Below are 81,611 nucleotides of genomic sequence, written 5' to 3'. Positions count from 1 at the left end.
CCCCCCCCCCCCCCCCCCCCCCCCCCCCCCCCCCCCCCCCCCCCCCCCCCCCCCCCCCCCCCCCCCCCCCCCGCCGCTCGATCCAGCGGTGATCACGCCGCGACCACACCCCTGACGACGCTCACAGGCGCTATACCCCGGCTGCGATGGCCGTTGGCCGGACAGGTGGCAGTCAGCCGCGCTTTTGAACGTCCGGCAACGCCGTTCGGGCCTGGACACCGCGGTGTCGACCTGCCTGCCTCGCCCGGCGAGCAGGTCCGCGCGGCGGCCGACGGCACGGTGAGCTTCGCCGGCCCCATAGCGGGACGAGGTGTCGTGACGATCACACATGGCGACGTCCGTACGACCTACGAGCCGGTGTGGCCCGCTGTGGCGGTGGGCGACGTCCTGCACGCCGGAGATCTACTGGGCGCGCTGGTGGCCGGCCATACCGGCTGCCCTGTCCTGGCCTGCCTGCACTGGGGCCTGCTGCGAGGCAGCGACTACCTCAACCCCCTCGCCACGTTCCGTCGGGTGGCGCCTCGCCTCCTGCCGTTGCGAGGGGGCACGATCCGGTAAGGCCTGTCCGGACTCTCGGTCACGCCCGGGGATGGGCCTGTTCGAAGGCCGCGCGCAGGCGCTCCGGCGTCACATGGGTGTAGATCTGTGTGGTTGCGAGGCTGGCGTGACCGAGAAACTCCTGGACGGAGCGCAGATCGGCGCCACCCTCGATCATGTGCGTCGCGGCCGAGTGACGCAGCCCGTGCGGAGTAAGCCCTGAGGGCAGTGCGGCACCGGCCGTACTACGCGTCAGCACCCGCCGGACGGTCCGCGGATCGAGGCGGCCCCCGCGCTGCCCCAGCAGCAGCGCCGTTGCGTCGCCACCGGCCACCAGCGCCGAGCGTCCGGTCTGTCTCCACGCGCGCAGCGCCGACGCGGCCGGCACGCCGAACGGCACGCTGCGTTCCCGGCCGCCCTTGCCCCGAACCCGCAGCAGTCGACGTTCGTCGTCGACGTCCACCAGATCCAGTCCGCACAATTCGGACACCCGAAGCCCACTGCCGTACAGCAACTCGAGCACCACGGTGTCCCGCAGTGCGACAGCCCGCGCCGTGGCCGCGTCGCGCCTGCGCCGCTCGTCCGCGGACACTGACGCCGCCGTCGGGCCTGGCGAGGCAGGTGCGGCCGGCAGTGCCCCGGCCGGCCCCGACGCGGACGGCACGACGCCGGACGCGTCGCCACCGGTCAGTGCCTTCCCGCCCAGCAGGGCCCGTGCGCCCTCGACGCTCAGTATCTGTGGGACCTGGCGGACCGGGCGGGCGCCGACCAGCCGGGCCGCCACGTCGACGGCGAGATAGCCACGGCGCGCCGCGAAGGCGGAGAACACCCGCGCAAGCGAGGCGCGACGCGCCAGAGTCGCCGCCGCGATGCCGGCCGCTCGCATCCCGGCCAGCCAGCCACGCAGGACATTCAGATCCAGATCGGCAAGATCGGCCGAGCCCACTCGTGCCGCGTACTCCCGCAGCGAGGCGAGGTCGCCCAGGTAGGCCCGCACAGTCTGCGGGGATCGGTCCAGCTCGGCGATCAGGTGCCGCCGAAAGGCGAGGACCGCATCGGCCCAGTCCGGGCTGCCAGGTTGCGCCGTTTGCGGCGGTTGTGCCGGTGGCGTGGCCCGCACCCTTTCATCCGGGAAGAGCCCCGGCGGAGGTCTTTCGTGTCCCCGTGGAACGGGAGCCGGTAGCGCCTTCCCCGTCCCCACGGAGCCAACCCACGACGTCATGGAAGAACGGTGCCGGCCGCCAGTCGCTTTCGTCAAGGGCGCACGATGGTTGGAGAACCGGAGTGCCGAGTGGTCGACTCGGCGGTTCAGGCCGCCGCATCCGCCCCGGACACCGCGCCCGCCTGAGTCGCCGGTACCCGGGCCCCGCGCCATCTCGCCGAACCGAGTTCTCCCTACGCGGCCTGGGCCGTCATACCGGGCCGGTTCGACCGCCCGGCGGTGTGTTCGACGGCGCACGACCAAGCGGCGTAAGCCGATACCCTCCGGGCACCGATTCGACCAGGCCCTCGACCACAAGCGGGCCCAGCATCGCCAGCACATCCTGTGCGCGCAACCCCAGCGCCTTCGCGAGGGTGGATGCCCCGACCGAAGCACGGGCCGGCATCGCGTCCAACAGCTCCCGCACGACGAGCGACAGGCTGTCCCTCGCGCCCGCGGCCACGTCGCGCGGCGCGAAGGAGCCGACCCCGGCGATCTCCTCGCAGATATCATCGGCGCTGGTCACCAGGACGGTCTGTTCCCGGAAGTCCCGCAGCAGCCGGTGGCAGCCGGCACTGGTGGAACTGGTCACCGGCCCCGGTACAGCCATGATCTGGCGGCCGAGCCGCCGCGCGTGCGCAACAGTGTTCAGCGCCCCGCTGCGCAACCCCGCCTCGACGATCACCGTTCCACGGCAAAGGGCGGCGATCAGACGGTTGCGGGTCAGGAATCGCCGCCGGTAGGGCGGTGTGCCCGGGGCGACCTCACTGACGACCGCGCCGGCACTCGCGATCTCGGCGAGCAGCCCGGCGTGGGCGGCGGGATAAGGCACGTCGACGCCGCTGGCGAGGATCGCGACCGTCGACCCCTGGGCGGCCAACGCGCCCCGGTGGGCCGCGGCGTCGATACCGAACGCGGCCCCCGACACCACGGTCCAGCCCCGCTCCGCCAGATCAAAGGAGATCTCCCCGGCCAGGTGGAGCCCGTAGCTCGTCGCCGCCCGGCAGCCCACCACGGCAACCGACAGCGGTGCGAGTGCCCGCAGATCACCTACGCCTCGCACCCACAGGCACAAGGGCGCGCCGCGCGCGGCGGCTGGGTCCTCGCGGAGCAGGTCCAGCGAGTCGAGTTCGATCGGCCACTGCGGATCTCCAGGGCACACCAGGCGCGCGCCCGCCCGGGCACCGGCATCCAGATCACCACGTGGATCAACACCAGGATGCTCCGCGCTGACCCGCTCCCACACCTCGGCGGCGCCGAGCCTGGCCACCTCCGTGGCCATCCGCCGGTTCTCCGGACCGTAGACCCGCGACAGCGCGACTCGGGCGAGTCGATCCGGATCCGATCCGTCGATATCCGTCCGATCCAGGGAATTCGGACTGGCCGCTGGCGCGCCCGGGTCATCGCCGCCATTCCCGCGGGCCGCGCCGAGCGACCGGTCCGGATCGCGGTCGGCACTCACATCGCCCACCCGGGCAGTCGCAGGTCCAAGGCAGCGCCGACCTGATCAGGCCCCGGCTCCTCCCGATCGGCGAGATCCGCGAACGTCCAGGCCAACCGTAGAACGCGGTCGAGGCCGCGCAGGGTCAGCAACCCCTGTTCGAGCGCACGTTCGGCCGGCGCGGCGACCGTACGCGGCAACGGCCAGACCCGGCGCAGTACCGGGCCCGGTACCTGTGCATTGGCCCGCCACGGCGACTGCGCCAGCCGCGCCGCCGCACGCCTGCGCGCCCGCAGCACCCGAGCCGCGACCGACTCGGTGGACTCGCAGCGTCCCGCGTCGGCCCGTAGCTCCGCACGGCTCGGCACGCTCAGGGCGACCTGGATGTCGATCCGGTCCAGCAGGGGCCCGGAGAGCCGGGCGAGGTACCGCCGCCGCACCAGGCTCGGGCACTCGCAGGCCGTGGATCGCGATCCCTGCGACTTCGCGCAGGGACACGGATTGGCGGCGAGAACCAGCTGGAACCGGGCCGGGTAGCGGGCAGTCGCCCGCGCCCGGGCAATCTCGATCGTGCCGCTCTCCAACGGCTGCCGCAGCGCGTCGAGGCTCTGGCGGGCGAACTCCGGAGCCTCGTCCAGAAACAGGATCCCGTGGTGCGCCTGGCTCGCGAGCCCCGGCCGGATCACCGCCGTGCCCGAGCCGATCAACGCGGCAGGCGTGGCGCTGTGGTGCGGGTCGCGATAGGGCGGCCGGGTGATCAGGGGCCGATCGCCCGGCAGCTGGCCGGCCACCGAGTGCACCGCGGTCACCTCGAGTGACGCCTCGCGATCGAGTTCCGGTAGCAGGCCGGGCAGCCGTTCGGCGAGCATGGTCTTGCCGCTGCCTGGCGGCCCCTGCAGGTAGAGGTGATGGCCGCCGGCCGCGGCAACCTCCACGGCCAGGCGCCCCCGGCTCTGCCCGGCCACCTCAGCCAGGTCGCCGGCTGCATATTCCGAAGCGGTGCCCGCCGCCGACGGCCGCGACACCGCTGTGTACTCCGAAGCGGCGCCCGCCGCCGACGGCCGCGACACCGCTGTGTACTCCGAAGCAGTGCCCGCCAGCCCAGGCGGGGCCAGCGCCGTTCCTCTCAGCACGGCCAGGACGCCGGCCAGGTTCTCCGCCGGCTCGACACGGGCGCCGGGCACGAGCGCGGCCTCCGCGGCGTTCGCGACCGGCACGACCACCCGCTCGATGCCCGCTGCCATGGCCCGCAGCACCGCGGGAAGCACCCCCCGCACGGCGCGCACCCGCCCGTCGAGGGCCAGCTCGCCGATAAACACCCTGTCGTACAGGGCGTCCTGGGGAACCATCGAGGCCGCGCCGAGGACCGCGATCGCCATAGCCAGGTCGAACCCACTGCCCGCCTTGGGCAAGGTGGCGGGAAACAGACCGATGGTGATCCGGCGGTCCGGCCAGCGTTCACCGGAGTTCACGACCGCCGCCCGGATCCGGTCGCGCGCCTCGTGCAGAGCCGCGTCAGGCAGGCCCACCAGGGTGAGGCGGGGCAGACCGTTGGCCAGGTCCGCCTCCACCTCGACCAGATGGCCCTCGATCCCAAGCACAGCGACCGCCTGGGTGCGGGCGAGCGCCATCAGAACGCTCCCTGCAGGTGCTCGACGCTGACTGGGCCCCGCAACGGGCGCGAGACGACGACGACGTCGAACCGCACCGCGGATGACGGATGGGGATGTTCGGCGAGCCAGCGCGCGGCCAGCCGCCGGATCCGGGCCGCCTTACGGCCGATGACCGACTCGGCGCCGCTCCCGTATCGGGGGCCTGATCTGGTCTTGACCTCGCAGAACACCAGCACGGAGCCGTCGCGCACGACAATGTCGAGCTCACCGTCACGGCAACGCCAGTTTCGGTCGAGAATCGCGGCCCCACCGGCCGCCAGATGGCGGCAGGCCGCCTCCTCGCCGAACCGACCCAGCTCGTCCTTGGTCAGCGGCCCGCCCTGGGCCCGAGGCCCGTTTGTGGCCTGCGGCTCATCTCTCGCCTGCATCGTCGCGCTCCCGTCCGCCGGGGGACGCATGCCCGCCGGCCGGACCAAAGCGTCCGTGTCCCGGGCGGTTCGGACCAGAGACGATGATCGACATGTGGACAGGCGGATGCCGTCCACAGGCCGGTACGCGAAGACGAACCAGACGAAGGCGATCAAGCGCGAGCCGGAGGGCTCAGAGCTCCGCCTTGGTGAGCTCCTCGACGTTGATGTCCTTGAAGGTCACAACCCGGACATTCTTCACGAACCGCGCCGGACGAAACATGTCCCAGACCCAGGCGTCGCGCAACGTCAGTTCGAAGAAGACCTCACCGTCCGCGCTGTTCCTGATCTCTATCTGGTACTCGTTCGCGAGGTAGAACCGGCGTTCCGTCTCGATGACGTACGAGAACAGCCCCACCACATCGCGGTACTCGCGATAGAGCTGGAGCTCCATCTCGGTCTCGTACTTCTCGAGATCTTCCGCACTCATGCGCACTCCGTGACGCCGTGCAGGCCGGTTGCAAGCACCCTGTCCTCCAGCCGCGAAGATCGGGCATCCCCCGTCGACGCCGCGTGCGCAGCCACGTTCACGTACGACTTCCGATGCTCGTCACACGGCCCGTACCGCGCCAGCGCCGCCGTGTGGGCCGCGGTGACGTATCCCTTGTGTTGCGCGAAATCGTACTCGGCATAGCGCGTGTGCAACGCCCGCATGATCCGGTCCCTCGTTACCTTCGCCACGATCGAGGCAGCCGCGACGCACGCGGCCACCTGATCCCCCTTCACCACAGCCAACGACTCCATGCCGAATCCGGACACCGGAAATCCGTCAGTGAGGACATAGCCAGGTCTGCGGTCCAGACGTGCCACCGCGCGCCGCATGCCGGTGATGTTGGCCTGGTGCACGCCGACCAGGTCGATCTCCGCCGCTGGCGTCACCACCGTCGCCCAGCAGACCGCAGTCGCGACCACCTCGCCGAACATCCGCTCGCGTACCTGCTCTGTCAGCAGCTTCGAGTCCGCCAGCCCACCGAGCCGGCGTACACCGCCCTCGGGTAGCACCACCGCGGCCACGACCAACGGACCCGCGCACGCGCCACGCCCGGCCTCGTCCACCCCGGCGACCGGGCCGAGCCCGCGCCGGGCCAGCGCCCGCTCGTAGCCGAACATGCCCGCATCGCGTCGGACCGCCACACCCCGCGGTGTCATGAACAACCGAACCGCCCACGGCTTCGCGGACCGGTGGCGCCGGTCCGCCGGGCCCGGCCCCGACGTGTTCCCCACGACCGACCCTGACGCCGCCGGGTGCGCCAGGCAGGCGCGACGCCGATGGTCAGCGCCACAAGGGTCGGCCCGTCGGCCGAGGGCGACCCCGCATCAGGCCCTCCCGCTCCCCCATCCGACAGATCCCGCGCGGAAGGCAACGCCGCCGGACTCGACGTCGTCGATCGCGGCGTCGCATGTGCCGGCGACGAGGCATCGCGTATACCGCTGAACGTGCCAGGAACGCTCAGGAAGCCGAACCTGTTCAATGGCCACACTCGCACAAAGGCGCGCCCGACCACCTTGCTCTGCGGGATGGGCCCGTTCTGCCGGGCGTCCGACGAAGCCCCTCGATGGTCACCCATCACCCAGAGGTAGCCGGCGGGAACCTGCAACGGACCGAACCGCTGGTAGTCGTTCTCGTAGACGTAGGGCTCGTCCAGCGGATGGCCGTTGACCGTCACCCGCCCCTCAGCGTCGCAGCAGGCAACCGTGTCCCCGCCAACCCCGATGACGCGTTTGATGAAGTCCGTCTCGCTGGGAGCGCCCAGGCCCAGCAGGCGCTGCGCGTCGCGCACCCCCCGGCTGAAGACATTCGTCGGCTTCGGCACGACCGATTCCGCGTGGTCGAAACCCGTCCCCTTGCCGTTGAAGACGACGACCTCACCGCGATGCACGTCGCGGAAGTGGTAGACGACCTTGTTGACGAGCACGCGGTCGTTGACCAGCAGGGTCCGTTCCATCGACTCGGACGGAATCCAGAAGGCCTGGACGAGCAGCGCCTTGATGAGCAGGGCCAACAGGAAGGCCACGAGGACGAGGACCGGAAGCTCACGGAGGAACGAGCCCCGCCCCCGAGCGCCGGAGCCCGGTCGGCCAGGGCGCCGGGGGGAGTCGTCCGTACCGGCCGGGGGAACTCCCTCCAGCCCGATTCCCGGCGCGCCGGGATCGGTTGCGTCACCCGGGTCGGCACCAGCCGGCCCGCCGCCGCGTGCCGGTCCACCAGCGCGCGCCGCGGCGTCCCATCGGGAGGTGTCCTGCTCCGAACCTGAACCTGAACGCACGGCCGATGCTGCCGGCTGGTCGACGGCTGACGGTTCGCCGTCGTCCCATCGGCCAGCCCTCGCGTCTTCACCGTCAACATCAGAGTGCGGACGGTGACCGTCCGGGCTCGATGCGTTCACTCCGCCACCTCGCTGGTTCGGCCGTCAGGGCTGATCGGACCGGCCGACGTGCCACTAACCGCTCCTCGCGACGCCGTTGCGGACCGCGACACCTATCTTGGTCCAGAAACGTGGTCAACACGCGCACGAAGTGTCGGCAAGTCGCCAACCAGGACCCAGGCGGGACACAAAGGACCAGGGTCCTCAGCGCGCGACCGGCTCCCGCTTCTCCTTGATCTTCGCGGCCTTGCCCCGAAGCTGCCGCAGGTAGTAGAGCTTGGCGCGCCGGACGTCTCCGCGGGTCACAACCTCGATCTTCGAGACGATCGGGCTGTGCACCGGGAAGGTGCGCTCGACCCCGACACCGAAGCTCACCTTGCGGACCGTGAAGGTCTCGCGCACGCCACCGCCCTGCCGTCGAAGCACGGCTCCCTGGAACACCTGGATGCGCTGGCGGTTTCCTTCGACGACCCGCACGTGGACCTTGAGGGTGTCGCCCGGCCAGAACTCGGGCACGTCGGTCCTCAGCGACTCGGCGTCGAGGCTGTCCAGGGTGTGCATGGCAGTCGCTTCCTGATGAGTGTGAGAGTGGATCATCCGAGCCCTCGGCCCCAGGGCCGGCGGCGAACGACCCGATGGCCGAGTCCAGCCCGGACCACAGGCCGGCCTGCCCGCCGCAGACACGTCGCGGAGAACAACCAGACGAAGGTCGCCCGAGCCGGCCACGAACCGGCGGACACTGCATTGTACTGTGCCACACGGCCGAGCGACCTGACCGTGTGGCCTGCCGGCCCCGCCCAGGCGTGGGCCGTGAGCTCAGCCGGCGTCCACCTGCGGCCCGCGCCCGGGCCGGCCATCGTCCACGGCCGTCTGCTCGAGCGCGGCGCGCTCCACGTCGGTCAGCGGGGCCGCCGCCAGGAGATCGGGACGACAGCGGCGGGTACGCGACAGGGACTGTTCCCGGCGCCAGCGGGCCACGGCCGCATGATCACCGGAACGCAGGACGTCGGGCACCTCCCTGCCCCGCCAGACCTGGGGCCGGGTGTACATCGGAGCCTCGAGCAGGCCGTCGGAGAACGAGTCCTGCGCGGCCGACTCTCTGTTGCCGAGGACCCCCGGCAGCAGCCGGGCAACCGCCTCGAGCATCACCAGGGTCGCCACCTCGCCGCCGGCGAGAACATAGTCGCCGATGGAGATCTCGTCGTCGGCCCAGGCATCGACGACCCGGGCGTCGATGCCCTCGTACCGGCCGCAGCAGAAGACGAGCCAGGGCTCTCGAGCCAGCTCCTCCGCCTTGGCCTGCGTGAACGGCTCCCCAGCCGGAGTGGGGACCACGACCCGCGGTCGACGGCCGGGGAGTACGGACGCGATCTCGGTGAGCGCCGCGTCCCATGGCTCGGGCCGCATGACCATCCCCGGGCCGCCGCCGTAGGGCGCGTCGTCCACGGTGCGGTGCAGGTCGCTCGTCCAGGCCCGCAGATCGTGCGCGTGGACCTCGAGAGTGCCCCGTTGCTGGGCTCGGCCGACCAACGAGAGCTGCAGCGGCTCCAGGTAGGCGGGAAAGATGGTGACCACGTCGGCACGCAACGGAGGGCTCCGGTAGGACGGGGGCCGCCCCGGCGGCCGGGAATCAGTCGAGTTCCAGCAGGCCCGGCGGCGGGTCGACGACGATGCGGCCGGCCGCCGCGTCCACCGTCGGGACGATGTCCCGGACAAACGGCACGAGATACTCGCCGCCCTCCGGGCGCCCGATAGCGAGCAGATCGCCCGCCGGGGAGTGGACGACCTCGGCCACCCGGCCGAGCGGAACACCAGCGACCGTCACCGCTTCGAGGCCCACCAGATCGCGATCCCACCACACATCGGCGGGGTCGCCGGGGATGGACCCCTGCGCATCGTCGTCGGCCGGCGAACCGGCATCCGCCGGATCGATGGTCAGCAGGACGTCGCGCAGAGTCTCGGCGGCGCGGCGGTCATCGATGCCCTCAAAGCGCAGCAGGAGACGGCCCGAGTGCCAGTGTGCGTGGACGACGGTGAGGGCAACCCCCCCGCCCTCTCGGCCCAGGACCGCGCCCGAGGCGAACCTGCGCCCGGGCACGTCCGTGCGGACCTCGATCGTGACCTCGCCTCGCACACCGTGCGGACGACCGACCCGCCCGACGACGATCGCGTCGGTAGCGTCCATCACCCGCGGCCGGCAACTGACGACGCAACCGGGCGGGTACGGCGGCTAACGGTCCACATCCACGACGTCGATCCGCAGTCCGCGGCCTCCGACGCCGCCCATCACGGTACGCAGAGCGCGGGCGGTCCGTCCACGCCGGCCGATGACCTTGCCAAGGTCGTCCGGATGGACCCGAACCTCAAGAGTCCGACCACGCCGGCCGTTGTTGAGATCCACCCGGACATCGTTGGGATGATCGACGATGCCGCGCACCAGGTGTTCGAGCGCCGCTTCCAGCACCTACTGCCCCGCGGCCGTCGACGCGTCCGCTGCCGGCGCCTCGTCGCCCTCCGCAGACGCGCCCTTCTTGGCCTTCTTCGGGGTCGTCGCCGGCCGGTCCTCGGCACCGGCGGCGGCCCGGGCGGCGGCCTGGAAGACCTCACGCTTGTCGGGCTTGGGCTCGGCGACCTTCATCGGCGGGGGGGCGGGAAGCCCCTTGAACTTCTGCCAGTCACCGGTGACCTTGAGGATCGCCAGCACCGGCTCGGTGGGCTGGGCACCGACCGACAGCCAGTGCCCCACCCGGTCGGCGTCGACCTTGATGATGCTCGGGTCGTACTTCGGGTGGTACTGCCCGATGGCCTCGATGACTCGACCGTCCCGCTTGGTGCGGGCGTCGGCCACGACGATGCGGTAGTGCGGCTCGCGCATCTTGCCGAGACGCTGCAATTTAATCTTGGTTGCCACGGTGGTCGAACGACTCCAGACGTATCGGTGACCGCCGGGCCCCACGATGGCGCGGAGAAGTCGGCGGTGGGATGCACCAGCGCCGGAACGGCCACCCGGACGACTTCACGCCGCCCCTGTCCATATGAACGGGTCCATATGGACAGGTCCACGTGGAGCATGTCCACGCGGTACGCGAACTCAGGTCATCCCGGGGTAGCCACACCGACGCTGGCAGGCAGGGCCTGCACTAGAGCTTACAGTCTGCCAGATGCCGACCGGGCCGGGTGCTCCCCGCGGGGCCGCACACACCGGACGAACGACGGACACGCCCGGGCGACCTCCGCCTTGGAGCGGCATTGAGACGAGATTCAGGCGGCATCCGGACAAGCGACACCAGACCGGCCACATCCGCCTCAACGACCGCCGCCGCGTGGCCCTCGGGGCGGCGGGCCGCCGAAACCACCCTGCTGGCGCATGAGGGCCGCGAGATCCGGCATGCCGTCGGGCAGGCCGCCGGTGAGATCGGGGCCCTGGCCAAGCCGGTCCTGCGCAATCGACTTCTGGCCCTGCGTCTGGCCCTGCGTCCTGGCCTGAGCGGCGCGGGCCGCCGGGTTGCCCTTGCGGTTCGCGCCCTTGCCCTTCTTGGCCGTCTTGCGGGCGGACGCGGCCTTGCCCCGGCCCATCGCCCCGGGCATGCCCATGCCGCCCGCCATCTGGCGCATCACCTTGCGGGCCTCGGCGAAGCGGTCCAGCAGCTGGTTGACCTCGGTCACGGTGACCCCGGATCCGCGGGCGACCCGGGCCTTGCGCGAGGCCTGCAGGATCCGCGGGTCGTGGCGCTCGGCCGGGGTCATCGAGCGGATGATCGCCACCACCCGGTCGACATCACGGTCGTCGACCTGCGCGAGCTGCTCCTTCACCTGCCCCATGCCGGGGAGCATGCCGAGCAGGTTGCCGATCGGTCCCATCTTGCGGACCGCGAGCATCTGCTCAAGGAAGTCCTCCAGGGTGAACTCGGAGGCGGCCATCTTCGCGGCCATCGCCTCGGCCTGTTCGACCTCGAAGGCCTTCTCGGCCTGCTCGATCAGGGTAAGAACGTCACCCATGCCGAGGATGCGGGACGCCATCCGCTCCGGGTGGAAGACGTCGAAGTCCCCGAGCCCCTCACCGGTCGACGCGAACATGATCGGACGGCCCGTCACCTGGGCGACGGACAACGCCGCACCGCCGCGAGCGTCGCCGTCGAGCTTGGTGAGCACGACACCGGTGAACCCGACCCCGTCGGCGAACGCGTTCGCCGTCGTGACCGCGTCCTGACCGATCATGGCGTCGAGCACGAAGAGGATCTCGTCCGGCGACACCGCGTCGCGGATGTCGGCGGCCTGGCGCATCAGTTCCTCGTCCACGCCGAGGCGGCCGGCGGTGTCGACGACGACCACGTCGAACACCTGCCGGCGAGCGTGCGCGAGCGCATCGCGGGCGACCCGGACCGGATCGCCGACGCCGTTGCCGGGCTCGGGGGCGAAGACCTCGACGCCGGCCCGCCCGCCGACGACCTGGAGCTGGTTGACCGCGTTCGGCCGCTGCAGGTCGGCCGCGACCAGCAGCGGGGTGTGCCCCTGGGTCTTCAGCCAGTGCCCGAGCTTGCCGGCCAACGTCGTCTTACCCGTGCCCTGCAGACCAGCGAGCAGGATGACCGTGGGCGGCGACTTGGCGAACCGGATCGTCGTCGTCCCGCCACCGAGGATCGCGACGAGCTCCTCGTTCACGATCTTGATGACCTGCTGCGCCGGATTCAGCGAGGAGCTGACCTCCGCTCCGCGCGCGCGCTCTTTGACGGCCGCGACGAAACTGCGGACCACGGGCAGCGCGACATCGGCCTCGAGCAAAGCGATCCGGATCTCGCGGGCGGTGGCGTCGACGTCCGCATCGGTCAGGCGACCCCGACCACGCAGCGACGTGAAGACCTTGTCGAGGCGGCTGGAAAGGGTGTCGAACACGCGCACACTCCGAGATCGCAGGCGGACCGCAGGCACCAGCGTACGCACCCGACGACGAGGACAACACACCCGCAGCCGATCATCCACGCAGACGGCGGGCAGCACCCCGGCCGGCCGGCGCCCAGTGTGCGCGACCCGGCGAGGCACACTCGCACGGACACCGACCTGGACCTGCACCGGCCGTGTCCGCCCTCTGCGCTGAGGACGGCGAGTCGCCTCGCCGGACGCTCACCCCCCAGCCCGCACCGCGCCGAGGACGCCTGTCGCGACGTGCCGGAAGAGCCCCGGCTGCGCTCCGCGATGAAGCCTAGATCACATCCGCGTGGACGGGAAGCCCTTGACGCACGACACTTTGTGGTCCCGTCGCATCCGCGGGCGATGGCAGGACATCCACCGCGGGCGGCGGCCGGCGCCTCCCCGCCGAAGGTGCGCCGCGGGGCTCAGGCGGGATCGCCGAGCAGGGCGTCCACGAACGCCTCCGACTCGAAGATCGCCAGGTCGTCCGGCCCCTCCCCCAGGCCGATCAGCTTGACCGGCACCCCAAGTTCCCGCTGCACCGCGATGACGATCCCGCCCTTCGCCGTACCGTCCAGCTTGGTCAGCACCACTCCGGTCAGCTCCACGGCCTCGGTGAAGACCCGGGCCTGGACCACCGCGTTCTGACCGGTCGTGGCATCCAGGACGAGCAGGACCTCGTCGACCGGGCCGTGCTTGCCGACCACCCTCTTGATCTTGGAAAGCTCATCCATCAGGCCCGTCTTGGTATGCAGGCGGCCGGCGGTATCGATCAGAACGGTGTCGACGCCCGCCGTCACGCCCTGCTTGACCGCATCGAAGGCGACAGACGCCGGGTCGCCGCCCTCGATACCGCGCACCGTCTGGGCACCGACCCGTTCCCCCCAGGTCTGCAGCTGGTCGGCCGCCGCGGCCCGAAACGTGTCGGCGGCACCGAGCACCACGGTGCGGCCATCGGCCACCAGCAGCCTGGCGATCTTCCCGCAGGTCGTCGTCTTGCCAGTGCCGTTGACCCCCACCACCAGCACGACGGCAGGCCGGTCGGGGGCAGAGGTCCGCAGAGTCCGGTCCGTGGTCGTACCGACCTGGGCCAGCAGCTCGTCGCGCAGCATCTCCCGCGCCTGCGCCGGCGTGCTGGCCCCCAGCACCTTCGTGCGCTCTCGCAGCGCGTCGACGAGCTCGGTGGTCGCCGCCACCCCGACATCCGCGCCGAGCAGCGTCGCCTCGACGTCCTCCCAGGTCTCCTCGTCCAGGCGGTCGCCGGACAGCAGGGACAACAGACCGCGCCCCAGCGCGTTCTGCGAGCGGGACAGGCGCAGGCGCAGGCGGACGAGACGGCCGGCGGATGGTGCCGGCGTCTCGGTCGGCGGACGCTGGCGCGGGGGCGCGGCCGGTGCCCCCACCTGCGCACCACCGGGCGACACGTCGACCTCAGCGACCGGCACCGTCCCGCCCGGCCCGGCGGTACCGGGCGGGACGGCCTCGGCGCCGCCAGTCTCGGAGCTGGGAGCGGGCGTGCTGTCGGCCTCGAGGGTGCCGACACCGGTATCGATGGTGCCGATCGTCCCCGCCCCGCCCGGCCCGGCCCCGTCCGCGGTGCCGATGCCGGGTCGCGCCGCGAGATCGGGCCGATCAGCCACCTCCGGCCGGCGGCGGGGGCGTCGCCGCACGACGCTGCCCACCGCGAGTCCGGCGGAGGCCACCACGACGACGGCGAGAACGACGATCAGGATAAGGAGCTCCACACCCCGATCCTGACAGATCCACGGGACGCTCCGTCACGCTCACCCGGGGGACACCCACCCGGGGTGGCCTCACGCCGTGGCCCGCTCCCGTAGCCGCTGGCTGATCACCGTGGTCACGCCGTCGCCGCGCATCGCCACGCCATACAGCGCGTCGGCGATCTCCATCGTGCGTTTCTGGTGCGTGATGATGATGAGCTGGGACTTCTCCCGCAGCCCCTCGATCGCCTCGAGCAACCGCCCGAGGTTGCGGTCGTCCAGCGCAGCCTCGACCTCGTCCAGCACATAGAACGGCGACGGGCGGGCCCGGAAGATCGCCAGCAGCAGGGCAAGCGCGGTCAGCGAGCGCTCTCCGCCGGAGAGCAGCGACAGACGCTTGACCTTCTTACCCGGTGGACGCGCCTCGACCTCGATTCCGGTGGTCAGCATGTCCTCCGGCTCGGTCAGCACCAGCCGGCCCTCGCCCCCGGGAAACAAGGTCCCGAAAACCGTCTCGAACTCGCGGGCCGTGTCCGCGAACGCGGCGGCAAAGACCTCCCGCACCCGGAGATCGACCTCCTCCACGACCTGCAGAAGATCCCGCCGGGTCGCTCGGATGTCGTCCAGCTGCGTCGCGAGGAAGGCCGCCCGTTCCTGCAACGCGGCATATTCCTCCAACGCCAGTGGATTCACCCGACCGAGGCGGGTCAGCTGCTTTTCCGCGGTGGCGGCCCGAGCGGCCTGGTCATCGCGGACGAAGGGGACCGTCTCGCCCTCTGGTTCGTCGGGTGGCACCGGCTGCGTCGGCCCGAATTCCGCGACCAGGTCGTCGGCGGTGATGCCGAAATCCTCCATGGCCTTCGCCTCGAGGCTCTCCACCCGCAGCCGCCGCTCCGCCCGGGCGATCTCGTCGCGATGGCCCCTGTCGTGCAGCGTGGCAAGCTCGGCCGCCAGCGTGCGTACGTGCTCCCGGGCGGCCGTCAGGCCCGCCTCAGTGGTACGCCGCAGCGTCTCGGCCTGCTCGCGTTCCGTCGCCGCACGTGCCAGGGAAAGATCAAGCCGGTCCAACGTCCGCCCGGCCGCGTCACCCAGCGCCGCGGCCAGCGCGGCCTGCCGCTCCCGCACCTCCCGGCGCCGGGCGGCCGCGGCGCGTGCGGCCCGTTCACCCGCCGCGGCGCGGATCAGCCCGTCGGCCCGGCCCTGCAGGGAGCGCACCCGCTCCTCGCTGGTCCGCACCGCCAGGCGGGCCTCGACCTCCGCGGCACGCACCGCCGAGGTGGCGCTGACCAGCCGGTCACGCTCGTCGGAGGACCGTTCGTCCGTCTCGGGGAGCTCGGAGGCAGCCGAGAGCGCGGCCTCCAGCTCGGTCAGCGCGCCGTAGGCGCGGTCACGGGCGCTTTCCGCCCGGCTCCGCGCCTGCTCCGCCCTGGCCACCTCGGAGCCGGCGTTGCCCCGGACCCGTTCGAGCTGTGCGATCTGCTCACGAAAGGCGCGGGAACGCGCGTCTGCCCCGTGTAGAGCAGCAGACGCCGCGTCGATCGCCGATCGGGCCCGGGCCACCTCGGCCCGAGCCGGCTCCAGCGCCTCGTGGGCGAGCTCGGCACGATGCGTGGACTCGGTCACCCCGGAGTCGGCCTCGTCCGCCGCCGCCGTCAGTTCGATCGCGCTCGGGGGATGCGCGCTGCCGCCGACCGAGACGGCCGGTCCCACCAGATCACCCTGACGGGTGACCACCCTCAGGTCCGGTCGCAGCTCGCCGACCACTCCCGCGGCGGCCAGATCCTCAACGAGAACCGCGCCGTCGAGCAGGACGTGCACCGCCGGCCGGAACCGCTCGTCGACGAGCTCCACCAGGTCCACGAGCCGAACACAGCCGGGCGGCAGGGCGCCGAGCGAGCCGGGAGGCGACGGATGGCCGCCGCCAGCGCCGTCCGAGTTCGGTGCGGCCGTGACGAGGGTGGCGCGGCCGGCATCGGCCTCGCGCAGCCAGGCGAAGGCGGTACGCACATCCCGCGGCGAGGCGACGAGCAGCGCGTCCGCCGCGGAGCCCAGCGCCGCGGCGACCGCCACCTCGGCACCAGCGCGGACCCGCAGCACCCCGGACAGGCGGCCAATCGGCGTGAAGGCCGCGTCGAGCGGGGGCCACGCGGCGGATGCCGCCGCCGCGCCGGGTTCGGCCGCGGACGACCTGCTCGCCGGCCCGGACCGGTTGGCGCGGTCCTTGCGCCGGCCGTGCCTGCCGGGGTTCCCCTGTCCATCCGGATCGCGGCGGGACGATCCACTGGACGCGGTACCCGGCGCATCGACGCGCTCGGCCTCGTGCGCCCGCTCGGCCGCCTCGAGCAGGGCCGCCGCGCCGTCCGCAGGCACCAGTGACAGACGCAGCGCGTCCCGGCGGGCCGACCAGGAGGCCCGGTCCCGCTCGGCGGAACGCTCCTCGGCGCGCAGGGCCTCAAGCCGCTCGGACGCCGTGCCATGGACCGCCACCGCGGCGCTGTGCGCCTCGGCGAGCTCCGCGCGGGCGCCGTCCATGCGCTCGAGCTCGGTCTCGAGATCCGTGTAGGACGCGGCGGTCTCGGCATCGCGGTCTCGGGCGGAGCGCACCGCCTCGGTCGATCGTGCGATCTCGTTCTCGGCTCCGGTGGCACGGGACCTGGCCGCCTCGACCTGACCGGCCAGTCGGGCGATCTCCTCCCGACGCGAGGAGGCAGCCCGCGCGGCGGCGATCAGCTCCCGTTCCTCCTCGGCCAGAGCCGCCTCCAGCTGCGCGCGGCGGGTGACCACCTCCTCGAGGCGCTCCCGGTCCAGTTCCAGCCGCTCGGCCAGGGCCATCTCCTGCTCCCGGACGGCGGTGGCCTCCTGCTCGAGCTCGTCGGGGTCACGCCGGCCGGCCAACTCCTCGGAGCCCGCCCGCAGCAGCCGGGCCCGTTCGGTCGCCAGCGACCGGGTGCCGAGCAGCCGCTCGCGCAGCGAGGCCATGGCGTACCAGGTCTCCTGAGCCGCCGCGGCACGTGGCACAGCGGCGGCGAGCGCGGTCTGCAGGTGTTCTTCCTGCCCGGATGCCTCACGATGCCGCGTCTGGGTCTCGGCCAGCCGCCGACGCAGCGCGTCCTCGTCCGCGGCGTCGGCGGCAAGGGTGGCTCGCGCGGTGGTCAGGTCATCGGCGAGCAACCGAAGCCGGGCATCGCGCAGGGCGGCCTGGATCACCCCCGCCTTGCGGGCGATCTCCGCCTGGCGGCCGAGTGGACCCAGCTGACGGCGCAGTTCCGCGGACAGGTCGGTGAGCCGGGTGAGGTTGACCGACATGGCCTCGAGCTTGCGCAGCGCCTTTTCCTTGCGCTTGCGGTGTTTCAGGACGCCGGCGGCCTCCTCGATGAAGGCGCGGCGATCCTCCGGCCTCGCGTGCAGGACCGCGTCGAGCTGGCCCTGTCCGACGATCACATGCAGCTCGCGGCCGATGCCGGAGTCGCTCATCAGCTCCTGAATATCGAGCAGCCGGCAGGCCGTGCCATTGATCGTGTACTCGCTCTCGCCGCTGCGAAACAGCAGGCGGCCGACGGTAACCTCGGTGTACTCGATCGGCAGGGCACCGTCGGTATTGTCGATCGTCAACAGAACCTCGGCACGACCCAGGGCCGGGCGGCCGGGCGTACCCGCGAAGATGACGTCCGACATGGCGCCGCCGCGCAGGGCCTTGGCACCCTGTTCCCCGAGCACCCAGGCAATCGCGTCGACCACATTGCTCTTACCGGAGCCGTTCGGCCCGACCACGCAGGTGATCCCCGGCTCCAGGCGCAGCGCCGTGGAGCTGGCGAAGGACTTGAAGCCCCGTAGGGTAAGGCTCTTGAGATGCACCGGTCTCCGGAGCAGGGGTGAGAAGGGCGCGTCGGTCCGACACAGAACGCCCTGACCACAGAACGCGCCGAGCAGCCGAGCAGGACCTGCTCATCCTAACGAGCAGCGGAGTGCGGCCGGAACGCCACACTCCGCCAAGAATCCCCAGGCCGACAAACTCACCCTCATGCACGCAGGAGAGGGGTACCGTCTCGCGCGGCCTGGTCGTACATGGGCGCACGAGCAGCGGCGGGCGAACCCGCCACTCAAGATCATGAATCTCGCCGCGCCTTCAACGCATATCACGCCAAGAATACGGACGGATACACGCGGCAAGAAAAATACGGCAAATCATAAACCGAAAAAGCCGGATACGGCGTTACGCCGAACCCCGGAAGAGGCGTCGGACCCCGTCCGACCAACCCCCGCCGCTCAGCTGTAGGCCGGCTCCGCGTCAAGCGCCCGGACATCCTCCGGTACGTCGACACCACCGACCAGAGCCTCGTTGACGTCGCGTACTCGAGTCAGTTCCGCCTCAAGCTCCGCAACCCGGGCACGAAGTCGCCGCACCTCATAGGTGAGTCGCAGGTCGTTGCCGGATCCGACGTGGCCGAAAAGGGCCTTCGCCATAGTGATGGTCCTCCACGATGAGTGACCTAGTGGGCGTCGGACAACACAAGATCCAAACAGATCACAGTGCGCCCCCAACAATGGTTCTAGAGTCGCACGTCGTCCGGCCGAAAGTCAAGAGCATGCCACACAGTCGCTCAACTGATCCAGTGAACACGCAAATCCCGGCGGTCATCCAGCCGACACGAAGCCGAGCCCAGCGTCCACAACCTGTCACCGACGCCGAAAGTCGACCAGATCACCCTGTGCTCTTCGCCACAGGAGTTCGACCCGATGAGTCCGACCAGGAGTATGACCGGTCAGCAGCAGGCGGGCGAGATCCCGACATGCAGGCTCGGCGCCTTCGATAATCACATCAACCGCACCGTTGGGCATATTCGTTGCGCAGCCGGCCAAACCCAGGCGCCTGGCGCGAGTGCGCACATAGTCGCGAAAGCCGACCCCCTGCACACGGCCAGATACCCGGGCGGTGAAGCGGATCACGGGCGGGCCATCCCCCGTCGCCTTCGGGCGTACCTCAGTCATCAGAGAGGTAGGGTACTGGCCATCGTGGACACCTCATCTTTCCCAGACACGGCAGGTCGGCCGAGTGCGCCGCGGCGACCTGCGGATCGGATGTGCGCGCAGTCACGCGCACATCGCAGGTCCATCACAGCCGCCCTGCTGACACTGGCTGCGGCAGCCGCGCTCACGCTCAGCGGCTGTGGGCAGAACTTCAGCCAGGACGGCGGCGCCATCCCCGCACCTACCCCGAGCGTGAACGGCGACCGTCACGTCACTCCGGCGCCGGCCGATAATCAGGAGAAGGTCATCGGGCCGGGCTATGCCCCGCCGCGAACGGCCGGCCCGACCCAGACCGCAGTGCCCAACCTGCCCGGTGGCAAGGCCTGATCAGCCTCCTTTCGACAACTACGTCCGCGAGCCGATCGCAGGTGTGACCCGGCCCGTCACCCGATCGCCGCACCCGAGATCGGCTCGCTCACCGGCCCGATACCCCGCACCGCCCCCGCTGCCAGACAGCTGGCGAGCCCGCGGCGTACGCAGCCGGGGATAGACCGAGGCGAGATACTGATCCACCCGGCGGCTCCGATCAGCCAGGACGACCGCCACCGAGGGCGCACTTGCCGCAGCCGCGCGATCCGCCTGCCGCCTCGCCTGCGCCCGCTCACGGGCCACCCGTTCCGCCATGGCCAGCCGACGTGCGACCGCCAGTGCGAAACCGGCCATCCACGAACGGCGGAACGCGCGGGGATCCTCCTGCTCCGGCGGGCGCGACGCCGCCAGCCCGTAGGCCTGCTGCACCAGCAGCGACGTGAACAACAACTGCACGCGCTGGATGTCCGCGGCCATCCCGAACAGATGCGCGGAATGCTCGATCCTCGTGGGACGGCGAGCCGTGCGATGCACGAGCCGACAGCCCATCGGCGCCGCGACACTGGCCAACAGCGTGATCTTGTCTCGGGCGAACGGCGGCTCGACGACCACCACCAGATCAGCCGCGCTCGCACGCTGGGGCTCCGCCTCCTCGACAAGTGCCCGATCGATGCCGTACTGGGCGATGAGCTCCGCCGCCTTGACGTTATAGGACTCCCGTGCCACCTCGGGGAGCCCCTCGGCCTCGGCCATCGCCAGCAGCTTGCGCACCCGACCGAGCAGCGCGTCCGGATTCATGGCGTCTCCATCACTCTTGGGCCGGGCCACCGCACCTGCGGCCCGAACCCTGGGCGATGCCTCACTGTGCAGAGGTGGACCCCCGGCACCGTCCCCGGACGAAGGCGAGGATGTACGCCCACGCGCCGAGCGGGCTCTCACCGCTGCCGCGTGGACCACGTCCGAGCGTCCCCGCAGGGCGGCTCTCCCCAGCGAGAGCCTCCCCAGCGAGAGCCTCCCAGCAAGGGATTCGAACGTATGGTCGAACTCTACCACCTGGCCCGGCGGGGCGACGGCTGGCAGGTCGGGCAGGTGAAGCTGGAGCGGTTCATGAAGGCATCCCGCCGGATGATGTCCCCGCAGCGCGAACACGGGCTGCCGGCCCGGCCGTACACCTGCAGTGATCGCTCGAACAGGCCGCTAACGCCCTCGGTCGAGACATACAGCCGGTCGAAGGAGGTGCCGCCCGCGTCCAGAGCGGCCGACATCACCGTTGTGGCGGCCTGCAGCAGGCGGTGGGTCTGCGCCCTGGTCATCGTCTCGGTCGGGCGGGCATAGTGCAGCCGGGCCGCCCACAGCGCCTCGTCTGCGTAGATGTTCCCGATGCCGCTCACCAGCGTCTGGTCCAGCAGAGCCCGCTTCAGGCCGGTGCGTCTGGCACGCAGCCGGCGCACGACCGACTCGGCCTCGAAGCCGGGATCGAGGAGATCAGGGGCGATGTGGGCGATCTGATCCGGCAGCCTCGCCCCACCCGCGGCCACCGCGAGCCCACCAAAGGTCCGTTGGTCGATGAACCGCAGCTCCCGACCGCCGTCGGTGAAGGTGAAGCGAATCCGTAGATGTGCCTGGTCCGGGCTCTCCGACGGGACGACCAGCAACTGGCCACTCATGCCCAGATGCGCGAGCAACGCATCGCCGGCGACCTCACACCCGGCCGTGACATCGGCCAGGTCACCAACGGCACCAACGGCACCAACGGCACCAACGGCACCAACGGCACCAACGGCACCAACAAGGTCACCACTCTGGCCCGTAATCGACGATCTCGGCTCGCGCACCGACCCGGCCGCGGACAGCGTCGGCGCGCCCAACGACAGCCAGAGGAACTTGCCCCGTCGACGGGCGGCAAGGACCTGCCGCCCCACCAGCCTGGCCTGGAAGTCCGCAGCGCCCCCGCTGTGCCGGCGAACCGCCCGGGGGTGGTCCACCCGCACTGTGGAGATGGTCCTGCCGACGACTCCACGTTCCAGTCCGCGCCGGACGACCTCCACCTCGGGCAGCTCAGGCATGTCCACCCCGCGTGGCCAGGCGAGGGCCGCCCTCGCACACCCCATCAGGACGCACCCCGCCGAACCGGGTACCGCGGCGCCCCCGGGCCGGCTCAGCTGCGAGACGGATCACCGGCACCGGAGGCACGGCTGGAATCAGGACCATGATGGCTGGCGGATCCGTCGCCGTTGGTCGCGGCCCTATCCGGACCTGGCCGCGCGCCGAACGCCCCGTTCCGGGCGAGGCCGGGGTCGTCCTGAGCCGCACCGCCCGGTGCCAGCTGATGCCGATCGACCCCGCGCTGGGTGATCCCGACAGCGGCCGCGCCGTCCGGAACGACACCGTCGGCGGACGCAGCGCCCTGGTCCGGCGTCGAAACGTCGCCGGCCGAGGACGCCTGCGCGGTCCTGCTTTCGAGGACGGCAAAGGCAGCCGCCGCAGCCCGTTGCTCCGCTTCCTTCTTGCTGCCGCCCTCGCCCACGCCCAGCGACTCCCCCGCGATCCTGGCATACGCGGTAAACCGCTTCGCATGATCGGGACCGTCCTCCTCGACCGCGTAGTCCGGCGGGCCGAGCGACAGCAGTGCGGTCTGTTCCTGCAGAGAGGTCTTCCAGTCAAGGCCGGCGCCCCTGCCCGCGGCCTCATCCAGCAGCGGATCGAACAGCCGATGGACGAACCGGGAGGCGACGTCCAGCCCCCCGGACAGATAGACAGCCCCGATGATTGCCTCAAGGGTGTCCGCGAGGATGCTCGCCTTGTCCCGACCACCTGTGGTTTCCTCGCCCCGGCCGAGCAGCAGATAGGGCCCGAGCCCGGTAGGACCGAGTGTGCGGGCGACGTCAGCGAGGGCCCGCATGTTCACCACCGAGGCGCGCTGCTTGGCCAGCTGCCCCTCGGGCAGATCAGGATGCCGGATGAACAGGGCGGCGGTGACGACAAGGCCGAGCACCGCGTCGCCCAGGAACTCCAGCCGCTCGTTGGTCGGCAGGCCACCCTTTTCGTAGGCATAGGACCGATGCGTGAGCGCCCGGTCCAGCAGCTCGGGGTCGATCGCCGCGTCCAGCACCTCGATCAGATCCTCGCGAGGCGGCGTGGGCGGCAGATGGCGGGTCATCCGGGCATCCCGGCAAGCGTGCGACGCCGCGAGACCAGTGCTGCCATCGCGGCCCGGCTCCGGTCGACCAGGTCACCGCGCACCGCGAGAGTGGCGGTGCTCACCGCCGTCGTCAGTGCGCTGCCAGCCGCGTCCACGGATCCTCCTCCAGGGCGACCTGCGTGGGCCGCAACCCCGTCGACCCCCAGCACGATCGTCCCTCCCAACACGTCTCGATCCACCAACGATCCCCACTCCGGATCCAGGCCGCCCTCCGACTCGGCGGCCACCGGCCCGCCACCGCCACCAGCGGCCTTCGGGGCGGCCCAGGAACCCTCGGACGCCATTGCCTGGACGGCCGCCAGCAGTACAGCACCGGTGCGGCCCTCGGTGAGGACGACATCCACGCCTTGGTGGCTCTGCCCACCGATCGGTGTGCCCCGCGCCAGGCCCTGTCCGGCCGGATCCGCCGGCGCTCGACCGGTCAGGCCGGCCGCGGCCAGCACTCGGTCCGCCGTCCACGATCCGACGTCGTCCATCCCGATCGCACGCAGGATCTCGCCCACGCCCGCACGGGACGCCTCCACCAGCGCCGGCCCGGCGGACAGCAGCGCCACCCGCGGTCGCCCGGTGACCCCCCGCAGCTCGGCGTAGGCAGCGGCGAGCAGCGCGGCCTGCACCAGCTCGTCAGGTGTCGCCATGACTGCCGCCCCCGCGTCGCAGAGAACGACACCGTTGTTCGGCGCTGGCACGTCGTTCCGCGCTGGCACATCGTTCCGCGCGGACACATTGTTCCGCGCGGACACGGCGTACCGGGGAAACCCCCCGACGCCGAGCCCACCGAGATGCGCCGCCAGTACCGCCCTCGTCGCCCCGGGAAGGGTCCCGTACGTGAACTGGGCCGCGGCCACGACCGCCTCGACCGGGGCGATCGAGACCATGGCGTCGGCAGCGCCATCGCGCACCAACCGGGTCGCGACCCGGACGCCACAGTCCCGCCGCCCGCGCACGACGCGCACGGCCTCGAGTCCTGACGGCACGATCTGGGCAGCGGCGCGCACCTGGACCCGGGCGCCGAGGGCGATCCCAGACCGGGTCAGCTCGTCCCGCACTCCGGCCATGCCGGTGACCAGGATCAGCACCAGGCGGGGATCGGAATCCAGGACGATCGGCAGGGCCTCGAGGAGGTCGGCGACCGACCACCCCTCGCCCGCCAGATCAAGGGCGATGCGGGTCACATCGGTCAGACGTCCAACACCTGACGATCGTTGTACCGACCGCAGGTGGTGCAGACCGTGTGCGGACGGATGACGTGCCCGCGGGAGCACTTCGCCAGCGTCGGCACCTTGGCCTTCCACTGCGAACGACGGGAACGGGTGTTGCTGCGCGACGTGCGCCGCTTCGGGACGGCCACTGTGCCCTCTCCTTCGTACTTCACCAGATATGACGATCTCGCCGGGATGGCGAGCCCGTCAGGGTCAAACGTCGCTGCCGGGGAACTGTCCACGGCCGCGCCCCGCAGGGTCACGACCAGACGGTTCCTCGTCGACCAGCGTGGACAGCGCGGCCCACCGCGGGTCCGCACGCTCGTGCGTGTGGTCCCCCACCTCGTCGAGGCGGGCGCCGCAGTCGACACACAGGCCCGCGCAGTCCGGCCGGCAGAGCGGGGACAGCGGCAGGGTGAGCACGAGTGCGTCGCGCACGACGGGCTCGATGTCCGCATGATCATCGACGAGGACCCGTGCGTCCTCGTCGTCGCCCACGTCGGTAGCTCGATCAGCGTAGTAGAACAACTCGCGGAGCTCGACCGCCGCGGTGTCGGACAGCGGCTCGAGGCAACGCGCGCATTCTCCCTGCAGTGGCGCGTTCACCGTCCCGCTGACCAGCACTCCCTCGATCACCGACTCGAGCCGCAGGTCCAGCTCGGCAGGCGCCCCGGCGGGGATCCACACCATCTCGGTTCCCAGGCCCGCCGGAAGATCCACTCGCGCCCGCAATCGCCGCATGACGCCTGGCCGCCTGCCCAGATCCCGGGTATCGAGAACGAGCGGACCCCGAGGAGTCCGGCGGCGAGGATGGGATCCACTCATGGCGGCAGTCGCGTTCACGTCTAGGTCCGGCTCGGGAGGCCCACCAAAGTGGGTTCGGCGTGGTTAGCAGGGGTTGCTGGGTTGTGAGGTCGCTGGCTTGTGAGGTCGCTGGGTCGCAGCGCGCAGCCCGACGACGACCGTCCTAGCCTATCCGATCGCGCCGGCCGGCAACCGGGGTGGCACGGGCAGGCCCGGGCGGGCGCTCACCTGCCCGCCCGCGCCAACCGCATTCCCAGCTCCCGCCGCGTTCGGCGGGGCGATCTTCTATGCCCGGTCCCGCAGCTGTTTGAGCACGACGTTCGGCACCAGACCCGAGACGTCACCGCCGTAGCGAGCGACCTCCTTCACCAGGCTCGACGACAGAAATGCATATTGCGGATTCGTGCTCATGAAGAGTGTCTCGACCCCGGCAAGGGAGTTGTTCATCTGCGCCATCTGGAGTTCGTAGTCGAAGTCACTGACGGCACGGAGGCCCTTCACAATCGACTGAATGCCCCGGGAACGGCAGAAGTCGACGACAAGTCCCTGCGATGAATCCACGATCACATTGTCCGGCGGCGACGGATGGTCGCGCAGGGCCGCACGAATGAGCTCGATCCGTTCATCCACCGTGAACAATGCAGCCTTGTTCTTGTTGATGTGTACGGCGACGACCACCTCGTCGAAGAGCCGGCTCGCCCGCAGGACGATGTCAAGATGGCCGTTGGTGATCGGATCAAATGAACCGGGACAGACTGCCCTTCTCATGATCGGCTACCGTACCAGAGAACACCCTCTCCGTACCTCCGGTCGCGCAACGCGTTCAGCCCCTCCGGCCAGGCAACCGGAGGCGAGCGGTGCGATCGTTCGACGACGCAGACACCGTCCGCTGCCAGCCAGGCATCGTCCCGTAGCCGGAGCAGCACCTGCTCAAGCTCAGGATCGCCCATCGCATAAGGCGGGTCGAGAAATATCACCTCGTAAGGCTTCCCAGGAGTGTTCTGCACCACACGTGACACCGGGGCTTGACAGATCTGCGCACCGAGCAGTCCCAAAGTCTCGACGTTCCGGCGCAGGGTGCGGACCGCCCCGGCATCCCGATCGACGAGCAACGCATGGGACGCGCCCCGGGACAGTCCCTCGAGACCGACCGCGCCCGAACCCGCATAAAGGTCGGCAACGCGCGCACCAGCCAGATCGATAAACGTGGCGAGCGTGTTGAACAGCCCCTCACGGGCACGATCCGACGTCGGGCGGGTTGATGCGCCCGGGGGCACGAGGAGTGGCCTGCCGCGGGCGATGCCGCCGATGATGCGGGTCATCGGGCCGCCATCATCCTTTCTCCAGGAATGCCGCGCTCTCCTCGTCGAGCACGGCCTCGAGCAGCCGCCGCAGTGCCGGGTGGCGCTCCAGGGCGGGATCCTCGTCGACCAGACTGAATGCCTCGGCCCGGGCTTCCCGGATCAGTTTCTCGTCCCGGAGCAGGGCGAGCAGCCGCAGGGAGCGGCGGCCACCGGACTGCGCGGCGCCCAGCACGTCCCCCTCCCGGCGTTGCGCGAGGTCGAGGCGGGCCAGCTCTGCCCCGTCCGTGGTCGCGGCGACCGCGCTCAACCGCTGCCAGGCCGGGGTGTCCTGCTCGGCCGCCGTGTACAGCAGGCACCAGCCGGTGGCGGTGCCCCGGCCGACGCGCCCGCGCAGCTGGTGCAGCTGGGAGACGCCGAACCGGTCGGCGTCGAGCACCACCATCACGGTCGCGTTCGGGACGTTCACCCCCACCTCGATGACCGTGGTCGCCACCAGGACGTCCACCTCACCCGCGGCGAATCGGTTCATCACCGACTCCCGCTCGGCGGACGCCAGGCGGCCGTGCAGGCATTCCACCCGCAGGCCGGCGAGCTCACCCTCGACGAGCCGCGGGAGCACCTCGGTCACCGTCGCAGTCGGCCGCATCGCCGGGTTCTCGGGCTCGTCGGCCGCGCCGACGTCCGTGCCCGCGGCGGCAGCGTCCTCGGAGCCCGCACCGTCATCGGGCCCGGCGCCGCCGATGCGGGCACACACCACGTAGGCCTGGCGTCCCGCGGCCACCTCGTCCCGGATCCGGCCCCACATCCGGTCGGCCCAGGAACGCACCGCGGCCGGCACCACGAAGGTCGCCACCGGCGACCGGCCGCGGGGCAGCTCGGTGAGCTCGGAGACCTCGAGATCACCGAAGACCGTCATCGCGACCGTCCGCGGGATCGGAGTCGCGGTCATGACAAGCAGATGGGGCGGCCGCCGGCCACGCGCCCGCAGGGCATCGCGCTGTTCGACACCGAAGCGATGCTGCTCGTCCACGATGACGAGACCGAGATCGGCGAACCGCACGTCCTCCTGCAGCAGGGCGTGGGTGCCGACGACCAGGCCGGCCGACCCGTCGGCGATCGCGCCGAGAGCCTCCCGGCGCGCGCGCGCTCCCAGTGAGCCGGTGACCAGAATCACCCGGGTGGCCCGCTCGGGACCGCCGAGCTCGCCGCCGCGGGCCAGATCGCCGAGCATCTCGCGCAGGCTGCGCTCGTGCTGGGCGGCCAGCGTCTCGGTCGGTGCCAGCAGCACCGCCTGACCGCCCGAGTCGACGACCGCCAGCATCGCCCGCAGCGCGACGACCGTCTTGCCCGAGCCGACCTCCCCTTGCAGGAGGCGGTGCATGGGCACCGGGCGGGCCAGGTCCGCGGCGATGGCCGCGCCGACCTCGCTCTGCCCGGCGGTCAGGGCGAAGGGCAGGCCGGCGTCGAAGGCCGCCAGCAGGCCGTCCGGGCAGCCGGTCCGGGCGACCGTCGCCAGCGCCTCGACCTCCCGTCGGCGCCGGGCGAGTGCGACCTGCAGGACCAACGCCTCGTCCCAGCTCAGACGCGTACGACCAGCCGTGACGTCCGCGCGGCTCGCCGGCTGGTGCACGAGCCGGTAGGCGTCGGCCAGCGAGGGAAGCCGGCGGCGTCGCCGAAGATCATCTGGCAGCGGGTCGGCGACAGGCTCGAGCGAGTCCAGCGCGAGGCGGACACATCTGGCCACCGTCCAGCTCGGCACCTTCGCGGCGGCCGGGTAGATCGGAACCAGCGCACTCGCGAAGCCGTCGCTGGCACTGCCGCCGTCGGCGCCCCCGTTGCCGGACTCGCCATCCGCCTCGCCCTCGCCGCCTTCGGCCTCGAGCAGATGCACCTCGGGATTGGTCAGCTGGATCCGGCCGCGGAACTCCTCGACCTTGCCCGCGAACAGCGCCGTCACGCCGGGACGGAGATCACGCTCGCGCCAGGTCTGGTTGAAGAACGTCAGCGCGAGCAGCGCTCGCCCATCGGTCACGGTGACCCGCAGCATCGAACGGCGCCCGGACCGCATCGGCCTGCGCTCGACCTTCTCCACCCGCGCCTGGACCGTGGCCGTCTCGCCCACGACCAGGTCGGCCAGGTCGGTGAGCTCACCGCGCTCGTGGTAGCGGCGCGGGAGATGGTCCAGCAGGCCGCCCACCGACCGCAGCTCCAGGCCGTCCGCGAGCAGGGTGGCGGCACGGGCGCCCAGCAGTGTCCGCAGAGGCGTGTCAAGGTCGACCACGACATCAATACTGCACTGCGGGACCGACAGTCTCGCGAGACCGACAGCTCGGCGCGTGCACGCTCCCGGCCGCGCGCCCGGGAGCACATCGGCTGGGGTAGGCTCAAGGCGGTTTCCGCTGTGCGCGTTCTCCCGATCATGCCGTAAGGCCCGCGGGATGGGTACGATCGCGGTTCCGACCGCCTGATGTCCCGGGGATCGCACCGGGGCTTCGACTGTTTCGACTGCGACTGTTTCGACTGCGACTATTTCAACGGAGTGTTTCTCGTGTCTTCGGTGTGCGACGTCTGCGGCAAGGGACCGGGCTTCGGCATGTCGGTCTCCCATTCCCATCGACGCACTCGTCGGCGCTGGAACCCGAACATCCAGACCGTCCGGGGCATCGTCGGCGGCACCCGTCGGCGCATGAACGTCTGCACCTCCTGCATCAAGGCGGGCAAGGTCACCCGCGGCTGAGCCGCCGCAGCCCGAAAGCCAACGCAGCCGGGTGACCCACGCCGCCGCCGTTCCTTCGCCGCGCCGGGGTCGCCGGGCGCTGCCCTCCGGTCGGAACGCCGCAGCGAGCGCCGGCCGTTTCGCGGGCACTGCCCAGGCAGCGGCATGGATCCGTTAGGGTCCCGGCATGCCAGGAACCCCGGGCCGGATCCGCCTCGCCCTTCTGTTCGGCGGTCGCAGTACCGAGCACGCGATCTCGTGTGTGTCGGCCGGCGGGGTGCTGCGCGCGCTCGACCATGCCGTCTACGACGTGGTGCCGATCGGCATCGACCCGGACGGCCGTTGGATCCTGCTTCCGGCCGACGCCGAGGTCCTCCGTGCCAGCAGCGACCAACTGCCCACCGTCCGTGCGGCCGCCGGCCGGCAGATCGTCTTCGCCGCGGACCCAACCGCTCGCCGGCTCATCCTGCGCGACTCCGCGGACCTCCCGCCGGGTTCACCCGCCGATGCCCCGCCGGCCGCTGCCCCGCCGGCCGACATCGATGTGGTCTTCCCCATCCTGCATGGCCCGTTCGGGGAAGACGGGACCGTCCAGGGCCTGTTCGAGATGGCCGGCGTTCCCTATGTCGGCTCGGGGGTGTTCGCCAGCGCCGCGGCGATGGACAAAGAGCACATGAAGGCGCAGCTTGCCGCCGCTGGCCTGCCGATCGGGCCGTACGCGGTGCTGCGCACCGGCGAGAGTCTGTCCGAGGCTGACCAGCGACGCCTGGGACTGCCTGTGTTCGTCAAGCCGGCCCGGGGTGGCTCGAGCATCGGGATCAGCCGGGTCGACGCGTGGAATGATCTTGAAACCGCCGTCAAGGCGGCCCGCACCCATGATCCCAAGGTGCTCGTCGAGGCGGGCATCGTCGGCCGGGAGATCGAGTGCGGCGTGCTCGGCCGCCTGGACGGACCTGGCGCACAGGCGAGCCTGCCCGCCGAGATCACCGTGGACTCCGCGGCGGGTTTCTACGACTTCGACGCGAAGTACGTGTCCACCCGCACGAGGTTCGACGTTCCCGCCGTGCTCTCGCCGCAGGCCCTCGACCGGATCCGGAGTGTGGCGGTCCGAGCCTTCACCGCGCTCGACTGCGCCGGGCTCGCCCGCGTCGACGTGTTCCTCACCCCCGACGAGCAGGTGGTGGTCAACGAGGTCAACACCATGCCCGGATTCACCCCGACATCGATGTTCCCCCGCATGTGGGCCGCCAGCGGTCTCGATTTCTCGGCGCTGGTCGATCGTCTGATCCGGCTGGCATTGCGTGACGGTGCGGGTCTGCGCTGACCCCTCGGACCCGTCGGGGTCAGACCGAGGCCCGGCGCGAGGCCGGTCCGGACGCAGCCCAGCCGCGGCACCGGCCCGGGCGCAGGCCGCCCAGACCGCCCTCGCTCGGCCGGCCCCGCCCGCAGCCCCGCCCGCCCGCAGCCCCGGTCGTCCGGCCGGTGCGCACAGTCGCTCGTCGGCTCAGGCGGTCGTGGATCTGCTGTGTGCGCGCACGGCGGGGGCGACCGAGACCAGCACATCAAAGGGCTGGGTGTCCGCCACCGTGGCCGCGGGCAGGGTCAGCACCACATGGGGGGACCGGGTCGGGGTGGAGAACCGCAGTCCGGAGCCGATCCGCTCGGCGAACCAGCCGACGTCATCGACCACCGAGAGCGTGGCGTCGGGCCGGTAGCTCGCCGGTAACCCCGACACGCCACAGGTGATCACGACCGGGCCGTGGCCGTAGGCTGCCGCGGTCGGCTGGGCCGGATCGAGCTCCCGACGGCCGAGGTGCTCGCCCAGCGACGTCGGCAACGCCCGCACGAGCGAGGCGCAGGTCGCACGCAGCGCGGGCACCGGCGCCGGCACGTTCGTCAGCCGCACCGGGCCGGGACCACCGCAGGCCGCCACGAGCAGTGCGGCCGCAGCGGCCGCAGCGGTGGCCATGACACCCGCCCGGGGCGCCGCGCCCCCGACCCGCGACCCCGACGGACGGCGCGACGCGGCGGTCAGAAGTGGACAACCGGGCACGTCAGTGTCCGGGTGATCCCGTCGACGGACTGCACCCTGGACATGACCATCTTCCCAAGATCATCCACTGTGGGAGCCTCGGCCCGCACGATGACGTCGTACGGACCGGTCACGTCCTCCGCCTGGGTGACCCCGGGGATCTGCTCGATCTCCTTGGCAACCGACGCGGACTTGCCAACCTCGGTCTGGATAAGGATGTACGCGTGGACCACAGACGCTCCCTCGTCGGACGTCAACAGCCCGCCCTGCAGAACTACGGGCCGACAGAAGGTAACAGGCAAACGGGCCGGATGAGAGGTTCCGCGACCGAGGAATTTCATCGACTCGACCGACGGGCGCGCCTCAACATCCGCGCGACGCTCGTCCGGCTCCCCATCGTGTGGCCCGCCGGCACCTTCCCGTACCCAATTGTGATGGCAACCACCACCACGGACAGTAAAGATCAGAGGGAGACCTGATGATCGCGAGGATGCGGTGAGGCCCTCGGCCGCCGGCAGCGACCGCGCCGCCGCGGCACCACCACCGCGCGTACTGACCATCGCCGGATCGGACTCCGGTGGCGGAGCCGGGATCCAGGCCGACCTGAAGACCATGCTCTCGTTCGGCGTGCACGGCATGAGCGCGATCGTGGCCGTGACCGCCCAGAACTCGCTCGGTGTCCACGGCGTGTGGGACCTGCCGGCCGACGCGGTGCGCGGGCAGATCCGGGCGGTGGTCGACGACATCGGGGTCGACGCGGTCAAGACCGGCATGCTGTCGTCCGCGGCGCTCGTCGCCCTGGTGGCCGACGAACTGGACCGGGTGGACGCCCCCGTGGTCGTCGACCCGGTGGGCGTGTCCAAGCACGGGGATCCGCTGCTGGCCCCGGACGCCCTCGACGTCGTGCGCCACGAGCTACTGCCCAGGGCCACGATCGTCACGCCGAACGTGGACGAGGTGCGGCTGCTCACCGGCGTCACCGTCGCGGACACCACCGATCTGCCGCGCGCCGCGAAGGCCATGCTCGCCCTGGGCCCGCAGTGGGTGCTCGTCAAGGGCGGACATCTGACCGGCGAGGCGGTCGACCTGCTGACCGACGGCACGCAGGAGATCGAGCTACGCGGCCCCCGATATGACCGTCGTCATACCCATGGCACCGGCTGTACCCTCGCCTCGGCCTTGGCGTCGCGCCTCGCGTACGGCGACTCGCCGGTCGAGGCGGCCCGGGCCGCCAAGGACTATGTCAGTGGCGCGCTCGCGGCCGGCTTTCCGCTCGGCGCGGGCATCGGGCCGGTGGATCACGGCTATCGTCACCGCAGGTAGCCGGGTTGATCCGGGGTGCCGGCCGCTCCCGTCCACAGGTACGACGTCTGATTCAATCGCCCCGCCACATGTGACCTGACGCATCCGCACCCTCGCCATGGGAGGTAGCCCGTGGGGGCTTCCAGCACCGCAGCGACCACGCCGGGGAGCAGCACGCCGGGACGCGGCACCCCGGGAAGCACCGACCACCGGTGGTACCGCATCAGCGGCGGCGTGCCGCTGCGCGGCTCGGTGGAGGCGTCCGGCGCCAAGAACTCGGTCACCAAGCTGATGGTCGCCGCCCTGCTCACACCGGAGCCGTGCACCCTGACCCGGGTACCCCGCATCGCCGAGGTCGACGTCGTCCTCGGCATGCTGGCCGAGCTCGGCACCCAGGTCGAATGGCTCGACGAGCACACCGTGCGGCTGACCACCGAGCGGATCGTGGACGCCTCGCTGTCCGAGGCCTACTCCGGGGTGAACCGAATCCCGATCCTGATGATGGGACCGCTGCTGCACCGGGTCGGCGAGGCGACGATCCCGCTGCCCGGCGGGTGCCGGATCGGCAAGCGGCCGGTGGACTTCCATCTTGCCGGCCTACGGGCGATGGGCGCGGAGATCGTCGAGCAGGTCCGCTCGGTCCAGGTCAAGACCCTGGGCCTGCGGGGCACCCATGTCGCGTTGCCCTTCCCGAGCGTCGGCGCCACCGAGAACCTGCTGCTCGCCGCGGTCCGCGCCCAGGGCACCACGGTCATCTCGAACGCGGCGGTGGAGCCGGAGGTCGTGGATCTCATCCTGTTCCTGCAGCAGATGGGCGCGCTGGTCGACGTCGAGGCCGACCGGACGATCGTGGTGCAGGGCGTCGAACACCTGCGGGGCGCCACCCACGCGCCGATCCACGATCGCATCGAGGTCGCCTCGTTCGCCGCCGCCGCCGTCGCCACGGACGGACGGGTCGAGGTGGTCGGCGCCCGGCAGGAACACCTGATGACCTTCCTGAACCACCTGCGCCGGCTTGGCGGCGAGTTCGAGGTCACCGCGCACGGGATGACCTTCTTCCGGTCCCGTCCGCTGTCCACGACCCCGCTGTCCGCCACCCATGTGCAGACCGACGTGCACCCCGGCTTCATGACCGACTGGCAGCAGCCGCTGGTCGTCCTGCTCACCCAGGCCCGCGGCGCCTCGGTCATCCACGAGACGATCTACGAGGACCGGTTCGGGTACACCCGCCAGCTCGCCGAGATGGGCGCGGACATCGCCCTGTCCACCCTGTGCCTGGGCGGCAAGTCCTGCCGGTTCGCCGCCCGCGACTTCGAGCACTCGGCGGTCGTCAGCGGGCCGACCCCGTTGACCGGCATCGACCTGACCATCCCCGACCTGCGCGCCGGCTTCGCCTACGTACTCGCCGCGCTGATCGCGGAGGGGACCAGCGTCATCCGTGGCACGCGATTCCTGGAGCGTGGTTACGAGGACCCGGTCGGCAAGCTGCGCTCGATCGGCGCCCTGGTGGAGATCGAACCGGTGGCGGCGGAGCGCTGAGCCGGAGCGGGCCCTGGCCGCCCGCCGCGCTCAGGTCCGCGCGCGGTACTCGGGGCCCGGTTCGCGGCTCATCAGCTCCTTGACCGCCTCCAGCGGGGGAAGCCCCTCGTAGAGGACTCGTTCCACCTGCCGAGTGATGGGCATGGCGACGCCGAGCCCGCCCGCCAGTGCCAGCAGCGGCCGGCACGAGCGGACTCCTTCGGCCACCTGACGCTGCTCCGCCTCGACCTGGTCGAGGGTCATCCCCCGGCCGAGCTTCTCACCGAAGGTCCGATTGCGGGACAGCGCGGACCCACAGGTCGCCACCAGGTCGCCGAGCCCGGCCAGGCCCGCGAACGTCAACGGCTGCGCGCCGAGCGCGGTGCCGAGCCGCAGGGTCTCCGCCAACCCGCGGGTGATCAGCGATGCCTCGCTGTTCGTCCCGAATCCCATCCCCCCGAGCATGCCGGCCGCCAGCGCGATCACGTTCTTCACCGCGCCGCCCAGCTCACACCCGACCACGTCGCCGCTGGTGTACGGCCGGAAGTAGGGAGTCCAGCAGGCGGCCTGGACCAGCTGGGCGGTCCGTGCGGACACACTGGCCACCACGGTCGCCGCCGGATGCTCGGCGGCGATCTCGTGGGCCAGGTTCGGCCCGCTCACCACGGCGACCCGCTCCGCCGGCACCTGGGCGACCTCTGCGATCACCTGGCTCATCCGCAGCGTGCTCTGCGCCTCGACGCCCTTCATCAGGCTGACGTAGATCGCGTCGGGCGCGGCCAGCGGTGCCCAGCGGGCCAGCGCCGGCCGCAGCGCCTGGGCCGGCACGGCCAGCACCACGAGCCGGGCAGAGGCCAGCGCCGCCGCCGGGTCGGTGCACGCCCGGACCAGATCCGGCAAGGGGACCGCGGGCAGGTAACGCGGGTTCACGTGCTGCTCGTTGATGGTCCGGACGAGCTCGTGGTCACGAGCGACGAGATCCACCCGGGCGCCGGCGTCGGCCAGCACCTTGGCAAAGACGGTCCCCCAGGATCCGGCGGTCAGCACCGCGGCGCGCCTGAGGTGCTCCCCCCCGGTCGTAGCGCGCCCGGTCGTAGCGCGGCGACCGGCACCCTCGGAACTGCCCGCTGCGACGCCGACCGGCCCGGCGGCGTTGATGGGTTCGGCGATGACTGCTCCTCCGACGGAATCTGCGTGGTCGACGGCCAGCGGTGATCATTCGGACCGCCCGGCGCCGCGGGACGGCGAACCACGGCGACGTCCTGGATCGACCGTAGACGCAGCCCCGCCACCATCGTGTGTGCCACCATCGTGCGAGACATCGGCCCGACCGGCCGACCCCGGTCGGACGGCGCCCGACGGACAGCGCTCGACCGGCCCACGACTGCCACGGTCGTGTCCCGCCGGGCGGCGCAGCCGAACGGGGGGTCACGGCCCTGGGTCGTCACGGCCCTGGGTTGTCAAGGCCCTGGGGTCGTCAAGGCCCTGGGGTCGTCAAGGCCCAGGGGTCGCCATGGCCTAGGGTCGCCCTCGTGTCGTTCCCCCGAGGCGAGACGCCCTGGACGGTTCTGGTGCCGTTGAAGAACCTGGCCAGGGCGAAATCCCGCCTGCAGCGACCGGATCGCAGCAGTCTCGCCCTCGCGATGGCCCTCGACACGGTTACGGCTGTGCTTGCCAACACACCCGAACTTGTGGGTGCGGTCGTGGTGGTCTGCAGCGACCGGGCGGTGTCCGAGGCACTCACCCGGTCGCGGGCCGGCCCGGCGGACCCCCGGCTTCTCGTCCTGCCTGACCGTCCCGGCGCGGGTCTCAACCCGGCTCTGCGCCACGGCGAAACGTACGCCCGCCTGCGCTGGCCAGCCCGTCCGCTGGCGGCGATGTCCGCCGATCTGCCCGCGTTGCGGCCCGCCGAACTGCGCCGGGCGCTGGTGGCCGCCGGTCCGCCGGCCCGTGCCGTGCTGGCTGACGCGGCCGGAAGCGGGACGGTTCTGCTCACCACGATGCCGGGTGTTCCCCTGGCGCCGCTGTTCGGAGCACACAGCCACGCGGCGCATCGCCGCTCGGGAGCGGTCGATCTCACCGGTTCCCTGGGCGCCGCGGTACCCGGGCTGCGCCGCGACGTGGACACGACCGCGGACCTTGACCAGGCGCTGCGCCTCGGGGTCGGCGCGCACACCGCCGCCGCGCTGCGACCCACGGGCAAGCCCCGGGCCTGGGCCGCGGGCGGACGCGCCGCGGACCCGTCGGCGGCCGCCGTCCCGACGCCGCCGCCCGGGAGCGGCCGAACCTCGTCGTGACGGCGGGGGACGGTCAGTGTGCCGCGGGCGGAGCGGCCCAGCGCCGCAGCCCCCGACCCTGGGAAAGATCATTGTCGCCGACGTACCGACCGGCACCGCCGGCCCTCTCCCTTGGCGGTTCGCCGCGCGGGAACAGCGCGGGCAGCAGCGGGGCGGGCCGGGCGAACAGGTATCCCTGACCCAGCTCGCAGCCGAGTTCGGTCAGCTCGGCGATCTGCGTCTCGCGCTCGATGCCCTCCGCGACGACGACGGCCCCGAGCGCATGCGCGAGGGCGATCATCGACCGACGCATCGCCGCGACCCGCCCGCCATCCCGAGGCGGTTCCACCAACGTCCGGTCCAGCTTGACGACATCGACCGGCAGCAGGTGCAGAGCCGCCAGAGTGCTGTGGCCGGCGCCCACGTCGTCGAGGGCGACGGCGACGCCCAGCGCACGCACCTCGTCCAGCACCTCGCGCGCGCCGCGCAGATCCGTCAGGCGGCTGGTCTCGGTGATCTCGACGACCAGCCGGCTGGGATCGAACCGACTCGAGGCCAGCGCTCGGGCGACACTGTCCAGCAGCGTCATGTTGGCCACCCGGCTCGCCGACACGTTGACGTGCAGCCGAAGCTCGGAGTCGGGGAACGCCAGAGCGACCTCCGTGCAGGCAAGGCCCATGATCATGTCATCGAGGGTGCCGACGATGCCGCTGTTCTCGGCCGCGGTGACGAAGGTTCCAGGCGGCACCGGCCCCCGACCGGGCGCGGTCCAGCGGGCGAGCGCCTCGAGAGCCACCGGCCGACGGTCACTCAGCCGCACAATCGGCTGGTAGTGGACGGCAAAGCCGGCCGACCAGCCGCCCCGGCACAGGGCCGTTGCCAGGGCGTCGGCGAGGTGGGTGCCCTCGGCGAGCTGCGCCCCCGGCGCCATGCCCAGGCCCGGCCGGTAGACCACCAGGCGGTTCTTGCCGGTCTGTTTCGCCGTGTGCAATGCCGTACCGGCCCGCCGCAGCAGAACCTCGGTCGTCTCCTGGGTCCGTCCGGCGACAACCAGGCCCACACTCGCATGTACCGGCCAGTGGTGGCCACCGACCGCCACCGGTTGGCGCAGGGCGGCGAGGATGCGCTCCGCGACCTGCTCGGGTGTGTCCCGTCCTCCGTCCAGCAGGACGGCGAACTCGTCGGCGCCCAGCCGGGCGACCGTGTCCGCGGTGCGCACGCAGTGCCGCAGCCGCTGGCCGACGGCCCGCAGCAGGTGGTCGCCGGCAGCGTGCCCGAGGCTGTCGTTGATCGTGCGGAAATCATCAAGATCGCAGTAGACGACGGCGACGTCCCGACCATCTCCGCGGCTGGCGGCGAGCGCGGCGGCCAGCCGCCTTCGGAACAGCTCCCGGCCGGCGAGCTCGGTGAGCGGATCGTGGGAGATCCAGTGCCGTACCTCCTTCTCGGCCTCGCCGAGCACCGTCATCAGCTGCTCGTTGGTGCGTGCGGTGAGCATCTGGCGGGCGGCGACCGCGCCGACCAGCACCACCTCGGTGACAAGCTCGACCGGATCGGGCGTCCGGCCGGCCCACACCCGGCTCAGCAGCAGCGCCACGACCACCGCGACGGCCAGGTGGGCCACGGCGAGCGGCACCCAGGTACCGGGATCGCAACGGGCTCGACGTGCGCCCACGCGTCCGCGGGGTCGTTCGGCCCGGGTGGTCGGCGCGGCGGCGCGGGTTGCCTCCGCACGCCGCGGCAGCGCCCGGCGCCCGCCCGTGCGTCGCGCCGGCACCGTGGCCAACGCGGCCAGCGCCAGCACCGGCATCGCGAGATGACCCGCATCGGCGAGGTAGCCGACCTGCACGATCGGCTGCCGGCTGGCCGGCGCCTGACCCCACCGGCACGCCAGCCACGCCGCCTGGCCAAGCATCCAGCACGACAGGGCGAGCGAGAGCCACAGCAACCAGCGCCCCTGTGGCCGGCCGCGCCGGTAGCCGGCCCAGCCACAGCAGAGCGTCGCGCCCAGTCCGGCCGCGACGGTGATGGCGTCGACGAGCATCACCCGCCCGCCCTTCTCCCCCATGCGTCGGCCGCCGTGGACAGAAGGATCCGCGGGCATGCGCGAATCGGCCGATCAGATCGCGAAATGGTGTCACGGAGTTGGAGCGCCCCGTGACAACCTAGCCCGTGATCGCTCTATCACAAAGAGTGGCCGAATGCTTCGCGTGCCGCGCGGTCTACCCGGGCGCTCAGGCTCGGCCCGGACGCACGGACTACCCGGACGTTTGGATCATCCGAGTGTCCGGATCCGGTTGGCGCCGCGCGGGCAGCCCGACGTCGATCACCCTGACCTGTTGGCTGGTGCGCAACGACCCCTGCCCCGGGCCCGTGTAGCACCCGGAGGTCGGTGCGACGTCGGCGTAGTCCCGCCCGACGGCGACGGTGACGTAGCGCAGGTCGGCCAGCCGGTCGTGGCATGGGTCGTACGCGATGGCGACGGCACCCGGGGTACGCGACCGGCCAACCGCCGCCCCGGCCTGGATCACCTCGACCCAGGCGTGAGACGGCCCGTCGCCCACGAGATGGCCGGAGACGTAGCGGGCCGGCAGACCGGCCGCCCGGCACAGGGCGAGCATCACGTGGGCCTGGTCCTGGCACACTCCGGCCCCACCGGCCAGCGCCTGGGCCGCGGTCGTCGTCACCTCGGTGCTGCCGGGGACGTAGCGGATCCGGCGGTGCACCCAGGAGCAGAACCGGCGGGCCGTCAGCGCCGGGTCGCCGGTCTCCAGGGCCCGGGCGGCGGCAACCAGGGCGGCGTCCGGGGCGGTCAGCACGGTGGGGTCGAGCAGGCGCCGGCCGCCGAGGGCGGTGGCACGTAGCCAGGGCCGCTGGCCGCCGCTGACCCGGTCGACGACGATCTCGACGTCGAAGTCGAGCGCGGACGGCACATGGGCGAGCCGGATCGTGGCGGCACGCAGACCATCCGGGCCGCGCTGCCAGGTCGTCTCGGCCGACCGCGCCGAGACGACGAGGGTGGTCGCGCGCACGGTCTGGTCGCCGTGCCGAGGTGGCGGCATGACGACCAAGCGGTGCACCAGGTCGGTGGCCTCGCCGTCGTAGGTGTAGCGGAAGTGCTGGCTGACCTCGTAGCGGACCCGCGCGCCGACGGGAAGGGCGGCAAGGTCGACGTCCCCCGTGGGTGCGACCAGTTCGGAGCTCATCCCGACCGGCCGATCCGTCCGGGCCCGGAACCGGAGGCCCCCGGCCCGGCCCACGCGAGTCCCGCCATCCTTGACCTGCTCATCACACTCATCGCAAAGAACAAAATTTAGCCACATTTGCGGTGAAATGCGCCAGTCCGGAGTTTGGTCCGGAGCCGGTCACCTGGAAACCACCTGATCCCGGCCCGCCCCTCCTGGACGAACCACGGCGGGCCCGGACACACCGAGCCCGTCACGTCGAGAAGATCGCCCAGGCAAGGTGAATTCAGACACACACCGGACGGTCAGGTCGGCGGGAGTAGAGCGGCCGCGGGACCCCAGGGCAACCCCTGCGGCGACCGATGTTTCCGTCACACTGCCGATGGTCACCCTCGAGTGTTTCCACACCGTTAACTCTCCCCCGCGCACCCGCCGCGGGGCGCCAGGGCGCAACCGGACGCGCACACCGCTGTCGCGGACATGATGCGGTTTGGAAGGCAACATGGGAGCCACGGAGAAGGCGGGATTTCCGGGCCGTCCGGCTGCCGTGCCGAGTTCGCCTCAGGCTGGCACCATCTAGTCTTATGAGCGAGCTGGTGGCGACCCGATCCGAGCAGCCTCAGCGCAAGGCCCGCAGCGGCCTGCTCGAACCGTTGGAGGCACCCCGCCCGCCCGCGCCCTCCGACCTGCCCACGGACCGGTTCATCAACCGCGAGACATCCTGGCTGGACTTCAACGCCCGGGTGCTCGCGCTCGCCGAGGACGTCGCCACCCCATTGCTGGAACGGGCGAAGTTCCTGGCGATCTTCGCGAGCAACCTGGACGAGTTCTACATGGTGCGGGTCGCCGGGCTGATGCGCCGCGAGGCCACCGGGCTCGCCGTACGCAGCGCCGACGGGCTCAGCGCCCGCGAGCAGCTCGCCCTGATCAGCCGCACCACCGCGGAACTCGCGCGCAGGCACTCCCGCTGCTTCACCGACGAGGTGGTGCCCTCGCTCGCCCACGCCGGGATCAGCATCCAGTTCTGGTCCCAGCTCGGCGAGGCGCAGCGCGAGCGGCTGCACGACTACTTCCACGAGCAGATCTTCCCGGTCCTGACGCCGCTCGCCGTCGACCCGGCGCATCCGTTCCCCTACATCAGCGGGCTCTCGTTGAACCTGGCCGTGCAGGTCCGGGAGCCAGGCGGGGAGACCGACCATTTCGCCCGGGTGAAGGTGCCGCAGAACGTGCCGCGGCTGGTCGCAGTGGACGCGGCCGAGGGACCCGAGGCGCAGGGCGGGTCGGGCGCGGGCGTTCGCGACGGCGACACCGCCTCCGGCCAGACCGCCTCCGGCCAGACCGCCTCCGGCCAGACCACGCGGCAGGCCTGCTTCGTGCCCCTCGAGGAGGTCATCGCCGCCCACCTCGACCAGCTCTTCCCCGGCATGGAAGTGATCAACTCGCACCTGTTCCGGGTCACCCGCAACGCCGACCTCGAGGTCGAGGAGGACGAGGCGGAGGATCTGCTGCAGGCGCTCGAGCGGGAGCTGGCCCGGCGCCGCTTCGGCCCGGCGGTCCGGCTCGAGGTCGACAACGACATCGACGCGGATCTCCTCACGCTGCTCATGCGCGAGCTCGAGGTCACCGAACGGGAGGTGCACCGGGTCTCGGGCATGCTCGACCTGTCCGCTCTGTGGGCGCTCTACGACCTCGACCGGCCGGAACTGCGCGACCCGCCGCGGGTGCCGATCACCCATCCCCGGCTGTCCACCGGGGACGGTGAGGCGCCCGACTTCTTCTCCGTACTGCGGGAGGGCGACGTCCTCGTCCACCACCCGTACGACTCGTTCACCACGTCGGTGCAGCGGTTCATCGAGCAGGCCGCCGCCGATCCGCAGGTACTTGCCATCAAGCAGACGCTCTACCGCACGTCGGGCGACTCGCCCATCGTCGACGCGCTGGTCGCCGCGGCAGAGGCGGGCAAGCAGGTCGTGGTGCTCGTCGAGATCAAGGCCCGGTTCGACGAGCGCGCGAACATCCGCTGGGCGCGGGAGCTGGAGCGGGCGGGCTGCCATGTGGTCTACGGCCTGATCGGGCTGAAGACCCACTGCAAGACCTGCCTGGTCGTCCGACAGGAGCGCGGCGGCCTGCGCCGGTACTGCCACGTCGGCACCGGCAACTACAACCCCAAGACCGGCCGCCTGTACGAGGACCTGGGCCTGCTGACCGCCGACCCCGGGGTGGGCGCCGACCTCACCGACCTGTTCAACGTCCTGACCGGCTACAGCCGCCAGACCGAATACCGCTCGCTGCTCGTCGCCCCGCAGCACATGCGCGACGGCATCCTGGCCCGGATCGGCGCCGAGGCACGGGCGGCCGCCGAGGGCCGTCCGTGCGGCATCAGGCTCAAGGCCAACAGTCTGGTCGACGAGCTGGTGATCGATGCTCTCTACCACGCCTCCCAGGCGGGCGTGCCGATCCACTGCCTGGTCCGTGGCATCTGTGCCCTGCGGCCGGGCGTACCCGGGCTCTCGGAGACCGTGCACGTCCGGTCGATCCTCGGCCGGTTCCTCGAGCACAGCCGCGTGCTCGAGTTCGCGTCATCGGACGAGTTCTGGATCGGCAGCGCCGACATGATGCACCGCAACCTGGACCGGCGGATCGAGGCGCTGGTCCGGGTGGGCCAGCAGGCCGATCGGGACAGCCTGCGCGGGCTGCTGGACCACGCCTTCTCCGACGCCGTGTCGGCCTGGGACCTGCAGTCCGACGGCCGATGGGAGCGGCGCACGAGCCGGGCGGACGACGTACGGCTCTCCGACTACCAGCACGACCTCATGGCAGAGGCCATCCGGCGCGGGCACCGGTGACCGGCGACTGACCGGCGCCCGCACCGCCGGTCAGTCGGTGCTCGCCGAGACGCTCGACTTGAACTCCGAGCCCGGGCGGAACTTCGGCACGACGGAGGCGGCGACGTGGACCGGTTCACCCGTCGCCGGGTTGCGGCCGGTACGGGCCGCGCGCTCCACCCGCTCGAACACACCGAAACCGGTGATCGTCACCTTCTCGCCGCTCGCGACAGCCTCCTGAATCGCATCGAACACGGCGTCGACCGCCTTGGTGGCATTCGACCGTCCGCCCTCGATCTGCTGGGCGATGCGGTCAACCAACTGGGACTTGTTCACGACAACCTCCGGACGCCCCCGCAGGGCGCGGGGTGGGGAGCAGATCGGGCATCACACTGCGCTGCACCGTAGGCATCTCCACTGTCGAGGGCAATTCCCGCGACCGTGTCGCGTCACACAAACCCGCACGTCATCGGGTTCGCGCCAGTGGGCGGCGGGATGCGTGCTGTGCGACCGACATCGATCATCCGGTAGATTCATCACGTTCAGTAACGACTGCTGCCGGATTTTTTGGGCTCAATGTCACTGTTTGGTCGCCAGCCGCCCTCGACCCGACCGGGTCAACTCTGCTACGTAGCCATCCAAACGCCTCGGGCGATGATCGTCGAGCGCATCCCCGACACCGTAGGACAACCCAAGAGCACGCCTACGACCCCCCATCACCACCAATGTGATTTGCGCTACACCGATGGCGATGGGGGGTCGGGGACACGCTCGGGGTGGGGCACCCGGTCAGCTGGCGGTCGGCGACCAGGCCGGCCTCGTCCCCTCGAACACGGCGATCCGCTCGGCGTGCCGCAGCGTCAGCCCGACGTCGTCGAGGCCTTCCATGAGCCGCCAACGGGTGAAGTCGTCAAGCTCGAACGACGCCGTGACCCCCGCCCCGCGCACTTCGCGGGCGACCAGGTCCACCGTGATCTCGACGTTCGGGTCACCCTCCACCGCCGTCTGCAGCGCCTCCACCGTCGGCGCCGGAAGCTGGACGGGCAGCAGGCCGTTGCCCAGCGCGTTGCCGCGGAAGATGTCAGCGAACCGCGCGGAGATGACCGCGCGGAAGCCATAGTCCTGCAGCGCCCACACGGCGTGCTCGCGAGAGGAGCCGGTGCCGAAGTCGGGCCCGGCGAGCAGGATGGTCGCCCCCGAGTAGACCGGGTTGTTCAGGACGAAGGCCTCGTCGGCGCGCCACGCGGAGAACAGACCGGCGCCGAAACCGGTGCGCTCGATGCGCTTGAGCCAGTCGCTGGGGATGATCTGGTCGGTGTCCACGTCGCTGCGGCGCAGCGGCACGGCCCGACCGGTGTGGGTCGTGAACGCCTCCATGGAAAACGCTCCTCTCTGCGGTGGGACGGCTGGGGGTGGGACGGCTGGGGTGGGACGGCGGACGGGCCGGCGCGGGACGGGCCGGCTGTGGGCCTACAGGTCGGCCGGGGCGGTGAGCCGTCCAGTGACGGCGGTCGCGGCGGCCACGGCGGGCGACACCAGGTGGGTCCGCCCGCCCGGGCCCTGCCGGCCCTCGAAGTTCCGGTTCGACGTCGAGGCGCTACGCTCCCCCGGCCGCAGCGTGTCCGGGTTCATCCCGAGACACATCGAGCAGCCGGCACTGCGCCACTGCGCACCCGCCTCCTCGAACACCTCGTCCAGCCCCTCGGCCTCCGCCTCGGCCTTGACCCGCATGGACCCCGGCACGACCAGCACCCGCACACCCTGCGCGACCCGGCGCCCACGCAGCACCTCGGCCGCAGCCCGCAGATCGCTGAGGCGGCCGTTGGTGCACGATCCGATGAACACGGTGTCGACGGCGACCTCCGAGAGCGGGGTCCCGGCCGTGAGGCCCATGTAGGACAGCGCCCGCTCCACCGAGGCGCTGACCGCGGGGCTGTCGTAGTCCTGCGGGGAGGGCACCCGCGAGCCCAGTGGGGCGGCCTGGCCCGGGTTGGTCCCCCAGGTGACATACGGGGTGAGGCTCGCGGCGTCGATCACGACCTCCCGGTCGAACTCGGCGTCCGGGTCGGAGGCCAGCGTGCGCCAGTAGGCGACCGCCTCGTCCCAGGCGGCGCCGGTGGCGACCCGCTCACGCCCGGCGAGATAGGCGAAGGTCGTCTCGTCCGGGGCGACCATGCCGGCCCGGGCACCGGCCTCGATCGACATGTTGCACACGGTCATCCGGCCCTCCATGGACAGGCCGCGGACCGCCGCTCCCCGGTACTCGATGACGTGCCCGGCGCCGCCGCCCGTGCCGATCCGGGCGATGATCGCCAGGATCAGGTCCTTCGCGGTGACGCCCGGCGGCAGGTCACCCTCGACGGTGACAGCCATCGTCTTCGGGCGTCGTTGCGGCAGTGTCTGGGTCGCGAGCACATGCTCGACCTGGCTGGTGCCAATCCCGAAGGCGAGCGCGCCGAACGCGCCGTGCGTCGAGGTGTGGCTGTCCCCGCAGACGATCGTCATCCCGGGCTGGGACAGGCCGAGCTGCGGCCCGACCACGTGCACGATTCCCTGGCCGGGGTCGTTCATCGGGAACAGGCGGATGTCGAACTCAGCGCAGTTCTTGCGCAGTGCCTCGACCTGCGCGGCCGATACCGGATCCGCGATCGGCAGGAGCGTGTCCGACGTCGGGACGTTGTGGTCCTCCGTGGCGAGCGTCAGGTCGGGCCGGCGGACCGGCCGCCCGGCCAGCCGCAGGGCCTCGAACGCCTGCGGCGAGGTGACCTCGTGCACCAGGTGCAGGTCGATGTACAGCAGATCCGGCTCGCCCTCGGCCCGACGCACCACATGGGCGTCCCAGACCTTCTCCGCGAGTGTGCGCCCCATGATCGGCTCACTCCTTTCGGTTTCCGGCGTTCGTCTCCGCACGCCGCTCGTCATCCAGTGCCGTCCGCTCCCGCTGTCGACCTCTGCCGCCGAACCCAGGGATCCAGGGATCCCGATGTCCCGGATCTCGATAATTCAGGATCTTGATATCTCAGGATGTGGAATGGCAGTATCAACCCATGAAACAGCTTAGCGGAGTCGGCGTCCTTGACAAGGCAGCCCTGATCCTGACCGCCGTCGAGGAGGGCCCGGTCAGCCTCACCGAGCTGGTCACCCGCACCGAACTCACCCGCGCGACCGCCCATCGCCTGGCCAGCGCCCTGGAGGTACACGGCCTGGTCGGGCGGGACTCGGCCGGTCGCTTCGTCGCCGGACCACGGCTGGCAGCCGCCGGCATCGCGACCCCGCTGCCATGGGACCTGGTCGATCGGGCCGACGGCGTGCTCACCGAACTGCGCCGCGCCACCGGGGAGAGCACGCAGCTCTACGTGCGCCGCGGCGCTCTGCGGCTGTGCGTGGCCGCCTCCGAGCGGGCCAGCGGGCTGCGCGACACGGTCCCGGTCGGCGCGGCACTCCCGATGACGGCGGGGTCCGGCGCGCAGGTCCTGCTCGCCTACTCCGACGAGCCCGAGCCGGAACTGCTCGAGGCCGCTCCCTTCGACGCCGCGACCCTCGCCCAGGTGCGGGAACGGGGCTGGGCACAGAGTGTGGGCGAGCGGGAGACCGGACTCGCCTCGGTGTCCGCGCCCGTCCGCGGGGCGGACGGCGCGGTGATCGCTGCCATCTCGTTGTCCGGGCCACAGGAGCGGCTCACCCGGTCACCTGGTCGGCGCCACGGCGCAGCCGTGGTCGCCGCAGCGGCACGGCTGTCGACATCGGCACCGGCCGACTGAGCAATCCCACGATGTCAGCCCGCGGCCACCGTCAACTGCCAACCACCGTCAACTGCCAACCACCGCAACGCTCAACTGTCGAACACCGGAAATCACCCGGCAGGCACATCCGGACGAACACCACCCAGGATTGCGCTGCGCGACCACAACGCGATCACAGCAGCATTTTCCTCGATTCCGCTGGTGATCTCGACATCTATGGCACGGCCGGTTATTTGGAATCCCCCATTCGGGCCCCACAACGATTGGGGCCCCGGGCTACGCCTTCCGAGCCGCCCGCTGGCCGGATGACAGCCCCGCCGATGTCTGACGACCATCAACGTCGTAGCCTGTTCGAGTCGTCCGGATCGGATGATCGGAGCAGGGGATCGGATGGCCCAAGTTGGCCATTGTCATCCGGTGAGTATGTGGCGGTCCCGCGAGAACGCGCGAAGGACCGCCGATGTCGGGTGCACCCGGTCCAGGGGTTCTCCGGGTTCCGCAAGGACGGGCGGCCAACGCCCGCGGGCGGCGCCGTCGAACGGTATGACCGCCACAGGCGGCGCCAGGGAGGGGCAGGGCGGTGCGCAAACTCGGTTCGCGGTACGTGCTGCACGAAGTTTTGGGGCAGGGCACGACCGGCCAGGTCTGGCGAGGCGCACGGGTCTCCGACGGCGCCTCAGTCGCCATCAAGGTGCTGCGCCGGGAGCTCGCCGACGACCCGGCGATCGTCGAGCGTTTCCTGCGCGAGTGGGACCTGCTCGCCGAACTGGACGATCCCGGCCTGGTCGCCGTGCTTGACCTGGTCAACGAGCCGGGCAACCTGGCCATCGTGATGGAACTCGTCGAGGGCCCCGATCTGCGTGCCTACCTGCGGGAGTTCGGCCCACGGCCGGCCCGCGAGGCGGTCGGTCTCACGCTCGGCACGCTGGGCGCCCTTGACCGGGTGCACGCTGCCGGCATCGTGCACCGGGACGTCAAGCCCGAGAACATCCTGATTGACATGGCCGATCCGGACCACCCGGTCGCGCGGCTCACCGATTTCGGCATCGCCCGGATGATCGGATCGTCGGATCCGCAGGTCACCGGCCCGATCGGCACCCCGCTCTACATGGCGCCGGAACTCGCCGCCGGCGCACCCCCCACCGCCGCCGCCGACGTCTACGCCGCCGGGATCGTGCTCTACGAGGTCCTCGCCGGATCACCGCCGTTCGACTCGCCGAACCCCGTCGAGCTGCTGCGGGCACACCGCGAGGACGAGCCGATGCGGATTCACGGTGTTCCGGCACCCCTGTGGGACACCCTCGAGCGCATGCTGGCCAAGTCGCCGCGGCAGCGGCCGGCCAGCGCCGCGGAGGCTGCCGACGAGCTCGAGGATGCTCTCGCCGCCTGCCTGCGCGGCGCCGGGGCCTCGGCCCTCGCCGTCGGCATGCCGATCGGCCCGGCCACGGCTCGGGTCGATCGGGACGCCACGGCCGCGACCCGGATCCAGGCCCACCGGGGCGGCGAGCGTGCCGGGACACAACGGTCCCCGCGCCCGGCCGTCGCGGCCGTCGGTGCAGGTGGGGCCGGTGGCCTCCGGCAGGAGTGGAACGATCTGGAGCACACCCAGATCGCCGGCAGCCTGCCCGCCGCGCCGCCCCGGGTCGGCGGCGCCGGATGGGAGTCGGACGCCCAGCGCACGCGGATCGCCGGGGCAACCGGTGCCGGCGGCGGCGGCGCCGCGGCGCGGACCGGTGCGCGTTCCGGCTGGGACAACGCGGACGCTCCGACCGGCCTCAGCCCCGCGGTCCGGGTACCGACCCGGTCCGGCGGTCCGGCCGCCGACACCAACACGGTCATGAGCGCGGTTGCCCCCGACCAGCAGCCGGCTCCCTCCGGTGGTGGACCGGGCGGCCCCCGCCCCGACCGCCGTCGCCGTACCCGCATCGCGGCCGGCGCCGGGCTCGTCGTCGCCCTGGTCGCCGGGGCCGGCGGCTGGGCACTCGCCTCCGGCGGCGACGCGACCAGCTCGCTGAACGCGAGCAGCACCTCCGAGACATCCCTCGACCCGAGCGGCACTGGCACGACCGAGCCGCTGGGCTCGGGAGCTCCGGGAATCGTCGCCATTCCTGGCGCGACCGTGGGCGGTGTCCACGGGAGTCCTGGCACGCGCGCCGTGTCCGCGCCCGCCGGCAGCTCCGCCCCGGGCTCCGCCGCCTCGGCGACGCCGTCGGCCCGGGCGACCGCCGGCAGCAGCCCCTCGCCGTCGCCGACCGATGATGGGACGGCGGTGGTGCCCAACACCGAGGGCATGTCGGTCAACGCCGCGGTCAACACCCTGGGCGCGGCCGGGTTCCAGAGCGTGTCCAAGAAGTACGACTGCTTTGACACCGGTGCCGTGGATGCCGTCGTAAGCCAGACGCCCAAGGGCGTGCGGACCGCGAAGACCACCCAGATCTCGCTGCAGATCCAGGGCAACGACTGCAAGGTCGTCCCGAACGTCAAGGGCATGACCGAGGCGGCCGCGAAGTCCGCGCTGAACGCCAAGGGCTTCTACTGGATCAACGGCTCCTGCCCGACGGGCTACACCAGTCAGGTGCAGGCCTACTCGCCGACCGGGCGGGTGCCGAGCGGCTCCACCACGGTGACGCTCAGCCTGACCTGCAATGCTCCGACGCAGACGGCCAAGCCGACCACCACCAAGCCGACCGGCGCCGCCACCAAGTAGCCGGACCCACCACTCGGCCGTTCTCCCCACCAACTGGCGCCGTCCTCGCAGCTGGCGCCGGTCCTCCCAGCAGGAACGATCAGCCCGGCCGGCGCTGGTCCCAGCCGGCGGTCGCCCGGCCAGGACCGTTGGTCACGCCCTGTGGCAGGCCGCCAGGCAAGATCCCGTTACACAGGTCGCCGTGGGGGGCATATCGGGCACGGCAGCCCCCACGGCGACCTGTTTGGATCTTTGCGGCCCGCCACTTCGAGATTGCCATCACGGATCGTGATCTCGGGCAACCGGTGGCACCATCTTCACCAGGCTCACCATCTGTGGCGGGGGTAGCCAGGTCCCCTGGACCAGGTCCAGGTGGGCAGGTCCAGGTGGGCAGATCCAGGGGGCCAGGTCCAGGTGGGCTCAGCCGAGCTGATCCATCGGCAGCGACCGGATCTCCTGCGGCAACGCACGAAGCTCCGGGCGACCGCCGCCGGGCGGGCGGCCCAGCGGACCCAGCGGGCGTGGTGAACCAGCATCCTCGACGCGCAGGCTGCGCGGCAGCGGCATGGGTACTGGAAGCTCCGGCTCCGCCTCGGTCACCGGCAGGGTGGCGGACAGGGCGGGCGCCGTCGCCGCCCACAGGTTCACCTCGACGATGATCTCGCCGTTGTCGGAGGACATCCGCAGGCGCCCCCCGTGCACCTCGACCAGGCGGCGCACGACGTAAAGACCCATGCCAGCGCCGTCGATCGCACGCGTCGCGGAACCATCGCGCTGAGTGAATGGCTCGAACAGCTGGCGGATCGTGTCGGGATCCAGGTCCGGGCCGGGGTTGCGCACGCGCAGCACGACCTCGTCGCCGACCCGGCCGGCGATGAGCCGCACCGGGGCTCCCGGCCAGGAGTGCACGAGCGCGTTGTCGACGAGGTTCGCCACGACCTGGATGAGGGCCTGCCGGGCCATCCGGACGGGCAGCTCGGCCGGCACGTCGACCGTGACACTGCTCGGGGAGCTCGTGTACGGCAGGCCATCGAGAACATGGCGGACGACGTCTGGCAGGTCGGCGATCGTCGTCTCGTCTGTGCCGGTGGCCGTGGCGGCCGTCAGCATATTCTCCAGCAGCCGGGAGAGCCGGTCGGAGTTGCGCACCGCGGTGTCGAGCAGATCGTCGAGCCGGGCGTCGGTGAGCCGGTCGCGATGCCGCTTGATGGTGAGCAGGTTGCCGCGGATCCCGGTCAGCGGGGTGCGGAACTCGTGCGAGACGGTGGCCAGGAGGTCACTGCGGATCCGGTCGGTCTCCTCCAGCCGAGCCATCAGGGACTGCTGCCCCTCGTGCAACTGCTGGCGGTAGTCCTCGACGCGGCGGCGGGACTGCTCGTTGTAGTGCCAGAAGACCATCTGCGCACAGGCGAGCGCGAAGATGAAGCCCGCGTGCAGACCGGCCAGCAGCCACGCGTTGTCCAGCGTCGGCGAACGTCGGGTGACGATGTCCCCCATCGTCAGGTTCGCGACGAACACGAACGCGATCGCCAGCAGGTAGACCGTCCACTCCTCGTAGAGCGCGATCAGGGCGACCACGACGAAGAAGTGGAAGTACATGGGCATCAGGCCGTCGGAGATGTGCACCAGGACGACCGAGCAGCACAACAGGCCCAGGCTCGCGGCCAGCGCCCGCACGCGACGCCGGCCCGGCACGACCGCCGCGGCGAACAACAGACCCGCGGGGGTGGCGGCCAGCAGGCCGTGCGCGGGGCTCAGCTCCCGGACGACGGCGTAACCGGCGAGGATCGGTAGGTGCATCGCGAGCACCAGGCACATGAGGGTGTGCCGGGCGGTCCAGTCCTCGATCGGCAGCCCACGGCTCTGCGGGAGCAGCGCGGCCAGCCGGCGCACCGGCCTCGGCCCGTCCTGTCCGCCACCCTCGAGTGGCATCGACAGCGCGGAAACCGTGGCCCGCGTCGAGGCGGGGCGGCCACCGCGCCGGGCACCGCGTCCTCCACGAGCGCTGCCGTGCCGACGGCGGGCCCGTTCAGGGGTCGAGGGACTGACGGTGGACATCCGCGCAAGTTTCTACCGTTCGAGCCCGGGAGCACCATGGTTGTCAAGGGTGGTGTCACATGACGACAGTGCCCAGGTTTGACTAGGCCTTCCGCACCACCTCGGACCGGGCTCAACGGAGGATGGCGCGAATGATGGTCCCCCGGACAGTCTGTGGTCCGCGAGGTGGCCCCAGGACGGCCGCCCATGGAGGAGGACACCGTGCCCCCAGTGGCCCTGACAGCCTCGACCGCGACCACCCTCGTTGCGCCACACGCGGCCCACCCGGGCTCGCCGGCCGCCGGTGCCAGCGGCGAGACCCGGCCCACCGCCCTGGCCGCCTCCGCGCGTCCACAGCTGCGCCTGGTCCCGGCTGCCCTGCCGCTCACGGTGGTCGAGGCCGCGCGATCCAAGGTGCGTGCGCAGTCCGAGGTGCGCGGGCAGTCCGAGACCCACGGGGAACCCGAGGTGCACGGCTGGGGTGGCCCGAGCACCTGCGGTTGCCGGGAATGCACGATGGCGCGCCACCCGGCGTTCATGCCCCGGCTGACGGTCGTCCGGTAGGCCTTCGCCCGGTATGAGGCCGCTGGGACCAGCGGCTGGGCCGGACGCAGAGACGACGATGGCCCGTGGAGCGCACTCCGCGGGCCATCGTGGCATCGAGAACACGGGCATACCTCTGGTCTTCTGGGAAAAGAAGATACAAGCCCGCTGTAGCCCCGACCGGATTCGAACCGGCGCTACCGCCTTGAGAGGGCGGCGTCCTGGGCCGCTAGACGACGGGGCCAAGACTGAAAATCTACGTACAAACCTGCGGTGAAACTATGTTCCTGAGTGTACAGGGTTCCTGAGTGTACAGGATGCCGGACTAGTCCGGCGAACGGCTCCAACGAGAGCCGCTCGTACAGCTGGGGTACCAGGACTCGAACCTAGACTAGCGGAACCAGAATCCGCCGGGCTGCCAATTACCCCATACCCCAAGGGCCTGTTCGGCGTTGCCTACTGTACCCCATCGACGGCGGTCACCGGAGCACGGGGGCCGACCGTTTTCACCGCGGCCGGTGAACGGTGCTCGCCCGGCCGGATCGGAGCCTCGGCCGGGCGAGCGCCCGTCAGCGCGCCGTGACCGGATTGGTGAGAGTTCCGATACCCTCGATGGTCACCGCGACCTGCTGGCCCGGCCGCATCGGCCCGACCCCGGCCGGGGTTCCGGTCAGCAGGACGTCCCCGGGCAGTAGCGTCATCGCCGCCGACATGTACGCCACCAGCGCCGGCACATCACGCAGCAACAGCCTCGTGCGCGAACTCTGCCGCTGCTCACCGTCGAGCGTGGTGCGCAGTGCCAGGTCGGCGGGGTCGAGGTCGGTCTCGATCCAGGGGCCGAGCGGACAGAACGTGTCATGCCCCTTTGCCCGGGTCCACTGCCCGTCGGCCGACTGCTGGTCACGGGCGGTGACGTCGTTGGCGCAGGTGTAGCCGAGCACGACCTCGCTGGCCCGTTCGGGTGGCACGTCGCGACACAGCCGGCCGATGACGACGGCCAGCTCCCCCTCGAAGTCCACCCGGTCACTGCCTGGGGGCAGCATGACCGGATCGCCTGGTCCGGCGACGCTGGTCGACGGCTTGAGAAACAGAATCGGCCGGGCCGGGGCCTCGGCCCCGCCCATCTCCCGGACATGGTCGGCATAGTTCTTGCCGACGCAGAGAACCTTGCTGGGCAGCACCGGGGCAAGGAGCCGGACGTCGGCCAGGGGGCGTCGCACGCCGGTGAACGAGAACGGGCCGAACGGATGCGGCGCAATGCCCGCGACGACGGCCGTACCATCCTCGATCGAGCCCTCCACCACGCCGAAGCCGGGCTCGGAACCATCGGTGAACCTCGCGATACGCACACCCCGACCGTATCCGTCGCCCGGCCAGGTGCCTGCACACCGGGCGGCCCCGCGGCCGAGCGGCGTGATCGGATTCGCCAGACGAGGGATACGCCCCGAAAATAAGGCAGGATGACCGGAAGCACTCCCGGTAGCAGGTGGCATCGAGCAGCGGCGGGCCACCCCGACGAGCCTTCACAAGGGCCCTTCCGCCGGCTTCGAACGGCGCGAGGCGCCGGGCCGGGTGCGGACGACCCCGTGGCGGCGGGTCACGGGGCGGCGGGATGGGAAAGGGGAATCGTGAGCGAACTCGACACGACACCGGTGTACGACGTCGGGGCACCCGAGCCGAAGGATGTCGACGAGGAGCTCAGCGTCAAACTCGGCCACCTGGCCGAGGACGCGATCCTGCGCGCGAAGCCGAACGGCGCCGAGCGGTGCGACAACTGCCTGTACTACCTGAACACCGACGACTCCATCTCCTACTGCTGGCATCCCAAGCTGCGCATCCTGGTGGGTGGCGAGTGGTGGTGCCAGTGGTGGGAGGAGATCGAGGAGGGCTGACGCCCACCCGGCGCCGACTCCCCACACCGGCGGTCACGGCGAGCCGCACCCCCTGTGCGGTCCGTGCGCCGGGTGGGCGAGTCCGCACCGAGCCGCACAACGGCAAGGTTCAGGAAACGGCCGCCGGGTCAGGACGCTCGCCCTGGCGGCGCAGGCCATAGTTGACCGCGTCCACCAGGGCGGACCAGGACGCGGCGATGATGTTCTCGTCCACTCCGATGGTGTCCCACCGGGAGCGTCCGTCGCCGGTGCCCACGAGCACCCGGGTGACCGCGCCGGATCCCTGCCGACCGTCGAGGATGCGCACCTTGAAGTCGACGAGTTCCAGGTCGGCCAGGCCCGGATAGGACTTCTCCAGCGCGTCACGCAACGCCCGGTCGAGCGCGTTGACGGGGCCGTTGCCCTCGGCGGTGGCGACGTGGCGGGCGCCGTGTGAGGTGAGCTTCACGGTGGCCTCGCTGACCACCTCGCCGTCCGGACGCCGCTCGACGATCACCCGCCAGGACTCCAGCGTGTAGTAGCGCACTCGGCCGGTCACCTCGTCGCGCAGCAGCAGCTCGAACGATGCCTCGGCGCCCTCGTAGGCGAATCCGGCCGCCTCCCGTTGCTTGATCAGCTCAAGGACGCGACCGAGCGCGTCCCGCTCGTTCGAGAGATCGAGGCCGAGCTCCCGGCCCTTGAGCTCGAGGGTCGCCCGGCCGGCGAGTTCCGAGACCAGCATGCGCATGTCGTTGCCGACCATGGCCGGGTCGATGTGCTGGTACATGTCGGGGTCGATCTTGACGGCACTCGCGTGCAGGCCGGCCTTGTGCGCGAACGCGCTCGTCCCGACGTACGGGCGGTGCGGGTCGGGCGCGGAGTTCGTCACCTCGTCGATGGCGTGGGCGACCCGGACCAGCTCGCGCAGCCGCCCGGGAGGCAGCACGGCCCGTTCCAGTTTGGTCTCCAGACCGGCGATGATGCTGAACAGGTTCGCGTTTCCGCACCGCTCGCCGTAGCCGTTGGCCGTGCCCTGGACGTGGGTGACGCCAGCCTCGACGGCGACCAGGCTGTTCGCCACCGCGCAGTCGGTGTCGTCATGGCAGTGGATGCCCAGGCGGGCCCCGGTGGCCTCGAGCACGCGCCCCACCACCTCGGAGATACGGCCGGGCAGCATGCCGCCGTTGGTGTCGCACAGCACGACGACCTCGGCACCCGCCTGCGCCGCGGTCCGCACGACCGCCAGCGCGTAGTCCGGGTGGGCCCGGTAGCCGTCGAAGAAGTGCTCGGCGTCGAGGAAGACCCGCTTGCCCTCGGCGCGCAGATGGGCGACGGTGTCCCGGATCATCGCCAGGTTCTCGGCGGCGTCGGTGCGCAGTGCCCGCTCGACATGACGCAGGTCGGATTTGGCCACCAGGCAGACGACGGACGTCCCGGCGTCACGCAGCGCGGCGACCTGTGGATCGTCCGCGGCGGCCCGGCCGGCGCGCCGCGTCGCGCCGAATGCGGCGAGGCGGGCCGTCGTCAGGTTCAGCTCCGTACGCGCCCGGTCGAAGAACTCCGCGTCCTTCGGATTGGAGCCGGGCCAGCCACCCTCGATGAAGCCGACGCCGAGATCGTCAAGGTGGCGGGCGATCGCCAGCTTGTCCCCGACGGACAGGGACAGGCCCTCCTGCTGGGTGCCATCCCGCAACGTCGTGTCGTAGATGTGCAGGGAATCGGGATCGTATGGCCGCACGCCGGGCGCCTCTCCGGTGGATCGGATGGCCGCGGGACCGAGTCCACCGCGACCGCTCCGCTCTCCCACCGGCCGCGCGCGGACGACGTGCTCCGGCGAGGGCGTCCGGCAGGTGCGGAGACCTGGGCCGCCACGCGCCCGGCCCCATGGGTCAGCGACCGGAACGCGCGACGGAGACGGGTTCGCCGCCGACGACCAAGCCTACGTGTAACAGACTCGACATGTGAACAGTGTGACGTGGACGATAGACCGGACACCGGGTAGCGGGCACGATGCCAACCACAGGCCCTGGCGGCCGGGGTGGCTCAGTCGCCGGCGAAACGACGCAGCCGGTCGACCTGGAGAATCGTGATCGTCTGCCCCTCGGAGAGGATCCAGGAACGCCGTTCGAACTCCCGCAGCGCCTGATTGACCGACTGCCGCGAGCCACCGAGAAGCGAGGCGATCTCGGTCTGGGTGAGCCCGAGCTCGATGACCGGACGGCCCGCCTCCCTCATCCGCAACAGCAGCAGCTTCGCCACCCGGCGAGGCAGATCGAGGAACACCAGGTCGGCGTTGGCTCCCGTCAGCCGCCGCACATGGGCGACCAGGGCCCGGATGAGCTGCTCGGCGACCGCGGGGCGCTCGTGGACGAGCTCCCACACCGCCGTCCGGTCGAGCACCAGGGCGGTGCTGGGCTCCAGCGCCTCGACGCTGGCGGAGCGGGTACCCGCCTCGACGATGTTGATCTCGCCGAGCGTCTCCTGCGGACCCGCGATGTTCAGCACGTGGTCGCGCCCGTCGTCCGCCTTGGTGAGAATCTTCAGCCGGCCGCTGGCCACCACGAGCAGGGTGTCCGCCGGCTCACCCTCGGTGAAGATCACCTGCCCCCGCCGGAACCGCCGCGTGACCGCCCGGGCGGCCAGGCGCAGCAGATCCTCTTCGTCCAGCTCCTTCAACAGCGTGGTCGCGCGAAGAAGGGCGACCGCCTCGTTGTCGTGCATGCGGTGACCGTAGCGTTGCCGCCCCCTCTCATGTGCCGCAGCCGTCGACAAGGGGCGAACCCCCGTGATCGGCCCGCCGGAAACATCCCCGGACCAGCTCACCACGCACTCACGCCGTCACGTGGACGCGACTCCAGCAACGCACGACGTCACGCATGCTCAGAATTCCGGAGACCTCACCGCCTGAGGTGACTATCAGGTGACGAAACTCTCCCCGCAGCATCGCGGCCGCCGCCTCGTCAAGAGACCACCGCGGATCCGCGAAGACGACGTCACGGGTGAGGTGGTTCGTCGCGATCTCGACGTCGGGATCCTGCCCGGCCGCGACGGAACGCAACACGTCCCGCTCGGTGAGAATCCCGTAACCCTGGCTGTCCGCATCGTGAACGACCGCGGCACCCACCCGGCGGGCAGCCATCAGCCGGGCCGCCTGTCGCAGGGTGTGACCAGGACCGATCATGAGAACAAGGGAGCTCATCCCTTCCGACACCTGCACGTCGCCTCCCGACGCTCTCCCGGCGCTTGTGCGTTCGTGAACGCCCTTCTCTGCGACGGTAGGCCTCGGCCGGCACCTTTACCAGACCGACACGAAAATCGGCGTGGCCGAGACGTGACATCGACCACTCCATTTCGTCCGCGTCTGGCGCCGCCAACGGCCGTCCGAAGGCCGCCAGGCCGACGTCCGGTGGGATCAGCCGCCGACGAGCTCGTTCCAGGACCGGTAACGCTCCAACTCGCCCCGGGTCGCCTGGTGGAAGACCTCCAGCAGCTCCCGGGTGATCGGGCCGGGCTTGCCCGCGCCGATCTGCCGGTCGTCGACGGACACGATCGGCACGATCTCCGCCGCCGTCCCGGTGAAGAACGCCTCGTCGGCCAGGTAGAGATCGGTGCGCACCACGTGCTGCTCGACCACCTCGTACCCCTGGTCCGCGGCGATCTGCATGATCGAGGCCCGGGTGATGCCGCCGAGCGGGCCGTCGGTCAGCAGCGGGGTGATGACCTTCCGGCCGGAGACGATGAAGACGTTCTCCCCCGTACCGTCGGCGATGTGGCCGTTCGGGCTGGTCAGGATGGCCTCGTCATAGCCGGCCTTGACCGCCGCGACCTTCGCGAGCGAGGAGTTCAGATACTGCCCGGAGGCCTTGGCCGCCGGTGGAGTGATGTTGGGGTCGTTGCGCTTCCAGGAGGAGATCACCGCCCGCACACCGTTGGCCTCCGCGTCGTCGCCGAGGTAGGCGCCCCACGGCCAGACCGCGATCATCACCTCGACCGGAGACGGCAGCGGGTTGAGGCCCATCTCGCCGTAGCCGAGATAGATCAGCGGGCGGATGTAGCAGGAGGAGATGTCATTGACGGCGATCGTCTGCTTCGTCGCGGCCACCACGTTCTCCTGGGTGAACCGCGGCTCCATCACATAGATCTTCGCGCTGCGGTAGAGGCGCGCGATGTGGTCACTCAGCCGGAAGACGGCGGGACCGTCCGCAGTCTCATAACAGCGGATGCCCTCGAAGACACCCCACCCGTAGTGCAAGGTCGGGTTGAGCACGTGTATGCGGGCGTCGTCCCAGTCGACGAACTCGCCACTCATCCAGATCTTCGACGTGGGGGTGATGGGCACAGCGGACTCCCGGCCAGGATGTATCGCGAACCGAACAAATCAGCGAACCGAACAAGACGGCGAAACGAACGAGGCAACTCATCGAACAGAAAGGCGAAACGAACAACGGCGTGAACTGACAAACCAGGGTGACGATTATGCCGATCATCGCCGTGGTGCGGCCTCGTCGGCTGCCGTCCACCGGATCTACGGCTCCCGCTCGAGAATAACCACGCGGTGTCGTGACGGGAAACGGCCCAGCCCGCCCGGGCGGTCCCGTCCCGGGTCAGGCGCTGACGCGGGCCGCGAGGTCCTCGCCACGCTCGCGGGTAGACACCGACGACGACGCCGTGGCCGCGCCGTCACGGGCGCGCTCGGCGAGCGACGCCGCCACGGCGGCCTCGACCCTGCGCGCCTCCTCGGTGTGGCCGAGGTGGTCGAGCAGCATGGCCACCGAGGCGACCGTCGCCGTGGGGTCGGCCAGTTGCTTGCCGGCGATGTCGGGCGCGCTGCCGTGCACCGGCTCGAACATGCTGGGATGAGCACCCGAAGGATCAAGGTTGCCGCTCGCGGCCAGGCCGATCCCCCCGGTGATCGCTGCGCCGATGTCGGTGATGATGTCGCCGAACATGTTGTCGGTGACCACCACGTCGAAGCGCCCGGGATCCGTCACGAAGAACATCGACGCGGCATCCACATGCTGGTAGTCGACCTGCACGTCGGGAAACTCGGCGCCGACCTCGGCGACCGTGCGCGACCAGAGGTCACCCGCCCTGGTCAGCACGTTGTTCTTGTGGACGAGAGTGAGGTGTCGACGCTCACGGCGCGCGGCACGGCGGAAGGCGTCGCGGACCACCCGCTCGACCCCGAACCGGGTGTTGAGGCTCTCCTCGGTGGCGACCTCGTGCGGCGTCCCGCGGCGCAGGACGCCGCCTGCTCCGGCGTACGGCCCCTCGGTCCCCTCCCGCACCACGATCATGTCGATGACCGGGTCGCCAGCGAGCGGGGATCGTACCCCGGGGTAGAGCCGCACCGGTCGCAGGTTGACATGGTGATCAAGCTCGAACCGCAGCCGCAGCAGCAGGCCCCGCTCGAGCACGCCGCTCGGCACGCCGGGGTCACCGACCGCGCCGAGCAGGATCGCGTCGTGACCGCGCAGCTCGGCCAGGATGGAGTCCGGCAGGGTCTCGCCGGTACGGTGCCAGCGCGTGGCGCCCAGGTCGTACTCGGTCGTCTCAACCTTGGGATGCACGGCCCGCAGCACGCGTAGCCCCTCGGCAACCACCTCGGGGCCGATTCCGTCGCCGCCGATGACCGCAAGCCTCATACGCCGACTGTAGCCGGCCGCGGGGACTCGACGCGTCGCGCCCCGACCCGCCGCGGACACCCGGCTCCCTGGTCAGGACACCAGCCCCGCTCATGCCGCCGAAACAGCGCCACCCGACCGAACACCATTGCCATCCAACAGATTACGTGGCGTAATCGGAATCCATCGACACAACGACGCCAGCCAACGCCGTTGTCGGCAGATTGATAAATACCCGTCAACGCCCATCCGGCCACCCCACACAGGCCGACGGCGAAGATTCTGGTGCCATCCCCGGATTCGGCGGCAGATCAGATGTGCGCAGCGGCCGAGCCGTATACCATGCAGCACCCCCTCGACCCGACGCAAGAAATGCCGCGATCACTAATCAAGGCGATACCCGCCAGTACCTCAAAAGAGCGCGGGATCCACAACTCCGGACGGTACTCATGCCGCCCGCACTGAGCAGGTGGTAAGAACCTCACTTACCAGGACAGTGCGACGTGCTTGAAGCGAGGGGGTGCACGGCGCATGATTACCCGACCCCGGACTCCGTCCGGAGCCGCCGGCCGAAGCCGTGCCGACAACGAGCCTACCGTCGACGCTTCCCACGACAGATCCGGTAGCTGTGCTGCGCCGTCTGCCGCCGCCACTGGCGCGCCCGCCGCCTACGAGACCTCGGCCGGCTACGACATGTCCGTCGAGTACCAGGTTCCGGCCGATTACGAAGCGGCCGATTACGAAGCGGAGCTGCCGGACCTGGACCGGATCCTGCGCGATCCCACCGAACCCACACTGTTCTTCCAACCGGTGGTGGACCTCCAGCGGGGAGTGATCGCCGGCTACGAGGCGCTGGCCCGCTTCCACAGCCATCCCGCCGTCTCCCCGGACCGCGTGTTCGCCGCGGCGGTCCGGCGCGGGCTCGCGGCGGAGCTCGAGGCCAGGGTGCTCGCCTCGGCGCTGGCCGCCCGCGACCATCTGCCCGACCGATGCTTCCTCGCGGTCAACGTGCTGCCCCATCTCCTCGGCGAGCCGGAGCTCACCCAGGTCTGGCGGGGCGCCGACCTACGCCGGATCGTGCTGGAACTCAACGAGACGGACGATCTCGACGACGCGGTGGAGCTGGCTGCCATCACCAGCGAGCTACGCGATCGCGGCGCGTTCATAGCCATGGACGACGTCGGGTCCGGCTACGCCGGCCTGCGCCAGATCGCCCGGGTTCGCCCGGATTTCGTCAAGCTGGATCGTTCGCTCGTTGTCAACATCGACGACGACCAGGTCAAGATTGCTCTGACCGAGCTGGTCGGCGGCTTCGCGAGCCGCCTCAACGGCTGGGTGATCGCCGAAGGGGTCGAGCGGACCGACGAGCTGGCGATGCTCGTCGCGCTGGGCATTCCCCTCGGCCAGGGCTTCCTGCTGGGCCGCCCGGCGCCGCAGTGGCAGCAGCTCGACGCGGGGGTCGCCCGTCGGCTGCGGCAGCTGTCCGAGCGCACCAACCGGGCGGCGAGCATCGAGAGCCTGATGGAACAGGTCACCGTGAGCATCGGGGACTCGGGCCGGTGCGCGATGTCCGCGGACTGCCCCAGCTGCCCGATGCGCTCAGCCTCGGGCCCCGGCGAGGCGACGCCGGAGGAGGGCGATGACCAGCAGAACCTCCGGGCGACCATCATCGTCTCCAACCGGTGCCGCCCGGTCGCACTGCACATGTCCGGTGGGGGAAGCGAACTGCGCCGAATGCCGACCACGCTGTTCGCGCGGCCCGAGGAGCCGGTGACAGAGGTGGCGCGGCGGGCGATGACCCGTTCGCGGGCCAGCCGATTCGATCCCGTGATTATCGTGACCGAGATGGGCCGACCGCTCGGTCTGGTGAGGATGGAGAGTCTGATGCTGCGTCTTGCGGAATTGTCGACATGAGACGGAACCGCTATTGGACCGCGCAGGCCCTGATGGCGCCCAGCCCTGCGCGTATCGGCCATTCTCGACCGACGGAGATCAGTCTCCGCCGTCCGGCCATGAAGGAATTCTACTGCGGCGCGATCATTCATGGGTGCGAGACCCGGATCGCGGCCTCGAACGAGGCTGACCTGCTGCGTTCGGTCGACACTCACGCACGTGTCGATCACGGCATGGTCGACGTACCCGATGCGCTGCTGGATGAGGTACGCGGGGAGACCACCAACTTCGGGCCGCGTTCCGAGCGCCACGGCTGACGGTTCCAGACTCGGAGCCGTCAGCCGTCCGTCAGGTTGCCGGACTCCCCGCCACACGGTGTTCCTGATGCGCCGGGTACAGCGCCGCGCTCAGGCGACCGGCACTGCGTGCGATACCGGCGATACCGCGGCGTCGCCACCGGCCACGGCCGGCCCGCGGCGGGTTGCGCTGGCCCGGGCAGCCCGGTTGACGGCGCTCACCACGGCACGCAGCGACGCGGTGACGATGTTCGGGTCGATCCCGACGCCCCAGAAGACCCTGCCGTCGACGTCGACCTCCAGGTACGCGGCCGCGCGGGCATCCGCGCCGGAACCCAGCGCATGCTCGTTGTAGTCGAGGATGCGCACGCTCAGGCCCCGGGCGGCCAGGGCGGCGACGAACGCGTCGATCGGCCCGTTACCGACCCCGGTGATGTCCTGGTCCGTGCCGTCGACCCGCACCGATACGGACACCTCGTCGCGCTCCCCCGAAGCGGCGGTCGTGCGTGAACCCAGCAGCTGTAGCGGCCCGCTGTCGGCGCCGCCGTCCAGGAAGTACTCGTCGGAGAAGATCCGCCAGAGCTGCTCGGCCGTGACCTCGCCGCCCTCGGTTTCGGTGTGCCGCTGGACGACGCCGGAGAACTCGATCTGCAGCCGCCGCGGCAGGTCCAACGCGTGCTCGGACTTCAGCAGGTAGGCCACCCCGCCCTTGCCGGACTGGCTGTTGACCCGGATGACCGCCTCGTAGGTCCGGCCCACGTCCTTCGGGTCGATCGGCAGGTAGGGCACCTCCCAGAGGGTCTGGCCGGTGCGCCCCATCGCCTCGAAGCCCTTCTTGATGGCGTCCTGGTGGGAGCCGGAGAAGGCGGTGTAGACGAGGTCACCGCCGTAGGGGTGCCGCGGGTGGACGGGCAGCTGGTTGCAGTACTCCACGGAGCGGCGCACGCCGTCGATGTCCGAAAAGTCGATCATCGGGTCGATGCCCTGGGAGAACAGGTTCAGCCCAAGGGTGACCAGGCAGACGTTGCCGGTGCGCTCCCCGTTGCCGAACAGGCAGCCCTCGACCCGGTCGGCACCGGCCAGGACACCGAGCTCCGCGGCCGCCACCGCGCAGCCCCGGTCGTTGTGCGGATGCAGGGACAGGATGACGGCCTCACGCCGGGTGAGGTTGCGGCCCACCCACTCGATCTGGTCGGCATAGACGTTCGGCGTGGACATCTCGACCGTCGCCGGCAGGTTCAGCACCACCGGGCGCTCGGCGCTCGGCGTCCAGACGTCCATCACCGCCTCGCAGACCTCGACGGCGTAGTCCAGCTCGGTGCCGGTGAACGACTCGGGGCTGTACTGCCAGCGCACGTCCGTGCCGTCCAGCAGCTTCTCGGCGTACCGCAGGCACCAGCGGGCGCCCTGCACGGCGATCTCGGTGACGCCGGCCCGGTCGAGGCCGAAGACGACCCGGCGCTGCAGGGTCGACGTCGAGTTGTACAGGTGGATCAGGGCGTGGTCCGCGCCCACCAGGGACTCCGCCGTGCGCTCGATCAGCTCCTCGCGGGCCTGCGTCAGCACCTGGATGACGACGTCATCCGGGATCCGATCCTCCTCGATGAGCTGGCGGATGAAGTCGAAGTCGGTCTGGCTCGCCGCCGGGAACCCGACCTCGATCTCCTTGTAGCCCATCGCGACCAGCAGCTCGAACATCTGCAGTTTGCGCGCGGGAGTCATCGGATCGATCAGCGCCTGGTTGCCGTCGCGCAGGTCGACGCTGCACCACTGCGGGGCGCGGGTGATGGTCTGCTGCGGCCAGGTCCGATCCGCCAGCGCGACCGGCGTGAACGCCCGGTACTTCTCCACTGGCATCGTGGAGGGCCGCTGGCTGGACTGCGGTTGCGTGGTCATCCTGCTCCTGCTTCCTCGAAAGAGCTCATACCGCCGCCGGCGCACGAGAACACCGCGACGAGGAAGCCAGCTGGATCAGGCCCCGCCGCGGCGGCTAAGGAGAAGGAGCGCACGCATTGCCTTGAGACACTACCCGATGTCGGGCGGACGGGAACCCCGTCCGGCGAGTGCGGGCAGCGAGCTCAGATGGCGATCGATCCGACGATCCGGATCGGTTCGCTTCGCGCCCGCAGATCGTCGGGTCGCGCGGTACACGCGGCGACGCGCACGCCGTCCCCCCAGCTCGGCTCCGAGGGGTAGATCGCGCCGACGGTGAGATGCGGGGCCGCATCGATGGCACCGGTGAGCTCGCGCAGGGCGCCCTCGCAGCGTTCCTGAGCCCGCGCGGCCAGGGTCGACGCGCCGGGGAAGCGCTCGCCCGGTCTGCCCACCGACACCACGCGGGTGACCTCGTCTATGTGTGGGCGATCGCAGCTGACCCGCGCCGGGGCCACCGGCCGCAGCACATCGGTGCCGCCGGCCGGCAGGGGGGTCCAGGCCAGGCAGTTGCCGGGGCTCAGCGAAGCCATCAGGGCCGGGCTCACCGCATAGCCGGCGGGCGGTTCGCTGCGCCCACCGGTGACGGCCGACCGCGTAGTGGGAATGCCGCCCGCGGAGGCGGCGGTAGCGGTGGTGGAACGGCTCGCCAGGCCCATCCCGGGGCCGCTACGGGTGGCGGTCTGGCGCAGCGCCACGACCGTAATAGTGATCATGCCAACGATGATCGCCATGAAGGTGACCATCCGGGCGATCTGCCGGGAGCGCCCAGGCGGCCTGGGCGGGGACACGAGCCGGTGGAAGAACCCGGGCAGCCCGCGGGGTGCGGGCACGACCTGGCACCGGGCGGAGGCCAAGGGGCCCCCGGAACGGCAGCGCTCGACCGCGGACGGCTCCAGGAACCGGGCACCCCGGACAAACCGCTCGTTCAGGCGAAGACCCTCGAACGGGTCCTGATGCCGCGACGCCATGACTGCCACGGTAAACCCGCGTGCGAGCTGGACACGCATGTTCAGCATAAAGATCACCCTGGTGGCCCCACCACTCGGCCACCGCGTGCGGTCAGCGTGTCGCACCGGCCACCAGGAGCCATCGGCGACCCTCGGACGTTCCACCGCCCCGAACCCGTCGATCGCCGTGATCTTCTCCACCTGGTGCGATCCCACGGGCGTGCCACTGGACTGCCCTCGGCAACGCCTGCTGCCGGGCCGCCCGCCCGGCGGTGCGAAACCCAGCCTAACGACGGGCACCGCACGCGCCGGGCGTGTTCATCCACCTTCTTCGTGACGTTGACGATCCAGCCCGACAGCCCGACGGGCGTTACCTGGCGACCGGTCCTACTTGGCGATCCAGGACATCAGTGGGCGCAGACGGGCACCGACCTGCTCGATCGGGTGCTGCTTGCCCTCCTCGACCAGTTTGGTGAAGTTCTGCCGGCCGTTGTCGTCCTCGGCGACCCACTCACGGGCGAAGGTGCCGTCCTGGATCTCCTCGAGGATCTTGCGCATCTCGGCCTTCACCGCGGGGGTGACGACCCGCGGCCCGCGGGTGACGTCGCCGTACTCGGCGGTGTCGGAGATCGAGTAACGCATCTCGGAGATACCGCCCTCGTACATCAGGTCGACGATGAGCTTGAGCTCGTGCAGACACTCGAAGTACGCGACCTCGGGGGTGTAACCGGCCTCGACGAGCGTCTCGAACCCGGCCTGGACGAGCGCCGAGGCACCGCCGCAGAGCACGGCCTGCTCGCCGAACAGGTCGGTCTCGGTCTCCTCGGTGAAGGTCGTGCGCAGCGCGCCGGCGCGGGTGCCCCCGATGCCCTTGGCGTAGGCGAGCGCGACGGCCAGCGCCTTGCCGGAGGCGTCGTTCTCGACGGCGACGAGGACGGGCACGCCCTTGCCCTCCTCGAACACCCGTCGGACCAGGTGGCCGGGGCCCTTGGGCGCGACCATGAACACGTCGACGCCGGCCGGCGGCTCGATCAGGTTGTAGCGGATGTTGAAGCCGTGGCCGAATGCCAGCGCCTTGCCCTCGGACAGGTGCGGAGCGATCGACTCGGCGTAGATCTTGCGGTGGGTGGTGTCCGGGGTGAGCAGCATGATGATGTCGGCCTCGGCGGAGGCCTCGGCCGGAGTGAGCACCCGCAGGCCCGCCTCGCTCGCCTTCTGCCGGCTGCGACTCTCGGCGGGCAGGCCGACCCGCACGTCGACGCCGGAGTCGCGCAGGTTCAGCGCGTGCGCGTGGCCCTGGCTGCCGTAGCCGATGATGGCGACCTTGCGGTCGGCCAGCACGTCCAGCGAGGCGTCGTCGTCGTAGTAGATCTCGACCATCGTGGGGGTCTCTCTTCTGGTAGTGGGAAAAGCGGTCATTCTGGCGGAAAGCGGCAGGTCAGGCCGACCGCTCGACGGCGCGCAGGCTGCGATCGGTGATCGAACGCGAGCCTCGGCCGAGAGCCACCATGCCGGACTGGACCAGCTCCCGGATGCCGAACGGCTCAAGCATCCGGATCAGCGCGTCCAGCTTGTCGCGGGTGCCGGTGGCCTCGATGGTGACCGCGTCCTGGGCGACGTCGACCACCTTGGCCCGGAACAGCGCGACCGTCTCCAGCACCTGGGAGCGCACGGCGAGATCGGCCCGCACCTTGACCAGCAGCAGCTCCCGCTGCACCGAGACGGACGTGTCCATCTCGACGATCTTCAGCACGTTGACCAGCTTGTTGAGCTGCTTGGTCACCTGCTCGAGCGGCAGGTCGTCGACGGCGACGACGATCGTCATCCGGGAGACGTCGGCCTGCTCGGTCGGCCCGACCGCCAGCGACTCGATGTTGAACCCGCGCCGGGAGAACAGGCCCGAGACCCGGGCCAGCACCCCCGGCCGGTTCTCCACCAGCACGGACAACGTGTGGGTGGTCCTCACAGGTTCACCTCGGCATCGCCGGAGTAGTCGAAGTCGGGCGCGAGGTCACGCGCGACCCGGATGTCGTCGTTGCTCGCGCCGGCGGCGACCATCGGCCAGACCATCGCGTCCGGATGGACGACGAAGTCGACGACGACCGGGGCGTCGTCGATCGCCATGGCCTTCTCGATGGTCTCGTCGACCTCGGCGGCGGACTCGCAGCGCAGCCCCACTCCGCCCAGCGCCTCGGCGAGGCGGACGAAGTCCGGCACCCGCTTGACCCCGGTGCGCGGCGACGCGGGGTGCGTGCCGAGCTCGGTGTTGGAGTACCGCTGATCGTAGAACAGGGTCTGCCACTGGCGAACCATGCCGAGCGAGCCGTTGTTGATGATCGCCACCTTGATCGGGATGCCCTCCAGCGCACAGGTGGCGAGCTCCTGGTTGGTCATCTGGAAACAGCCGTCGCCGTCGATCGCCCAGACGGTGGCGTCCGGACGGCCGACCTTGGCGCCCATCGCGGCTGGCACGGCGTAGCCCATCGTCCCGGCGCCGCCGGAGTTGAGCCAGGTATAGGGGTTCTCGTAGGAGATGAACTGGGCCGCCCACATCTGGTGCTGACCGACGCCCGCCGCGAAGATCGTCTCCGGACCGCAGATCTGGCCGAGGCGCTCGATGACGTGCTGCGGGGCGAGCGAGCCGTCGGCCGGCGTGTCGTAGCCCGGCGGGTACCTGCGCCGCCAGCCGTCCAGAGCCCGCCACCAGGCCTCGATGTCCGGGCGCGGCTCGGCGACCAGCGCCGAGATCAGCTCGTTGATCACTTCGCGGCAGTCGCCGACGATCGGCACGTCGGCGGTGCGGTTCTTGCCGATCTCCGCCGGATCGATGTCGGCGTGGATGATGGCGGCCTTCGGCGCGAACGACGCCAGCCGGCCGGTCACCCGATCGTCGAAGCGGGCGCCGAGTGTGATGAGCAGGTCGGCCTTCTGCAGCGCCGTGACCGCGGCGACCGAGCCGTGCATCCCCGGCATGCCCAGGTGCTGCGGGTGGGAGTCGGGGAACGCGCCGCGGGCCATCAGCGTGGTGACGACCGGGATGCCGGTCATCTCGGCCAGTGTCCGCAGCTGCGCCGCCGCCCGGGCCTTGAGCACACCACCGCCGACGTAGAGCACCGGCCGGCGACTGGCACTGATCAGCTTGGCCGCCTCGCGCACCTGCTTGGCGTGCGGACGGGTCACCGGACGGTAGCCGGGCAGGTTCAGCACCGGCGGCCAGACCTCGTGCGGCAGCACCCGGGTGACCGACTGCAGGATGTCCTTGGGCAGGTCGACGAGCACCGGGCCCGGCCGGCCGGTACCGGCCAGGTGGAACGCCTCGGCGATCGTGCGGGGGATGTCGTCGGCCGACTGGACGAGGAAGTTGTGCTTGGTGATCGGCAGCGTGATGCCGCAGATGTCCGCTTCCTGGAAGGCGTCGGTACCGATGGCGGCGCTGGCGACCTGCCCCGTGATGGCGACCATCGGCACCGAGTCCATGTAGGCGTCGGCGATCGGGGTGACCAGGTTCGTCGCGCCCGGACCGGACGTCGCCATGCAGACCCCGACCCGTCCGGTGGCCTGGGCGTACCCCTCGGCGGCGTGCCCGGCGCCCTGCTCGTGGCGGACGAGGATGTGGCGCACCCGCGTCGAGTCGAACAGCGGGTCGTAGGCGGGCAGGATCGCGCCGCCCGGAATACCGAAGACCACCTCGGCTCCGACCGCCTCGAGTGAGTGGACGAGCGACTGGGCTCCGGTGATCTCTCGTGTCATCTGGGCGTCTTCCTTGAGGCCTGGGCTCTGGCGAGAACGAATCGGCGACTACGGATCTCGCGTCCGGAGGCGGCAATATGGGGTACGAACCCCGCCGGGCACGAAAAAGCCCCTCGTGCCTAGGGCACTGAGGGGCGGCGCACGGAGTCGAGGTCGTCGACTACGAGCGCTCTGGGCGTACAAGAAGCAGGATGTGCACGGATCCACGGTGCCGGAGTTCCCGCCCTACGTCAAGCGACGCCGCGCCCCGGCCCGCGTGGCACCTGTCCGCCCGGCCCGTCGCCCGGTCGGGCCCATCCCGAGGACCGCAGGTCAGCGCCCTGTGGAGGCGGACGTCGCGGGGGCCGGGGCGGCAACCTGGCCGCCGTCGAGCGCGGTGAGGAAACGGGCGGCGACCGGGGCGGCCGTGTCCGCGCCGAAGCCGCCGTCCTCGACCACGACCGCGAAGGCGACGTCACCGCGGTAGCCGACGAACCAGGCATGCGTGGGCGGCGGATTGCCGTCGGCGTACTCGGCGGTCCCGGTCTTGCCGTAGACCTCGCCGGGCATCGGGACGGACGCGGCCGTGCCCTCGGTGACCACGGCGCGCATGAAGTCGCGCAGCGGCCCGAGCACGTTCGTCGGGATGGCGTTGCTGCGCGCCGGCTGCCCGGAGACGAACGGCTGGCGCCAGGTTCCGCTGGCCACGGCCGCGGCGACGCTCGCCATCTGCAGCGGCGAGGCCTCGATCCGGCCCTGGCCGATGGCCGCCGACGCGGCCTCCGCACCGTCGCGCGGGGTGGGGAACGTCCCACCGAAGCTTGCGATGTCCAGCGGCGAGCTGCCGTCGAAGCCGTAGAGCGCGGCGGCCTTCGCGAGCGCCCCCGCGGGCAGCGACTCCTCCAGCCGGATGAACGCGGTGTTGCAGCTCTTCGCGAACGCGGTACGCAGTGGGATCGCGCCGAACTGCTCGGCCTCGGCGTTCTGGAACGTCCGTCCGTCGACGGTGACGGACTGGGTGCAGTCCAGCGGCGTGTTCGCGGCCTTCCCGCTCATCAGCGCCGCCGTCGCCGTCACGATCTTGAAAGTGGACCCAGGCGGGTACTTGCCGCGCACGGCCCGGCTCGCCCCGGTCGGCGGGTGGTTCGCCAGCGCCAGGATGCCGCCGGTGCGGGTGTCGATGGCGACCATCGCCGCCGTCGGGCGGGCCGCCGTGGCCAGTGCCTGCTCCGCCGCCTGCTGGACCCGCAGGTCCAGGGTGGTCCGCACGGGCTGTCCGTCGGTCATCGGATAGGTGCGCAGGGTCTGCACCGCCTTGTCCTGGGCGTTGCGCACCACGACCGCGCCGCCCCGAGCGCGCAGCTGGCTGTCGTAGACCCGTTCCAGGCCGGACAGCGCATCGGTCCGGCCCACCAGGTTGCTGGCCAGGTCGCCGGACTCACGCAGCGGCTGGCCGGCCGCGGTCAGCAGGTCACCACGGTGACCGGTGGACGTGGTGCGGTCCAGGTGCAGCCCCGCCCGCAGCGCCGGGTGGACGGACGGCAGCTCCGCGCGCACCTTCCAGCCATGGTCGGCGGAGACCAGGTTCAGCACGCCCGCGTACTCCAGCGGTCCGGGCAGGCCCGACAGGTCGAGCTTCGCGACATACGGCGCGGTGGCCGCGGACCCATGCCGGCTGATCGACCCCGGTGTGAAGGTCGCCCCCGTGACCAGCAGCTTGTCCCGCACCTCGGCCATCGTGGCGAGCAGAGCCGGCACACTCGCGCTGCCCGCCACCGTCGCCGCGGTCACCGCCGCCCGGCCGGCCTGGTCACTGCCAGCGCCGGTCCCGCCGGTGGTGGTCATCGTCCGCCAGGCTGCGAGGTACGCCCCCGCCGCGGTGCGGACCTTCTTGTCCGCGGCCCGGTCGTCCGCCCGGTTCTTCAGGACGTAGCCGACCCCGCTCGCCGCGGCCAGCACGACCACCACCACCGCGGCGATGACTGCCCGCCGCCTGCCCCGGCCACGACGCCGGGACGTCGATGCGGCGAACCCGCTCGGAGTGAGAGGCACGACGACCCGCCCTCCCCTCGCTGACGACGACCGCCCCCACCTGCGGCGGCTACTGCTGCCCGAACCACCTGCACTGCCCGAAACCGACTGCACTGCCCGAAACCGACGACCCGCCCGAAACCGACGAACCGCCTGAAACCGCTGTGATCCGGCGGACGCGAACAGGCGGCCGGTGCTCACCCTACGAAGGCCCCCCGCACCGCGCATCCGACGCGCCGGACCGCGTCGGCAACCCGACACGCGGGTCGGACACCGCGGGAAATCGTGGTCTTCGCCGGCTCATGCCACACCGGGGCAACTGTTTTCCAGCCTATCCACAGGATCATCCGGCCCCGGCACCTACCCCGGGGCCCGCTCAGCGCCGGTCGACGGGAGCGCCGGCGCGGACCGCGTCGAGCGCCAGAGCGAGCAGACGGTCAGCCTGATCAGGGTCCTCGGCGCGGGCGGTGGTCAGGGCAATGCCGACGACGAGCTGGATGAGGTCGCCCGAGCTCAGGTCCGCCCGTGCGGCGCCGGCCTGTTGCGCCTCGGCGAGCAGCCGAGCGGCCGTCCCCGCGATCGGGACGTGGCAGTCCACGGCCGGGTACCGCTGATCACCAAGGGTGATGTCTGACAGAAAGCTGCCGGCGAGACCCTGGTTGACCCGGGCGTGGACGAGCAGCAGCCGCAGCCAGCCCGCGAGCGCCTCGCCCGGCGGACCCGCCGCGGCGAGCTCCGCGCCCTGCCGGCACAGCGTGTCGATGCGGTCGGCGAGCACGGCGCCCAGCAGATCCGTCCGGGTCGGGAAGTGTCGGTAGAGCGTCCCCTGCCCAACGCCGGCCCGCCTGGCCACCTCGATCAGGGACACGTCCGGCCCGAGCTGCGCGAACGCGTCCCGAGCGGCGGCCAGGATGCGCTCCCGGTTGCGCCGGGCGTCGGTGCGCAGCGGGCGCCCGGCGGGCGGTTCACCCACCGGCGTCATCGGGCCACCTCGCCCGCGTGGTGGGCGGGCCCGGCCGCTGCCTGACGGTTCCGCGGAACACCATGATCGCCGACTCCCTGCCGCGCGGCGAGACTCGCGGCCGCCCTGATCCCACCGTACGACATGGACAACCGGACAGCCTGTCCGTATGGTCCGGGTCAACGGCAATCGGACAGCCTGTCCGGTTACCTGTCTCCGAGCCCGGCGATCCAGGGAGAAACGCATGACAGACGACCCGGCGGCGAAACACGACCCGACAGCGCGGCTACGGTCTCGGCTCGGCCGCGTCGGTGTCTGGACGATGGACTTCGACGGGCACCCGGCCGCACCGGTGCGCGACGCCGTAGCCGAGATCGAGGACCTCGGCTACGGGGCGCTGTGGTTCGGGGAGGGATTCGGCCGGGACACGGTGAGCCAGGCCTGGCTCCTCCTATCCGCGACCCGGCACCTCACCGTCGCGGCGGGCATCGCGAACATCACGCACCGCGACCCGATCGCCATGGCCGGCGCCACGCGCGCCCTCGGCGAGGCGTTCCCGGGCCGGTACCTGCTCGGTCTCGGCGGGCACCGCGTCCACGACCAGCCGCTCGAGATCGACGGTTTCCAGCTTCCCGCGACGGGTCGCGCGGTGCCCACGGTGACGGCCTACCTGGACGCGATGGACACCGCCCCCGCCCACAGCCTCGCGCCGGAGCCGGCCGTCCCCCGGCTGCTCGCGGCCCTCGGCCCAAAGATGCTGGCGCTGGCCGCACGGCGTACCGCGGGCGCGCACCCGTACTTCGTCTCCGTCGAGCACACCAGCCGGGCACGTCAGATCATGGGGCCGGACGCCTACCTCGCCGTCGAGCAGGCCGTCGTGCTGGACACCGACCCGGGCCGGGGCCGCGAGGTGGCCACGGCGCACGTCGGCATGTACACCTCGCTCGCACCGCACCAGAAGGCGAACATGCGCCGGCTCGGTTTCGGCGACGACGACCTGCCCGCGGGGCCAGGCGAAGCTCCCAGCCGCCGCCTGATCGACGCGATCGTCGCCTACGGGGACCTCGACGTGCTCCGTGAGCGCGTCCGCGAGCATCTGGACGCCGGCGCCGACCACGTCTGCGTCCAAGCCCTCACCGCCGACCCCACGCGGCTGCCCACATCCACCTGGCGCGAACTCGCCCCAGCGCTGCTCGATCTCACCTAGTGCGTGCCTGCGCGACCCGCGCTTCGCTCCGGGTCGCGGCCCCCTTCCCGGAACCGTCAGGAGGTGCCGAGGCGCTCCAGGAGGAGGCCGCGGACGGTGGCCGCGTCGGCCTGGCCCTTCATCGCTTTCATGACCGCGCCGACCAGGGGGCCCACCGCGTTCAGCTTGCCGCCGCGGACCTTCTCGGCGATGTCGGGGGCGCCGGCGATCGCGGCGTCGACGGCGGCGGTGAGCGCCCCGTCGTCGGCGACCACGGCCAGGCCGCGGCCCGCGACGACCTCGTCCGGGGTGCCCTCACCGGCGAGCACGCCGTCGATGACCTTGCGGGCCAGGGCGTCGGTGAGCTCGCCACCGGCGACCAGGACGGTGATCCGGGCGACGTCGGCGGGGGTGATCGCGAGATCGGCCGGGGCGGCGCCGGTGTCCGAGGCGCGGCGGGCCAGTTCGTTGAGCCACCACTTGCGCGCCGCCGCCGGGCTCGCGGCGCCGGCGGCCACCGTCTGCTCGACCAGGTCGAGCACGCCCGCGTTGCGCATGTCGACAAGGTCACGAGCGGTGTAGCCGTGCTCGGCGATCAGGCGGGCCCGCCGGGCCGCCGGCAGCTCCGGCAGGGCTGCCCGCTGCTCATCGACGTACTCGGCGGACAGCTCCAACGGCGTGAGATCCGGCTCGGGGAAGTACCGGTAGTCGGTGGCCTCCTCCTTCGAACGACCGGACGAGGTCCGCCCGGCTCCCTCGTCGAAGTGCCGGGTCTCCTGGATGATCCGCTCGCCGTCGTCGAGCAGCGCCGCCTGCCGGGTGATCTCGTAGCGGACGGCGCGCTCGACGGAACGCAGCGAGTTGAGGTTCTTGGTCTCGGTGCGGGTACCGAACGGCGCGTCGGGCTCGCCGGGCGCCGGGCGTAGGCGCAGCGAGGCGTTCGCGTCGCAGCGCAGCGAGCCCTGCTCCATCCGCACGTCGGACACGCCCAGGGCGCGGATCAGTTCGCGCAGCTCGTCAACGTAGGCGCGGGCGACCTCCGGCGAGCGGACGTCCGGCTCGGTGACGATCTCGACCAGCGGGATGCCGGCCCGGTTGTAGTCGACCAGCGAGTGGGTCGCGCCGTGGATGCGTCCGGTGGCGCCACCGACGTGCAGCGACTTGCCGGTGTCCTCCTCCATGTGGACGCGGGTGATGCCGACCCGGTGGATCTCGCCCTCGACCTCGACGTCGAGCCAGCCGTTCGTGCACAGCGGCTCGTCATACTGGCTGATCTGGTAGTTCTTCGGCATGTCCGGGTAGAAGTAGTTCTTGCGCGCGAACCGGCACCAGGGCGCGATCTCGCAGTGGAGCGCCAGGCCGATGAGCACGGCGAACCGCACCGCCGCCTCGTTGACGACCGGCAGCGAGCCCGGCAGGCCCAGGCACACTGGGCAGACCTGGGTGTTCGGCTCGGCGCCGAACGCCGTCGCGCAGCCGCAGAACATCTTCGAGACCGTGCCGAGCTCGACGTGCGTCTCCAGGCCGATCACCGGTTCATAGCGGGCGATCGCGTCGTCGTAGGACGGCAGGGCGCTGGCGGGAGCCGCGGTGCTCACCGGACGTTCTCCTCAGAGTTCGGCGGATCAGGGTTCGGCGGATCAGACGGATCAGACGGATTCGCCGGGTCAGGGCGGCCCGCGCGGGTGTCACGCAGATGGACGTAGGTCAGGAACCCCGCGGCCGGCAGGCCGATCACGCCCCACAGCAGCAGGATCGGGTTGACCGTCGCGATGCCCAGCCCCAGCACCACCGCGGTGAGCAGCCAGACCACGAGGACCAGCAGCCGGTCCTGCCGCCCGCTGCGCAACGTCACCATCGCCCGCTCCCGCGGCCGGGCGTCCCGTCGCCGCTCACAGCGCCGGGATCTCGTCGAGCAGGGGGTGGCCGCGCCGGTCGTCGAGGGCTTCCTCGAGTGCGCCGCCGACCAGGTAGAGCCGGTCGTCGGCGAACGTCGGGGCCATGATCTGGATGCCGACGGGCAGGCCGTCCGCGAGGCCCGCGGGCAGGCTCATCGCCGGGCCGCCGGCAAGGTTCGACGGGATGGTGGCGAGGTCCGACAGGTACATCGCCACCGGATCGTCGACCTTCGCGCCGATCGGGAACGCCGGCGTCGGCGTGGTCGGCGAGACCAGCACGTCCACCTGCTCGTAGGCGGCGGCGAAGTCGCGGCTGATGAGCGTGCGGACCTTCTGCGCCTGCCCGTAGTAGGCGTCGTAGTAGCCGGACGACAGCGCATAGGTGCCGAGGATGATCCGGCGCTTGACCTCAGGGCCGAAACCGGCCTCGCGGGTGCGGCTCATGACCTCCTCGGCTCCGGCCTCGCCGTCGTCACCGACCCGCAGGCCGAAGCGCATCGCGTCGAAGCGGGCGAGGTTCGACGAGCACTCGCTCGGCGCGATCAGGTAGTACGCGGGCAGGGCATAGGTGAAGTGCGGGCAGCTGACCTCGACGATCTCGGCGCCGAGTTCGGTCAGGGTCTCGACTGCCGCGGCGAAGGCGGCCCGTACCCCCGGGTCGTAGCCCGCACCGGACAGTTCCCGCACCACGCCGACGCGTACCCCGCGCACGTCCCGGCGGGCGGCCGCGGCCACCACCGCCGGCACCGGCAGGTCGACACTGGTCGAGTCGAGCGGGTCATGCCCGGCGATCGCCGTGTGCAGCAGCGCCGCGTCGGTGACCGTGCGGGCCAGCGGCCCGGCCTGGTCCAGCGAGCTGGAGAACGCCACCAGCCCGTAGCGGCTCACCCCGCCGTAGGTCGGTTTCACACCTACCAGCCCACACACGGCGGCCGGCTGGCGAATCGAACCGCCGGTATCGGTACCGATCGCGAGGGGCGCCTCGAAGGCGGCCACCGCCGCCGCGCTGCCGCCGCTGGAACCGCCGGGGATGCGGGTGGTGTCCCATGGGTTGCGGGTCGGGCCATAGGCCGAGTTCTCCGTGGACGAGCCCATGGCGAACTCGTCCATGTTCACCTTGCCGAGCAGCACCACGTCGGCGGCACGCAGCCGGCTCACGACGGTCGCGTCGTAGGGCGCTTGCCAGCCCTCCAGGATCCGGCTGCCGCAGGTGGTGGGCATGCCGCGCGTGGCCAGGACGTCCTTGAGGGCGAGCGGCACCCCGGCGAGCGGACCCAACGTCTCGCCCGCGGCCCGGCGCTCGTCGACCCGGCGGGCCGCGCTCAGCGCGCCCTCGGCGTCGACGTGCAGGAACGCGTGAATGGTGTCATCGACCTTGGCGATCCGCTCGAGCGCTGCCTGGGTCGCCTCGACCGCGGACAGCTCACCGGCGGCGATCGCGGCCGCCGTGGCCGCGGCGCTCAGGCGCACCGTGTCGCCGCCGGCGGTACCCGCGGCACCCGGGCTGCCTGCGGCGCCGCCCACCGCGCTGGGAGCCGGGGCGGGGACGGGGGATGTGGGATGGTCGGTCATGCGGGCGGTGACCTCACTCGTCCGGATCAAGGATGCGGGGCACCCGGAAGCGACCGTCCTCGGCGGCCGGGGCGCCGGCCAAGGCGTCCGCGGCGGGCAGCGACGGGCGGGCGACGTCCGGGCGGAAGACGTTGGTCAGCGGCACGGCGTGGCTGGTCGGCGGGATGTCCGCCGCGGCGACCTCGGCGACCCGGGCCACCGCCGACAGGATCGCCTCGAGCTGCGGCGCGAGTGCGTCGAGTTCGGCATCGGTCACCGACATCCGTGACAGCCGGGCGAGATGTGCCACCTCGTCCCGCGTGATCCCCATGATGGCGTGCGGCCCCTTCGTGGGCGGTGGGCCGGTGCGGCCCATGGCTGATCGGACACGCGCCGCGGACAGGACGGCGGCCCATCCCGGCCCTGGTTTCCGAGGGCCGGGGCCGCGTTCCCTGCCCGCGTCGGCGTGATGTCATCGTACGGGCCGAGCGACGTCACCGGCGCCACGCGGTTCCCCGCCACCCACATCGCCGCCCCGGGCCGACGCGAGCGTCCATCACCATCGGTGACACCCTTGCGATGATTGCGCCGAGTCCACGGAACACCGTGGTTCCTCTCCGAGATTCCGTGCGCGCTTCACCCGAATCCGATCCCGGCCCACTCCCGTTCCGTTCGGGCCCGCGAGCTGGTACTTCATGGTGTGGCGCGTCACGCCGGCGTGACCGGTCGGCCATGCGGCCGACATGCGCTTTGTGCATGCTCAGCTACATGTCGTATCTGATGCGGGTGGTGCTGCCGGACCGGCCGGGCACGCTCGGCGCCGTGGCGACGGCGCTGGGCGCTGCCGGCATCGACATCCAGAGCGTCACCGTGGTCGAGCGCAGCGCCGAGGGAGCGGTGGACGATCTGCTCGTCGTGCTGCCGCCGGGTGGCCTGGCCGACCGGGCGCTGAGCGCCGCTCTGTCCGTTCCGGGGGTGGCGGTGGAGTCGCTGCGCCCGTTCCTGGCGGACGGCGGCGAGGTGGTGAACGACCTCGACCTCGCCGACGCGTTGGCCGAACAGCCCCTGACCGCCCCGGCGACCCTGGCCCGCCTCGCGCCCGGGGTGTTCAACGCGGACTGGGCGGTGCTGCTGGAGCACCTTGACGCCGAGGACGTGCGGATCCGGGAGGCATCGGTCGGTGCACCCGCACTGGGCGGAGGCGACCTGGGGGTACCCGAGCGGGTCCATCTGGCGCTGCCCTGGCTGCCGCTGGTGCGGGCCCGACCGGTGGGGGCCGACGAGGGCGGCTTCCCGGCCCGGTGGCTGGCCGTGGACATGGCGCTGGCCGCGGCGCCGGTGGGCTGCGCGCAGCTCGCGATCCTGCTGGGCCGCCCGGGTGGCCCGGCCTTCCGCGCCTCGGAAGTCGCGCGGCTTGCCCACCTGGCCGGCATCGCGGCCCGCCTCGCCGACCGCGCCTGACCGGCCGGACCGTGCGACGCATTACTCCGAGACCACCTCACTCCGAGACCACCTCACTTCCGAGGCCACTTCACTCCGAGGCCACCTCCGACGTGGTCGCAGGAGCTTCCTGCGACCTGGCGTCGGGGGGCTCGGCCACGACCTCGGCGACCTCGCGGGCGGCGGCGGCGCCGCGCTCGAGCAGGACGGCGAAGCCGGCCGCGTCGAGCACCGGGACCTTGAGACTGCGCGCCTTGTCGTACTTCGACGCGCCGGGATCGGTGCCCACGACGACGAAGGCCGTCTTCTTGCTCACCGAGGCCGTGACCTTGCCGCCACGAGCCTGCACCGCCTCGGTCGCCCCGTCCCGGGTCCAGCCCGCCAACGTGCCGGTGACGACCACGGTGACGCCGTCGAGCGGGCGGGGCCCGGAGTCGGCGCCCGCGTCAGCGAGCGAGGCACCGCCGGCGGCGATGCGGGCGACGATGTCGCGGTGGCGTTCGTCGGCGAACCAGTCGACGACGGCCTGGGCGATGGTCGGGCCGACGCCGTCGACGGCGGCCAGCGTCTCGGCGGGGGCGGCGGCGATCGCGTCGAGCGAGCGCAGCTCGCGGGCCAGCGCCTGGGCGGCCGTGGGCCCGACATGCCGGATGGACAGCCCGACCAGCAGCCGCCACAGTGGCCGGTGCCGGGCCGCCTCGATCCCCGCGAGCACTATGTCGATCTTCTTCTGGGCGAAGCCCTGCAGCCCCTCGAACGACGCGGGCGTCAGGTGGAACACGTCCCCGATGTCGTGCACGCGTTCGGCCGCCAGCAGGGCGGTCGCCGTCTTGTAGCCCAGGCCGTCGATGTCCAGCGCCCCGCGCGAGGCCAGATGGAAGATCGACTCTCGCAGCTGCGCCGGGCAGGCGGCCGTGTTGGGGCAGCGGATGTCCACGTCGCCCTCGGGACGGATGAGCTCGGTGCCGCACTCGGGACAGTGAGTGGGCATGACGAACGCGCGCTCGCTGCCGTCCCGCAGATCGACGACCGGGCCGACGATCTCCGGGATCACGTCGCCGGCCTTGCGCAGCACGACGGTGTCGCCGATGAGCACGCCCTTGCGGCCGACCTCGTCGATGTTGTGCAGCGTGGCGAGCCCGACGGTGGAGCCCGCGACCAGCACCGGCTCCAGCTCGCCGAACGGGGTCACCCGGCCGGTGCGCCCGACGTTGACCCGGATGTCGCGCAGCTTGGTGGTGACCTCCTGCGGCGGGTACTTGAACGCGACCGCCCAGCGCGGCGCCTTCGACGTCGACCCCAGCCGGCCCTGCAGGGCGAAGCCGTCGACCTTGACGACCACGCCGTCGATCTCATGCTCGACGTCGTGCCGGGCGGCTCCCCAGCGGTGGATGTAGCCCAGGACGTCGGCGATGGCGGGGAAGACCTCGAAGTGGGTGGAGACGGGCAGGCCGAGCTCGGCGAACCGCGCGTAGGCGCCGGACTGCGAGTCGACCTCGAGGCCGCGGTGCACCCCCAGCCCATGGACGATCATGTCCAGCGGGCGGCCGGCGGTGACCCGGGGGTCCTTCTGACGCAACGAGCCCGCCGCGGCGTTGCGCGGGTTGGCGAACGGCTTGCCGCCGCTTTCCACGAGAGACGCGTTGAGCTCGGCGAACCGCGCGGTCGGGAAGAACACCTCGCCGCGGACCTCCAGCAGCTCCGGCACGTTCGCGCCCCGCAGCCGGGTCGGGACCCGGGACAACGTCCGGATGTTCGGGGTGATGTCCTCCCCCGTGCGCCCGTCACCGCGGGTGGCCGCCCGCACCAGCCGACCGTCCTCGTAGACGAGGTCGACGGCCAGACCGTCGATCTTCAGCTCGCACAGCCAGGCACCGATCTCACTCTCGCGCGCCGCCCGCGCGGCCCACGCGTGGAACTCGTCGTCGTCGAAGACGTTGTCCAGCGAGAGCAGCCGCTCCAGATGCTCCACCGGGGTGAACAGCGTGGAGAACGACCCGGCGACCTTCTGCGTCGGCGAGTCGGGAGTGCGCAGATCGGGATGGCGCTCCTCCAGGGCGGTCAGCTCCCGCATGAGCGCGTCGTACTCGGCGTCGGCGGCGGTGGGTGCGTCCAGGACGTAGTACCGGTAGGCGTGCTCCTCCAGCTCCCGGGCAAGGTCCACGGCCCGGGCCCGCTCCTGCGCGCTCGCCGCCGGCAGCGCCGGCACCGCCTGGCCTGCCTCGGCGGCGCCGTCTGCCTCGGCGGCGCCGTCCGCCTCGTCGGCCGCGTCCGGCCCGCGCCCCTCGGCTGCCCCGGACCCGCTCACGCCGGCGCGTCCACCAGCATGCGGCCTGCCTGGCGACAGTGCCGCAGAACGGCTCGCGCCGTGTCGGCTCCGAACCCGGCCAGCCCGCAGGCAGGTGCCACGGCGACCACCTCCCCGAGCTGCTCCGGCCGGAATCCGAGCCGGTTCCACAGTGCGATGACGGGCTCGACAGTACGACGGACGTCCGACAGTTCCACCGACCCGCCAGTGGTCGGGACGAGTCCGGCGACGAGCCATCCCCCCGCGTCCACGAACTCGCCCACCAGGTCGTCCTCGGCGCGGGTGAGCAGACCGGCGTCCAGGCCGATGAACCGCATCCCGGCCGCCTGCAACGCCGCGAACGGCACCGTCGACGCGCAGCAGTGCACCCCGACGGCTATCGCACCGGCGGCCGCCGTCGCCCCGACGCCCGGCGCCCCGGGTCCGGACGCGGCCCGCTGCGCGAGCGGACCCCCGGCCGCGGACGATGCCCGCAGATGATCGGCCAGCGCCCGCAGACGCGAGGCGACCAGCCCCTGCTCGACCGCGGGCAGCGCCGAGAAGCCGCTGGGCGTGCGGACCCCACCGGCCAGCACCGCCGGCAGCGACGGCTCGTCGAGCTGCACGATCAGCCGGGCGCCCGGCATCCGACGTTGAAGCTCCGCGAGATGCTCGGCGAGGCCGGCCGCCAGCGACTCGGCGATCTCGCGGGTGGCCCCGGTGTCGGACAGCGCCTTGTGCCCGCGGGGCAGCTCGAGCTGGGCCGCCATCGTCCAAGGCCCGGCGGCGGCCACCTTGAACGGGCCGGTGTAGCCCGCGGCGGTCTCGACCAGCGCGTCCAGGTCACGGGCGAGTAGGTCACGGGCACGGCGCAGGTCCAGGCCCGGGCGTTGCACCAACCGCCAGCCGGCGGGCTGCAGGTCGACCGGCAGGTCGACGAGCAGGGCGCTGCTGCGCCCGAGGAGCCCGCCACCCGGACCGCGGGCCGGCAGTTCGGGCAGGTGCGGCAGGTCCGGCAGCTCGTCGAAGACCATCTTCTGCGCCTCGACCGGGTCGGTGCCGGGCAGCGACCCGACCCCGGTCGCCGCTCCCGCCGGCCACAGGCCCGCCCCCGAGGGGGTCAGCGACGCGGGAGCCGGCGCCGAGGACTGGTCGGGCGTGACGTCGGGACTCATCGGCCACTCGCCGCCGGCCCGGATCCCGCCCACCCGGATCGCACCCGCCTGACTGACCGCCATATGAGCACCGCGTGTCCCGCGCCCAGCACATCCCGCATCCGCATGCCGCCATTCTGGCCGACGCGTCCGACATCGCGACGCGTCCGCCGGCCGACCGCCCGCCGACACCGCGGCCCGGCGCGGCCCGGCGGTCGGATCCGAGTGCTCAGCCGGATGTGGCGCGGATGTGGCCGCCGCCGAGGACCCGGTCGCCGTCGTAGAGGACGACCGCCTGGCCGGGCGCGGTCCCCCGCACGGGCGAGCCCAGCGTGACGACAAGGTCGTCGCCGCGGCCCTCCGCCTCGGCCGGCACGACGCCGCCGTGCGCCCGCACCTGGGCCTGGCACACGACGACGCCCTCGTGCGGCCAGACCGCGCGGTCCGCGACGAGGCGACGCACGTCGAGTGCCTCGGCCGGGCCTACCGTGACGGTGCTGGTGGCCGGGGAGATGTCCAGGACATAGCGGGGCCGGCCGTCCGGCGCCGGCCGCCCCAGGCGCAGGCCGCGGCGCTGGCCGACGGTGAACGCGAACGTCCCGTCGTGCTCGCCGAGGGTCTCGCCGGTGTCGGCGTCGCGGATCGGACCTGGCCGTGAACCGAGCCGCCCGCGCAGCCAGTTGCCGGTGTCGCCGTCGGCGATGAAGCAGATGTCGTGGCTGTCCGGCTTGTCCGCGACGGCCAGCCCACGGGCGGCGGCCTCCAACCGGACCTGCGCCTTGGTCGAGTCGCCGAGCGGGAACCGGGACGCGGCGAGCTGCGCCGGCCGCAACGTTCCGAGCACGTATGACTGGTCCTTGGCCGGGTCGACCGAGCGGCGCAGGGCGCCGTCCGGGTCGAGCCGGGCGTGGTGGCCGGTTACCACCGCGTCGAAGCCGAGGGCGAGGGCGCGATCCAGCACGGCGGCGAACTTGATCCGCTCGTTGCAGCGCACGCACGGGTTCGGGGTGCGACCGGCCGCATAGGCGGCGACGAACTCGTCGATGACGTCCGCCTCGAACCGCTCGGCGAGATCCCAGACGTAGAACGGGATGCCAAGCACGTCCGCGGCCCGCCGCGCGTCGCGGGCGTCCTCCAGCGTGCAGCAGCCACGGGCGCCGGCCCGATCGGACGCGGGCGACCGGGACAGCGCCAGGTGGACACCCGTGACCTCGTGCCCCGCGTCGACCGCCCGCGCGGCCGCCACCGCGGAGTCCACCCCACCGGACATCGCCGCGAGAACTCGCATCACTGTCACCGCCGTTCCACCGCTGTCGCCGTCCTGTGTCATCGTGACAATCGTCCGGGTCTCATCCCCCGGACGTTCCGGCGAGCGCACCGGCCCGGCTGGCCCGCTCGACCACCGGGCCGATCGCCTCGACGAGCGCGTCGACGTCGGTGGCCCGCGAGGTGTGCCCCAGGGAGAACCGCAGCGACGCTCGGGCCTGCTGCTCCCCGGCTCCCATCGCCAACAACACGTGCGAGGGCCGAGCCACTCCCGCCGAGCAGGCCGAACCGGTGGAACATTCGATCCCACGGGCATCGAGCAGCATCAGCAGGGAGTCTCCCTCACATCCGGGGAAACTCAGATGGGCGTTACCCGGCAGCCGCCGCAGCCCGTCCGGGAAGGCACCCGCCGCGGAGGTTGACGCACCGCCAGCGGTGCCCGGCCCGCGGGCGGCGCGGCCCGCGGCTGGCACGTCCAACGGCGGGCCGTTGAGCACCGCCGTCGGCACCCGCTGGCGGACGCGGCGGACCAGGTCGTCGCGCAGCGCGGCGAGCCGGGCCGGCTCGACCGGTGCC

At 71.5% G+C, this 81,611-nt stretch carries 71 protein-coding genes, 2 tRNA genes and 1 pseudogene; 16 read left to right on the top strand and 58 right to left on the bottom strand.

Annotated elements, in window-relative coordinates; translation table 11 throughout:
• Positions 1-165 precede the first annotated feature (165 nt).
• A complete protein-coding gene (locus MXD95_RS25695) occupies positions 166-558 on the top strand; it encodes a murein hydrolase activator EnvC family protein (RefSeq protein ID WP_250643314.1) in 393 nt (130 codons plus the stop codon).
• 19 nt (positions 559-577) lie between these two features.
• Here the strand turns inward: MXD95_RS25695 and MXD95_RS25690 are convergent, their stop codons facing one another.
• The 17 genes from MXD95_RS25690 to MXD95_RS25605 all read right to left on the bottom strand — a co-directional run bounded on the left by MXD95_RS25690 (position 578) and on the right by MXD95_RS25605 (position 19,243).
• A complete protein-coding gene (locus MXD95_RS25690; protein ID WP_308301581.1) occupies positions 578-1,657 on the bottom strand; it encodes a tyrosine recombinase XerC in 1,080 nt (359 codons plus the stop codon).
• Between the two features lie 292 nt (positions 1,658-1,949).
• Positions 1,950-3,020 carry a DNA-processing protein DprA gene (gene dprA, locus MXD95_RS25680; protein WP_374122140.1) on the bottom strand — a complete coding sequence of 357 codons (1,071 nt, stop codon included), beginning with the start codon at positions 3,018-3,020 and terminating at the stop codon, positions 1,950-1,952.
• A 176-nt stretch (positions 3,021-3,196) separates the two neighbouring features.
• A complete protein-coding gene (locus MXD95_RS25675) occupies positions 3,197-4,810 on the bottom strand; it encodes a YifB family Mg chelatase-like AAA ATPase (protein WP_250643309.1) in 1,614 nt (537 codons plus the stop codon).
• Positions 4,810-5,220, bottom strand: coding sequence for a YraN family protein (locus MXD95_RS25670; RefSeq protein ID WP_250643308.1), 411 nt, complete (start codon positions 5,218-5,220; stop codon positions 4,810-4,812). The genes MXD95_RS25675 and MXD95_RS25670 overlap by 1 nt, the downstream gene beginning before the upstream one ends.
• 172 nt (positions 5,221-5,392) lie before the next feature.
• The gene (locus tag MXD95_RS25665; RefSeq protein WP_250643307.1) at positions 5,393-5,689 is read right to left on the bottom strand and encodes a DUF2469 domain-containing protein; all 297 of its coding nucleotides are present in this window, start codon (positions 5,687-5,689) and stop codon (positions 5,393-5,395) included.
• The gene (locus MXD95_RS25660) at positions 5,686-6,408 is read right to left on the bottom strand and encodes a ribonuclease HII (RefSeq protein ID WP_250643306.1); all 723 of its coding nucleotides are present in this window, start codon (positions 6,406-6,408) and stop codon (positions 5,686-5,688) included. The genes MXD95_RS25665 and MXD95_RS25660 overlap by 4 nt, the downstream gene beginning before the upstream one ends.
• Complete coding sequence (lepB, locus tag MXD95_RS25655) at positions 6,405-7,526, bottom strand: signal peptidase I (RefSeq protein WP_250643305.1); 1,122 nt, start codon at positions 7,524-7,526, stop codon at positions 6,405-6,407. The genes MXD95_RS25660 and lepB overlap by 4 nt, the downstream gene beginning before the upstream one ends.
• A gap of 303 nt (positions 7,527-7,829) precedes the next feature.
• On the bottom strand, positions 7,830-8,186 hold the full coding sequence (gene rplS / locus MXD95_RS25650; protein WP_250643304.1) for a 50S ribosomal protein L19: 357 nt from the start codon (positions 8,184-8,186) through the stop codon (positions 7,830-7,832).
• Positions 8,187-8,441: 255 nt separating this feature from the next.
• Positions 8,442-9,212 (bottom strand): tRNA (guanosine(37)-N1)-methyltransferase TrmD, encoded by a 771-nt coding sequence (gene trmD / locus MXD95_RS25645; protein ID WP_250643303.1) that lies wholly within the window; start codon positions 9,210-9,212, stop codon positions 8,442-8,444.
• Between the two features lie 43 nt (positions 9,213-9,255).
• Positions 9,256-9,810, bottom strand: coding sequence for a ribosome maturation factor RimM (gene rimM / locus MXD95_RS25640; protein ID WP_250643302.1), 555 nt, complete (start codon positions 9,808-9,810; stop codon positions 9,256-9,258).
• Positions 9,811-9,855: 45 nt separating this feature from the next.
• Positions 9,856-10,089, bottom strand: coding sequence for an RNA-binding protein (locus MXD95_RS25635; protein WP_250643301.1), 234 nt, complete (start codon positions 10,087-10,089; stop codon positions 9,856-9,858).
• On the bottom strand, positions 10,090-10,536 hold the full coding sequence (gene rpsP / locus MXD95_RS25630) for a 30S ribosomal protein S16 (RefSeq protein WP_250643300.1): 447 nt from the start codon (positions 10,534-10,536) through the stop codon (positions 10,090-10,092).
• 395 nt (positions 10,537-10,931) lie between these two features.
• Positions 10,932-12,518, bottom strand: coding sequence for a signal recognition particle protein (ffh, locus tag MXD95_RS25625; RefSeq protein WP_250643299.1), 1,587 nt, complete (start codon positions 12,516-12,518; stop codon positions 10,932-10,934).
• Positions 12,519-12,958: 440 nt separating this feature from the next.
• Entirely contained in the window at positions 12,959-14,278 is a 1,320-nt protein-coding gene (ftsY, locus tag MXD95_RS25620; RefSeq protein ID WP_250643298.1) for a signal recognition particle-docking protein FtsY, read from the bottom strand.
• A 69-nt stretch (positions 14,279-14,347) separates the two neighbouring features.
• The gene (locus MXD95_RS25615; RefSeq protein WP_250643297.1) at positions 14,348-18,109 is read right to left on the bottom strand and encodes an SMC hinge domain-related protein; all 3,762 of its coding nucleotides are present in this window, start codon (positions 18,107-18,109) and stop codon (positions 14,348-14,350) included.
• Between the two features lie 411 nt (positions 18,110-18,520).
• Positions 18,521-18,718 (bottom strand): hypothetical protein, encoded by a 198-nt coding sequence (locus MXD95_RS25610; protein WP_250643296.1) that lies wholly within the window; start codon positions 18,716-18,718, stop codon positions 18,521-18,523.
• Between the two features lie 213 nt (positions 18,719-18,931).
• Positions 18,932-19,243, bottom strand: coding sequence for an acylphosphatase (locus tag MXD95_RS25605; RefSeq protein ID WP_250643295.1), 312 nt, complete (start codon positions 19,241-19,243; stop codon positions 18,932-18,934).
• Between the two features lie 90 nt (positions 19,244-19,333).
• Here MXD95_RS25605 and MXD95_RS25600 point away from each other — a divergent pair, with 90 nt between their 5' ends.
• Positions 19,334-19,609, top strand: a complete 276-nt coding sequence (locus MXD95_RS25600; RefSeq protein WP_250643294.1) for a hypothetical protein — start codon at positions 19,334-19,336, stop codon at positions 19,607-19,609.
• An 18-nt stretch (positions 19,610-19,627) separates the two neighbouring features.
• Here MXD95_RS25600 and MXD95_RS25595 read toward each other — a convergent pair whose 3' ends face one another.
• The 9 genes and pseudogenes from MXD95_RS25595 to recG all read right to left on the bottom strand — a co-directional run bounded on the left by MXD95_RS25595 (position 19,628) and on the right by recG (position 28,384).
• Positions 19,628-20,389 carry a DUF2786 domain-containing protein gene (locus MXD95_RS25595; protein ID WP_250643293.1) on the bottom strand — a complete coding sequence of 254 codons (762 nt, stop codon included), beginning with the start codon at positions 20,387-20,389 and terminating at the stop codon, positions 19,628-19,630.
• Between the two features lie 248 nt (positions 20,390-20,637).
• Positions 20,638-21,657, bottom strand: a complete 1,020-nt coding sequence (gene mutM, locus MXD95_RS25590; protein WP_250643292.1) for a bifunctional DNA-formamidopyrimidine glycosylase/DNA-(apurinic or apyrimidinic site) lyase — start codon at positions 21,655-21,657, stop codon at positions 20,638-20,640.
• Between the two features lie 379 nt (positions 21,658-22,036).
• A pseudogene (gene rnc / locus MXD95_RS25585) lies at positions 22,037-22,751 on the bottom strand (ribonuclease III); the annotation flags it as partial.
• Entirely contained in the window at positions 22,748-23,968 is a 1,221-nt protein-coding gene (locus MXD95_RS25580; RefSeq protein ID WP_250643290.1) for a phosphate acetyl/acyltransferase, read from the bottom strand. The gene MXD95_RS25580 and the pseudogene rnc, both read right to left, overlap by 4 nt.
• Positions 23,969-23,973: 5 nt before the next feature.
• Positions 23,974-24,144 (bottom strand): 50S ribosomal protein L32, encoded by a 171-nt coding sequence (gene rpmF / locus MXD95_RS25575; protein WP_009742317.1) that lies wholly within the window; start codon positions 24,142-24,144, stop codon positions 23,974-23,976.
• 64 nt (positions 24,145-24,208) lie between these two features.
• The gene (locus MXD95_RS25570; protein WP_250643289.1) at positions 24,209-24,820 is read right to left on the bottom strand and encodes a YceD family protein; all 612 of its coding nucleotides are present in this window, start codon (positions 24,818-24,820) and stop codon (positions 24,209-24,211) included.
• A 264-nt stretch (positions 24,821-25,084) separates the two neighbouring features.
• Positions 25,085-25,567: a pantetheine-phosphate adenylyltransferase gene (gene coaD / locus MXD95_RS25565; RefSeq protein WP_250643288.1), complete on the bottom strand. Its 483-nt coding sequence runs from the start codon at positions 25,565-25,567 to the stop codon at positions 25,085-25,087.
• On the bottom strand, positions 25,564-26,121 hold the full coding sequence (rsmD, locus tag MXD95_RS25560; RefSeq protein ID WP_250643287.1) for a 16S rRNA (guanine(966)-N(2))-methyltransferase RsmD: 558 nt from the start codon (positions 26,119-26,121) through the stop codon (positions 25,564-25,566). The genes coaD and rsmD overlap by 4 nt, the downstream gene beginning before the upstream one ends.
• A 10-nt stretch (positions 26,122-26,131) precedes the next feature.
• Positions 26,132-28,384 carry an ATP-dependent DNA helicase RecG gene (gene recG, locus MXD95_RS25555; RefSeq protein ID WP_250643286.1) on the bottom strand — a complete coding sequence of 751 codons (2,253 nt, stop codon included), beginning with the start codon at positions 28,382-28,384 and terminating at the stop codon, positions 26,132-26,134.
• Positions 28,385-28,651: 267 nt separating this feature from the next.
• Between recG and rpmB the strand changes: the two genes are divergently transcribed.
• Together rpmB and MXD95_RS25545 are read left to right on the top strand one after the other, a co-directional pair.
• On the top strand, positions 28,652-28,840 hold the full coding sequence (gene rpmB, locus MXD95_RS25550) for a 50S ribosomal protein L28 (protein ID WP_163547068.1): 189 nt from the start codon (positions 28,652-28,654) through the stop codon (positions 28,838-28,840).
• A 166-nt stretch (positions 28,841-29,006) separates the two neighbouring features.
• The gene (locus MXD95_RS25545) at positions 29,007-30,143 is read left to right on the top strand and encodes a D-alanine--D-alanine ligase family protein (protein WP_250643285.1); all 1,137 of its coding nucleotides are present in this window, start codon (positions 29,007-29,009) and stop codon (positions 30,141-30,143) included.
• A gap of 180 nt (positions 30,144-30,323) precedes the next feature.
• On the opposite strand, the gene MXD95_RS25540 is transcribed toward MXD95_RS25545, so the two are convergent.
• Together MXD95_RS25540 and MXD95_RS25535 are read right to left on the bottom strand one after the other, a co-directional pair.
• Entirely contained in the window at positions 30,324-30,788 is a 465-nt protein-coding gene (locus MXD95_RS25540; RefSeq protein WP_250643284.1) for a DUF3515 family protein, read from the bottom strand.
• A 62-nt stretch (positions 30,789-30,850) separates the two neighbouring features.
• Positions 30,851-31,084: an Lrp/AsnC family transcriptional regulator gene (locus tag MXD95_RS25535; protein WP_009742309.1), complete on the bottom strand. Its 234-nt coding sequence runs from the start codon at positions 31,082-31,084 to the stop codon at positions 30,851-30,853.
• Positions 31,085-31,346: 262 nt separating this feature from the next.
• Here MXD95_RS25535 and thiD point away from each other — a divergent pair, with 262 nt between their 5' ends.
• Both thiD and murA read left to right on the top strand, forming a co-directional pair.
• Positions 31,347-32,174: a bifunctional hydroxymethylpyrimidine kinase/phosphomethylpyrimidine kinase gene (gene thiD / locus MXD95_RS25530; RefSeq protein WP_250643283.1), complete on the top strand. Its 828-nt coding sequence runs from the start codon at positions 31,347-31,349 to the stop codon at positions 32,172-32,174.
• Positions 32,175-32,375: 201 nt separating this feature from the next.
• Positions 32,376-33,692: a UDP-N-acetylglucosamine 1-carboxyvinyltransferase gene (gene murA / locus MXD95_RS25525; RefSeq protein WP_374122143.1), complete on the top strand. Its 1,317-nt coding sequence runs from the start codon at positions 32,376-32,378 to the stop codon at positions 33,690-33,692.
• A 30-nt stretch (positions 33,693-33,722) separates the two neighbouring features.
• Here murA and MXD95_RS25520 read toward each other — a convergent pair whose 3' ends face one another.
• Positions 33,723-34,718, bottom strand: a complete 996-nt coding sequence (locus tag MXD95_RS25520) for an NAD(P)H-dependent glycerol-3-phosphate dehydrogenase (RefSeq protein WP_250643281.1) — start codon at positions 34,716-34,718, stop codon at positions 33,723-33,725.
• 485 nt (positions 34,719-35,203) lie between these two features.
• Here MXD95_RS25520 and cofC point away from each other — a divergent pair, with 485 nt between their 5' ends.
• The gene (cofC, locus tag MXD95_RS25515; RefSeq protein ID WP_250643280.1) at positions 35,204-35,968 is read left to right on the top strand and encodes a 2-phospho-L-lactate guanylyltransferase; all 765 of its coding nucleotides are present in this window, start codon (positions 35,204-35,206) and stop codon (positions 35,966-35,968) included.
• Positions 35,969-35,981: 13 nt separating this feature from the next.
• Here cofC and MXD95_RS25510 read toward each other — a convergent pair whose 3' ends face one another.
• Positions 35,982-38,051, bottom strand: coding sequence for a putative bifunctional diguanylate cyclase/phosphodiesterase (locus tag MXD95_RS25510; protein WP_250643279.1), 2,070 nt, complete (start codon positions 38,049-38,051; stop codon positions 35,982-35,984).
• A 154-nt stretch (positions 38,052-38,205) separates the two neighbouring features.
• Positions 38,206-39,153: a transglutaminase family protein gene (locus MXD95_RS25505; RefSeq protein ID WP_250643278.1), complete on the bottom strand. Its 948-nt coding sequence runs from the start codon at positions 39,151-39,153 to the stop codon at positions 38,206-38,208.
• 563 nt (positions 39,154-39,716) lie between these two features.
• Here MXD95_RS25505 and MXD95_RS25500 point away from each other — a divergent pair.
• On the top strand, positions 39,717-41,978 hold the full coding sequence (locus MXD95_RS25500) for an RNA degradosome polyphosphate kinase (RefSeq protein ID WP_250643277.1): 2,262 nt from the start codon (positions 39,717-39,719) through the stop codon (positions 41,976-41,978).
• A gap of 30 nt (positions 41,979-42,008) precedes the next feature.
• Here MXD95_RS25500 and MXD95_RS25495 read toward each other — a convergent pair whose 3' ends face one another.
• The 3 genes from MXD95_RS25495 to leuC all read right to left on the bottom strand — a co-directional run bounded on the left by MXD95_RS25495 (position 42,009) and on the right by leuC (position 44,825).
• Positions 42,009-42,293 (bottom strand): HU family DNA-binding protein, encoded by a 285-nt coding sequence (locus MXD95_RS25495; RefSeq protein WP_250643276.1) that lies wholly within the window; start codon positions 42,291-42,293, stop codon positions 42,009-42,011.
• 453 nt (positions 42,294-42,746) lie between these two features.
• The gene (leuD, locus tag MXD95_RS25490) at positions 42,747-43,334 is read right to left on the bottom strand and encodes a 3-isopropylmalate dehydratase small subunit (RefSeq protein WP_250643275.1); all 588 of its coding nucleotides are present in this window, start codon (positions 43,332-43,334) and stop codon (positions 42,747-42,749) included.
• Positions 43,335-43,427: 93 nt separating this feature from the next.
• Entirely contained in the window at positions 43,428-44,825 is a 1,398-nt protein-coding gene (gene leuC, locus MXD95_RS25485) for a 3-isopropylmalate dehydratase large subunit (protein WP_250643274.1), read from the bottom strand.
• 179 nt (positions 44,826-45,004) lie between these two features.
• On the opposite strand from leuC, the gene MXD95_RS25480 reads away from it, so the two are divergent.
• Together MXD95_RS25480 and MXD95_RS25475 are read left to right on the top strand one after the other, a co-directional pair.
• The gene (locus MXD95_RS25480) at positions 45,005-45,718 is read left to right on the top strand and encodes an IclR family transcriptional regulator (RefSeq protein WP_250643273.1); all 714 of its coding nucleotides are present in this window, start codon (positions 45,005-45,007) and stop codon (positions 45,716-45,718) included.
• A gap of 562 nt (positions 45,719-46,280) precedes the next feature.
• Complete coding sequence (locus tag MXD95_RS25475) at positions 46,281-48,407, top strand: serine/threonine-protein kinase (protein ID WP_250643272.1); 2,127 nt, start codon at positions 46,281-46,283, stop codon at positions 48,405-48,407.
• A gap of 399 nt (positions 48,408-48,806) precedes the next feature.
• On the opposite strand, the gene MXD95_RS25470 is transcribed toward MXD95_RS25475, so the two are convergent.
• Positions 48,807-50,444 (bottom strand): ATP-binding protein, encoded by a 1,638-nt coding sequence (locus MXD95_RS25470; RefSeq protein WP_250643271.1) that lies wholly within the window; start codon positions 50,442-50,444, stop codon positions 48,807-48,809.
• Positions 50,445-50,645: 201 nt separating this feature from the next.
• On the opposite strand from MXD95_RS25470, the gene MXD95_RS25465 reads away from it, so the two are divergent.
• Positions 50,646-50,987: a hypothetical protein gene (locus MXD95_RS25465; protein ID WP_250643270.1), complete on the top strand. Its 342-nt coding sequence runs from the start codon at positions 50,646-50,648 to the stop codon at positions 50,985-50,987.
• A gap of 150 nt (positions 50,988-51,137) precedes the next feature.
• Here the strand turns inward: MXD95_RS25465 and MXD95_RS25460 are convergent.
• The 3 genes from MXD95_RS25460 to MXD95_RS25450 all read right to left on the bottom strand — a co-directional run bounded on the left by MXD95_RS25460 (position 51,138) and on the right by MXD95_RS25450 (position 52,315).
• Positions 51,138-51,210 (bottom strand) — tRNA-Glu (locus MXD95_RS25460).
• 121 nt (positions 51,211-51,331) lie between these two features.
• Positions 51,332-51,403, bottom strand: a tRNA-Gln gene (locus tag MXD95_RS25455).
• Positions 51,404-51,535: 132 nt separating this feature from the next.
• Entirely contained in the window at positions 51,536-52,315 is a 780-nt protein-coding gene (locus tag MXD95_RS25450) for a fumarylacetoacetate hydrolase family protein (RefSeq protein WP_250643269.1), read from the bottom strand.
• Positions 52,316-52,594: 279 nt separating this feature from the next.
• Between MXD95_RS25450 and MXD95_RS25445 the strand changes: the two genes are divergently transcribed.
• Positions 52,595-52,858, top strand: coding sequence for a hypothetical protein (locus MXD95_RS25445; RefSeq protein ID WP_250643268.1), 264 nt, complete (start codon positions 52,595-52,597; stop codon positions 52,856-52,858).
• A 109-nt stretch (positions 52,859-52,967) separates the two neighbouring features.
• On the opposite strand, the gene cimA is transcribed toward MXD95_RS25445, so the two are convergent.
• The 5 genes from cimA to MXD95_RS25420 form a co-directional block, all read right to left on the bottom strand.
• Entirely contained in the window at positions 52,968-54,575 is a 1,608-nt protein-coding gene (gene cimA / locus MXD95_RS25440) for a citramalate synthase (RefSeq protein ID WP_250643267.1), read from the bottom strand.
• A gap of 305 nt (positions 54,576-54,880) precedes the next feature.
• Positions 54,881-55,558 carry a Crp/Fnr family transcriptional regulator gene (locus MXD95_RS25435; RefSeq protein WP_250643266.1) on the bottom strand — a complete coding sequence of 226 codons (678 nt, stop codon included), beginning with the start codon at positions 55,556-55,558 and terminating at the stop codon, positions 54,881-54,883.
• A gap of 109 nt (positions 55,559-55,667) precedes the next feature.
• Positions 55,668-56,036 carry a CBS domain-containing protein gene (locus MXD95_RS25430; RefSeq protein ID WP_251079009.1) on the bottom strand — a complete coding sequence of 123 codons (369 nt, stop codon included), beginning with the start codon at positions 56,034-56,036 and terminating at the stop codon, positions 55,668-55,670.
• A 213-nt stretch (positions 56,037-56,249) separates the two neighbouring features.
• On the bottom strand, positions 56,250-57,176 hold the full coding sequence (ilvE, locus tag MXD95_RS25425; RefSeq protein WP_250643264.1) for a branched-chain-amino-acid transaminase: 927 nt from the start codon (positions 57,174-57,176) through the stop codon (positions 56,250-56,252).
• A 265-nt stretch (positions 57,177-57,441) separates the two neighbouring features.
• The gene (locus MXD95_RS25420) at positions 57,442-58,482 is read right to left on the bottom strand and encodes a 3-isopropylmalate dehydrogenase (protein WP_250643263.1); all 1,041 of its coding nucleotides are present in this window, start codon (positions 58,480-58,482) and stop codon (positions 57,442-57,444) included.
• A 672-nt stretch (positions 58,483-59,154) separates the two neighbouring features.
• Here MXD95_RS25420 and MXD95_RS25415 point away from each other — a divergent pair.
• Together MXD95_RS25415 and MXD95_RS25410 are read left to right on the top strand one after the other, a co-directional pair.
• Entirely contained in the window at positions 59,155-60,375 is a 1,221-nt protein-coding gene (locus tag MXD95_RS25415; RefSeq protein WP_374122142.1) for an EAL domain-containing protein, read from the top strand.
• On the top strand, positions 60,372-60,671 hold the full coding sequence (locus MXD95_RS25410) for a DUF1059 domain-containing protein (RefSeq protein ID WP_250643261.1): 300 nt from the start codon (positions 60,372-60,374) through the stop codon (positions 60,669-60,671). The genes MXD95_RS25415 and MXD95_RS25410 overlap by 4 nt, the downstream gene beginning before the upstream one ends.
• A 90-nt stretch (positions 60,672-60,761) precedes the next feature.
• On the opposite strand, the gene leuA is transcribed toward MXD95_RS25410, so the two are convergent.
• From leuA to MXD95_RS25375, 7 genes are all read right to left on the bottom strand, one after another.
• On the bottom strand, positions 60,762-62,546 hold the full coding sequence (gene leuA / locus MXD95_RS25405; protein WP_250643260.1) for a 2-isopropylmalate synthase: 1,785 nt from the start codon (positions 62,544-62,546) through the stop codon (positions 60,762-60,764).
• Positions 62,547-62,728: 182 nt separating this feature from the next.
• Positions 62,729-63,601, bottom strand: a complete 873-nt coding sequence (locus MXD95_RS25400) for a septum formation family protein (RefSeq protein WP_250643259.1) — start codon at positions 63,599-63,601, stop codon at positions 62,729-62,731.
• A 318-nt stretch (positions 63,602-63,919) separates the two neighbouring features.
• On the bottom strand, positions 63,920-64,912 hold the full coding sequence (gene ilvC / locus MXD95_RS25395) for a ketol-acid reductoisomerase (RefSeq protein ID WP_250643258.1): 993 nt from the start codon (positions 64,910-64,912) through the stop codon (positions 63,920-63,922).
• A 58-nt stretch (positions 64,913-64,970) separates the two neighbouring features.
• Positions 64,971-65,498 carry an acetolactate synthase small subunit gene (gene ilvN / locus MXD95_RS25390; protein WP_250643257.1) on the bottom strand — a complete coding sequence of 176 codons (528 nt, stop codon included), beginning with the start codon at positions 65,496-65,498 and terminating at the stop codon, positions 64,971-64,973.
• Positions 65,495-67,324: an acetolactate synthase large subunit gene (locus MXD95_RS25385; RefSeq protein ID WP_308301583.1), complete on the bottom strand. Its 1,830-nt coding sequence runs from the start codon at positions 67,322-67,324 to the stop codon at positions 65,495-65,497. Before MXD95_RS25385 ends, ilvN begins: the two co-directional genes overlap by 4 nt.
• A 270-nt stretch (positions 67,325-67,594) precedes the next feature.
• On the bottom strand, positions 67,595-69,313 hold the full coding sequence (locus MXD95_RS25380) for a penicillin-binding transpeptidase domain-containing protein (RefSeq protein ID WP_250643255.1): 1,719 nt from the start codon (positions 69,311-69,313) through the stop codon (positions 67,595-67,597).
• Positions 69,314-69,668: 355 nt separating this feature from the next.
• Positions 69,669-70,274: a TetR/AcrR family transcriptional regulator gene (locus MXD95_RS25375; protein WP_250643254.1), complete on the bottom strand. Its 606-nt coding sequence runs from the start codon at positions 70,272-70,274 to the stop codon at positions 69,669-69,671.
• A 223-nt stretch (positions 70,275-70,497) separates the two neighbouring features.
• Between MXD95_RS25375 and MXD95_RS25370 the strand changes: the two genes are divergently transcribed.
• Positions 70,498-71,460 carry a TIGR03620 family F420-dependent LLM class oxidoreductase gene (locus MXD95_RS25370; RefSeq protein WP_250643253.1) on the top strand — a complete coding sequence of 321 codons (963 nt, stop codon included), beginning with the start codon at positions 70,498-70,500 and terminating at the stop codon, positions 71,458-71,460.
• A gap of 56 nt (positions 71,461-71,516) precedes the next feature.
• On the opposite strand, the gene gatB is transcribed toward MXD95_RS25370, so the two are convergent.
• From gatB to gatC, 4 genes are read right to left on the bottom strand one after another with little or no spacing between them, the layout of a single operon-like run.
• Positions 71,517-73,037 carry an Asp-tRNA(Asn)/Glu-tRNA(Gln) amidotransferase subunit GatB gene (gene gatB / locus MXD95_RS25365; RefSeq protein ID WP_250643252.1) on the bottom strand — a complete coding sequence of 507 codons (1,521 nt, stop codon included), beginning with the start codon at positions 73,035-73,037 and terminating at the stop codon, positions 71,517-71,519.
• Positions 73,034-73,297: a hypothetical protein gene (locus MXD95_RS25360; protein ID WP_250643251.1), complete on the bottom strand. Its 264-nt coding sequence runs from the start codon at positions 73,295-73,297 to the stop codon at positions 73,034-73,036. The genes gatB and MXD95_RS25360 overlap by 4 nt, the downstream gene beginning before the upstream one ends.
• Positions 73,298-73,331: 34 nt before the next feature.
• Entirely contained in the window at positions 73,332-74,909 is a 1,578-nt protein-coding gene (gatA, locus tag MXD95_RS25355; protein ID WP_250643250.1) for an Asp-tRNA(Asn)/Glu-tRNA(Gln) amidotransferase subunit GatA, read from the bottom strand.
• 13 nt (positions 74,910-74,922) lie between these two features.
• Complete coding sequence (gatC, locus tag MXD95_RS25350) at positions 74,923-75,219, bottom strand: Asp-tRNA(Asn)/Glu-tRNA(Gln) amidotransferase subunit GatC (RefSeq protein WP_250643249.1); 297 nt, start codon at positions 75,217-75,219, stop codon at positions 74,923-74,925.
• A 425-nt stretch (positions 75,220-75,644) separates the two neighbouring features.
• Between gatC and MXD95_RS25345 the strand changes: the two genes are divergently transcribed.
• On the top strand, positions 75,645-76,349 hold the full coding sequence (locus MXD95_RS25345; protein ID WP_250643248.1) for an ACT domain-containing protein: 705 nt from the start codon (positions 75,645-75,647) through the stop codon (positions 76,347-76,349).
• Positions 76,350-76,419: 70 nt separating this feature from the next.
• Here the strand turns inward: MXD95_RS25345 and ligA are convergent, their stop codons facing one another.
• From ligA to MXD95_RS25325, 4 genes are all read right to left on the bottom strand, one after another.
• Positions 76,420-78,537 (bottom strand): NAD-dependent DNA ligase LigA, encoded by a 2,118-nt coding sequence (ligA, locus tag MXD95_RS25340; protein WP_250643311.1) that lies wholly within the window; start codon positions 78,535-78,537, stop codon positions 76,420-76,422.
• Between the two features lie 95 nt (positions 78,538-78,632).
• Positions 78,633-79,790: a methionine synthase gene (locus MXD95_RS25335; RefSeq protein WP_374122141.1), complete on the bottom strand. Its 1,158-nt coding sequence runs from the start codon at positions 79,788-79,790 to the stop codon at positions 78,633-78,635.
• A 208-nt stretch (positions 79,791-79,998) separates the two neighbouring features.
• On the bottom strand, positions 79,999-81,057 hold the full coding sequence (gene mnmA, locus MXD95_RS25330) for a tRNA 2-thiouridine(34) synthase MnmA (protein ID WP_250643310.1): 1,059 nt from the start codon (positions 81,055-81,057) through the stop codon (positions 79,999-80,001).
• A gap of 61 nt (positions 81,058-81,118) precedes the next feature.
• Positions 81,119-81,611: aminotransferase class V-fold PLP-dependent enzyme (locus tag MXD95_RS25325; protein ID WP_250643246.1), on the bottom strand; the 493-nt coding region annotated here is incomplete at its 5' end.

Origin of the sequence: Frankia sp. AiPa1 (genome assembly GCF_023243075.1) — a bacterium.
Lineage (GTDB): Bacteria > Actinomycetota > Actinomycetes > Frankiales > Frankiaceae > Frankia.
This window is presented reverse-complemented; position numbering and strand designations above follow the sequence as displayed.

Excerpts from the sequence above, each read along its gene's own strand:
- dprA (WP_374122140.1), bottom strand. The coding sequence starts at position 3,020 with ATGGCCACGGAGGTGGCCAGGCTCGGCGCCGCCGAGGTGTGGGAGCGG.
- MXD95_RS25675 (WP_250643309.1), bottom strand. The coding sequence starts at position 4,810 with ATGGCGCTCGCCCGCACCCAGGCGGTCGCTGTGCTTGGGATCGAGGGC.
- MXD95_RS25670 (WP_250643308.1), bottom strand. The coding sequence starts at position 5,220 with ATGCAGGCGAGAGATGAGCCGCAGGCCACAAACGGGCCTCGGGCCCAG.
- MXD95_RS25665 (WP_250643307.1), bottom strand. The coding sequence starts at position 5,689 with ATGAGTGCGGAAGATCTCGAGAAGTACGAGACCGAGATGGAGCTCCAG.
- MXD95_RS25660 (WP_250643306.1), bottom strand. The coding sequence starts at position 6,408 with ATGACACCGCGGGGTGTGGCGGTCCGACGCGATGCGGGCATGTTCGGC.
- rplS (WP_250643304.1), bottom strand. The coding sequence starts at position 8,186 with ATGCACACCCTGGACAGCCTCGACGCCGAGTCGCTGAGGACCGACGTG.
- rimM (WP_250643302.1), bottom strand. The coding sequence starts at position 9,810 with ATGGACGCTACCGACGCGATCGTCGTCGGGCGGGTCGGTCGTCCGCAC.
- MXD95_RS25610 (WP_250643296.1), bottom strand. The coding sequence starts at position 18,718 with ATGGCGAAGGCCCTTTTCGGCCACGTCGGATCCGGCAACGACCTGCGA.
- MXD95_RS25605 (WP_250643295.1), bottom strand. The coding sequence starts at position 19,243 with ATGACTGAGGTACGCCCGAAGGCGACGGGGGATGGCCCGCCCGTGATC.
- MXD95_RS25600 (WP_250643294.1), top strand. The coding sequence starts at position 19,334 with ATGTGCGCGCAGTCACGCGCACATCGCAGGTCCATCACAGCCGCCCTG.
- MXD95_RS25595 (WP_250643293.1), bottom strand. The coding sequence starts at position 20,389 with ATGAATCCGGACGCGCTGCTCGGTCGGGTGCGCAAGCTGCTGGCGATG.
- mutM (WP_250643292.1), bottom strand. The coding sequence starts at position 21,657 with ATGCCTGAGCTGCCCGAGGTGGAGGTCGTCCGGCGCGGACTGGAACGT.
- MXD95_RS25570 (WP_250643289.1), bottom strand. The coding sequence starts at position 24,820 with ATGAGTGGATCCCATCCTCGCCGCCGGACTCCTCGGGGTCCGCTCGTT.
- coaD (WP_250643288.1), bottom strand. The coding sequence starts at position 25,567 with ATGAGAAGGGCAGTCTGTCCCGGTTCATTTGATCCGATCACCAACGGC.
- rsmD (WP_250643287.1), bottom strand. The coding sequence starts at position 26,121 with ATGACCCGCATCATCGGCGGCATCGCCCGCGGCAGGCCACTCCTCGTG.
- MXD95_RS25545 (WP_250643285.1), top strand. The coding sequence starts at position 29,007 with ATGCCAGGAACCCCGGGCCGGATCCGCCTCGCCCTTCTGTTCGGCGGT.
- MXD95_RS25540 (WP_250643284.1), bottom strand. The coding sequence starts at position 30,788 with ATGGCCACCGCTGCGGCCGCTGCGGCCGCACTGCTCGTGGCGGCCTGC.
- MXD95_RS25510 (WP_250643279.1), bottom strand. The coding sequence starts at position 38,051 with ATGCCCGCGGATCCTTCTGTCCACGGCGGCCGACGCATGGGGGAGAAG.
- MXD95_RS25505 (WP_250643278.1), bottom strand. The coding sequence starts at position 39,153 with ATGAGCTCCGAACTGGTCGCACCCACGGGGGACGTCGACCTTGCCGCC.
- MXD95_RS25500 (WP_250643277.1), top strand. The coding sequence starts at position 39,717 with ATGAGCGAGCTGGTGGCGACCCGATCCGAGCAGCCTCAGCGCAAGGCC.
- leuD (WP_250643275.1), bottom strand. The coding sequence starts at position 43,334 with ATGGAGGCGTTCACGACCCACACCGGTCGGGCCGTGCCGCTGCGCCGC.
- leuC (WP_250643274.1), bottom strand. The coding sequence starts at position 44,825 with ATGGGGCGCACACTCGCGGAGAAGGTCTGGGACGCCCATGTGGTGCGT.
- MXD95_RS25480 (WP_250643273.1), top strand. The coding sequence starts at position 45,005 with ATGAAACAGCTTAGCGGAGTCGGCGTCCTTGACAAGGCAGCCCTGATC.
- MXD95_RS25470 (WP_250643271.1), bottom strand. The coding sequence starts at position 50,444 with ATGTCCACCGTCAGTCCCTCGACCCCTGAACGGGCCCGCCGTCGGCAC.
- MXD95_RS25435 (WP_250643266.1), bottom strand. The coding sequence starts at position 55,558 with ATGCACGACAACGAGGCGGTCGCCCTTCTTCGCGCGACCACGCTGTTG.
- MXD95_RS25430 (WP_251079009.1), bottom strand. The coding sequence starts at position 56,036 with ATGAGCTCCCTTGTTCTCATGATCGGTCCTGGTCACACCCTGCGACAG.
- MXD95_RS25420 (WP_250643263.1), bottom strand. The coding sequence starts at position 58,482 with ATGAGGCTTGCGGTCATCGGCGGCGACGGAATCGGCCCCGAGGTGGTT.
- MXD95_RS25415 (WP_374122142.1), top strand. The coding sequence starts at position 59,155 with ATGTCCGTCGAGTACCAGGTTCCGGCCGATTACGAAGCGGCCGATTAC.
- MXD95_RS25410 (WP_250643261.1), top strand. The coding sequence starts at position 60,372 with ATGAGACGGAACCGCTATTGGACCGCGCAGGCCCTGATGGCGCCCAGC.
- leuA (WP_250643260.1), bottom strand. The coding sequence starts at position 62,546 with ATGACCACGCAACCGCAGTCCAGCCAGCGGCCCTCCACGATGCCAGTG.
- MXD95_RS25400 (WP_250643259.1), bottom strand. The coding sequence starts at position 63,601 with ATGCTGAACATGCGTGTCCAGCTCGCACGCGGGTTTACCGTGGCAGTC.
- ilvC (WP_250643258.1), bottom strand. The coding sequence starts at position 64,912 with ATGGTCGAGATCTACTACGACGACGACGCCTCGCTGGACGTGCTGGCC.
- MXD95_RS25375 (WP_250643254.1), bottom strand. The coding sequence starts at position 70,274 with ATGACGCCGGTGGGTGAACCGCCCGCCGGGCGCCCGCTGCGCACCGAC.
- MXD95_RS25370 (WP_250643253.1), top strand. The coding sequence starts at position 70,498 with ATGACAGACGACCCGGCGGCGAAACACGACCCGACAGCGCGGCTACGG.
- MXD95_RS25360 (WP_250643251.1), bottom strand. The coding sequence starts at position 73,297 with ATGGTGACGTTGCGCAGCGGGCGGCAGGACCGGCTGCTGGTCCTCGTG.
- gatA (WP_250643250.1), bottom strand. The coding sequence starts at position 74,909 with ATGACCGACCATCCCACATCCCCCGTCCCCGCCCCGGCTCCCAGCGCG.
- gatC (WP_250643249.1), bottom strand. The coding sequence starts at position 75,219 with ATGGGGATCACGCGGGACGAGGTGGCACATCTCGCCCGGCTGTCACGG.
- MXD95_RS25345 (WP_250643248.1), top strand. The coding sequence starts at position 75,645 with ATGCTCAGCTACATGTCGTATCTGATGCGGGTGGTGCTGCCGGACCGG.
- MXD95_RS25335 (WP_374122141.1), bottom strand. The coding sequence starts at position 79,790 with ATGAGTCCCGACGTCACGCCCGACCAGTCCTCGGCGCCGGCTCCCGCG.
- mnmA (WP_250643310.1), bottom strand. The coding sequence starts at position 81,057 with ATGCGAGTTCTCGCGGCGATGTCCGGTGGGGTGGACTCCGCGGTGGCG.